This window comes from Rhizobium sp. M10, assembly GCF_002531955.1.
GTDB lineage: Bacteria > Pseudomonadota > Alphaproteobacteria > Rhizobiales > Rhizobiaceae > Rhizobium > Rhizobium etli_C.
Genome location: NZ_NWTA01000007.1, coordinates 1 through 113,496, shown reverse-complemented (window position 1 = coordinate 113,496; position 113,496 = coordinate 1). Strand labels below are relative to the sequence as shown.

The window sequence follows — 113,496 nt, the reverse complement described above, 5'->3', positions numbered from 1 at the left end:
CTCGATGGTTACCTCGCCCGTATCTGGAACCAGACGTCGAATATCGGCCGCATGCTCGATCCGATCGCCGACAAGCTGCTGGTCGCCTCGATCCTTCTCCTGGTCGCGGCCGACCAGACCATCGCCGGCTGGTCGATCTGGGCGGCCATCACCATTCTCTGCCGCGAGATCCTGGTGTCCGGCCTGCGCGAATATCTGGCGGCGCTGAAGGTCAGCGTGCCGGTGACGCGGATCGCCAAATGGAAGACGACGCTGCAGCTCGTCGCCATCGCCTTCCTGCTCGCCGGCCCTGCCGGCGACGAGATTTTCCCCTATACGACGCAGACCGGTATCGCACTGTTGTGGATCGCCGCATTGCTGACCATCTATACCGGCTATGATTATTTCCGCGCCGGGTTGAAACATATCGTGGATGACGAGGAATGACGCGACTTGTCTATTTCGCCTGGGTGCGCGAGCGCATCGGCAAGGGTGAGGAGGAGATCAACCTCCCCTCCTCCATCGTCACCGTCGCCGATCTTCTGAATCATTTGAAGACGCTGGGCGAAGAATATCAGGCCGCACTTCAATATCCCGAGGTGATCCGCGTGGCGCTCGACATGGAGCATGTCGAGCATGACGAGCCGATCGCGGGGGCGCGGGAAATTGGAATATTTCCGCCGATGACGGGGGGGTGACCAAGGGAGGCTGACGATGGGCATGGCTGCATCTCCTTCTCTCTCCCTCATTCCTGTGCTTGTCACAGGAATCCAGCCACCGCGCGTCCGCGCGGTGAATGACTCCTTTCGCCTGCGAGTAATGTCTCCCGCGCCCAAGGACTTGGGCGCACTGGATTCCTGTGACAAGCACAGGAATGAGGGAAGTTGCGGCTTCGGCAGCGCATCAAAGCAGCGGAGGCCCCTGTGGTGACCATCACTCCCACCATCCGCGTCCAACCCGAAGACTTCGACCTTCAAGCCGAGGTCGACCTGCTCTCCAAGGGCAAACCCGACGTCGGCGCCATTGTGACCTTCTCCGGCCTCTGCCGTGATGACGGCGGCGCGCTGGCGGCGCTGGAACTCGAGCATTATCCCGGCATGGCCGAGGCCGAGATGAGCCGCATCGGCCAGCTCGCTATCGAGCGTTTCGGGCTGCTCGGGCTGACCGCCATTCACCGCTACGGCAAGATCGCCGTGGGCGAGAATATCGTGCTCGTCGTCGCGGCCGCGCCGCACCGGCAGGCGGCGTTCGATGGCGCCAACTTTGTCATGGATTTCCTGAAGACCGCGGCCCCTTTCTGGAAGAAGGAGCACGGCAAGGACGGCGCCGCCGGCGACTGGGTCGCGGCAAAGGATGCCGACGATGCAGCACGCGACAAGTGGAAATGAGCTAAAGCAGCACGCGCTCTCTGCGGCTCATGACCAGCAATAGGACGAGCAGCGAGAAGATGACGAGATCGCGCCAGACGAAGGGGCCGTACGCGCCCCATAGGGTTTCGACGACGGCAAGCCCGGCGGCGCCGCCGGCGGAGCGCAGCGGATCGGAATAGCCGCCGACAGCGGCGATCAGCAGCACTTTCAATCCGAACATCAGGCCGGCGCCGAAATCCATCGAGCCGTAATAAAAGGTGGCGAGGATGCCGCAGATCGTGGCGACGAGGGCGGCGGCCGCATAGGCGACGAGGAAGACGCGGCTGGCGCTGGTGCCGCAGAGCTCGGCGGCCAGCGGATCGTCGGTGACGGCACGCCAGATGCGGCCCCAGGCGGTGCGCCTGAGGATCAACGCACCCACCGCGACGATGGCCGCCATCAGCGCCGTGTCGATCAGCTGGATATAGGTGAGGGTCACCTTGAACGGGCCGTCGCTCCAGAAGACCACCGTGTCGTTCAGAAACGGCGGCAGCCAGATCGCCCTTGTATCGGCGGCGAGCCGGGCGGTTTCCATCAGCACGATCATGATGCCGAGGGCGGCGACGATCACCGTATTCGGCGATTTGCTGACCAGCGGCAGCATGATCGAACGGCCGATCCAGATGCCCGCCGCCAGCGAATAGGCGATCGCGGCACAGGCGCCGACGGCGAGAGCGGCCGGCAGCACCAGCCAGAAACGATTGAAGGCGAGCTCGGTGAAAAGCAGCAGGATCTGCCCGGAGAAGGCGAAGATCGCCCCATAGGTGATGTCGGCCCGCTTGGTGACGCCGAAGGCGACGGCATAACCGAAGGCGAGCGCGGCATAGAGGGCAGCAAGCGGAACCGCATTCGCCAGCTGCTGCAGAAGATAGGCCATTCCGGACACTCCGCGTCACCAAAATTATAACTGGTAAAACTCATTTCGCCAGTTATAATTTCATGATGAGCTTTTCCTGGACCCCTCACCGCTTTGCCGGCGGCGCGCTGGCGCTCGATGTCGCCAACAGCGTCGTTCTGCGCCACGATGCAGCACGGCGGATCGACCGCTTTGCCGTCAGCAATCAGATGCGCGACTTTCCGCACGCTGCCGCCGAATTCTGCGCCGAACGCGCCCTCTTCGGCAATATCGCCCCGGTGGTTAAGGAAAACGAGGCGGATTTCATCGCGCTGCGGGAAGCGATCGACCGCTATTTCCGCGAGCGTATACTGACGGGCGGCGACGACCAATCGCTGGCAGCACTGCTGGAGTCGGTGGCAAAGGTGCTGCGCGAAGCAAACCCCGGCAGCGTGGCGGCGGCGACCGCCCATTCGGTGCTGCGGCTGATCGCCATGCCCGATCCGGAGCGCATGAAGATCTGCGGCAATTGCGGCTGGCTGTTCATCGACCGCAGCAAGAACAGGAGCCGGGCCTGGTGCGACATGGCGGTCTGCGGCAACCGCGCCAAGGCGAACCGGCACTACCGCCGCAAGAAGGAGGAAATCCCATGAGGAAACATCTGATCGTCACAGCGGCGGCAATCGGCCTAGCGCTGTCCGCCTGCCAGCGCCAGGCGGAAAACCTGATCGAGGTCACCGGCCACCTCTTCGTCTTCAACTATCGGGTGGCGAGCGCCACCTATCTGCTGACGCTGAAGAAGACCGGTCCCATTCCCGACGGCTCGGTCATCATCGCCGAATTCGAAAATCCTCAAGGCGGCGCGCCGCTGCTGTTGAACCAGAAAATCTACCCGATCGACGACAAGATCGCGCTGCAGAGCGAAAACCTGCACTGCGTGCGCAAGGACCGTCCCTATTCCGTCAGCATCCGGCTGGTCGACAAGGACGGCAAGGTGCTGCAGGAATTGAAGACGCAATTCCGCTCCGACCTCGACCAGACCGTGCTGCCGAGCAAGCCGCTCGTCATTGGCGCGTTTTATGACAAGAACCCGGAGGTCTTCAAGCCCGACGGCAGCGTCGATTTCTCGAACACTGACAAATGCCCGGCATAGAACCGGAAAAGAAAAAGCCGGAGCAAAGCCCCGGCTTTCGAGAGTCAATTCAAGGCGTTGCCAGGCAATGCCGAAGCGTGGCCTCAGCCGACGATTTCGGTGTCGGAGAACCAGTACTTGATTTCCTGGGCAGCCGTTTCCGGAGCGTCCGAGCCGTGAACGGAATTTTCGCCGATCGAGAGCGCATGAACCTTGCGGATCGTGCCTTCATCAGCGTTTGCCGGGTTGGTCGCGCCCATGATCTCGCGGTTCTTCAGGATGGCGCCTTCGCCTTCCAGAACCTGAACGACGGTCGGGCCGGAGGTCATGCCATCGACGAGTTCGCCGAAGAAGGGACGATCCTTGTGAACGGCATAGAAGCCTTCAGCTTCGCGGCGGCTCATCCAGACGCGCTTAGAGGCGACGACGCGCAGGCCGGCATCTTCGAGCATCTTGGTGATGGCGCCCGTCAGGTTGCGCTTGGTTGCGTCCGGCTTGATCATCGAGAAGGTGCGTTCAATCGCCATAGTCAAATCCTCTGTTTTCTCGGGAAAAGTGGGCGGTCTTTACCCGCCCCAACGCCCGAAAACAAGAGGTCGACGGCAATTTCACGCCGCTGTCACAGTCCGGCCGCGGCTTTCATGGAGATCGAGGCAGCGCTCGAACCAGGCGATCACGGGATCGTCGGCGGCCAGCATGGCGAGGCCAGCGCAGGTGCGCAGCCATTGCAGCGCGCCGAAGACGATATAGTCGGCAAAGAGCGGCGTCTGCCCGCCGATGAAAGGCTGGAACTTCAGCATGTGCCGGAGCGGCTCCAGCTTGGCGCCGAAGGCGGCTTTCTCCGTCTCGCTGTCGGCGGCAATGACTTCCATCGACTTGCCGAGACGTGCTTCGCGGCTTTGACGGAAATAGGCCTTATCTCCCTCGTCAAGGATCGCATGGATGTCGAGAAGCGCGATCCGCATGATCGCCGGATGGACGATCATCTGCGAATAGCCCTCCACCATCCGCGACAGCGCCTTGCCGCCCTCGCCGTTGAAGAGCGACGGCCGCTCCGGATAGGCCTCCTCCAGATAGAGAGCGATGGCGAAACTGTCGGGGATCAGCCGGCCGTTGTCGTCGAGGACGGGCAAGGTCGGCGAGACGCCGCCGCCGATTTCGCGGATGCGGACGTAAGTGGTCGGAATCTCTTCGAAATCGAGCCCCTTATGCGCCAGTGCCATCACCGCCTTCCAGCAATGGGGCGAAAAGAAGCGCCGCTCATCGGCGCCGCAGAGGGAATAGAGAGCTCTGGTCATGACAGTCCTTTCGAGATCGCAACTCCCTGCATTCGACGACAGAACGCGCCTGCGATCAAATCAGGAAATTTCATGGCGTCATCACTGCGATTTCTGCGGAAGCAAGCTAGAGCCTTTCCTGGTTAGATTGAAGCATTCTGCCGGAGCAGGTTTTCGTCAGGGCAGAGGCGATTGGCGATGGGCATACCCCCAGGTACGTCCGAGCCGATCGCCTCTGATCCTGGCGCAAAGATGCCCGGCCCACCGGCCGCACCGCTTCGCTATGGCGAAGCGATGCGGCCGGCGCTTCCCAAGTCTTGCAGATTTGCCAGGCAAATCTGCGGGAGGGTTGGCTGAAACGGGCCGGCTGCTCGACCGGCCGACTCCGTTTGAGCCAACAGAATGATTCAATCTAACCAGGAAAGGCTCTAGCTTGCCCTTGCGAAGACAGGAGGAGCGCATGCTCAGGCAATACAGGATGTTCGCCGCCTACAATCGCTGGGCCAATGCCCAGGTTTATGCGGCGGCGGCCGAACTCAGCGATCCGGAATTCCGCAGCGACCGCGGTGCCTTCTTCGGCTCGCTGCATCGAACCCTCAACCACCTGCTCGTTGCCGACCGAATATGGATGAAGCGCTTCACCGGCGCCGGCGACGCGCCGACGCGCCTCGATGCCGTGCTCTTCGAGGCGTTCGATGCGCTTGCCGCTGCGCGCAAGACAGAGGACGAGCGTATTATTGCCTGGACGGATACGCTGGACGAGACGACCCTTGCGGCCAACTTCACCTATATGCCCGTGACCCAACCGATCGCGATGACCCAGCCGCTGTGGACCGCGCTCTCGCATCTCTTCAACCACCAGACCCACCATCGCGGCCAGTGCCACATGACGCTGACGGCGCTCGGCAAGCCGAGCCTCGGGCTCGACCTGATCTATTTCCTGCGCAGCGAGGGCCGCGAGTGGATGTGAGCGTCTCCGCATCAACAGAGCATTAACCGCCTTTACCGGTTGCGCCTGGAATCCAGCGCTTCCCATCCAGATATTCAGCCTCTCTTAAAAGCTTGCGGGCATAGCGGAATGACGGAAAAGGCCGGGGCCGCGAGGAATCGTCATGCCGAATGCAAGCGCAAACGCAGTGGTGCCGCGCGAGGCGGTGCGCCCTGGGCCTATCGCGGACATCCAGAAGATCGCCCAGCACATGGCGCGTCTCAACGTCGCCGGGCTGCCGCGCAACTATGAACTCTTCCATGAGGCGATCGTCGGGCTCAACGGAGGCCTCGCACAGGATATCGCCGCACTCGGACCTCAGCCGCAACAGGCGATGCTTGACGAGCTCGGCTTGAAATACCGCCTCGTCGGCCATTGCGGGCTGGCGGGCGAGACATCGCGGAACGAGGCGAGCCGGTTGCTGCGCGAGGTGGCGGAGAGGCTTGCCGAAGGGCTGCGGCACCGGGATGCCTTCGCGCGCGCCTGCGACACGATCCTGAAATCCGTCTCCAGTCATGAAGACCAGAGCCTTGCCGCCTTCATCGGCGAGCTCGACTACCTCTCGGCCTCGCTGACGAGCGTGTCGTCGGCGGAGATGCAAATCGGCGCCAGGCTGGCGGATGACATCAAGAGGCTGGAAACGCTCGAGCGCGGCATTTCGGCGATGCAGGCGGCCGCCGTCGCCGACAGGATCACCGGACTTCCCAATCGCATCGCGCTCAATCGCGTGATCGCCGACCTCTACGAGCGCGACGAGGGTGCCGCCGGCAGTGCACTTGTTATGGTCGATGTCGACAATTTCACCGATCTCAATGAGAGGTATGGCACGCCGGCAGGCAACAAGCTCTTGAAGAAGCTCGCCGGCCTCTTCCAAAAGTCGGTCAAGAAGAACGACTTCGTCGCCCGCACCGAGGCGGACGAATTCGCCTTGCTGTTTTCCAATGTCGGCATGCAGGATGCGATGGCGATTGCCGAGCGTCTGCGCGCCTCCGTCGAAGACAATCTGGTCTTCGCGACCTCAGACAAGGGCGATAGCGGCAGGCTGACCATCTCGGTCGGCGTGGCGCTCAGCACGGACGCCTCAACGCCGGGGCAGTTGCAGGCCAATGCCCGCGTCGCCCTTCTCGCCGCTCAATCGAACCCGCGCCAGCCGGTGCAGGCCTTCGGCCGCTGAGGCGGATTCGATCTCTTGCGGCGGATAAGAGCCTTGCCGGGCCGGCAAGCAAGCTGACCGGCGCCAAGCGCTCTTGCCTTGGCGGGCGCTTTCGGCCAAAACGCCGGCCATGATCACGCTCACCGAAATTTCCGCCCGCATTGCCGGGCGCCTGCTTCTCGACAATGCCAGCCTGTCGCTGCCCTCAGGCACCAAGGCCGGCCTCGTTGGCCGCAACGGCGCCGGCAAGTCCACGCTGTTTCGCGTCATTACCGGCGATCTCGGCTCGGAGACCGGATCGGTGTCGATCCCGAAGGCGGCGCGCATCGGCCAGGTGGCCCAGGAAGCGCCGGGAACCGAGCAGCCCCTGATCGAGATCGTGCTTGCCGCCGACAAGGAGCGCGCGGCCCTGCTTGCCGAAGCGGAAACGGCAAGCGACCCGCACCGCATCGCCGAAATCCAGATGCGCCTCGTCGATATCGACGCGCATTCGGCCGAAGCGCGCGCGGCGAGCATTCTCGCCGGCCTCGGCTTCGACAGGGAAGCGCAAGCCCGGCCCGCCTCCTCCTTCTCGGGCGGCTGGCGCATGCGCGTGGCGCTCGCCGCCGTGCTGTTTGCCGAGCCGGACCTGCTTCTGCTCGACGAGCCGACCAACTATCTCGACCTCGAAGGCACGATGTGGCTGGAGGATTATATCCGCCGCTATCCGCATACGGTCATCATCATCAGCCACGACCGTGACCTCTTGAACAATGCGGTCAATTCCATCGTCCATCTCGACCAGAGAAAGCTCACCTTCTACCGCGGCAATTACGACCAGTTCGAGCGGCAGAAGGCGGAAGCCGACGAACTGCAGACGAAGGCCAAGGCCAAGAACGAGGCGGCGCGCAAACATCTGCAGAGCTTCATCGATCGCTTCAAGGCCAAGGCCTCCAAGGCCCGGCAGGCGCAATCGCGCGTCAAGGCGCTCGAGCGCATGGGCACGGTCGCTGCCGTCATCGAGGACCACGTACAGCCGATCACCTTTCCCGAGCCCGAGAAGCAGCCGGCCTCGCCGATTGTCGCGGTCCAGGGCGGCGCCGTCGGCTACCAGCCCGGCAAGCCGATCCTGAAGAACCTCAACCTGCGCATCGACAATGACGATCGCATCGCCCTGCTCGGTTCGAACGGCAACGGCAAATCGACCTTCGCGAAATTCATCTCCGGCAGGCTTGCCCCGGAAAGTGGCGAAGTGAAGCTCGCGCCTTCCCTGAAGATCGGCTTTTTCGCGCAGCACCAGCTCGATGACCTCATCCCTGAGCAGTCGGCGGTGGAGCATGTACGGCGGCTGATGCCTGGCGACCCGGAGGCCAAGGTGCGCGCCCGTGTCGCCCAGATGGGACTGGCGACCGAGAAGATGGCGACCGCGGCCAAGGATCTTTCCGGCGGCGAAAAAGCCCGCCTGCTGATGGGGCTTGCCGCCTTCCACGCGCCGAACCTGCTCATCCTCGACGAGCCGACCAACCATCTCGACATCGACAGCCGGCGCGCGCTGATCGAGGCGCTGAACGACTACGAAGGCGCCGTCATCCTGATCTCGCACGATCGTCACCTGATCGAGGCGACGGTCGACCGGCTGTGGCTGGTCAACGGCGGCACCGTCACCGCCTTCGAAGGCGATATGGACGAATATCGCGACCTGATCGTCGCCTCCGGCAAGAAAAAAGAAGAAAAGCCGCAGCCGGCTGACGATGCGACCTCCAAGGCCGATCAACGCAAGCTCAATGCGGAAAGGCGCGCTTCGCTGACGCCGCTGAAGAAAAAGATCAACGAAATCGAATCCTTGACGGCGAAGCTGGAGAAACAGATTCAGGCGCTTGACGCGGAACTTGCAAATCCCGCTCTCTACGAAAAGACGCCCGCCAAGGCCGCCGAAAAGGCAAAGCAGCGCGGCGAGGCCGCGGCAAAACTCGCTGCTGCCGAGGAAGAATGGCTGATGCTGTCGTCGGAATACGAAGAAGCGATGGCGGGATAGCCACAGCCTTAGAGCATGATGTCGCCCGAAAACCGCTGACACTTTTCGGCATCATGCTCCGTGGATAGCGTGGCGAAGTGCCGCGCATCGGCACAATTCCAGGCGCCATCAACCAATCATTAACCATAATTCGAAAGGTTGTCTCAACATTCGTTACCGATTTGTTGAGCCCTTTCGATGTATCGCTTTTTCATTCTGTCCTGCATGGCCCTCACGGCCACGCTGTCTGCCTGCAGCACCACCAAACAGGCCCCGGATACATCGATCAAGACCTCCTCGGTGATTGCGCCCGAGGCGCGGAAACTTGGCTATGGCGGCGACGATGCGGCCGCGCCGCGCATGACCGGCTGGCACCATCTGGCCGGGCGGACGCTTGAGGTCTCCTCGCTCGCCGATCTCAAGCTGCAGGACAAGGAAGTGATCCTGAGCTTCGACGACGGCCGATCCCCGGCCGGACCGACAAGGTGCTGGCAATCCTCGACCAGTTCGGCGTCAAGGGCGCCTTCATGATGGTCGGCGAAATGGCCGAGATGCATCCGGCGCTCGCCCGCAAGGTCGCCGAGGACGGCAACACGATCGGCAGCCACACTTATGACCACGCCGACCTGACTTCGCTTGATTTCGACGCGGCGATGGCCGAGGTGGTCAAGGGCGAATTGGCGGTGACCAAGGCGACGGGAACCGACGTCTCCTTCTTCCGCTTCCCCTATCTCGCCGAGAGCCGCAGACTGCGCAGCGCCATCGCCATGCACGAACTGGTGGTCATGGATGTCGATATCGACAGCAAGGACTATTTCGCCATTACGCCGGCCTCCGTGACGCGCCGGACGATGGACCTGCTGCACAAGCGCGGCCGCGGCATCATCCTGATGCACGACATCCACAAACGCACGGCGACGATGCTGCCGACCTTGCTCTCGGAACTCGAAGCCGAAGGCTACAAGGTGGTGGCGCTGAAGTTCAAGAAGACGCAGGCGCCGAGCAACCTCGTCGCCTCGGCCGATTTGGTGACGACCCGGTAAGCCGGGTTGCCAAGTCCGGGCGTGCTGCCTAGATCTGTTCGACGTCAACGAACCGGCAGGTCAGCTATGAACCTTCATCTCGAAACGGACGATGATCCGCGCACCCGCCAGTTCATCGACGGATATAACCGGGTTTCCGACGCGGCACTCAGAACGCCTGAATTCGTCAGGGATCGCGATGCGATCAAGGCGCTGATCGAGCGGCAGGACCGGCTGATCGTGCCGATGCGCCGCGGTGCGTGGCTGTTCGATTTCCGGCAGAGCAAGGACAATCCTCTCGGCGTCTGGCTCCGTCTGCCCAATAACCAAGAGCCGCGGCCGGACGCAGATTGGGAGCCGGTCTTCGATCTCGATGCCTTCTGCGTCAGTGAAGGCAAGCGCTGGAACTGGCGCGGCGCCGTCACCTGCCCGTGGGAGCCGACGCGGGTGCTGCTCACGCTTTCGGACGGCGGCTCCGATCTTCTCCGGCTGCTCGAATTCGACGCCGAGAGCAAGCAGATCGTGACGGGCGGCTTCGATACGCCGGCCGCTCGATCGCATGCCACCTGGCTGAGCCGCGACGAGATCTGCTATTTCGGCTCGATCGACCGATTTTCGGCGACCCGTTCCGGGTGGCCGCGCGTCGGCCGGCGATTGAAGCGCGGCCAGCGGCCGGAAGAGGCCGCGATCATGTTCGAAGCCGCCGACGAGGACGTCTATGCCTCCAAACTCGTCATCGACCCCGCCCAGTCGGGCGCTTCGGCGTATGCGGGCTTGATCGACATTTTTGTCGCCGCCCATGAGATCGGCGTGGCCAGCGCTTTCCTGGTCGCGGACGACGGCACGCAACGGCGCATCGATCTGCCCAAGGAAGCCGACTTTCAGTTCAATCGCGATCATTGCCTCTGGCGGGCAAAGACCGACGAGCGTGTTCCCACCGGCAGCCTGGTGCTGCAACGCTTCGATCCCGGCTCGGAGACAGCTCCGCTCGGGCCGGAGCGGATTCTGTTTCAGCCTGGCGAGGGCCAATCGATCTCGCAGTTGATGCTGATGCGCGAGTGGTGCGTCTTCATCATTTCCGATCGGCTGCGCCCGCGTCTGATGGTGCTTGATCTGACGAAGCCCGATGCCGAACAGCGCGAGATCGCGCTGCCGGCGGACATGCAGACGGCTCATTTCAGGCCGCTCTATGCGGATCTGCATCTTGGCGACGATACGATCTGCATCATCGGCCAGGGCTTCCTGCAGCCTCCGGCCTGTTACCGGCTCGACCTGTCGGATCGCAGCAAGGAGGCCGAGCCGATTTTCGTCGCCGCAGCGCCCAGCTATTTCGATGCGACCGATATGTCATCCGAACTGCTGGAGGCGGTTTCCGAGGACGGAACCAGGGTTGCCTACCGGCTGGTCCTGCCGAAGCAATGGACCAAGGGCGCGCTGCCGGTGCTGCTTTACGGCTATGGCGGCTTCGATGTTTCGCTGTCGCCGAACTATTCCGGCGTGACAGGCCGCTGGCTGGAACAAGGTGGGGCCTATGTGCAGGCCTATATCCGCGGCGGCGGCGAATTCGGGCCCGACTGGTATCGCAGCGCCAAGCGGCAGGGGCGAGACAAGGCCTTTGCCGATTTCGTCGCCATCGCCCGCGATCTCGTCGCCCGCGGCTACACCGTGCCGTCGCGGATCGCCTGCCAGGGCGGCAGCAATGGCGGGCTGCTGACCGGCGTGATGCTGACACGCTACGCGGACGATTTCGGCGCCGTCTGGTGCCAGGTGCCGGTGCTCGACATGACACGCTTCCATCTGTTCAGCGCCGGGCAGGCCTGGATGGACGAATATGGCGATCCGGAGGTATCAGCCGACCGGGATTTCATGCTCGGCTATTCGCCGCTTCACAATGTCAGGCCGGCGACCGAGATCAGCTATCCGCCGATCTATATCGAAAGCTCGGCCAATGACGACCGCGTGCATCCCTCGCATGCGCGCCGCTTTGCCGCGCGGCTGGAGGAAGCGGGACACCGGCCGCTCTTCCATGAATTCGGCTCGGGCGGGCATGGCGGCGACGGCAATTCCGAAGAGCGCGCCGCCCGCGCGGCCATGGGTTACAGCTTCCTTCGCCAAACTATCATGAGGTAAGACGGCCATCATGCGGTAGGATAGAAGAGAATGAAGGGGAGAGCTTGTCGGCGCTCTCCTTTCTGCTAAAAGAAGCGCAATAAATCATACTTTTCACAGGCTCGAGCGAAACCATGTCTCCTATCAACCTCGCCATCGTCGGCGTCGGCAAGATCGTCCGCGACCAGCACCTTCCTTCCATCGCCAAGAACGCTGATTTCAAGCTCGTCGCCACGGCAAGCCGCCATGGCACGGTCGAAGGCATCAACAGCTATACGACGATCGAGGCGATGCTCGACGCCGAGCCGTCGATCGATGCGGTGTCTCTTTGCATGCCGCCGCAGTATCGCTACGAAGCAGCCTATAAGGCGCTGGTCGCCGGCAAGCACGTCTTCCTGGAAAAGCCGCCCGGCGCGACGCTCAGCGAAGTCGCCGATCTCGAGGCGCTTGCGAGCCAGCAGGGCGCGTCGCTGTTTGCCAGCTGGCATTCGCGCTATGCGCCGGCCGTCGAGGCCGCCAGAGCGTTTCTGGCTTCGACGACCATCAAAAGCGTGCATGTGATCTGGAAGGAGGATGTCCGCCACTGGCATCCGAACCAGGACTGGATCTGGCAGGCTGGCGGCCTCGGCGTTTTCGATCCCGGCATCAACGCGCTGTCGATCGTCACCCACATCCTGCCGCGGCCGATCTTCATCACCGAGGCCGTGCTCGAATTTCCCGAGAACCGCGACGCGCCGATCGCGTCCGACATTCGCTTCCGCGATGCCGGCGGCCTGCCGGTTCATGCCGAATTCGACTGGCGCCAGACCGGCAAGCAGAGCTGGGACATCGTCGCGGAGACGGCAGCCGGCCAGATGGTTCTCGCCGAAGGCGGCGCCAAGCTTTCGATCGACGGCACGCTGACCTTCGCCGAGCCGGAGCAGGAATATCCCTCGCTCTACCGCCGCTTCGCCGAAATCATTAAAGCCGGCACGTCGGATGTGGATCTCGCGCCGCTGCGGCACGTCGCCGACGCCTTCATGCTCGGCAAGCGCAAGTTCGTCGAGGCGTTCCACGACTGAGCGGCCTTACTGAAACGCTAAGCGCGTCGCATCGAAACTTGATCGATGCGACGCGCTTTGGCTTGTCGTTTTTATGCATGCAGTTATCGGCGTGGCGTGGGAAGCGACGTCAGGCCTTCTTCTCCCACCGCCCTTCCGGCGTCTGCTGCCAATAGGTGAGGTTATGCCCCTCGCCTTTCAGCTTCTTCCATTGCGCCCTGGCGGCCTCCAGTTGCGCCTGGTCGTGACCGTCGAACATGAAGACGACACGCTCATAGGCATCGACCGGCGGCGGCTCGGCGCCGTCGATGATGAAGCGCACGGTCGCCGCATTGGCATTGCCTGAGGTCACCGTCAAAAGCACCGGCTGGCTTTCGGCGAAATCGCCCTCGTCGGTGCCGTGCGGCAGAAAACTCTCCTCACGAAACGTCCAGAGATGCGCGTCGAGAGCATCGCGCCGCGCCGGCTCACGCGTCTGGACGGCGACGCGCCAGCCGCGCTCGACGCTTTTGTCGATCAGCGGCGGAAGCGCGTCTTCCAGCCTGGTTTCGGTCAGATGATAAAAGAGAACGTCCGTCATCAGGCTTCATAATGGGCGCGAACGAGCTCGTCGAGCAGGCGCACGCCGAAACCGGACCCCCAGGACTGGTTGATCTCGTCCTGCGGCGAGCCCATCGCCGTGCCGGCGATGTCGAGATGCGCCCAGGGCGTGTCCTGTACGAAGCGCTTGATGAAATGCGCCGCGGTGATCGAGCCGGCCTGCCGGCCGCCGGTGTTCTTCATGTCGGCGAACTTGCTGTCGATCAGCTTGTCGTAATCCTTGCCGAGCGGCATGCGCCAGAGCTTCTCGTTTGTGGAAAGGCCGGCTGCCGTCAGCTGGGCGGAAAGCTGGTCGTCATTGGAGAACAGGCCGGCATGTCCACTGCCGAGCGCCACGACGATGGCGCCGGTCAGCGTGGCGAGATTGATCATGAACTGCGGCTTGAAACGATCGTTGCAGTACCAGAGGGCATCGCAGAGCACGAGGCGGCCTTCGGCATCGGTATTGATCACCTCGATCGTCTGGCCGGACATCGAGGTGACGATATCGCCGGGACGCTGGGCGTTGCCATCAGGCATGTTCTCGACCAGGCCGATGACGCCGACAGCGTTGACGGCCGCCTTGCGGGAGGCGAGCACATGCATCAGGCCGGTTACGGCTGCGGCGCCGCCCATATCGCCCTTCATGTCTTCCATGCCGGCGGCCGGCTTGATCGAAATACCGCCGGTATCGAAGACGACGCCCTTGCCGATGAAGGCGATCGGACGATCCTTGGATTTGCCGCCTTTCCACTGCATGATCGCGAGACGCGGCGGGCGCACGGAACCCTGGGCGACGCCGAGCAAGGCGCCCATGCCGAGACGGCGCATTTCCTTCTCGGTCAGGATTTCCACGTCGACGCCGAGCTTTTCCAGTTCCTTTGCCCTGCCAGCGAATTCGACCGGGCCAAGTGCATTCGGCGGCTCGTTGACAAGGTCACGGGCAAGATTGACGCCGCCTGCGATCGCCTCGGAATCGGAAAATGCCTTCTTGGCGCCGGTCGCATCGGCGGTGACGATCGTCACCTTGACGGATTTTGCCGGTTTCTCCTCGTCGTCATTCTTCTTTGTCTTATAGGCGTCGAAGCTGTAGCCCCGCAGCAGCATGCCGAGCGCAAAATCGGCGGCCGCGCGCGCGTCCGTCGCCAGGCCGGGCACGTCGATGAAGATGGCAGCCTTGTCGGTATTCTTAATCTTCGATGCCGCAGCACCGCCGGCCTTCAGCCAGTCATGGGCGGTGAGTTCAGCAGCCTTGCCAAGCCCGAGGACGACGATGCGTTCGACCGGCGCACCTTCCGGGGCGACGATATCGAGCGCGGCCATGGATTTTCCGGAGAATCGCGCGATCTTCGCAGCCTTGGCGATCACGCCTGCCGGATCGGCCGTTTCAGCGCCTGCGGCGCCGTCGGCCTCCGCAGTCTTCAACAGGATCGCCAGCCCGCCATGGAGCTTCGCCGACTTCGAGAATGAAATTTCAAACTTTGCTGACATGTCTTCTCCGCTGGGATTCTCTGAAATCCGTCCCTGGCGGATAATTTCGCGTTTGTCGGGTCTGTCAATGGCTTGCGACACTTGTTATGGTCGCCCGCGGCCGTCCAGGCCCACATGTTTTCGTCAGTTTCGTAGATATTCGCGTTGACAGTTTTTTCGAAAAATCGATGGCGGGGCCCGGTGATCCGCCTGCCGAAGACGACTTTCGGTGCATTCATGCTGTTGTTCTGGGCGTGGTGGGGGCTGCTGATCGTCTTCCGCGCCTTCCCCGGGATCGACATCTATTTTTCCCAGCTTTTTTTCGTGAGCACCGATTGCGACGCGACGGTCGCTGCCGGAAGCATCTGCGGCGGCTTTCCCTATCGCGACTCGGGGAACTTCGACCTGTTGCGCACCATCTTCTTCCGCCTCCCCTATGTCGTGGCGATCGTGATGGCGTGGAAACTCATCGAATGCTACCAGCAGCACGGCGCAACCTTCAACGCCGAGCGGGCGCGCAAGCTCAAAGTCGCGCTCGGAACGCTGCTGATCGGGCCGGTGCTGCTCGTCAATGTCATCCTGAAGGAACATTGGGGCCGGCCGCGGCCGGTGCAGACGGATATTTTCGGCGGCCCCCTGCATTTCGTCGAGGCCGGTTCGCTTGCCGGCAAATGCGTTTCAAACTGCTCCTTCGTCTCCGGCGAGGCGGCGAGCGCCGGCTGGCTGCTCTGCCTGCTGCTCTTCGTTCCGAAATCGCTGCGCTACGCGCTGGTACCGCCAATCGCCGCGATCTCGATCCTGACGCCGGCCTTGCGGCTATCCTTCGGCGCGCATTATCTCTCCGATGTGACGCTCGGATGGCTGTCCTCGCTTGTCGTCTTCGCAGCGCTGCTGGCGTTAACTGAGTCGCAACAGAGCCAAAAAAATTCTGAAATTTGAATGAATTTTTGACACCTGCTTGTCGCAAAAGCGCGACAAAGAGCGTAGAGGGATTCTCCTGCAAGCCGTTTGGGGCCTGCAGGTGCTTTCAAGGGCCGGCATGAAACTACTCGAGACATACATATTGCGGCGCGTCGGCCAGATGTTTCTCGTGGCGCTCCTGCCCGTGCTGGCGATCATTTGGACGACACAGGTGCTGCAGCGCATCAACCTCGTCACCGACAGCGGCCAGTCGATCGGCTCGTTCGCCAAGCTGGCGACGATGATCCTGCCGTCGATCATTCCTGTCGTGCTGCCCTTCGCGCTTGTCATCGCTATCACCCAAACGCTGACGACGATGAACAACGATTCCGAGCTGACCGTCATCGACGCGGCCGGGGCACGGCGCAGCATTCTGGTCCGCCCGATCCTGCTGCTTGCCGCCGTCATCAGCGTCTTTTCCTTCTTCGTCGACAATATCGTCGAGCCGCGGGCAAAGACCGTGGCGCGCCAGATGATCGCCGAAACCTATGCCGATCTTCTCTCCTCGGTGATCGAGGAAAAAACCTTCCGCAAGATCGACGAGGGTCTCTATGTGCAGATCTCGAAGCGTCTGGCGGGCCGCATGCTGAAAGGCCTGTTCGTCGCCGACGAGCGGGACCCGGCCTACGAGCTGATCTATTACGCCAAGGAAGGCGCGGTCGACGATACGGGCACGACGCTGATCATGCATGACGGCGAGGTGCATCGCAAAACGCCTGACGGCAACGTCTCGGTCATCAATTTCGATTCCTATTCCTTCGACCTCTCTGACATGACGGAGAACCGCGGTCAGGCGACGCTGAAAGCCAGCGACCGCGACCTGTGGTTCCTGTTCAATCCGGATCCGAACGACAAAGACTTTACGATCCGGCCGCAGAGCTATCGCGCCGAACTGCATCGGCGGCTGACGGACTGGATCCTGCCTGTCGTCTTTGCCCTGTTTTCGCTGGCGATCGCCGGCGATGCGCGGTCGCATCGCGAAGCACGGCTGCATCCGATGGTGAGCGCGCTCGCCTATGCCTTCGCGTTCCGATGGGCTGCCTTCTACGCGGCGAACCAGATCGACACCGATCCGGAATATATCGTCGTTCTCTACGCCATTCCGATCGTCAGCAGCATCGTCTCGATCATCTTCCTCAGCATGCACAAGCGGCTGGTCATGCCTTCGTTCATCTGGGAGCGGATATCGGCCTCCTGGAGACGGATGCAGGAAAGACTGCTTGCCGCGACCAGCAGGTCCGGCGGGGGCGCTGCCCAATGATGTTCGGGACATTGTCGCGTTATTTCTTTCGCCGCTACCTGGCGACGACGGGCTGGTTCCTGATCGGCGTGTCGGCGATCTCCTTCCTCCTCGATTTCAGCGAGACAGCGGGCCGCATGTCCGGCCTGCCCGGTTACACCATCGGCGGCGGCATCGTGATGACCGCCGTACGCCTGCCGCTCATCCTGCAGCAGACAATCCCCTTCATCGCGCTCTTCGTCGGCATGACGGTGCTGATCGGGCTCAATCGCAAATATGAGCTCGTCGTCACCCGCGCGGCCGGCATCTCGGTCTGGCAGTTCATGTTTCCCTTCATCGCCGGCTCGCTGGCGCTCGGCCTGCTGACGATGACGGCGCTTAATCCGCTTGCCGCCTGGGGACAGCGCCAGGCACTGCTCGTCGAATCCGACTGGCGCGGCGAAAACGCGGTTCTGCGCAAGGCGCCGCAGATTCCGTGGCTGCGCCAGATCAGCGGCCGCGACGATGTCATCATCGGCGCCCAGACGGTCCAGGAGAACGGCACCAAGCTGGTCGACGCCGTGTTGATCCACTTCGATTCAAGCGGCCGAGTCATTCTGAGACAGGATGCCGCCACGGCAAAGTTGGAAGATGGTTACTGGCAGCTTAACGGTGTCGTTGAGCGTAAGCCTGGGGAAATCCCGCTGCGCAAAGCTTCGGTCCAACTTCGCACCAATCTGAAACAGGATTTCGTCCAGGAGCGGCTGACAGCGCCGGAAACAATTGGTTTCTTTGACCTTTCCAACCGCATCGCGGCGGCCAAATCCTTCGGCATCTCGACCAAGGCATTGGAGACGCAATTCAACTCTCTGTTGTCCCAGCCATTGCTGCTGGTGGCCATGACTCTCATTGCTGCAACAGTGTCCCTAAAATTTAGCCGGTTCAACCAATCCCGCCCCGTGATTCTGGGTGGAATCCTGTCAGGCTTCATGCTTTATGTCATCACCGTGCTTGTAAAAGCATTCGGAAGCAGTGGAGTCGTGCCTCCCTTCGTGGCGACCTGGATACCGGTGGTCGTCGCGCTGGCCTTGGGCGCGACTATTTTGCTTCATCAGGAGGACGGCTAGTGGCGGTAGGCGACCGCAAGTATTTTAGTAAACAACTGGTTGCCCTGCTTGTCGGTGCGGCTCTATGTTCCTATTTCGGCAGCGCCCCGGCCTCCTACGGCCAGGCCAGCACGCCTGAGCAAAATATCGAGAATAAGATTCCCGAAGGGGCCAAGCTTCTGCTTTCGGCCAACGAACTCGTCTATAACCGTGACGCCGAGATCGTCTCGGCGGTCGGCGGCGTGCAGATCAACTATGGCGGCTACAAAATGGTCGCGCAGAAGGTCGAGTACAATCAGAAGACCGGCCGGATGATGGCGATCGGCAATGTCGAGCTCGTCAGCCCGGACGGCAACCGCATCTATGCCGACAACCTAGACGTGACCGACAATTTTGCCGACGGGTTCCTGAACTCGTTGCGCATCGAGACCTCCGACAATACGCGTATCGTCGCCGAAAGCGGCGAGCGTGTCGGCGGCACGAAGATGATTCTCAACAAGGGCGTCTACACCGCCTGCCTTCCCTGCGCTGAAGATCCGAAGCGTGCGCCCTTCTGGCAGGTCAAGGCCAAGCGCGTGATCCAGAACGGCGAGACCCATACGATCCGCCTGGAGCGGGCCCGCTTCGAGCTGCTCGGTTACCCAATTGCCTTCGTGCCGTTCATCGAAGTTCCCGACAATACGGTGAAGCGCAAGTCCGGCTTCCTGTTCCCGACGATGAGCCTGTCGCAGAATCTCGGCTTCGGTCTTTCCATTCCTTATTATTACGTGATCTCGCCGAGCATGGATGCGACGGTCACCGCAACCGGCTACACGGCCCAGGGCTTCCTCGTCGAAGGCGAATTCCGTCAGCGCTTCGAAAACGGCACGCATATCCTGCGTGTCGCCGGCATCGACCAAGCGAGCCCGGGCAATTTCAGCTCCGGTACCAGCGATGCCGAAGCCGATCAGCGTGGCATGGTGGCGTCAAAGGCGGAGTTCCGCATCAATCCGCGCTGGACGTTCGGCTGGGACGTCATGATGCAGAGCGACAACAATTTCTCGAAGACGTACAAGCTCCGCGGCCTCAGCGGCACGGATCGCACGAACCAGATCTACCTGACCGGGCTCGGCAAACGGAATTATTTCGACATGCGGGCGTTTTATTTCGACGTCCAGGATGCCGACCGCACGAACACCGCCGAAAAACAGCAGGCGATCGTCTATCCCGCGCTCGATTATCATTATGTAGCCCCTCAGCCGCTCGCAGGCGGCGAACTGTCCGCGGATGTCAACCTGACGAATATTTCGCGCACACATGACGACTTCTATACCGTCGACGGATTCGACCGCTTCCGCGGCCTGAAGGGCCAGACGTCGCGCCTGACCGCCGAACTTCAGTGGAAACGCACCTACGTTACGCCGACCGGCCTGGTGATCACGCCGCTTCTGGCCGCGCGCGGCGACGCTTTCGCGCTGAACATGAACGATCCGACCGGTTACGCCGGCAATTACCTTGACGACAATTCCGCCACCCGTTCGATGCTCACCGCCGGGCTGGAGCTGCGTTATCCAATTCTGATGACGACGGAAAACAGCACCCATATCCTCGAGCCGATCGCGCAGATCTATGCCCGCCCCGACGAGCAACTCGCCGGCCGGCTGCCGAACGAGGATGCACAAAGCTTCGTCTTCGATGCCACGTCGCTTTTCGACCGCGACAAGTTCTCAGGCTACGACCGTATTGAAGGCGGCACCCGCGCCAATGTCGGCGTCCAGTATACCGGGACTTTCGACAGCGGTTACAAGCTGCACGGCATCTTCGGCCAGTCTTACCAGATCGCCGGCCAGAACTCGTTCGCGACCGACGACCTCGTCAATGTCGGCGCGGATTCGGGCCTCGAAACCGACCGCTCCGATTATGTCGGTCTCGGCGGCGTCGAAACGCCATACGGTGTGTCCGTCGCCGCCTCCTACCGTCTCGACGAGAAGGATTTCGAGTTCCGGCGCGGCGACCTGACGACGGCCTACCAGAACGACACCTTCCAGACGCAGGTGACCTACACCCATCTCAGCGCCCAGCCGGCCTATGGCTTCGCCGAGGACAATGACGAGATCCAGACGAGCAGCAGAGTCAAGTTCAAGGATTACTGGTCGATCTTCGGCGGCATCGCCTGGGATCTGAACAATGATGTGATCAGCCGCCGGACGCTCGGCCTTTCCTATGAGGACGAATGCACGATCTTCACGATCGCCTATACGGACAGCAGGGATTCCGAGGACGAGTCGGCAAGCGATTGGACGATCGGCGCGCGGCTGACGTTCCGCACGCTCGGCGACATCAAGATCGGCTCAGATACCCTCTCCAACTAGCGGCGGACGGCGTAAACATGGCCTCAAGTCATTCTTTCGCCGTAAGCCTGTGCAGGACATTGCCGCCAGCCGATATCTGAGGCATAGGGGATTCGCGCCGTGAAGGAAGCGATTTCCGCGTGTCTCGCACTGTGGTAAGAACGCCGCGAACACCGTCTCGCGGCGCTATTGGGAGGTCAACAGATGATTGACGCGAAAAAAGCCATAACCGCCTTTCTCGCCGGCGCAGCACTTGCCTTGCTGACGAGCCTTGCGGGGCCGGCGCTGGCGGCAAGCGAAGTGCAGGCCGTGGTGAACGGCACTGCCATCACCAGCGGCGATGTCGCCAAGCGGCAGGCCTTCCTGCGCCTGCAGCATACGAAGGCCGATGCCAAGACCGCCAAGGAGCAGTTGATCGACGAAACGCTCAAGCGGCAGGAGGTCGCCCGCGTCCGTATGTCGGTTTCGCAGCAGGACGTCGATGCGTCTTTCGCGCGCTTTTCGGCCGGCAACAAGCTTTCCGTCGAGCAGATGTCGCAGATCCTCGACCGCGCCGGCGTCGGCGTCGACCATTTCAAGGGCTTCATCGCCGTGCAGATGAGCTGGCCGCGTGTCGTCAATGCGCGTTACGGCTCGACCTCGCGGCTGTCGAATTACGATCTCGTCTCGCGCATGATGCAGAACAACAAGCAGAAGCCGGTGACGACGGAATATATGCTGCAGCAGATCATCTTCGTCATCCCGCAAGCCAAGCGCGCCGCCATCACCGGCAAGCGCAAGGGCGAGGCCGAGGCGTCGCGCTCGAAATTCCCCGGCTGCGACCAGGCAAAGGTCTTTGCCGCAACGATGCGCGATGTCGCCGTGCGCGACCTCGGCCGCATGCTCGCTCCCGAAATCCCGCCGGATTGGAAGCCTCTGGTCGAGCAGGCCAAGGGCAACACGACCGGCACGCGCGTCACCGACAAGGGTGTCGAATATCTGGCGATCTGCAGCCAACGCCAGGTTTCCGACGACCAGGCCGCTGAAATGGTCTTCCGCCAGGAGGATCTCGACAAGTCCAAGGCCGCCAAGAATGGTCCGCCGGAAAACGAGAACAGCAAGAAATATCTGGATGAACTGCGCAAGAAGGCGCAGATCGCCTATCGCTGACCGACAATGGCTATACCGTTCTCACGGCCGCTTGCGCTGAGCCAGGGCGATCCCGCCGGCATCGGGCCGGATATCACTCTGATGGCCTGGCTCCGGCGGCGTGAACTCGGACTCCCGCCTTTTTTCCTGATCGGCGATCCTGATGTCCTGGCCTTGCGAGCCCGCCAGCTCAACCTGGCGGTTTCCATCCGTAAGATCGACAGGACCGACGAGGCGACCGGCATATTTGCCGATGCACTGCCGGTCATGAGCGTGCCTGTTGGTATTGAGGTCGTGGCCGGTGAGCCGCATGTGGCAACGGCGAAAGGCACGATCGCGGCGATCGAGAAAGCCGTATCGCTTGTCATCGGCGGCGAGGCGCTCGCAGTCGTCACCAATCCGATCGCCAAGGCCGTGCTCTACGAGGCGGGCTTCCGCTTTCCCGGCCATACCGAATTTCTCGCCGATCTCGCCGCCAGGGCAACCGGCAGGCCGGTGACCCCTGTCATGATGCTATCGGGACCGAAGCTCAGGGCCATTCCCGTCACCATTCACATTCCACTGCGGGACGTGCCGCAGGCGCTGACGGACGAATTGGTCATGGAAACCTGCCGGATCGCTCACGAAGATCTGAGGCAGCGCTTCGGCATCGATGCGCCGCGGCTCGCCGTTGCCGGCCTCAATCCGCATGCCGGCGAAACCGGAACGATCGGCAGGGAAGACGAGGATGTCATCCGCCCGGCCATCGAGCGCCTGCGCGACGAGGGCATCGACGCCATCGGCCCCCTGCCCGCCGATACGATGTTTCATGACGAGGCGCGGGCGCGATACGATGTCGCCATCTGCATGTATCACGATCAGGCTCTGATCCCCGCCAAGGCGCTCGGTTTCGACGACAGCGTCAATGTCACGCTCGGACTTCCCTTCGTGCGCACCTCGCCGGATCACGGCACCGCTTTCGGCATTGCCGGCAAAGGGCTGGCGCGCGAGCAGAGCCTCGTTGCGGCACTGAAGCTCGCCTTCCAGCTCGGCCGCACTTGGGAAAGCCGCCGCTGATGGCAGCACTCGACGGCCTGCCGCCGCTTCGCGACGTCATTCAGCGTCACGGCCTCGATGCGCGCAAGGCGCTCGGGCAGAACTTCCTGCTGGACCTCAACCTGACCCAGAAGATCGCCCGCACGGCAGGGGCGCTCGAAGAAACGACCGTGATCGAGGTCGGCCCAGGCCCAGGCGGGCTGACGCGTGCGATCCTGGCCCTCGGCGCCAGGAAGGTGATCGCCATCGAGCGGGACACGCGATGCCTGCCGGCGCTCGCCGAGATCGCCGATCACTATCCGGGCCGGCTGGAGGTGATCGAAGGCGATGCGCTGAAGACGGATTTCGAGTCCCTGGCGCCGGAAGGCCCGGTCAAGATCATCGCCAACCTGCCCTATAATGTCGGCACGCAGCTGCTGGTCAACTGGCTGCTGCCCAAGGCCTGGCCGCCGTTCTGGCAGTCGCTGACGCTGATGTTTCAGAAGGAAGTGGGCGAGCGTATCGTCGCCGGTGAGGACGATGACCATTACGGCCGTCTCGGCGTGCTCTGCGGCTGGCGGACCGAGGCACGCATGGCCTTCGACGTGTCGCCGCAAGCCTTCACGCCGCCGCCGAAGGTGACGTCGACGGTGGTGCATCTGACGCCCCGGGAAAATCCCATCCCCTGCTCTGTTGCCAATCTGGAAAAGGTGACGCAGGCCGCCTTCGGCCAGCGCCGCAAGATGCTGCGCCAGAGCCTGAAGCCACTCGGCGGCGAGAGTCTGCTCGTCAAGGCCGGGATCGATCCGGCGCGGCGGGCGGAGACGTTGTCCGTCGAGGAGTTCTGCCTTCTGGCAAACAGCCTTTAAAGCGCCCTCAACCGCTGCGGAGCTTTGCGATATGCTTTTAATTTAGAGCGACGGCGTCTCTTCCAGCAATCCACGGACGAAATCGAACATGCCATGGCGGCGGTCGCGGCGCAGGCGTTCGGCCTTGACGATCGACTGGACGGCGTCGAAGGCGGCGTTGAGATCGTCGTTGACGATGACGTAGTCATATTCGCGCCAGTGGGCGATCTCGGCGCGGCTGTTGGCAAGACGCGTCTGGATGACCTCCTCGGAATCCTCGGCGCGGCGGTGCAGCCGCGACTGGAGTTCCGTCATGGTCGGCGGCAGCACGAAGATCGAGACGACGTCGGCCGACATCTTCTCCTGCAATTGCTGGGCGCCCTGCCAATCGATGTCGAAGAGCATGTCGCGGCCCTCGGCCATGGCCTGCTCCACAGGCTCGCGCGGGGTGCCGTAGAAATTGCCATGCACCTCGGCCCATTCCAGCAGCGCGTCGCTATCGCGCAGCCGCTCGAACTCGCGCACGCTCTTGAAGTGGTAATGCACATCCTCGACTTCGCTCGGGCGGCGCTGGCGCGTGGTGACGCTGACGGAGAGGCCGATTTGCCTATCCTGCTCCAGCAGCGTGCGCGCGATGGTGGACTTGCCGGCGCCCGACGGCGACGAGATGACAAGCATCAGACCGCGGCGGGCGATCTGCACGGGCGAGGATTTCGCCGGTTTCATGTCTTACTCCAAATTCTGGACCTGCTCGCGGAACTGGTCGATCACGACTTTCAACTCGATGCCGGCAGCGGTAACCGCCGAGGCATTCGACTTCGAGCAGATGGTATTCGATTCGCGGTTAAATTCCTGTGCAAGGAAGTCCAGCCGTCGTCCGGCAGGTCCGCCTTTCACCAGGAGATCACGCGCTGCGGCGACATGCGCCTTCAGGCGGTCGATTTCTTCGCGCAGATCCGCCTTGGTCGCCAACAGCGCGGCTTCGGCATGCAGTCTGTCCCGGTCGAGCGCAGCCATGCCGTCCATCAGCAAGGCGACCTGTGCCACGAGCCGGGAGGCGATCTCCTGCGGCGAGCGCGAGGGATCCGTCTCGATCGTCCGTGTCAGGCCCTCGATCGTTGCGACGTGATCGAGAAGAATGCGGGAGAGCGCCGCCCCTTCCTGTTCGCGCATCGCCCGGAGGTCGGCAAGCGCGCCCATGAGGCCGGCGGCAATATCGGCATCCCGGGCGGCAAGCGCCGCCTCGCCGTCCTCGCCCTCGCGGAACTCCACGATGCCGCGCACCAGAAGCAGCGTATCGAGCTTCAGCGGCGCCGGATCGATCACGTCCACCAGTTGCTCGCGCATGGCAAGCACGGCGGCAAGCGCCTGCCTGTTCAGCACCGCCTCGAAACGGTTCTCATCAGCAGTGACCGAGAGCGAAGCCTGCAGGTTACCGCGGCTGAAACTTTCGCCGGCAAGGCGGCGGACCTCCGCCTCCATGCGTTCAAGGCCGGGCGGCAGGCGCAGGCGCAGGTCGAAGCCCTTGCCGTTGACCGAGCGCAATTCCCATGCCCAGCGCCAGCGGCCGCTCGTTCCCTCGCGCCGCGCAAAACCGGTCATGGACTGCAAAGCCATGCGAGCCTCCCGAAATCCGTCAGTTGATCTTCTTTTTCTTCGGCGGCGCGACAGTCGCGCCATTCTCGGCCGGCTGCTCTTCCGGCTGGCCGTCGACCGCGATGTTCGGATCCGAACCCTTGTCGGCCTCGAGCTTGCGCCAGCGCTTGACGTTGGCATTGTGCTCTTCGAGCGTCGCGGCGAAAACGTGGCCGCCAGTGCCGTCGGCGACGAAATAGAGATCCTGGGTTTTCCAAGGGTTGGCGACGGCTTCCAGCGCATCCTTGCCGGGATTGGCGATCGGCGTCGGCGGCAGGCCCTTGATGACATAGGTATTATAGGGCGTGTCCCGCTTCAGGTCCGACTGGTAGATCGGCCGGTCGGCCGGCTTTCCCTCGCCTCCGAAGAGCCCGTAGATGATCGTCGGATCGGACTGCAGGCGCATGCCCTTGCCAAGCCGGTTCAGGAAGACCGACGCGACATGGGCACGTTCGTCGGGAACGCCGGTCTCCTTCTCGACGATAGAGGCGAGTGTGACGAATTCCTCTTTGGACCGCAGCGGCAGCGAGGAATCACGCTTGTCCCAGACCTGATCGACGAGCTTCTGCTGTGCCGCCGCCATCTGTTCGATGATTTCCGAACGCTTGGTGCCGCGCGAGAACTTGTAGGTGTCGGGACGCAGGCTGCCTTCGGCCGGCAGTGCGGCCGGCAGGTCGCCTTCCAGCACCGTATCCTGCAGCATGCGGTCAAACATCTGGCGAACCGTCAGGCCTTCGGGGAAGGAAACCGAATAGAGAATGGACTTCCCCGATTTCAGCAGCTCCATGATATCGCTCATGGAGGCTTTCGCCTTGATCTCGTATTCGCCGGCCTTCAGGCTCTCGCCGGCGGAAAGATGTGTCGCCGTCAGATATCGGAAGATGCGGGCATCGGAGATGATCGCATTGCGCTCGAGGTTCGAAGCGATTTCGGCGAGACCCGCGCCGTTGCGGACGATGAAATTGGTGTTCGTCTGCAGCGGACCCGGGCTCTGATAGGTCGAGGTCGCGTAATAGAAGGCGATGACCGCGACGACGCAGACCAGGACCGCCATCGTCATGATGAAGTTCAGAAAGAGGACGATCTGGCTGCGCGCATTTTTGGAGCGCTTCGGCGGCTCCGGAACACGTTCCGGACGCAGGGCCTCGTTCGGCGACTTCGGGATGATCGGTCCCTTCTGCGCCTGGCTGTCGTTGCTCTGGTTCGTCGTATCGCTCACCGGCAATCCTCTAAAACTTGGCCCTCATTCCGCTATTTCGCGAAGCAATGCGGCAAAAACAGGTTCTGCCGCAGTTCAACGAAGCCGTTGCCGGTCGTTCAACTCCAGCGCGCCTGCTATGGCAAGCCCTTTTACTGCGCGTAACGGCGCAGCACGAGCGATGCGTTCGTGCCGCCGAATCCGAACGAATTGGACAAGGCCACGTTGATTTCTCGCTCGCGAGCCTTGTGCGGAACAAGATCGATCGCCGTCTCGCGTTCGGGATTGTCGAGATTGAGCGTCGGCGGCGCGATATTGTCACGGATGGCCAGCGTGGCGAAGATCGCCTCGATGGCGCCGGCAGCGCCGAGAAGGTGTCCGGTCGCCGACTTGGTCGAGGACATGGAGATCTTCGACGCCGCATTGCCGACCAGCCGCTCGACGGCGCCGAGTTCGATCGTGTCGGCCATGGTCGAAGTGCCGTGGGCGTTGATGTAGTCGATATCGGCCGGCGTCAGCCCGGCGCGCTTCAGCGCCATCGCCATGCAGCGGCCGGCGCCCTCGCCGTCTTCGGAGGGCGCGGTGATGTGATAGGCGTCGCCCGACAGGCCGTAGCCGACGATTTCGGCATAGATCTTGGCGCCACGCGCCTTGGCGTGTTCCAGTTCCTCGAGCACGACGATGCCGGCGCCTTCGCCCATGACGAAGCCGTCGCGGTCGCGGTCATAGGGGCGCGAGGCCTTCTGCGGATCGTCGTTGTGCTGGGTCGACAGCGCTTTGCAGGCGGCAAAGCCTGCCAGCGAAATGCGGCTGACGGGCGATTCCGTGCCGCCGGCGACCATGACGTCGGCATCACCAAGCGCGATCAGCCGCGCGGCGTCGCCGATCGCATGCGCGCCCGTCGAGCAGGCGGTGACGACCGAATGATTGGGTCCGCGCAGCTTGTGGCGGATCGACACCTGGCCGGAAACCAGATTGATCAGGCGGCCGGGAATGAAGAAGGGGGAGATGCGGCGCGGGCCCTTGTCGCGCAGGGTGTAGCCCGCCTCGACGATGCCCTCGATGCCGCCGATACCGGAGCCGATCAGCACGCCGGTGGCGATCTGATCCTCGTCGCTCTCGGGATGCCAGTTGGCGTCGGCAAGCGCCATGTCGGCGGCGGCCATGCCGAAGATGATGAAGGGATCGACCTTGCGCTGCTCCTTCGGCTCCATCCACTCATCAGGGTTGAAGGCGCCGTCTGCGGCATTACCAAGGGGGATGCGGCAGGCGATCTTGGCGGGAAGGTCGTCGACCTCGAATTCGGTGACGAGGCGGGCGCCGTTCTGGCCGGCGAGCAGCCGCGACCACGTCACCTCAGTTCCGCATCCCAAGGGTGATACCATGCCGGTACCAGTGATGACGACACGTCTCATCGCGTGCTTTCCCCCGTCTCTTATGTTCTATGGAGAAATAGGCCGAAAAGAAAAGGGCGGACTCCAGGCCCGCCCTTTCTCAAATCTACAGGATCAGGCCTGGGCCTTCTCAATAAACTTCACTGCATCGCCGACCGTCAGGATCGAGTCGGCAGCGTCGTCGGGGATTTCAACGCCGAATTCTTCTTCGAAAGCCATGACAAGTTCGACCGTGTCGAGCGAGTCGGCGCCCAGATCGTCGATAAAGCTGGCGCTCTCGACGACCTTGTCGGCATCGACGCCAAGATGATCAATAACAATTTTCTTTACGCGTTCTGCGATATCGCTCATGTCGGTTTCCTCGACCTTATGTCCTGATCGGAATGCCCTTGCGGCACCCCTACCCTGTTTCAGCCTGCGATGTTTTCAGACATCCTCGGCAAACTCGTTTACCCGGCTTCAGAGATTTCCCAGGCTTGCGAAAAGCCCGCCGGTCCGTCTGCTTTCTCGGGACGACTGTTCACAGTCATGGCCCGCTTAACATGGTTTAAGTCTGCCGCAAAGCCAGAAAATCAACGCTTCGTGATTGCTCAACATGCTATTGGCGGAATTATCCCCGCGCCGATGGTTTGTCGTTTCAGATCATCGCCATGCCGCCGTTTACGTGCAGCGTCTGGCCGGTCATGTAGGCAGCCTCGGAGGACGCGAGATAGGCAACCGCCGAAGCGACTTCGCCGCCGGTGCCCATCCGCTTCATCGGGATCGCTCCCATGATCGCTTCCTTCTGCTTATCGTTCAGCTTGCCGGTCATGGCGCTTTCGATGAAGCCGGGTGCGACGCAGTTGACGGTCACGTTGCGGGTGGCGATTTCCTGCGCCAGCGACTTGGTGAAGCCGATCATGCCGGCCTTGGAGGCGCAATAGTTGGCCTGCCCCGGATTGCCGGTGACGCCGACGACGGAGGTGATGTTGATGATGCGGCCATAGCGGCGGCGCATCATCGGGTGCGTCAACTCGCGCGTCAGGCGGAACGTCGACGTCAGATTGACTTCGAGAACGGCGTCCCAGTCCTCGTCGCTCATGCGCACGAAGAGACCGTCCCTGGTGATGCCGGCATTGTTGACGAGGATATCGACGCCTTCGAGTTCGGCCTCGGCCTTCTGGCCGAGCGCCTTGACCTCGTCGCGGTCCGACAGGTTGGCCGGGAAGATCTTGACGCGCTCGCCGAGCTCGGCCGCCAGCGCTTCCAGCTTCTCGACGCGGGTGCCGTGCAGGCCGACGGTGGCGCCCTGCTTATGAAGAAGGCGGGCGATTTCCTCGCCGATACCGCCCGATGCGCCGGTGACGAGAGCCTTGCGGCCGGAAAGATCGAACATGGAAACGTTCCTTATATCTGGAGATATCAATCAGGCCATGAGGGCGGCGACGGCCGCGTCGATATCCGCCGGACCGCCGACGGAGATGCCGTTGACTGTTTTGTCGATGCGGCGGGCAAGACCGGTCAGCACCTTGCCGGAACCGAGTTCATAAAGCGTGGTCACGCCATTGCCGGCGAACCACTCCACCGTCTCGCGCCAGCGGACCTGGCCGGTCACCTGTTCGACCAGGAGGTTCGCGATCTCGTCGGCGTCAGTCACCGGGGCGGCGCGGACATTGGCGATGAGGGGCACGAGCGGATCGGACTTGGCGACCGTCGCCAGCGCTGCGCGCATCGCCTCTGCGGCCGGCGCCATCAGCTTGGAATGGAAGGGAGCCGAGACCGGCAGCAGGATGGCGCGTTTGGCGCCCTTGTCGGTTGCCAGTCCGGCGGCCTTTTCGACGGCCGCCTTCTCGCCCGAGATAACGATCTGGCCGCCGCCATTGTCGTTGGCGATCTGGCAGGCGCCGGTGACGGCGGCCTCTTCGCAGACGGCTATGACATCGGCATGTTCCAGCCCGATGATCGCCGCCATGGCGCCGACGCCGACCGGGACGGCGGCCTGCATGGCATTGCCGCGAATGCGCAGCAGCCGCGCCGTGTCGGCGAGCGAAAAGGTGCCGGCGGCGCAAAGCGCCGAATATTCGCCGAGCGAGTGGCCGGCGACAAAGGCGACCTTGGACTTCAGATCCAGCCCCTTGGCTTGGAGAACACGGACTACGGCAATCGAGACGGCCATCAGCGCCGGCTGGGCGTTCGCCGTCAAGGTCAACGTGTCCTCCGGACCGTTGAACATGACGTCCGAGAGCTTTTCACCGAGCGCCTCGTCGACTTCTTCGAAAACCGCGCGGGCTTCCGCGAAATTCTCGGCCAGATCCTTGCCCATGCCGACGGCCTGACTGCCCTGGCCGGGAAAAGTGAAAGCAATGGTCATTCTGATGTCCCTGATTGCGCCCCTCGAGGCTGTTTTGCCTCCAATTGACATTCTTTCCGGCAGAGTCAAGTGGCGGAACCTTCTGCGCAAAGCCTTTCGCCCCGGAGCAAAAGCCCGGTTTTTGCACTTGCGCTCCGTCAAATCCGGCCTAGATTTGCCCCGTCCTCCCCAAGGCTCCAACCTCTCTTCCAAGGTTTTTCCATGAAGTATAATTCACTCGGCCGTACCGACATTTCCGTTTCGGAGATCTGCCTCGGCACCATGACCTGGGGTTCGCAGAACAGCGAAACCGACGCGCATGCGCAGATGGATTACGCCGTCGAAAAGGGCGTCAATTTCTTCGATACAGCCGAGCTTTATCCGACCACCCCGGTTTCGGCGCAGACACAGGGCTGGACCGAAGACTATATCGGCAGCTGGTTCGAAAAGACCGGCAAGCGCGGGGAAATCGTGCTCGCCACCAAGGTCGCCGGCCGCGGCCGCGATTATCTGCGCGGCGGCGAAGGCGCCGACGCGAGGAATATCCGCCTAGCGCTCGAGGCCAGCCTGAAGCGGCTGAAGACGGATTATGTCGACCTCTACCAGGTGCACTGGCCGAACCGCGGCCATTTCCACTTCCGGCAGAACTGGAGCTACAACCCCTTCAACCAGGATCGCGACAAGGCCGTCGCCAACATGCTCGACATCCTGGAAACGCTCGGCGCGCTGGTGAAGGAAGGCAAGATCCGGGCGATCGGCCTTTCCAACGAAACCACCTGGGGCATCCAGAAATATCTGACGCTGTCAGAACAGAATGGCCTGCCGCGCGTCGCCAGCGTTCAGAACGAGTACAATCTGCTCTACCGCCATTTCGACCTCGATCTCGCCGAGCTCTCGCATCACGAGGATGTCGGGCTGCTCGCCTATTCGCCGCTCGCCGGCGGCATCCTGACCGGCAAATATGTCGATGGCGGCAGGCCGAAGGGGTCGCGCGCCTCGATCAATCCCGATATCGGCGGCCGTCTGCAGCCGCTGCAGGAGCCGGCGACCAAGGCCTATCTGGCTCTCGCGGCCCGATATGGTCTCGACCCGGCGGTCATGGCGCTCGCCTTCTGCCGATCGAGGCCCTTCATGACCTCGGTCATCATCGGCGCGACCTCGATGGAACAGCTGGAAATCGATCTCGGCGCGGCCGAGCTGACGCTTTCGGACGAGGTGCTGGCGGCGATTGCCAAGGTGCACCGGCAGTATCCGCTGACGCTTTGATCACCCGGCCCGGCGCTACCGATTGGCCTCAGTCGGGCTCGAATGTCCGATTGGGGTTGCCTTTCCCCGAAAAATCCGTATAAGCCGCGCTGTTCGTTAACCCGGTCTTCTGGCTGGTGGCTGAACGGAGGGCCGGTTTCCTCGGAAATCGTTCGGAACGGAAGCGTTCCAGCCTCCCGTGTCTCCGCTCTCGACCGTCTCGGAAAACGCTTTCTTGCCTGGGTCCGCCCAATCAGGAGCAGTCGTTGAGGCTTAGCCGCCGAATATCGGGTTGAACCAAACGCAAGAAAGGCAAAGCTGTCATGGCTCTTTATGAACATGTATTCCTTGCCCGGCAGGATATTTCCGCTCAGCAGGTCGATGCCCTCGTAGAACAGTACAAGGGCGTGATCGAAGCTAACGGCGGCAAGGTCGGGCGTATCGAGAACTGGGGCCTCAAGTCCCTCACCTACCGCATCAAGAAGAACCGCAAGGCGCACTACGCGCTGATGGATATTGATGCCCCGGCTGCTGCGATCCAGGAAATGGAACGCCAGATGCGCATCAGCGAAGACGTTCTTCGCTACATGACCATCGCCGTTGAAAAGCACGAAGAAGGCCCGTCTGCCATGCTGCAGAAGCGCGACCGCGACGACCGCGGCCCGCGTGAAGGCGGCGACCGTGGCCCGCGCCGCGAATTCGGTGACCGTCCGCCGCGCCGTGACGGCGACTTCCAGCGTGGCCCGCGTCCGGATCGCGCTCCCCGCGAAGACCGTGCATAAGGAGATATAAGAATGTCTGAAGCTTCCTCCGCACCGGTCCGCCGCCCGTTCCATCGCCGCCGCAAGACCTGCCCGTTCTCCGGCGCAAACGCACCGCGGATCGACTACAAGGACGTTCGTCTGCTGCAGCGCTACATTTCCGAGCGCGGCAAGATCGTTCCGTCCCGCATCACGGCCGTTTCCCAGAAGAAGCAGCGCGAACTCGCCCAGGCGATCAAGCGCGCCCGTTTCCTCGGCCTGCTGCCGTACGTCGTCGCCTAATAGAATATGTGACCCCCGGATTTCTGATCCGGGGGTTGCCTCCCTTCCGCGATGGGCGCGGATCGGAACTGTTAAAACCCATGTTGAGACGTTTCTGAATTCGATTCAGCAACATCCTCTAACTGCTTGATGAAGCAGGACAGCGACCTTGAAACGACTGGATCTTAAAACGCTGCTGACCGGCGCACTCGCTGGCTTGACCGCTGCCCTGCTGGTGCTGGGCGCGAGCGTGCAGCCGTCGTTTTTCAGTGCGCTCCTCTATACTGCTTCGGCACTGCCGATCCTGCTTGTCGGGCTCGGCTGGGGCAATGTCGCCGCGATTGTGGCCGTCGTCACTGCAGCCGCACTCGGCGCGGTCTTCATCTCGCCCTCCTTCGCGCTGATCATGACGCTGGTGACGCTGCTGCCGGCCGGCTGGCTCAGCCATCTCGCCAATCTCGCCCGCCCCGCATCCGAACTCGGCGGTCCGGACCACCTGCTCGCCTGGTATCCGCTCTCCGATATCCTGCTGCATCTTTGCGGCCTGGTGACGTTCGCCGTCATCGTCATCGGCGTGATGATCGGCTACGGGCCCGAGATCACCGATCCGATCGTCGATCTGCTGATTGCCTCGGTCAAGCAGCAGCAGCCGGAATTCATGCCGGATCCGGCCGCGACCGCGCAGACCAAATCGCTGATCCTGCTGATGCTGCCGGCTTTGCAGGGCGGCATGTGGGTGACGATGCTGTTCGCCGCCTATTATTTCGCGGTGCGCATCGTCGCGGCATCCGGCCGCGGCCTTCGCCCCCGCGAGGACATTCCCTCGTCGCTGCGCATGAACCGCAACTCGATCTTCGTCTTCCTCGCCGGGCTGGCCGCCTGCTTCTTCGGCGGCGTTCCGGCGCTGATCGGCGCAACGGTGATCGGCACTTTCGGCGCCGGCTTCATGCTCTCCGGCTTTGCCTCGCTGCATTTCCGCACGCGCGGCAAGGACTGGCGTTTGCCGGCCCTCATCCTCTGCTATCTGGCCTCCATGCTCATGATGCTGCCAGCTCTCCTCATCCTCGTCCTCGGTCTCGTCGATACGCGCAAGGCGATCGCGCTGACCCCGGCGAAAGATGCCGATGCCCCCAAACAACCCGATACGAAAATCTGAGACACAGAAAGGACAAAGAAAATGGAAGTCATCCTTCTCGAACGCATCTCCAAGCTCGGCCAGATGGGCGAAACCGTAAAGGTTCGCGACGGCTTTGCCCGTAACTACCTGCTGCCGCTCGGCAAGGCGCTGCGCGCCAACGCCGCCAACAAGACCCGCTTCGAAGCCGAGCGCGCGACGCTCGAAGCCCGCAACCTCGAGCGCAAGTCGGAAGCCCAGAAGGTCGCCGACGTTCTCGACGGCAAGTCGTTCATCGTCGTGCGCTCCGCCGGCGAAACCGGCCAGCTCTACGGCTCGGTCGCTGCCCGTGACGTCGTCGAGATTCTCGCCGCCGAAGGCTTCAACATCGGCCGCAACCAGGTTCACCTGAACACGCCGATCAAGGCGATCGGCCTGCACAAGGTTGAGCTGCAGCTGCATGCCGAAGTCGAAATCAATGTCGAGCTGAACGTTGCCCGTTCCGCCGAAGAGGCTGAGCGCCAGGCCAAGGGCGAAGAACTCACCTCGGTCGACGCGATCTACGGCGTCGACGAAGACGCGCTGCGTCCGGAAGATTTCTTCGATCCGGAAGCCGACGGCATCGACGAAGACGAAGCATAAGTCGCGCCGGACACGATCCGCGTGAGGGAAGCCCGGCCGTTGCGCCGGGCTTTTTCGTTTCATCCGCTTGATGGGAAACAACCGGGGAGATCATCTTTTACAGGGGATTTCCGGATGTTTTTGCTGCGTGCCCGATGTCATCGCGTTACCATGGCCATCTCCGGAACGGATGAGCTGAGTCGGCTCCGTACCGTGTCCTGCCGGTGACACTCCCGGTATTTCTCGCTTGTGTCGCCCAGGACTGTGGAGAAGTCGAACAACGTGCACAGCGTTCGGGATTTAGGCGATGCGGACCTCCGCTCCTTTTGCAGCCCCTTGATTTTCTCCATCCGGAATTGCAAATCCGGAGTTGGAAAAAGACAGAACGGATGATGATGAACGACGCCGCTCGAAAGATTGCAGCTGTTGCTCCCTCGGAGCAGCATTATCGCGAAGCACCCAACAACATCGAGGCCGAGCAGGCGCTTCTGGGTGCCATCTTGATGAACAACGACGCCTATTACCGGGTGTCGGATTTCCTCAAACCGATCCATCTCTACGAACCGCTGCACCGGAAGATCTTCGAGGTCGCCGGCGACATTATCCGCATGGGCAAGATCGCCAACCCGGTGACGATCAAGACCTTCCTCAAGGCCGACGAAAAGGTCGGCGACATGACGGTTTCGCAATATCTGGCGAGCCTGGTCAGCAACGCGGTCACCGTCATCAATGCCGAGGATTACGGCCGGGCGATCTATGACCTGGCGCTGCGCCGGGCGCTGATCACGATCGGCGAGGACGTCGTTAACATCGCCTATGACGCACCGCTCGACATGCCGCCGCAGTCGCAGATCGAGGATACCGAACGCCGGCTCTTCGAACTTGCGGAAAACGGCCGCTACGACGGCGGATTCCAGTCCTTCAACGACGCCGTGGCGCTGGCGATCGACATGGCGGCCGTCGCCAAGGAACGCGACGGCGGCCTTTCCGGCATTTCCACCGGCATCCACTCGCTCGACGCCAAGATGGGCGGCCTGCAGCGCTCGGACTTGATCATCCTCGCCGGGCGCCCGGGCATGGGCAAGACCTCGCTTGCCACCAACATCGCCTATAATATCGCCGCCGCCTACGAGGGCGAAGTGCAGTCGGACGGCAGCATGAAGGCCAGGAACGGCGGCGTCGTCGGCTTCTATTCGCTCGAAATGTCGTCCGAACAGCTTGCCACCCGTATCATCTCCGAACAGACGGAAGTCTCCTCCTCGAAGATCCGCCGCGGCGACATCAACGATGCCGATTTCGAAAAGCTCGTCGCCTGCTCGATGATGATGCAGAAGGTGCCGCTCTATATCGATCAGACCGGCGGTATCTCGATCGCTCAGCTTTCGGCACGCGCGCGCCGCCTCAAGCGTCAGCGCGGCCTCGACGTGCTCGTGGTCGACTACGTGCAGCTGATGACCGGCTCGGGCAAATCCAGCGACAATCGCGTCCAGGAAATCACCCAGATCACCACCGGCCTGAAGGCGCTCGGCAAGGAGCTCAACGTTCCGATCATCGCGCTGTCGCAGCTGTCGCGTCAGGTCGAAAGCCGTGACGACAAGCGGCCGCAGCTTTCCGATCTTCGTGAATCCGGTTCGATCGAGCAGGACGCCGACGTCGTGCTGTTCGTGTTCCGCGAGGAATATTACGTCAAGAACCAGGAGCCGCGCGATCCCCACGATCCGAAATATCCGGAATGGGAAGCGCTGTTCGACAAGGTGAAGGGCACGGCCGACGTCATCATCGCCAAGCAGCGCCACGGGCCGACGGGCACGGTGAAGCTCGCCTTCCAGGCGGAATTCACACGCTTCGCCGATCTCGCTGATCCGTCCTTCATCCAGTATGAAGAGCACTGATCGCGGGCGATGCTGCAGCATCGGGCTTTCCCTGGACAAAATCGACCTTTAATCTGGCCGGAGAATCCTTCTCCGGCCTCTTTTCGATGTGGATCATGAGCGAATTTCTCGACGTCCCCGAAGACGACACCTTTACCTCGGCAGGCCTGCGGCTGACTGTCGACCTGACCGCGCTGACGGAAAACTGGCGCGACATGGCGCGCCGTTCAGGTGCCGCGCGCGCCGCAGCCGTTGTCAAGGCCGACGCCTACGGCCTGGGCATCGAGGACGCCGGCGAAGCGCTCTATCTCGCGGGCGCCCGGGATTTCTTCGTCGCGACCGTCGATGAAGGGGTGACACTTCGCCTCTATGCGCCGGATGCGCGCATCTTCGTGCTGTCAGGCATATGGCCGGGCACCGAACGGCGATTCTTCGACAATGACCTGGTGCCGGTGATTTCCTCCGACGAGCAGCTTGCCTTCTGGATGGCGGTGCTTGCCGATTATGGCGATTACCCTTGCGCGCTGCATGTCGACACCGGCTTCAACCGGCTGGGGCTGCATATCGACGATGCGATCGCGCTTGCCGACGACGTCTCGCGGCCGGCAAGCTTCGCACCGGTGCTGGTCATGAGCCACCTCGCCTGCGGCGACGATCCCACCCACGTCATGAACCGCCAGCAGCTCGAATCATTCCGCAAGGTTACCGCCGCCTATGAAGGCATCGATTCAAGTCTTGCGGCCTCGGCCGGCATCTTTCTCGGCGAGGATTACCACTTCGACTTGACCCGGCCAGGCATCGCTCTTTACGGCGGTGAGGCGGTCTGCGGCATGGCGAACCCGATGCGCCCGGTCGCCACCGCGGAAGCGCGCATCATCCAGGTGCGAACCGTCGGGGCCGGTGAGACCGTCAGCTACGGCCGCGCGCTGCAGCTTCCCCGCGACAGCCGGCTGGCGATCGTCTCTGCCGGTTACGCCGACGGTTACATGCGCAGCCAGTCGAGCGGCGGCGTGCCGCTGCGCCAGGCCGTGCCGCAGGGCGGGCAAGGCTTCATCGCCGGACACAAGGTCCCGGTCGCCGGCCGGATCACCATGGACCTGACGATCTTCGATGTCACCGACCTGCCCGAAAACGCCGTGCGCGCTGGCGACTATGTCGAGCTGTTCGGAAAGAACATGCCGCTCGACGACGTGGCGCGGGCGGCTGGCACGATCGGATACGAGATTCTGACCAGCATGGGGCTACGCCACGAGCGGCGCTACGTCGCCGAAGAATAAAGCTCGCCCCTCAACGGCTGCTTAGTGCAAGGCGGACACCGAGCGCCACAAAAAGCGCGCCGAGGCCGCGGTCAAGCCATAGCCCGACCTTTTGATTGTGCCTGAGCGCATCGGCAAGCCGTCCTCCGACAAGGACGAGCGGCGGTTCGATGAAGGCCGCGACGACGATGATGAGCCCACCATGCAGCATGAGCTGGGCCCATGCCGGCCCTGCCCCCTCTACGACGAATTGCGGCAGGAAGGCCAGGAAGAATATCGCCACCTTCGGATTGAGGAGCGACACCAGGATTCCCTGCCGGTAGATGTTTGCGATCGGCATTTCTTCACCGGCCGCCTTGATCAGGCCGCTGCCACCACCCGTGCGCAAAGCCTGGATGCCCAGCCAGACGAGATAGGCGGCGCCGAGCCATTTGACGGTTGAGAATGCGAAGGAAGAGGCGGCCAGCACGGCGGAAAGGCCCAATGCCGCCATCAGTACATGCATGCAGGCGCCTGACCAGACGCCGAACAATGCGGAAAAACCGGCGCGTTTCCCGCCTCTCATCGTGTGGCCGAGGATGAAAGCGATGTCGGGGCCTGGCGACAGGTTGAGCAAAACCGCCGCCGATAGAAATGCAAGCCAGTGCGCGAGCGAATAATCGAACATCTTCCACCATAGCTGTGATCAGAGGTGAAAAGCATAGGCACGGCGAAGGCTGATGGGGAAATCATTAGTTTTGATCCGTCGCGATAGCCATTATCTCAAGCACGACAATGATTCGATGAAGCCTACGAGTGCTTCATTGCAGAACGCGACTGAAAGAAACATTTGATGGCGAAGGCCAGGACACAATTCATCTGCCAGAGTTGCGGCGCCGTTCACAACCGCTGGGCCGGCAAATGCGACAATTGCGGCGAGTGGAACACCATCGTCGAGGAAGATCCGATGGGCGGCATCGGCTCCGGCCCCGGCAAGACGCCGAAGAAGGGCCGGCCGGTGGCGCTGACGGCGCTGTCCGGCGAGATCGAGGAGGCGCCGCGCATTCATACCGCCATGTCCGAACTCGACCGCGCGCTTGGCGGCGGCTTCGTGCGCGGCTCGGCGGTGCTGATCGGCGGCGATCCCGGCATCGGCAAATCGACGCTGCTGATGCAGGCGGCTGCGGCCCTGGCGCGGCGCGGCCACAGGATCATTTACGTCTCCGGCGAAGAGGCGGTGGCGCAGGTTCGCCTCAGGGCGCAGCGTCTTGCGGCGGCCGATACCGACGTGATGCTGGCGGCCGAAACCAATGTCGAGGATATTCTGGCGACGCTCGCCGAGGGCAAACGCCCTGACCTCGTCATTATCGATTCCATCCAGACGCTCTGGAGCGAGCTTGCCGAATCCGCGCCGGGAACGGTGACGCAGGTGCGCACCGGCGTGCAGTCGATGATCCGCTTCGCCAAGCAGACGGGTGCCGCCATGGTGCTCGTCGGGCATGTGACCAAGGACGGGCAGATCGCCGGACCGCGCGTCGTCGAGCACATGGTCGATGCCGTGCTTTATTTCGAAGGCGATCGCGGCCATCACTACCGCATCCTGCGCACGGTCAAGAACCGCTTCGGCCCGACCGACGAGATCGGCGTCTTCGAGATGTCCGACAGAGGCTTGCGCGAAGTCGCCAATCCATCCGAACTCTTTCTCGGCGAGCGCAACGAAAAATCGCCCGGTGCGGCCGTCTTCGCCGGCATGGAAGGCACGCGGCCGGTGCTCGTCGAGGTGCAGGCGCTGGTGGCGCCGACCTCGCTCGGCACGCCGCGGCGCGCCGTGGTCGGCTGGGATTCGGCCCGGCTGTCGATGATCCTGGCGGTGCTGGAGGCCCATTGCGGCGTCAGGCTCGGCCAGCACGACGTCTATCTCAACGTCGCCGGCGGCTACCGCATCTCCGAACCGGCGGCCGATCTCGCCGTTGCCTCGGCGCTTGTTTCGTCGCTCGCCGGTATTGCCCTTCCCGCCGATTGCGTCTATTTCGGCGAAGTCAGCCTGTCGGGCGCCATCCGACCGGTTGCGCACACCGCCCAGCGCCTCAAGGAAGCCGAGAAGCTGGGCTTTTCGACAGCGCTGCTTCCTTCCGCCTCCGCCGAGCTGCCGAAGGGTTCCGGCGGGCGATGGAACGAAGTCGAAAGCCTGCCGGATCTGGTCGCGCGCATCGCCGGATCGAAGGGAGCGCTGCGTGTGGAAGACGAGGTTTGATCCTTTCATTGCCGGGAATGGTGATGTTATAGGAAGCACACGATAAGGCACGACACGGCCGCCGAGCGGCAGTCCTGGAGTAGAATTTACATGCCCATTACGATTTTCGACGGTATTGTCATCGGCGTCGTGCTCTTCTCCGCCGTTCTGGCGATGGTCCGCGGCTTCTCCCGCGAGATCCTTTCGATCGCAAGCTGGGGCGGTTCGGCCGCCGCCGCCTACTACCTCTATCCGTACCTGTTGCCTTATGCGAAGAAATACACCGATGACGACCGCATCGCGATCGCCGGCTCGGCCGCGGTCGTCTTCCTGATCGCACTCATCGTCATCTCCTTCATCACCATGAAGATCGCCGATTTCATCATCGACAGCCGCATCGGCGCGCTCGACCGCACGCTTGGCTTCCTGTTCGGCGCGGCGCGCGGCCTGCTGCTGATGGTCGTCGCCGTCGCTTTCTGGAACTGGCTCGTCGATGTCGACCACCGGCCGACCTGGGTCAATGAGGCCAAGTCGAAACCCTTCCTGGATTCGATGGTGGTGAAGCTGAAGGCCGTCCTGCCGGAGCAATTTGCCCAGATGCTCGAGGCAAGCTTCCGTGATACGATGCAGTCGCCGGCGCAGGGCGGCGAAGGCACCACACCGCCGGCCACCGATCAGGCTCCGGCGGAAGACGCGCCTGCAGGCGGCACATAGCAGCCGACGAATTGACACAGTGTTCAAGAGCTTGACCCGCCGTCCGGCAATTGCCATTTGAGCGGGACGTGAAATAAAGGTCCGGCCGGGCATTCAGCTCCGCCGGACCTCAGCCGTTTCAGAGCCGGCGAGCGGGCTTTGACAGCGGATGTCGTTCAGCATGACGTTATCGGATCAGTTTCCGATATATGATACTGGAAATGCCGATCCATTCTTGTGAGAGCAGAGGCCCGCAGAAATGAACCAGTCCCATTCCTTCCCGACCGACGATCCGCTCGACGGAGATACGCTGCACGAAGAATGCGGCGTTTTCGGAATTCTGGGACATCCCGATGCCGCCGCACTCACGGCTCTCGGCCTGCATGCCCTGCAGCATCGCGGACAGGAAGCAGCCGGCATCGTCTCCTTCGACGGCAAGCGCTTCTACCAGGAGCGCCATATGGGCCTGGTCGGCGACCACTATACCAATCCGATGACGCTCGCCCGCCTGCCCGGCAGCATATCGATCGGCCATACCCGCTACTCCACAACAGGCGAAGTGGCCATGCGCAACGTGCAGCCGCTCTTTGCCGAACTGGAAGAAGGCGGTATCGCCATTGCCCATAACGGCAATTTCACCAATGGCCTGACGCTGCGCCGCCAGATCATCGCCACCGGCGCCATCTGTCAGTCGACCTCCGATACGGAAGTCGTCCTTCATCTCATCGCCCGCTCCCGCCACGCCTCCACCTCCGACCGCTTCATCGATGCGATCCGCCAGATGGAAGGCGGCTATTCGATGCTGGCCATGACGCGCACCAAGCTGATCGCCGCGCGCGACCCGACCGGCATCCGCCCGCTCGTCATGGGCGAACTGGACGGCAAGCCGATCTTCTGCTCGGAAACCTGCGCGCTCGACATTATCGGCGCCAAGTTCATCCGCGATGTCGAAAACGGCGAAGTCATCATCTGCGAAATCCAGCCCGACGGCTCGATCAGCATCGATGCCCGCAAGCCCGGCAAGCCGCAGCCGGAGCGCCTCTGCCTGTTCGAATATGTCTATTTCGCCCGGCCGGATTCGGTCGTCGGCGGCCGCAACGTCTATACGACACGCAAGAACATGGGCATGAACCTCGCCAAGGAAGCGCCGGTCGAGGCCGACGTTGTCGTGCCGGTGCCGGACGGCGGCACACCTGCGGCGCTCGGCTATGCGCAGGAAAGCGGCATTCCCTTCGAGTACGGCATCATCCGCAACCATTATGTCGGCCGCACCTTCATCGAGCCGACGCAGCAGATTCGCGCCTTCGGGGTGAAGCTGAAGCATTCCGCCAACCGCGCGATGATCGAAGGCAAGCGCGTCGTGCTGGTCGACGATTCCATCGTGCGCGGCACGACGTCTCTGAAGATCGTGCAGATGATCCGCGAAGCCGGCGCGCGCGAAGTTCATCTGCGCGTCGCAAGCCCGATGATCTTCTTCCCCGATTTTTACGGCATCGACACGCCCGATGCCGACAAGCTGCTCGCCAACCAATATGCCGATGTCGAAGCCATGGCCAAATATATCGGCGCGGATTCGCTCGCCTTCCTGTCGATCGACGGGCTTTATCGCGCCGTCGGCGGCGAGGACCGCAATCCGGCCCGCCCGCAATTCACCGATCACTACTTCACCGGTGACTACCCGACCCGTCTGCTCGACAAGAACGGCGAGTCCATGGGCAACAAGCTTTCGATGCTTGCCAGCAACGGCTGAGCCGCTTGCCACTTTGACTTTCGCTTCCGAGGGGCCTAATTGCGCCCCTCACCTTCGCAAGCCAATCCGGAACCGGACAGATGAACATCAATCTTGAGGGCAAGATCGCACTCGTCACCGGTGCGTCGCGCGGCATCGGCTATTTCACGGCGCTGGAACTTGCCAAAGCCGGCGCCCATGTCATTGCCTGCGCACGCACGGTCGGCGGACTCGAGGATCTCGACGATGCGATCAAGGCGGTCGGCGGCAGCGCGACGCTGGTGCCCTTCGATCTTGCCGATATGAACGCGATCGATGCGCTCGGCGGCTCGATCTTCGAGCGCTGGGGCAAGCTCGACATCCTCGTCGCCAATGCCGGGGTGCTCGGCGTCATCTCGCCGATCGGCCATATCGAGGCGAAGGTGTTCGAAAAGGTGATGACCATCAACGTGACGGCGACATGGCGGCTGATCCGCTCGGTCGATCCGCTGCTCGCCCGCTCGGATGCCGGCCGCGCCGTTATCCTGTCGTCCGGGGCCGCGCACAAATGCCGCCCCTTCTGGAGCGCCTATTCCGCCTCCAAAGCTGCCGTCGAGGCGCTCGCCCGCACCTGGGCCGGCGAGACGCAATCGACGCCGCTGCGCATCACCAGCGTCGATCCGGGCGCGACCCGCACCGCGATGCGGGCGCAGGCCGTGCCGGGCGAAGATCCGCAGACGCTGCCGCACCCTTCCGAGGTTGCCAAGGCGATCCTGCCGCTGCTCGGTCCCGGCGTGACCGAGACAGGTAAACTCTTCATCGTGCGCGAGAACAAGCTCGCCGATTACCGGCTGCCGGAATAGATCGACGCCTCAATTCGATGCAACGGCCGGAAACAGGTGAGCGAAGCCCGTTTCCGACGGGCAGAGCGCGTTGAGATCCACCGCTCCCAGAATGCCATTCACTGTGCCGTTGTCGGCAAATTGCCAGATCGACCAGCGGCTGCAGCCTTCCTGCGTCGGCTCCTTGAATACGCTTCGCAGCCAAAGGTAATGTTCGGGGAAACGGGCCTCATTGCCTTTCAGATATTGATCGTAGAATTCCTGGGTGACGTAAAAGATGGGCTTTTCCGGAAAGGTGGCTTTCAGCTCGGTGAAGAAGGCATTCACCTCCGTCGCCATTTCCTCGAGCGTCGGGACCTTGTTGCAATTGCCGACAAACTCGAGATCGACCGCGATCGGCAATGTTCCCGGCATCTTCGGCACGGTCGCCAGGACGTTCTGCGCCTGATCCTTGCCCGGGCGGCAGAAGGTGAAGAAATGATAGGCGCCCCTGACCACACCGGCATCGCCGGCACGCTGCCAGTTCTCGGCGAACCTCGAATCCCGGTGGTCGCCGCCTTCGGTCGCCTTCATGATCGCAAAGCGTATGTTCGGCTGCGCCGCCACCGTCTTCCAATCGATGTCGCCCTGATGATGGCTGACATCGATGCCCTGGATCGGATACCGAGATAGGGAAGGATTGTTGAAGCGAAGCATGCCGAAATCGTATGCTAAATATGCCGCGGATGCGACCACCAGAATTGCGGCCGCTCCCACACCCCATCGAACCACGCTCCCCACTCATTCCTCCCGTATTTTCAGCAGCTTCTCGACTGGCTACAAGTGATTTGTGCCGGGAAAATGGCGGACGCACCGAGTCGCCGGATCGTTCCTCGCCCCCTCTTGACCAAACGTCATTCCCGCGCCATAAAACGCGGCATGAAAACGGTTATCTGCATTATCTGCGGAAAGATTATTCGCTAGCGCAAGCGCTGGCCCGGCCGTTTTCGTCTCCCAAATAGTCAAGATGCGAAACGCCCCGGTCCGCCGGTTGCGATATTTTCTGAACGTGCATTTTGGGAGAGTGAAATGGGCGGCACGCCGGAACTGAAGCTGTACAACACGCTGACGCGGGAGAAATCGGTGTTTTCGCCGATCGATGCCGACAACGTCCGCATGTATGTCTGCGGCCCGACCGTCTATGATTTCGCCCATATCGGCAACGCCCGGCCGGTCATCGTCTTCGACGTGCTGTTCCGGCTGCTGCGCCATGTCTACGGCGAGAATCACGTCACCTATGCCCGCAACATCACCGACGTCGACGACAAGATCAATGCGCGGGCGCTGCGGGACCATCCGGGCCTGCCGCTCAACGACGCAATCCGCGCGGTCACCGAAAAGACCGAGACTCAGTTTCACGCCGATGTCGCCGACCTCGGCTGCCTGGAGCCGAACGTCGAGCCGCGCGCCACCGACAATATTGAAGAGATGATCGAGATCATCGAGAAGCTGATCGGCAACGACCATGCCTATGTCGCATCGGGCGAAGTGCTGTTCGACACCAAATCGATGGCGGACTACGGCCAGCTTTCGAAGCGCCCGCTCGACGAGCAGCAGGCCGGCGCCCGCGTCGCCGTCGATGCGCACAAGAAGAACCCCGGCGATTTCGTGCTCTGGAAACTGTCGAGCCATAACGAGCCCGGCTGGGAGAGCCCCTGGGGCCGCGGCCGACCCGGCTGGCACATCGAATGCTCGGCGATGAGCCGGCGTTATCTCGGCGATGTCTTCGACATCCATGGCGGCGGGCTGGATCTGATCTTCCCGCACCATGAAAACGAGATCGCCCAGTCGCGCTGCGCTCACGGCACCGAGGTGATGGCGAATGTCTGGATGCATAACGGCTTCGTGCAGGTCGAGGGCCGCAAGATGTCGAAGTCCGAGGGCAACTTCGTCACCATCCACGATCTGCTGCACACTGAGGTCTTCGGCGGCCGTAAATGGCCGGGCGAGGTGCTGCGTCTTGCCATGCTGATGACGCATTACCGCGAGCCGATCGATTTCTCGATCAAGCGGCTGGAAGAGGCCGAACGGCTGCTCGCCAAATGGCCGGCGACGGAAGCCGGCGACGCCACACCGGACGAAAGCGTGCTGAACGCGCTGGCGGATGACCTCAATACGGTGGCGGCGGTGCAGGCGCTGCATGCGCTGGCGCAGGCCGCCCATACCGATGCCGCCGCGGGCGCCACCTTCGCCGCGACCGCGTCACTTCTCGGGGTGCTGCCGAAGAAGGCCGAAATCGATGAAGCCGTCGCAGCGGCGGTCGATGCGCTGGTCGCCATGCGTCTTGAAATGCTGAAGGCGAAGAATTTTGTCGAAGCCGACAAGATCCGCGACGAGCTGACGGCGAAGGGCATCCAACTGAAGGACGGCAAGGATGCCGCGACGGGCGAGCGGGTGACGACGTGGGAGGTGAAGCGGTGAGAGTGGTGCCTGGGTATAAGACCCCTCCCCAACCCCTCCCCACAAGGGGGAGGGGCTACGACGGCGCACCACTCCGAAGCGACCTCATCGCAATTGCAAACATTCGAGACGGAAACGAAGACGGCGCCACGCGAGAGCCCTCCCCCTTGCGGGGAGGGTTGGGAGGGGTTTTCTTTTTCTCATCGACGTCGCTGCGGGAGGACCTGCCATGACCACCTATACCGGCGGCTGCCAGTGCGGAGCGATCCGCTTCCGTGTCAGCGGCGAACTCAAGGATTCGTCGATCTGTCATTGCCGCATGTGCCAGAAGGCGTTCGGCGCTTATTATGCGCCGCTCGTCTCGGTGCGCGGCGCCGAGTTCGAGTGGACGCGGGGGGAGCGGAAAAAATTCCGCTCTTCCAATTTCGTCGAGCGCGGTTTCTGCGGCGACTGCGGCACGCCGCTGACCTATGAAGCGCCAGACGGAATGGCGATTGCTGCGGGCGCCTTCGACGATCCGTCGTCGCTGCCGCCGACCATTCAATGGGGCGTGGAAGGCAAGATCGGCTTCGTCGATCACCTGCACGAACTGCCGGGAGAGCGGACCGAGGCCGATCTGACGGCAGGCTCCTTCCTGCACGAACTCGTTTCCTATCAACATCCAGACCATGACACGCAGGTCTGGCCACCGGAGGATCGCGCTTGAGCGAAATGACGAAACAGGCCGGCGGATGCCAATGCGGCACGGTTCGCTATCGCGCGCGCGGCGAACTCGGCTATCCCCATATCTGCCACTGCCGCATGTGCCAGAAGGCGGCCGGCAACTATTTCCTGCCGCTTGCGGCCGCCATGCGCGACGATTTCGAGCTGACGCGCGGCGCACCGAAATGGTTCCAATCCTCGGACCTGGTGCGGCGCGGTTTCTGCGGCGACTGCGGCACGCCGCTGTTTTACGACATCCCGGGCGCTGACTTCATCAATATCACGCTCGGCTCGCTCGATGAGCCCGATGCGGTCAAGCCCGTGATGCAATCGAGCACCGGCCGCAAGATGTCCTGGTTTCACGCGATCGACAGCCTGCCGGTGGAGCCGCAGCCTGAAACGCCCGATCGCGAAAACGCGATTGCGGCAAGCAATCATCAGCACCCGGATCACGACACGGAAAGCTGGCCGCTCGGAGAACGCCCATGACGGACAGGATAAGAACAGGCGGATGCCAGTGCGGCGCCGTGCGCTTCCGCATATCGGCCGCGCTGGGGCGACCCTCGATCTGCCATTGCCGCATGTGCCAGAAGCAGTTCGGCGGCTTCTTTTCCACGCTGGTCACGGCACCCGAAGAAGGAATGGAATGGACGCGCGGCGAGCCGAGCTACTTTCAGTCCTCGGTCAATATCGCCCGCGGCTTCTGCAGCAGTTGCGGCACGCCGATGACCTATCGTCATCCTGGTGGTCTGGAGCTTGCGATCGGCACCTTCGACGACCGCAGCGATCTCGCGCCGCAGATCCAGGTCAATTACGACGCCCGCCTGCCCTGGGTCGAGACGATCTTCGAGGCCCCGGTGCACAAGGACCCGGATTTCTATGCCCGACAGGAGGCGATCATCTCCTTTCAGCATCCCGATCACGACACCCAAGTCTGGCCCGAAAAAGGCGTGAAGATATGACCGAAATCCTGCGCACCCTCTATCCCGAAATCGAAGCCTATGCCTCCGGTCATCTCGATGTCGGCGACGGCCATGTGATCTATTGGGAGCGATCGGGAACACCCGGCGCCAAGCCCGCCGTCTTCCTGCATGGCGGCCCGGGCGGCGGCTTCTCGCCCGCCCACCGCCGGCTGTTCGATCCGGCCCTCTACGACGTCATGCTGTTCGACCAGCGCGGCTGCGGACGGTCGACGCCACATGCCGAGCTCAATGCCAACACGACCTGGGACCTCGTCGCCGATATCGAGCGGCTGCGCGAAATGGCCGGCGTCGAGACCTGGCAGGTGTTCGGCGGCTCCTGGGGTTCGACGCTGGCGCTCGCCTATGCCGAAAAGCATCCGGAGCGCGTCTCCGAGCTCATCCTGCGCGGCATCTATACGCTGACCAAGGCCGAGCTCGACTGGTACTATCAGTTCGGCGTCTCGGAGATGTTCCCGGACAAGTGGGAGCGCTTCATCGCTCCGATCCCGCCGGAAGAGCGGCATGAGATGATGCAGGCCTATCATCGCCGCCTGACGCATGCGGACAGAAACGTGCGCCTTGCCGCCGCGCAGGCCTGGAGCATCTGGGAAGGCGAAACGATCACGCTGCTGCCGGAACCCTCGACGAGCGGCAAGTTCGAGGAGCCGGAATTCGCCTATGCCTTCGCCCGCATCGAGAACCATTTCTTCGTCAATGCCGGCTGGATGGACGAAGGACAGCTGATCCGCGACGCCGGCAGGCTGAAAGATATTCCCGGCGTCATCGTGCAGGGCCGCTATGACATGCCCTGCCCGGCCAAATATGCCTGGCTTCTGCACAAGGCCTGGCCGAAGGCGGAGTTCCACCTGATCGACGGTGCCGGCCATGCCTATTCGGAGCCCGGGATTCTCGATCGATTGATCCGGGCGACAGACAAGTTCGCCGGGAAGTTGGATTGATGCGACACGCCGTGCCCCCCCTCTGCCCTGCCGGGTAGAGGGGTAAGCCCGGCATAAAAACAGTCAATGCCTGGGAGGCATTTTGGTGACCAAGGAAAAAATCTACCTCTTCGACACGACGCTCCGGGACGGGCAGCAGACGCCCGGCATCGATTTTTCCGTCGAGGACAAGATTGCGATCGCCGCCATGCTGGATGAGTTCGGCCTCGATTATGTCGAGGGCGGTTATCCCGGCGCCAATCCGACGGATACGGCCTTTTTCGGCGAGAGGCGCACCAGCCAGGCGACCTTCGTCGCCTTCGGCATGACGAAGCGGGCGGGCGTTTCGGTCTCCAACGATCCGGGCCTTGCCGGGCTGCTGCAAGCGAAATCCGACGCCATCTGTTTCGTCGCCAAGAGCTGGGATTATCATGTCGCGGTAGCACTCGGCTGCACCAACGAGGAAAACCTCGAAAGCATCGCCGAAAGCGTCAAGGCGGCGGTCGGCGCCGGCAAGGAGGCGATCGTCGATTGCGAGCATTTCTTCGATGGCTTCAAGGCCAACCCGGCCTATGCGCTCGCCTGTGCCAAGACCGCCTATGAGAGCGGCGCCCGCTGGGTCGTGCTCTGCGACACCAATGGCGGCACGCAGCCGCCGGAAATCCGTGCCATCGTCGAGGCGGTGATTGCAGCCGGCGTGCCCGGCCGCTGTCTCGGCATCCATGCCCATAACGACACCGGCCAGGCCGTCGCCAATTCATTGGCTGCGGTCGAAGCCGGCGTCCGGCAGATCCAGGGCACGCTGAACGGCATCGGCGAACGCTGCGGCAATGCCAACCTGGTGACGCTGATCCCGACGCTGGCGCTGAAGAGCGCTTACAACACACGTTTCGAAACGGCGATCGACGAGGAGCGGCTGCTCAACCTCACCCGGCTCTCGCATGCCTTCGACGAGCTGCTCAACCGCTCGCCCGACCACCAGATGCCCTATGTCGGCGCTTCCGCCTTCGCCACCAAGGCCGGCATCCACGCATCGGCGCTGCTGAAGGACCCGAAGACCTATGAACATGTGCCGCCGGAAAGCGTCGGCAATTTCCGAAAGGTCATGGTCTCCGACCAGGGCGGCAAGGCGAACTTCATCAATGCGCTGAAGCGGCGCGGCATCACCGTCGCCAAGGACGATCCGAAGCTCGACCTCTTGGTCTCGATCGTCAAGGAACGGGAATCCATCGGCTATGCCTATGAGGGCGCCGATGCGAGCTTCGAGCTGCTCGCGCATCGCACGCTCGGCACCATCCCGGAATTCTTCACCATCGAAGGCTTCCGGGTGATGATCGAGCGCCGTTTCGACAGTCTTGGCCGCGTGAAGATCGTCTCGGAGGCGGTGGTCAAGATCACCATCGACGGCCAGACGCTGATGTCGGTTGCCGATGCCGAAGGCCCGGTCAACGCGCTCGACCTGGCGCTGCGCAAGGATTTCGGCAAGTACCAGCACGAGATCGACGATCTGGTGCTCGCCGATTTCAAGGTGCGTATCCTCAATGGCGGCACGGAGGCGATCACCCGCGTGCTGATCGAATCCACCGACAGCGACGGCGTGCGCTGGTGGACGGTCGGCGTCTCGGAGAACATCATCGACGCCTCGTTCCAGGCGCTGATGGATTCCGTCATCTACAAGCTGATGAAGAACCGGCAGCTGGCGGGCAAGATCGCGGCGGAATAAGTCTGTTCCGCCGGTTCTGCAAGGCGGCGGATGCCGTCATCTTCCGCCCATGCTGCGTTTCCGCTTCAAATCCTCTCACCCTTCATTCAACGAAATGAATTGGCCTATTCACGGCGCTTAAGCTAGGCCGGATCAGAAGAAGAACAAAGATGGAAACACGCCGATGTCGACCGATGTATCCGTTCCGCTGGCCAAGAACGAAGACAGTCCGCGCGGTTTTGCCTTCGCGCTGACGGCCTATCTGCTCTGGGGCTTCCTGCCGTTCTACATGAAGGCGCTGGCGCATATCCCGCCGGCCGAAGTCATCGCCCACCGCATCGTCTGGTCGCTGCCGCTGGCCGGCATCGTGTTGATCCTGCTCGGGCGTACCGGAGATATCGGCGCAGCGCTGCGTTCACCGCGTATGCTCGCCATGGGGGCGCTGACGGCGTCGCTGATCACCGTCAACTGGGGCACCTATGTCTGGGCGATCGGCGCCGGCCACTCGCTCGATGCAGCACTTGGCTATTTCATCAATCCGCTGTTCAGCATCTTTCTCGGCGCAGTGCTCCTCAAGGAGAAGCTGCAGCCGCTGCAGATCGCGGCGATCGCGCTTGCCGCGCTTGCCGTCGCCATTCTCGCATTCGACAGCGGCGGCATTCCGTGGGTGGCGCTGACGCTGGCCGTCAGCTGGGGTTTCTATGCTCTGCTCCGCAAGACGCTGCCGCTCGGACCCAATCAGGGTTTCTTCCTCGAGGTTCTGATCCTCAGCGGGCCGGCCCTCGTCTACATCCTCTATCTCGAATTCAGCAGCGGCCTCGGCCATTTCTACCGCACCGGCCTTGCCGATACGACCATGCTGCTCGGCTGCGGCGTCGTCACTGCCGTGCCGCTGATGATCTATGCCAACGGCGCAAAGCTGCTGAAACTTTCGACGATCGGCATCATGCAGTATATCGCGCCGACGATGATCTTCCTGATCGCCGTCTTCGCCTTTCGCGAGCCGCTGAGCACGGCGCGCATGATCGCCTTTCCGCTGATCTGGGCCGGGCTGTTCTTCTATAGCTGGTCGATGCTGACGGGGAGCCGCGGGCGCTGAACCCGCGGGGAACCTACCTCACATTTTCGAAATTACCGCGTCCTCGCCGTCGCGATCGGCGGCGAGCTGGGCTGCCTGGGCCATGATCGCCGGTATGATGCCGGAAACGTCGTCGACGATGAGCGGCTGCACCCGGTGGGCGGTGTGCAGGAAACCTTCGTCGGTCATATGGCGCAGCAGTTCCATCATCGGATCCCAGAAACCGTTGATGTTGGCAAAGACCATCGGCTTCTCATGGCGGCCGAGCTGCGCCCAGGTCATGATCTCGACGATCTCCTCCAGCGTGCCGATGCCGCCGGGCAGCGCGACGAAGGCATCGGAGCGCTCGAACATCGTATGTTTGCGCGCATGCATGTCAGGGGTTACAATGAGTTCGTTGAGCTGACCGAGCGAATGGCGAGTCGCTTCCATATCGATCAGGAACTCCGGGATGATGCCCGTGACCTGACCGCCGCCTGAAAGCACCCCGCTTGCAACCGCGCCCATGATGCCTTTGGTACCCCCGCCATAGACGAGGCGCAGGCCGTATTCGGCGATCTCTCTTCCGAGAGCGCGCCCGGCCGCCATGTGGGAAGGATCGCGTCCGGGCCTTGAGCCGCAGTAAACGCAGATGGATCGAATCGATACAGATTGTTCGGTCATGGAGGCGAAACAACTATTTCATTTCAATGCAGTCAAGAAAATTGACTGAAAAGCAGCGTGCCTAGCTTGTCTAATTGCTTTGAATGCTTGTGAAAAGCAACGGGAATCGCTAGCAATTTTCGGTACTACGGCAAATTGCCGCCTTGGGAGACATAATGATGAAGAACCGTGCCGGCTTGCTGGCCCTTGCAGTGCTCGTATCCGCAATCTTACTGATGGTGCTCTTTGTCATGCCGCGCATTAGCGGCGATGCAACCAAAGTCGGCGACGCTATCAACCAGGCGAGCACGGAGCTCAAGAACACGGTTAACGAAGCGGCAAAGACATCGCGCTCCCCTGCTGCGGTAGCTGATCAGCTGGGCCGTCTTTCAGCCGATGCCGGTGTAGCGCTCGGCGAGCTCAAGGCGCTGTTTGCCGACGGCAAAGGCCCGGCCATCGATGTCTTCACCGCCGCCAAGACCAAGACGATCAATGCGCTCACCGCACTTGCCGGCTTCACCATTCCCGAGGGCGTCGATCCCGCAACGCAAGCCGTTGCCACGAAGGCCAAAGAAGGTGGCGCCAAGGCGCTCGCCATCGTGCAGTCGCTGCCTGAAAACATCACCGATGCGCTTGCCGCAATCGCCAGGGCCGAGGCTGCGCTGACCGGCGCAGCCGAGCCGGCCCCTGCCGCGGCGGCGAATGCCGGCCCGAAACTTCCCGCCTTCGACGTCCTGCGCGTCGAGCCTGACGGTTCGACCGTCATCGCCGGTTCCGCCGAGCCGAACGGCAAGCTCGAAGTGCTCGACGGTGAAAAGGTCGTGACGACGGCAGATGTCGGTCCGAGCGGCGATTTCGCCGCTGTCCTCGACAATCCGCTTCCGGCCGGCGACCACCAGCTCGTGCTGAAGGTGACGGGCAAGGATGGCAAGACCACGCTTTCCGAAGAGGTCGCGACCGTTTCCGTGCCCAAGGACGGCAATGGCGCCAACCTGCTCGCCATGGTCTCCAAGCCCGGCACAGCAAGCCGCATCATCACGGCGCCGACGGGCGGAACCGAAGTCGCCGACGCCTCCAATCCGGCGGTGGCGCCAACGGACAAGCCGGCAACCGGCGTGACCGCGGCAGCCGATGCCCCGGCCGCGACAGCTGCACCGAGCGGTGAGCTGGCGCTGCAGACGCCTGGCCTGCCCAATGCCGCCGCCGGCGGCACGGCAACAGCCCCGGCCGTTCCCGGCGCGGCCGAAACCGACAAGGCCACCGCGCCTGACGTGATGGTCAACGCCGTCGAGATCGAAGGCAACAAGATCTTCATCGCCGGCACGGCGCGCGCCAACGCCAAGGTCCTCGGTTATGCCGACGACAATCTGGTCGGCCAGGACACAGCCGGTGCCGACGGACATTTCGTTATCGACGGCGTGATGGCGCTCTCGGTCGGCGACCACAAGATTCGCGTCGATGTCGTCGACCCCGCGGGCAAGGTGATCGTGCGCGCGGCAGTGAATTTCAATCGCCCGGCAGGCGATCAAGTGAGGGTTGCCGCTCAATCCGGTCCCGTCGACGTGAACGGGGCTTCGTCGATGGTGCCGCTTGACGAAGGTGAGCTCGGCAAGCGCAAGGCCGAGGCCGGCAAAGCCTTCGGCTTGCTGAAGGGGCTGTTTGCCGATGGCAAGCTGCCGGGCGCCGAACAGCTTGCGGCAGCACGCTCGGCGACGGAATTCGCGCTGCGCTCGCTCGCCGACTTCCGTCCGGCCGCCGATGCGTCCGACCCCTTGAAGCAAGCCTCCGGCGCTGCCTCGCAGACCGCTTCCAGTGCGTTGAAAATCCTGCAGGGGCTGCCGCAAGACGCGAAGTCGGTCGGCGCCACGCTCGACCGGCTCGGCGCGCTGATCGCCGAACTCACCGCAGCACCCGCGCCGGCGGCACCCGCATCCGCGGCACCGGCTGCCAACGAGGCTGCCGGCGACCAGCCGAAGACGATCGAACAGGCGCCGCTGACGGCCGACAACGCAGCGGTCATCATTCGCCGCGGCGACACGCTGTGGCAGATCTCGCGCCGGACCTATGGCCTTGGCGTGCGCTACACGACGATCTACATCGCCAACGAGGACAAGATCATCGATCCCGACCGCATCCGCCCCGGCCAGATCTTCGGCCTGCCGAAGGATGCCTTGCCGAATGCCGAGGAACTGCACCGCAAACGTCTTTCCGACCGGCATCTCTAAACATATCAGAACACCATGATCGGGCCGGGCGGGATAACCGCCCGGCCCGGCTTTTCCTGAACCCTGCATTTGTTGTATTCATCCGCCCGGCACCCTATCTGGCGGTGACAGGGAAACGCTTTCGAGCACGTCCCGCTCGCGCTTTGCCAGCATCGATACAGGCGACCACGGCAATCCCGACCGGGCTGGAGACACGCATGGCAAACGGCAAAACTGTCTCGGAATCCCACCTGCTCAGCACGCTTCTCAACCTCTGGCCCTATATGTGGCCGGCCGGCCGGCCCGACCTCAAGATGCGCGTCGTCTGGGCCTCGGTTTATCTGCTGATCTCCAAGTTCGTCCTGCTGCTCGTCCCCTATTTCTTCAAATGGTCGACTGACGCGCTGAACGGCAGGATGGATCTGGCCGGCACCGTGCCGCCGCTGCTTGCCGGCGCGATCGCGCTTGTCATCGCCTATAACGTCACCCGGCTGATCCAACTCGGCCTCAACCAGCTGCGCGACGCGCTGTTTGCCAGCGTCGGGCAACATGCGGTGCGCCAGCTCGCCTACAGGACCTTCGTGCACATGCACGAGCTGTCGCTGCGCTTCCATCTGGAACGCAAGACCGGCGGTCTCTCCCGCATCATCGAGCGCGGCACCAAGGGCATCGAGACGATCGTGCGCTTCACGATCCTCAACTCGGTCCCGACCGTCATCGAATTCCTGCTGACGGCTGCGATCTTCTGGTGGGGTTACGGATTTTCCTATCTCGCCGTCACCGCCTTTACGGTCTGGGCCTATATCTGGTTCACGATCCGTGCATCCGACTGGCGCATCGCCATCCGCCGGTCGATGAACGACAGCGACACCGACGCCAACACCAAGGCGATCGACTCCCTCCTCAACTTCGAAACCGTCAAATATTTCGGCAACGAGGAGATGGAAGCCAAGCGTTTCGACAAATCGATGGAGCGCTACGAGAAGGCGGCGACCGATGTCTGGACCTCGCTCGGCTGGCTGAACTTCGGCCAGGGCGTCATCTTCGGCATCGGCACGACGATCATGCTGGTGCTGTCGGCGCTGGCCGTCCAGCGCGGCGAGCAGACGGTCGGCGATTTCGTCTTCGTCAATTCGATGCTGCTGCAGCTTTCCGCGCCGCTCAATTTCATCGGCTTCGTCTACCGCGAAATCCGCCAGGGGCTGACGGATATCGAGCAGATGTTCGATCTCCTGGAGGTGAAGGCCGAGGTCAAGGACGCGCCCGATGCGACAGAACTCAGGATCGGCCAGGGCGCGATCTCCTTCAAGGACGTGCACTTCGCCTACGACCCGGCCCGTCCGATCCTCAAGGGGATTTCCTTCGACGTGCCGGCCGGCAAGACGGTCGCCGTCGTCGGCCCGTCGGGTGCGGGCAAATCGACGCTGTCGCGGCTGCTCTATCGTTTCTACGATATCCAGAGCGGCACGATCACGGTCGACGGCCAGGATATCCGCACGGTGACGCAGAAGAGCCTGCGCTCGGTGATCGGCATGGTGCCGCAGGATACCGTGCTCTTCAACGACACCGTTGCCTACAACATCCGCTACGGCCGCACGTCGGCCAGCGATAGCGAGGTCTTTGCCGCGGCCGAGGTGGCGCAGATCGCGCATTTCATCGAAATGCTGCCAGAGGGTTTCGAAACCAAAGTCGGCGAGCGCGGGCTCAAGCTTTCGGGCGGCGAGAAGCAGCGGGTGGCGATCGCCCGCACCATCCTCAAGGCGCCGCCGATTCTCATCCTCGACGAGGCGACCTCGGCGCTCGACACGACGACGGAACGGGAAATCCAGACGGCGCTCGACGTGGTTTCGAAAAACCGGACGACGCTGGTCATCGCCCACCGGCTGTCCACCGTCATCAGCGCTGACGAGATCATCGTGCTGAAAAGCGGCGAGATCGCCGAGCGCGGAACGCATGCCGCATTGCTTGATCAAAACGGTCTCTATGCCTCGATGTGGAACCGCCAGCGCGAGGCCACACAGGCCGAGGAGCACCTGAAACAGGTGCGCGAAAGCGACGATATGGGCGTGATCGCGCGGCTTGCGCCGGCCAACTGATTGGGGAACCAGACGCCGGTACAGGCTTTTGTTGTTCAGAACCCCGGCAGTCGAACGGGGGTCGAGGCCGCAGCATTGCCCCGGAGGCGGTTTTTCGCTAACCAGCAAAAAACGACAACGCAAGGAGACCGGCAGCCATGAGCCTGTTCAACACGGTTCGCAACACGATCGTCCCCGTGCACAAGGAGGGTTATCCCTTCGTGGCCGCCTTCTTCGTCGCATCGCTGATCCTCGGATGGATCTTCAAGCCACTCTTCTGGATCGGCATGATCTTCACGCTGTGGTGCGCCTATTTCTTTCGCGATCCCGAGCGCGTGACCCCGCAGGACGACGATCTGGTGATTTCTCCCGCCGACGGCAGGGTCTCGGCGATCCAGATGGTGACCCCGCCGGCCGAGCTCGACCTCGGCTCCGAGCCGATGCTGCGCATCTCGGTGTTCATGAATGTCTTCAACTGCCATGTGAACCGGGCGCCGATGCGCGGGCGCATCGTCAGCATCAACTACCGCTCCGGCAGCTTCGTCAACGCCGAGCTCGACAAGGCCAGCGAGGACAATGAGCGCAACGGCCTGGTGATCGAAACCCGCCACGGCCAGATCGGCGTCGTCCAGATCGCCGGTCTCGTGGCGCGGCGTATCCTCTGCTGGGTAAACCCCAACGAGCCGGTCGATGCCGGCGAGCGCTTCGGGCTGATCCGTTTCGGCTCCCGGCTCGACGTCTTCCTGCCCGCCGGTGCGGCGCCACGTGTCTCGCTCGGCCAGACGGCGATCGCCGGAGAAACCGTCATCGCCGAATTCGCCTCCGCCAAGGGTCCCGTCATCAGCCGCCGCAGCTAGGTTTAGATTGGAACGCGATATGGAAACGCCTTTTCCGCCCTTCGAGCCCAATGGTCCGGATGATTCCGCCCGCGGCCCGCGTCTGCGCGAAATCCCGCTCCGTCTCGTCTTTCCGAACCTCATCACCATTCTGGCGATCTGCGCCGGGCTGACCGGCATCCGGCTTGCTTTCGAGAATCGCTACGAGCTCGCCGTCGCCATGGTGCTCGTCGCCGCCTTCCTCGACGGCATCGACGGGCGCGTCGCACGGCTGATGAAGGCGACCTCGAAGTTCGGGGCGCAGATGGATTCGCTTGCCGACATCGTCAATTTCGGCGTCGCACCCGCCCTCGTCGTCTATGTCTTCGCGCTCGACCAGGCGCGCTCGCTCGGCTGGATCGCCGCCCTGATCTATGCGATCGCCGCCGGGCTTCGTCTTGCCCGCTTCAACGTCATGGCCGAACGCGAGAACAAGGCGAGCTGGCAGTCGGAATATTTCGTCGGCGTGCCGGCGCCGGCCGGCGCCATGCTGGTGCTGCTGCCGGTCTATCTCGGCTTCCTCGGACTCGCGACGGACCGCACCTTCGCCTATCTCTCGTCGATCTATACCGTCGTGATCGCCTTCCTGCTGATCAGCCGGCTGCCGGTCTGGTCGGGCAAATCGGATGGCAACCGGCTGCGGCGCGATCTCGTGCTGCCGATGATGCTCGGCGTCGTACTCTATGTGGCTCTGCTGATGAGCTACACCTGGGAGGTGATGGTGTTTACCGTTGCCGCCTACCTTGTATCGCTTCCCTTCGGCGCGCGGAAATGGCGGCGGAAATATGGGACGCTGACGATCGAGGAGCCCGGCGTCGGCGACGACGATATCGGCCGTCACATCTGACCTTCCAGCATTTCCTGGCCTCTCTCCCCTGGAAATGCTGCTCCCCTCGTTCTCGCAGATTCCCGGAAAACGTGCGCTTCTTCCGGGGAAGCCATGAGCTTCCCCGGGGAAAACGGCTGTGCAGTTTTTTTGGAACCGCTTCTTTCAGTAAGTATTAACCAACGTAGGCTTCAGTTAAGCCTCGCGAATTATGGTGGGCGTTCACAATTCCTGATAAGCGACGCCGCCGATTTGTCGCTATTTCTGGCGAAACTGCAAAAATAAAATATCCAGGGAAGAACCACGTAAAGGAGAGTATCCGTGACTTCGAAGAAGAGCAGTACCGGCGAACAGCAGACGGCCAAGCCGGACCTCGCCGCCAACTATCGCCCCGTCGGCCTCAAGGCCGTTGCCGCGGCATCGCTGATGGCAAAGAACAAGCCGGAGAGCGTCAAGAAATCCGCCTGAAGCGCCGAGCTTCGAACTGCCGTCACCTGCGCTTCACCTTCCAGTTTCCGACATGCCGTTGCCCCAAGACTGCGGCATGTTTCTAAAGCGTCGTGATCTTGCGGATTCGTTTCTTGCGCTATAGGTCTTTGTTCTCAGGCATGTCGTTGCCGCAAAACCGCTACACGCTTTTTGCGCGACATGCCGTGACATCGCGAATGAGCCGAACAGGCCGCCGTGCCGGAAGCGGCCGATAGCGTGTCAGAAAAAGCTGAGCTGGCCGTTATTCGGCCTTTGCTTCTCGAGTGCCTTGAGCGGCCGTTCGATGACGACCGGCTCCTGCAGATCAGGCCCCATATTGGCAACCTTGTTGACCTTGTCGGAGACCGGTACGGCCTCGAAGAAATCGTCCTGAACGGGCTGCGTCAGGTCGGCCACCTCACGCGGTTCCTGCGTCCTGCAATCGAGCCAGCGCGAGAAGTCCTCCGGCTTGATGACGACAGGCATGCGATCGTGGATCGCCGAGATGCCCGCATTGGCCGACGTCGTCAGGATCGCGCCGGTATCGACCTCCGAGCCATCGGCCGAGGACCAGGTTTCCATCAGCCCGGCAAAGGCGACGATCCCGCCGTGGCGCGGCCTGATCCAATAGGCCTGCGGCTTGCCGCCGCTCTCCTTCGGCGGACGATGCCATTCATAAAAACCCGAGGCCGGAATGAGCACGCGGCGATGACGCATCGCCGCCCGAAACGAGGCTTTGCCGATCGCCGTCTCGGCGCGCGCATTGATCAGCAGCGGAAATTCCTTCGGGTCCTTGACCCAGGCCGGGGTGAAACCCCAGCGCACCAGCACCGCGCGCCGGTCGGCCAGGTTGCTGCCTCGCTCCCTGCCCTCGCCTGCTATGACGACGAGGATCGGCTGCGTCGGGGCGATGTTGTAGCGCGCCGGAAAATCGTCGAGATCGACGCCGGAGAGGAAATTGCTCAGCTCTGCGCTGGAACTTGTCAGGGCGAAACGTCCACACATCGGCCTGTCTTTGCACCCGGTCCGAGTCCGGTCAAGGCACCCGGAGCATGCCGCGCAAGACTGTGCAGCGGTTTTCAAGAACATGCCGCGACCAAAAAGCTAAAGCGCTGGAATCTTTGTCGCACACATGGCTTCATCTCGGGAACCGCTGCACCGCCTTCCGGGCCTTGTCTTCCGAGCCGGCCCACACGAAAATTGCGGAAGCCAGGCAGCGGCGGCATGCAACAATCGGTCCATGCGATAGAATCGATCGTCACAACGAGGGCAGTCTTATGATCTCCACCGCCAAAGCCGCCTCCTCCGCCATTCTCGAACGCGACGGGCGATTCCTGCTGGTGTTGCGACGCAACCCGCCTTCCGCCGACATGTATGCCTTTCCAGGTGGGCGCGCCGAGCCGGGCGAAACGCCGGAGCAGACGGCGCTGCGGGAATTCCGCGAGGAAACCGGCATCCCGGCACATAATCCGCGGCTGTTTTCGACCTATGACCTGAAGACGCATGGGCCGGACGGCAGCATCAAGAGCCATTTCTTCCTGTCGGTCTTTCGGGTCGAGGCCGACCGGGACATGGTGGCGGAGGCCGCCGACGATGCAGCGGCGCTGGGCTGGTACACGGTGGATGAGATTCGGCGACTGCCCGTGCCGCAGAGCGTGCTCGAATGCGCGGAACGGCTGGCACAGGATGATTATAGGCCAACCGGCCGATAATCATCCTATTCTGAATTAAAGTTAGAGCATGATGTCATCCGAAAACCGCTGACACTTTTCGGCATCATGCTCTGGCGGGCGGCGAATAGAAGTGGAAACTTTCAAGCGCGCCTTGTTGCCGTCATGCTCAACGTATCAACTGGGAGCATGATTCCCGTTCGACGCGTTGTCCTGTCCCTGCTCGTGCTCGCCGGCCCCACCATGGCTCAGGGCAAGAACACGCCGCCTCCACAGGAGGAGGAGATTGCGCCGCCGGCCGCGATCGTACCCTATGACGACAAACTGGCGCGGCTCGCTGAAGTGCTGGGTTCGGTGCATTATCTGAGAACCCTCTGCAAGGCGGCGGGCGGTGATGAGTGGCGAAAGGGCATGCAGCAGCTGCTCGATTCGGAGGCCGGCAACGAACCGCCACGCAAGGAAAGGCTCACTGCAGCCTTCAATCGCGGCTATCGCGCCTTCGCCTCGGTCTATACGGATTGCACCCCGGCGGCCATCGTGGCAGAAGAGCGCTACCGTAACGAAGGTGCAACACTTGCCACAGAAATTACCTCGCGCTTTGGAAATTGACGTTTAATTAACCTGTTTTCGCATGCGGACGTGTCGTTTTGGGAAAAGGCTGTTAGTGTTGTTAACGGTGCAGTAAGAGATGAGAAGTTCTGAGGAAAAGACAATGGAAGCAAGCCTCAACGAGATCGACGACATGATCGTCCACGAAAAGATGCAGGCGGCTCTGGAGTACCAGAACGAGGCTTGGGCCGACGGCATGGCTGACGGGATCGAGCCTGAGATCATCGCTGATGCCGCCATCGCGCATGCACTGCGCGAGACCATTAGATTGCATGGGGAAAGCAGCGCCGAAGCTCTGCTCGATTCGCTGCGCGACCGTATGCTTGCCGGCGAATTCTCCGCCAACCGCACCCTGCAATAATTTTTATCAGAGAGTTCGATGCGCATCGGTAAAGAGAAAGTTTCGCGAATTCCGCTCGCGCCGGTGATGCTTGCATTCAGCCTTGCCGCCGGCAGTCTCGCCCTTGCGCCCTCGGCCTATGCGCTTTCCGAACTGCACAAGATCCCCGGCCAGCCGAACGATCAGCCGGCACAGGGAAACGCCCAGGGGCAGAGCCAGCCGCAGGGCGACACAACCCCCGGCGTTCCCATGGCCGATCCGCTGGTCAACAGCCAGAACAGCCAGGGTGTCGACAAAACGCCGGGCGCGCAGGACAATTCCAAGCCCGTCGAGGTGATCCACGACATCAGCAAGGCGCCCGAGCCGGTGCGCAAGATGCGCCAGCAGATCGTCGAAGCGGCCGCCTCCGGCGATCTCGAACGGCTGCGGCCGCTGATGGGCGCCGGCGCAGAGCAGACGCAGGTGACCGTCGGCGAGCCCACAGACGATCCGATCGGCACGCTGAAGGATCTTTCCGGCGATCCCGATGGGGACGAAATCCTCGCCATCATGCTCGATATCGTCTCGACCGGCTTCGTGCATGTCGGCCAGGGCACAGCCGAAGACATGTATGTCTGGCCCTATTTCGCCGAGAAAGACCTGAAGTCGCTGACGCCGCCGGAGCGCGTCGAACTGCTGCGCATCGTCACCGCCGGCGATCTCTCCGACATGCAGGAATTCGGCGGATATAATTTCTACCGCCTCGGCATTACGCCCGACGGCAAATGGAAATTCTTCACGGCAGGCGACTGACGCCCCCACGCAAGCCGCATGGCGCTTGCGATCCACCTTATGAAGTCATACCTCTGAGCGATGACCAACGCGACAGGTTCCGCCATGCCATCCGTATTCCTGAAAGACCGCTCATTGCTCTCCGTCGGCGGCGCGGACGCTCAATCCTTCCTGCAGAACCTGATCACCACCGATATCGCCTCGCTTGCTTCAGACGAGGCGCGGCCCGGGGCGCTGTTGACGCCGCAGGGCAAGATCCTGTTCGACTTCATGATCTGGCAGGACGGCGACGGCTATGTGATCGAAACCGATGCCGGCCAGCGTGACGGGCTCATGAAGCGGCTGACGATATACAGGCTGCGGGCCGCCGTCACGCTTGCGCCCGTCGCCGAAGAAGGCATCAGCGTTTGCTGGGGCGAAGATGCCGATGGCATCAGCGACGCCGAGGCCGTCCGGGACAGCCAGGGCGTCCGGGACAGCCAAGGCATCCGGGACAGCCGCTTCGCCAAGGCCGGCATCACGCTGACCCGCCAGCCGGGACGGCACGGTGATGGCGCTGAGGCGCTCTACGACGCGTTGCGCATCGCCCACGGCGTTGCGATATCGGGATCGGACTTCGCGCTGCAGGATGCCTTTCCGCATGACGTGCTGATGGATCTGAACGGCGGCCTCTCCTTCAAAAAGGGCTGCTATGTCGGACAGGAAGTGGTTTCGCGCATGCAGCACCGCGGCACCGCGCGCCGGCGCGTCGTCACGGTATCCGCCGCAACGGCTCTGCCCGGGACGGGCACTGCGATCACTGCTGCCGGCAAGCCTGTGGGGACACTCGGTTCCGTCGAGGGCGGCAGCGGACTTGCGATCGTGCGCATCGACCGCGCCGGCGCCGCGATGTCGGAAGGCACGCCGCTGCTGGCCGGCGAAACACCGGTTTCTCTCACCCTGCCGCAATGGTCCGGCCTTGCCTTCCCCACCAGCGCCGACGAGGCCAGCGCGTGACGACTAAGGCTCCGCGCGCCTGGCAACGCATGCTGTCCGGGCGCAGGCTCGACCTGCTCGACCCCTCGCCGCTCGATGTCGAACTCGCCGACATCGCCCATGGGCTCGCGCGCGTCGCCCGCTGGAACGGCCAGACATCGGGCGATCATGCTTTTTCGGTGGCGCAGCACAGTCTCGTCGTCGAAGATATTTTCCGCCGCTTCAACAATGCCCGGCCGGAGGAATGCCTGATGGCGCTGCTGCACGACGCGCCGGAATATGTGATCGGAGACATGATCTCGCCGTTCAAATCGGTGGTCGGCGGCGGCTACAAGACGGTGGAAATGCGGCTGGAGGCGGCCATACACCTGCGCTTCGGCCTGCCGCCGCATCCCACGCGCGAGCTCAAGGAGCGGATCAAGAAGGCCGACACGGTTGCCGCCTATTTCGAGGCGACGGTGCTTGCCGGTTTCACGCCGGCCGAGGCGCAAAAATTCTTCGGCCAGCCGCGCGGGGTCAGCAGGGAAATGTTGATGATCGAACCGCTGCCGGCAGTGGAAGCGCAGCGGCTGTTCTGCGAGCGTTTCACGGCGATCGAGGCCGAGCGGGAGATGGGATCGTGAGCTTCATCGTCGTCTCGCCGCTGTCACGCATCGCCGAAATGGCGGTGCGCCACAAGGCCCGCGACATGATCAGCCTGATCGCCAGGGAACAGGCTTTTCACCGGCCGGGCGTGATCGCGCCCGAGCGCCACCTGACGCTTGCAATGAACGACATCACGTTCAAGGGCACCGGCGGTCTCGTGGCGCCCGATGAAACGCATGTGCAGGGGATTATCGAGTTTGCCGCATCGTGGCGGCAGGAGACGCCGCTGCTCATCCATTGCTGGATGGGCGTGTCGCGATCCCCGGCGGCCGCTCTCATCGCCGCATTGTCGCTCGCACCGGATCAGAGCGAGGAAGAGCTGGCACGGCGGCTGCGCGCCGCTTCGCCTTTCGCGACGCCGAACACCCGGCTGATCGAGATCGGCGACACCTTGCTTGACCGCGGCGGCCGGCTGGTCGCGGCCGTACGGGCAATCGGGCGCGGCGCAGATGCCGACGGCAATGCGCCCTTCTTGCTTGGGATTCGGGACGCCGCCTGCGGTTGACGCTGCCGCCGGCCGCTCCATCTTGCCCTCGACCACGCACAATCCGCAGGGCCAAATCATGGAACAACAAGCAGCCGACGTCCTTCTTGCCACCCGCACGGCGCTCAGCCAGGCAAGCGCGCTCGCAGTCCAGTATTCCTTCTCCATCCTCGGAGCGGTGATCCTGCTCGTCGTCGGCTGGACGCTGGCCGGCTTCGTCAGCCGCTGGGCCTATGAAGGCCTGTCGCGCATCCATGGCATCGACGAGACATTGGCGCGCTTCTTCACCAATGTCATCCGCTATGCACTGCTGATCCTGGTGTTCATCACAGTGCTCGGCCAATTCGGCGTCCAGACCGCCTCGATCATCGCCGCCCTCGGCGCAGCCGGCCTGGCGATCGGGCTGGCGCTGCAAGGGACGCTGCAGAATATTGCGGCCGGCATCATGCTGCTGATCCTCAGACCGTTCCGCGTCGGCGAATATATCGAGACCAGCAGCGTGGCCGGCACGGTGCGCGAGATCGGGCTGTTTGCGACAGAACTCAGAACCGGCGACGGGCTCTATCGGCTGGCGCCGAATTCGACGCTGTGGAACACGCCGATCACCAACTTCAGCCGCGAACCCACGCGGCAGAACGACCTCAAGGTCAGCATTTCTCGTGAGGATGATCTTGATTTGGCGATGGAGACGTTGATGGGCATTGCCAAGGGCAATCCCAGGGTGCTGCCGTCACCGGCACCCAGCGTTTTCATCGACAGCCTCGGTGACAGCACAATATCGGTAACGCTGCGCTACTGGGCAAAGACCGCTGACTGGTGGCAGGTCAGCCGTGACATGGTGAAGCGGGTAAAACTTGCCTTCGACGAAAAGGACGATCCGGCCGCTTTGCGGGACGATTCAAATTCCGCGCCGGGAAAGAGGTCCAACGGCACCGCGACGGCCGAAAAGCCGACGCGGCAGTGAAACATTGCTGCGCGGGCGGCGTCGGCCTATTGAACGACGCCGCAGGCAAGTCTCTCCCCGGCATCACCGGAGGGCTGGCTGCGATAATCGTCCGAATTGGCGTGCACCATCAATGCGCGGCCGCGGATGCCATCCTTCTTGCCGTCAAGCGTCACCATGGCGTCGAATATCTGGGCTCTCAACACGCCGTCCTGTCCGACATACTGATTGGGCATATCGCCGGGATGAGGTCCCTTGGCCGCCAGAATCCCGTGCTCGGCCGAGTCCGGGTTGAAATGGCCGCCTGCCGATTCGTGATGGGTGGCCGCATCGCAGCGGCCGGTCTCGTGAACATGAAAGGCCACCCATTTATTCGCCGGCAGTCCCGATATCTCCACTTCGATCAGCACGCCGCCATTGGCGGCGGCGGTCAGCTGGGCGCGGCCGGTTTCCTTGCCGTCCTTGCCGACGAAATTGGCGACCGCCGTCTGCTTGTCCTGAGCACCTGCCGGCAGGGCAATCGCAAGCAGGCTCAGGGCGGCGATGATGCGCATGGCTTTCATGGAGATCTCCTTCCCTCCGGTTGTCCTTCTGAACGTGTCAGCCCGGAAGGTGTTCCTCTGCGGACCATCCAACGAAAAAGCCGGCCAACGGCCGGCTTGCAGATCACCTGAATTCAGCCGCCGTCAGGCGACGGCGTCAAAATCGAACTGGCCGTAGGTGTTGCGGTAAAGATCGTCGGATTGATCGCCGGTCGTCGGCGCAGTCTGCTGCAATGGATAGGGAACGGCAATGCTGCTCGTCGTGGCGGTGTCGCGCGTGTCCATCATCAGCGCAATCAGGCTGCCGGAAAATTTCGGCTGCGTGTCGCTGGCCGTGTCGTCTTCCAGCAGTTGCTTGATGATACCGGGCTTCTCGTCGGCGGCACGTTCGCCGCGGCTGAGCACGCCGTCACCATTGGAATCGAGCCGCGAAAGTGTCGCAAGATATGCATATGAAGTATCTGAAACGGATGTGGTGCGGGTCATACAAACCTCCATTCACCGCCTTTTGCCGGTGGTGTTTGTACGCAATACGAGAGCTGAAAATTACGAGTGACTCGGTGGTTAAACTGATTTGCGCAGTGCGTCAATAAGTTGTTAACTTCTCATTAATAAAGATTGACGGGCATTAACGGATGACTGCCAGATCGGCTCTTTGTCGCCAGCATCACCGATATTTCAGCGGTTTTTAATGTAAAAACACGGGGTTCGGACCGCGCGTGCGCCTGCTGCACTGCAACCGAATATCAATCCGGCGAAGGCGTCGAGACGGCCGCCCAGCTGGCGCTGCAATGCGAGGAATGCGACGAGATCCAGGGCTATCACATCAGTCCGCCGCGCCCCGCTCGCGACGTGCCGCACCTTCTCTCCATGCCGCCGGGAAGCGACGGTGCGACAGACTTCTCCTGAGGTCAGCGCCGAACTCCTCGTGATTGCGACTCGCACGGCAAGCCGCTACAAAACCGGCTCCGTGTTCTGCAGCTCTTCGTAGCCGCGCCGCCTCCCGGGAGCCTCGCTTTCGGCCGGTGCGCTATGGACGATTTTCTCCAATAACAGGTGGCGCAATGTTCAAGGCCGAAGCCTTCTCCCCTCATGAGACGCTCGCAGCGTCGCTGATTGCGCATGCGGCCGAAGGCGACGACGGTTCACACGATCTCGCCCATATCCTGCGCGTCTTCAGAAACGCCATGCGCATCCATGCGGGCGAAGGCGGAGACGGACGCATCCTCGCCGCTGCCGTGCTGCTGCACGACTGCGTCGCGGTCGAAAAGAATTCCCCCTTGCGGGCCAAAGCATCGGCGTTGGCGGCGGAAAAAGCCTCAGTGATCCTGGCCGAACTCGGCTGGAGCGCGGCGGATATCGGCGCCGTGGCGCATGCCGTCACCGCTCACAGTTTCTCCGCCGGGGTGACGCCGCGGACGATCGAGGCGAAGATCCTGCAGGATGCCGACCGACTGGACGCAATCGGCATGGTTGGCGTCGCGCGCTGCTTCTATATCGGCGGACGAATGGGATCCAGGCTCTATGATCCGTTCGACCCGGCGGCAACGAACCGTCCTCTCGACGACAAGCGTTATGCCATTGACCATTTCCAGACGAAGCTGTTCAAACTGGCGGAAGGGTTCCAGACCGAGACCGGCCGCCGGCTGGCAGCTGCGCGTGACCAAAGTCTGCGTGATTTTCTCTCGGCATTCATGGACGAAATTTAGGAGAACGGCATGCGTGTCAGCGACCTCTTCATCTACCCGCTCAAGAGCGCTCGCGCCATTGCGCTGCCCGCCGCCGATATTGACGCCTATGGGCTTCCCGGCGACCGGCGGGCGATGATCACCGACCCGCAGGGCCACTTCATCACCCAGCGCGAACTGCCGGATCTCGCGCGTATCGAAATACGGCCGGAGGCAGGCGCCTTCCGGCTGCTGATGCAGGGCAAGCCCGAGATATCGGTGCCGCCGCCCCGGCCTGATATCCGCATGGATGTGAGCGTGTGGAAATCGACCGTCAGCGCCGCCGTCGCCGATGCAGAGAGCAATCGCCAGCTGTCCGAATGGCTCGGCCGCGAGGTGCGGCTGGTATTTTTCGACGGACAGGCACAACGGACGGCGAATGCCGAATGGGCCGGCGAAGGCACGCCGGTGAGCTTTACCGACGGCTACCAGATCCTGGTGACGACGACCGGCTCGCTGCAGGCACTGAACGCCGATCTCGCCGCCCATGGCGAAGGCAGCGTCGGCATGGAGCGTTTCCGACCGAATATCGTCATCGACACCGACGAGGCCTGGCCGGAGGATCGTTGGGCGGCGATCGAGATCGCCGGCATCCGCTTCGATCTCGTCAAACCCTGCTCGCGCTGCATCATGACGACGCAGGACCAGCTGACCGGGTCACGCGAGGTGGCAAACCCGATGCCGGCCATGGGCCGCATCCGCATGTCGGCCGACCGGCGCGTGCCCGGCCCGCTGTTCGGCTGGAACGTGACGCCGCGCGGCAGCGGCAGGATCACGATCGGCGATGCGGTGAAGATCATCGCGGAGAGGCCGGAGGGCTTGGCCTTGAAGGTTCGTGCCCGAAGGTAGGTCACATGCGCATTCCTGTGCTCGTCACAGGAATCCAGTGCGCCCAAGTCCTTGGGCGCGTAAGTCTTTTTTTCAAATTTGCATTGGGTCAGTCACCGCGCAGACGCGCGGTGGCAGGATTCCTGTGACAGGCACAGGAATGAGGGAGCCTTGGGGCAGATTCACCGCCTCTCATGCATGCCCGAGTGCAGCATCGATCTCCGCCATGACACCGGTCGGCAACGGTCCCTTTTCCAGCGCGCCGGCATTTTCCTCCACCTGGGCAACGGTGCGGAAACCCGGAATGGGGAAGGTGCGCGGCGACCTTGCCCAGAGCCAGGCGAGCGCACCCTGCGTCAGCGTGCGGCCGCCTGATTTGAGAAGGTCGCGGACGGCATCGAGCCTTGCGGCAAATTCCGGGGCCATGCGCCCGTCCTTGAAGTAAACCATCCATTCGAGCGCTGCGCCGCGGACATCCTTGGCGCCGACCGCCTTGTCGGCGGTGAACTTGCCGGTCAACAGTCCCATGGCCAGCGGACCGCGATTGATCGAGATCAGGCCCTTCTGCTCGGCCACGGCGATCATCTCCGGCACCGGCTCGAAGACGTTCATCGTATGCTGGATCGAGACAAAGCCCTTGCGCCCGGCATGGCGGGCGGCGCGATCGGGATGATCGGTGCTCCAGCCGAAGGCATCGATCTTGCCTTCGGCACGCAGCGCCTCCAGCGTATCGAAGACGGCATCCGATTGCTCCAGCGGAAAATCATTGAGGTGGAATTGCAAGAGATCGAGGCGGTCGCGCTTGAGACGGCGCAGCGATGTCTCGACGGAGCGGCGGATGAAAACCTCATCGGCAAAGGCGCCGATTGCCTGCTTCGTTTCCGGATCGGTGGTAAAGCCGAATTTGGTGGCGACGATGATATCGTCACGATTGCCGATTGCCCGGCCGAGCACCTCCTCCGAATGGCCGGCGCCGTAATTCGAGGCGGTGTCGAAGAAGCGGATGCCGAGGGCGATGGCGCGATGAATTGCTTCCACCGATTCGTCGTCATCGACCTCACCCCAGCCAAGCGGCGTGTCGCCGGCGAAGAATGGGCCGCCGATCGCCCAGCATCCCATGCCGAGGCGCGGAATTTCGCGGCCGTTCCAGAGCGTGATCGTCGTCGGTGATGCGGTCTTGGTCAGCATGAGTTACCTCCGTGGTTGGCAGCCCTTCAAGACATAGGAAGAGCTCCCAGGCGGGTAAACCGCCAAATCCGGAGGATGTTTTGCAGCAGTAAAAAACGAGGTCAGGCGGAGACGTCGTTTGGACCGGAAAGCGTCCGCAAGGCTGGATTGAGCGCCTTGAGTGCGGCCTGGACGAAACCGTCACGCGCGGCCGCAGCCTCCATGCCGCGCGGCTCGTAGACATGGCGATGCAGGAAGAAACCCGTCAGACGGAATGCGGCTGCCAGGCTGTCGAAGTCCGCCGCCTGATTGCCTTCGGCGCCGAGGAAGGGCGGCAGGAGCAGCATCTTGTCCGCCCAGGGCGCACCGGCGCTGCGGCTGACGGCGCGGCCGGATTTCGGCGAGACATAGGCGAGATCGGAACGGTCGCCGGTTGCCGCGCATTCGGCAAGATCGAGACCGAAGCCGAGATCGTTGAGCACCGCCAGCTCGAAACGCACGAAGAGTTCGCCGGCATCGGCCGGATTGTGCAGATGATCGAGGATGACCTCCAGCGCGTCGAAAAGGTGCGGATGCGGGTCGCGCTCCGGCAGCAGCCGCAGCAGCGCGCCCATTGCCTGGACGCCGTAGACGGCGGTCGCCGTTTCCATGAGGCGCGCGGCGCGTAGCGTCACCGGTTCGACGCGGAATTCGCCGAGATGTTCGTCAAGCCGGGCACGCCAGATAACCTCCACCGCATTGCCCGGCTGCAGCACCGGCTGCATGGCGCGAGAGCGGCCGGAACGCACCAGGCCGAGATGGCGGCCGCGATCACGCGTCATCACCTCGGCGATGACGCTCGTCTCACCGTGGCGCTTGACGCCCAGAATGATCGCGTGGTCCTGCCACTGCATCGAAAGAAGTCCCTGCGGCTGACGATTCCATCCTACCGCATAATTCCCGCCATCGAAATCGAATTAGGGAATTATGCAGTAATTCAAAGTGTTACAGCGTGCTTTCGGCGTCCGGCCGAGTCAAGCCGCGGCCGGAAGAAGCCTCTGCAGGAATTCGCACATCGCCTTCTCGTCGAAAGGCTTCACCAGAAGCGGTATATGCTGCAGGTCGGGCGGGAAATCGCGTATATCGGAATAGCCGCTGACGAAGCCGAAGGGGATGCCGACATCGAGAAGATGGCGGGCAAATCCGAAGCTCATGCCCTCACCGAGGTTGACGTCGAGAAGGGCGAAATCATAGCTTTCCGCAGCAATCGCCGCCCTCGCCTGTTCGAGGCTGCCGACGATATCGATGCCGTCGACGCCGGCCAGGCGCAGAATATCCTCCGCCTCCATGGCGATGATCAGACTGTCCTCAAGAACCAGAACACGGTTTGCGCTCATGATTCCATGCCCTCGTCGAGCGCCTGTCGCAGCGCCCCGGCCGTTTCGCCAACATCATTGCCCTCCGGTGCCCCGCATGGCACGCTATCGGTGAATTCCGCCACCACTTCTGAATAAACCATTTTTCTGTCCGGCCAATAAGAATCAAATCGGAGGAAAGACGAGGGCCGACCTTATTTCGCCAGATGCTAATGCGCATTTAAAAAAGACATAGACAGGCCGGCTGTGCGTTTCCGCACGCCCATGCCGCATCTGTCGGATAGCCGTGGAGCGCACCGCAACCTTCCGCTCACACCTCGCGCTTCAGGTCTTTTTTCGCGTAGGTCCTTATCGCAAGATCGCGGCCCAGTTTTGCGCGCCATGCTTCAGATGAAGGGGCGCTTGCCCTCTCCAAGCCCATCCCAGCCGGCGATCGCCATCAGTTCCTCACCGTTCAGCACCTCGCAGCCGCGCTCCTGCCAGCGGATCAATCCCCGTCCGCTGAGCTTCTTCAAAGTCTTGTTGGTGTGAACGATGGAAAGACCGAGTGTGTCGGCGATGTGCTGCTGGGTGATGGGGATGAACTTGCGGCCGTTGAAAAGATCGAGCTTCCTGCCGCGCTCAAACAGGAACGCGAGCAGATAGGCCGCTCTTTCCAGTGCTGTGCGGCGGCCGATGCTGAGGAGATGTTCATCCAATATCCGCTCCTCGCGCGCGGCGATCCAGGTGATGTCGAAGGCGAGCGAGGGGTGCTTGTTATAAAGCGTCATCAGCCTGTCGCGCTCGAAGACGCAGAGGGAAACCGGTGAAAGCGCTTCGATGGAATGCTGCATCTCGCCGGCAATCGTTCCCTGCAGGCCGATCAGGTCGCCCGGCATGATGTAATTCAGGATCTGGCGGCGGCCGTCTTCCAGCATCTTGTAGCGGAAGCCCCAACCGGAAAGCACGGTGAAAAGATGGGCGCTGTGTGCGCCCTCGACGAGGATGGTGGAACCGGCATCGACGGCGAGCTCGCCGCGCTTGAAGCGGGAGACGAATTCCAGCTCGTCGCGGCTGAACTCCCTGAAATGCGGCAGGGGCCGCAAGGGACATTGCTCGCAAGGGGTCTTGAAGGAATGGATGGGTCTCGACGTTGCCATGCCTGCTCCCGCGGTCTTAACAAACCGGCGGCCCCTCATCGACGCACCGTCGAGCGGGAATGCGCAAAGCCATGGATTCGTTCCGCAACGAAGCGGGTTTTTTCCAAGGAAACAAGGGACTGGCGTCTGCCCGATGAAATCCTTGCCACCGCTATTTCGGAAAATCGAGACCCATCTCACGGAACCGCTCGGGATCGTCGCCCCAATTTTCGCGGACCTTGACGAACAGGAAGAGGTGAACCTGCTGTTCGAGAATCTCCGACAATTCTTTGCGGGACGCCGTCGAGATCGCCTTGATGGTTTCCCCACCCTTGCCGAGCGCGATCTTCTTCTGGCTGTCGCGCTCGACATAGATGACCTGTTCGATGCGCACCGAGCCGTCCTTGCGCTCTTCCCACTTCTCCGTTTCGACATGCGAGGAATAGGGAAGCTCCTGGTGGAGCCGCAGAAACAGCTTCTCGCGGGTGATCTCGGCGGCGAGCTGACGCATCGGCAGATCGGAGATCTGGTCTTCCGGATAGTACCACGGCCCTTCAGGAAGGGTCGCTGCCAGATAGTCCATGACGTCGTCGCAGCCGGAGCCGTTTTCGGCCGAGATCATGAAGGTGCGTTCGAAAGCGATCTTCTCGTTGGCGCTCGCCGCCAGCGCGAGCAGATCCTCGCGGTTGACGCGGTCGATCTTGTTGAGCACCAGAATCTTCGGCTGCTGGACCTCCTTGAGCCCTTCGAGGATGGCTTCTGCATCGCCGCGCAGGCCGCGCTCGCTGTCGATCAGCAGCATGATCAGATCGGCATCCTTGGCGCCGCCCCAGGCCGAGGTCACCATGGCGCGGTCGAGCCGGCGGCGCGGCTTGAAAATGCCCGGCGTATCCATGAAGACGATCTGGGCATTGTCGTGAATGGCAATGCCGCGCACGATCGCGCGGGTCGTCTGCACCTTGTGGCTGACGATCGAGACCTTGGCGCCGACGAGGCGATTGACCAGCGTCGACTTGCCGGCATTGGTCGGGCCAATCAGCGCGACGAAGCCCGAATGCGTCGGGCCATGAGTTTCTGCAGCAGCTTCAGCCGCGATATCTTCTTCTTGTGTCATTGTCCCGTCAGTTTCCGGCAGGCGATTGCTGCCAAATGCCTTCGCGCTCGAGCATCTTGGTCGCCGCCACCTGTTCGGCGGCACGCTTCGACCGCTCTACGCCGGTTTCCGGCTTTATGCCAGCAACTTCCACCGTCACCTTGAAGCGTGGATCATGATCCGGTCCGCTGCGTTCATCAACCCGATAGATCGGCGTGACGCCGAATTTCGCATGCGACCATTCCTGCAGCTCGGTCTTGGCGTCGCGCTTGGCGCCATCGGCCCTGACCGCCCTGCCCTGCCAGTAGCGCAGGATGAAGCGGCGCGCGACCTCGAGGCCGCCGTCGAGATAGATCGCGGCGATCAGGCTTTCGACGACATCGGCGCGCACGTTCATCATGCGCTTGCCGGTCAGCTTCTTCACATCGGCGCCGGTGCGGATATAGAGGTGAAGGTTGAGTTCGTCGGCGACCGCAGCGCAGGTTTCGGCGCTGACGAGCTGGTTGAGACGAACCGAGAGCTCGCCTTCCCCCGCCGTGCCGAAGGTGCGGAACAGGAGCTCGGCGATGCAGAGTCCGAGGACCCTGTCGCCGAGAAACTCCAGCCGCTCGTAATTGCCGCCCTTTTCCGTCCGGGCGCTGGCATGGGTCAGCGCGCGATCCAGGCGTGCCTTTTCGGCGAAGTCATGACCGATCAGGCTTTCAAGCTTTGCGCGGTCCGCCGCAGAAAGCGTCTGCGCCTTGCTCATTCAACAACCTTGAAAAGGCGGTCCCAGCGCATATTGGTCGGCCACTTCCAGATTTCGCGGAAAGACGTGTCGTTGCCGAGCGAGAAGAAGATGACGCTGGCGCGGCCGACGAGATTTTCAGCCGGCACAAAGCCGACATCGAAGCGGCTGTCGAGGGAATTGTCGCGGTTGTCGCCCATCATGAAATAATGGCCTTCCGGCACGATGAATTCACGGGTGTTGTCGCCGCGCGAGACCGGAGACTGGTCGAGCGTGTCGTAGGTCTTGCCATTGTCCAGCGTTTCGCGGAAGACCGGTACGTCCTCACCCGGATCGAGCTTGTAATCCGAGGTGAAGCTGCCGTCTGCAACCTTCGGAACCGGCTTGCCGTTGACGTAGAGCACGCCGTCGGTGACCTGGATGCGGTCGCCGGGCAGACCGATGCAGCGCTTGATGTAATCGATATCGGGATTGGGCGGGAAGCGGAAAACGACGATGTCGCCACGCTTCGGATCGGAACCCAACAGGCGACCGCTGAAGATATTGGGAGAGAAGGGCAGCGAATATTTCGAATAGCCGTAAGCGAACTTATTGACGAAGATGTAGTCGCCGACGAGCAGCGTCGGCATCATCGAGCCGGACGGGATGGTAAAGGGCTGGAACAGCACGGTTCGGATCACCATCGCCAAAATCAGCGCCTGAATGATGACCTTGATATTTTCCCAGAGGGCGTTCGGCTTGGTTTGGACTTTTTCGGACACGCAGTCTTATTCCTTCAAGACGCCGCAGAGGCGCAATTCTTTCTGTCGTTCTCTTACTGCATAATTCCCTAAACCAATATCGATTTAGGGAATTATGCAGCAATTCAAAGTGCTACGGCGTCCTCTGCGCACCTGAAGAGACGCGCGGCGCTGTAGGGCATGATGCCGAAAAGTGTCAGCAGCTTTCGGACAACATCATGCTCCAATTCTTTAATCCAGAACAGGATTCAGGCCGACCGGCTTCAGATCATCCTGTTCTAGCGGCTTCGGCCGGTTGCGGCAATGGCGACAACATCAAAAGCGACGAGAGGTCGCGATCAACGCTCCCCGAGGTCACGATCACAGGCTCTCAGGCAACGCCTCGATGATAACAAAGGCCTGCGCCAAGGGATAATCATCGGTTATTGTCAAATGAATGGCGGCCCTGTGGCCGGCGGGCAGCATCGATTCGAGGATTGCGGCGGCACCGCCTGACAGAACCATGGTCGGCTTGCCGCTCGGCAGGTTGACGACGCCCATGTCCTTCCAGAAGACACCCTGGGCGAGGCCCGTGCCGAGCGCCTTGGAACAGGCTTCCTTGGCGGCGAAACGCTTGGCATAGGATTCGGCACGGTTTGCCCGGCGGTCGGAACGGGCCCGTTCGATCTCGGTGAAACAGCGATGGGTGAAGCGCTCACCGAAGCGCTCGATCGATTTTTCGACACGGCGAATGTCGATCAAATCGCTGCCAATGCCGATGATCATGCCGGACCCTTCCGTCGCTTAAGCATTCTGCACGGGTTTCATACGCTCGGCATGTCGCTAACCGGCCCCGCCAGACGCAGGCGCGCCCGCTCCATCAGGCGCGTGCGGCGGCGCGTCTGAAACCCCTTCACGGTGTAGAACGTCAACGCATAGAGCGCAACGGAGGTCACGGCGGCCGGCGGAATGGCGCCGATCAGCATCGGCTCCAGCACCGGCTTCCATAATTCGGTGAAGTTCAGCTTGTGAAAGAGGGCGGCGAGATCCACCGCCTGACCGGCCAGATGATCCTCGCGGCTGAGCAGCAGATGGCCGATCTCCCAGGTGATGCCCCAGATGAAGGGATAGGTCAGCGGATTGCCGAAGGCAGCGCAGCCGAGGGCGGCCGCCACCATATTGCCGGAGAGGAAATAGGTGATGACGAAAGCCATGACGAAATGCACGCCGATGAAAGGCGTCCACGAGACGAAGACGCCCGCGGCGACGCCGGCCGCAACCGCATGCGGCGAAGCGCTCAGGCGCAGAATGCGCATTGTCAGATAACGGATCGGGCGAAGGAAACCTTTTCGGGGCCACAGAAGCTCCCGCATCTTTTCCTTGAAACCCGCAGGCTTGCGACGGCGAAACAACATGGCGGCTATTTAGTGCAGCGCACAGCACCGTGACAAGAGCGGCAAATGATACCACCCGCAAAACAGCCGCTCAATTTTCTCTGCGGAGCAGCGGCCTCATGCCGAGGGGCGTTCGTAACGCAACGTCCCCCACTCATCCAAGTATAAATCCGCTATTAGCGGCTGCGGAACAGACCGCGGTCGACCTGACGCTGACGAAACTCGAGATCGATACGATCGAACGAGCCGTTCAGATAGGCCATTTCACGTTCCTGCGTGGTCGGAGCGCGAAGAGCGCGAGCGATTTTCCTGATAGGATCAAACATTTCCTTGTCTCATCTTCTGTTTACGTTTTCGACGATCAGAAGATAGTCCCGGCAAAGGTTAATTACCACCACCCGCAACATGGGGACAGCCATGCACTGAACGCATACATTGCCACTTCCATGCGCCATCTTGATCTTGAAACGGTCATAAAATGTGCAAATTCTCGGGTTGGCTGCCGTGACAGGCTTAACAAAAGCCTATTCGTAGAGCCGCCGGACCGTGGCGATGCAGTCGAGCTCCTTCATCTGGGCGAGCAGCTGATTGAGCTGACGCAGATCCCACACCTCGACCTCGAGCATCATTTCGGTGAAATCGGCTGCCACCCGTACGGTGTTCAGCAGGCGGATATTGACGTCAAGACTTGCAACCGTCTGGGCCACCTTGGCGAGCGTGCCGGGCTCGTTCAATCCATTCACCATGATGCGCGCCATGAAACGCGACTTGTTGGCTTCGTCGAGGTCCCAGCGGACGTCGATCCAACGGTCGGGCTGATCATCGAAGCGCTGCAGGCTCGGCGACTGGATCGGATAGATGGTGATACCCTTGCTCTGATCCATGATGCCGACGATGCGGTCGCCGGGCACGGCGCCGGTCGAGGCGAACTTGACGTCGACATTACCAGACAGGCCGCGGATCGGGCCGATATCGACATCGGCGTCGAGTTCGGAATGGCCGCCCTCGGCCCCCGCCTTGGTCTTGCCGGGGATCTTGAAGATCATGCCGGCCGCGCTGCGGACATTGAACCAGCCGTCGTCGCCGGAAGGCTTGACGGTTACGCGCTCGTCCTGGTGGTCGGGATAGACGGCGCGCAGCACGTCGAGCGAGGACATCTCGCCGCGGCCGACGGCGGCGATCGCATCCTCGACGTCCTTCTGGCCGAGACGGTGCAACGCCGGCTTCATCGCCTCGCGCGAGAAGATCTTGCCGGCCCGATTGAAAGTGCGCTCGAGGATGCGGTGGCCGAGGCCGGCATATTGCTTGCGGATGGCCATGCGGGTGGCGCGGCGAATGGCGGCGCGCGCCTTGCCGGTGACGACGATCTCCTCCCAGGCGGCCGGCGGAACCTGCACGCCGGAACGGATGATCTCGACTTCGTCGCCATTGGCCAACCGCGTCACCAGCGGCATGATGCGGCCGTTGATCTTGGCGCCGACCGTGGTGTCGCCGATATTGGTGTGAACGGCGTAGGCAAAGTCGATCGGCGTGGCGCCGCGCGGCAGGGCAATCAGCTTGCCCTTCGGCGTGAAGCAGAAGACCTGGTCCTGGAAAAGCTCAAGCTTGGTGTGTTCGAGGAATTCTTCCGGGCTGTCGCCCTCGGCGAGCGCCTCGATCGTGTGGCGCAGCCAGGAATAGGCATTGGATTCGCGCGAAAGGATGTCGCCATCGGCATTGGTGGCGCCGTCCTTGTAGAGCGTGTGGGCAGCGATGCCGAATTCGGCGATCTCGTGCATGCGCTTGGTGCGGATCTGCAGTTCGATGCGCTGGCTTGAGGGGCCGACGATGGTGGTGTGCAGCGAACGGTAATCGTTCTGCTTCGGCGTCGAGATATAGTCCTTGAAGCGGCCGGGCACGACGCGCCAGCGCGTGTGGACGATGCCGAGCGCCCGATAGCAGGAGGGGATGTCCTCGACGATCAGGCGGAAGCCGTAGACGTCGGAAAGCTGCTCGAAGGACAGCGACTTCGACTGCATCTTGCGAAAGACCGAATAGGGCTTCTTCTGCCGCCCCTTGACATAGGCGCTGGTCAGGCCGCTGGCGACCAGCAGGTCGCGCAACTCGGCCTCGATCTTCTTGACGATGCCCTCGTTGCGCTTGGAGAGCTCTTCCAGCCTTTTCGTGACGGTCTCATAGGCTTCGGGGTTCATGTGCCGGAAGGAGAGCTCCTCCAGTTCCTCGCGCATGTCCTGCATGCCCATGCGGCCGGCGAGCGGCGCATAGATTTCCATCGTCTCCTCGGAAATGCGGGCGCGCTTGTCGGCCGACATGTGATCGAGGGTGCGCATATTGTGCAGGCGGTCGGCGAGCTTGACGAGCAGCACGCGCACATCGTCTGAAATGGCGAGCAGCAGCTTGCGCAGGTTTTCGGCCTGTTTGGCCTTCTTGGTGACGAGATCGAGCTTCTTGATCTTGGTCAGGCCCTCGACCAGACGGCCGATATCCTCGCCGAAGAGTTCGTCGATCTCGGCGCGCGTCGCCGTCGTATCCTCGATCGTGTCGTGCAGAAGGGCAACCGCGATCGTCGATTCGTCGAGATGCATGTCGGTGAGGATGGCGGCGACCTCGAGCGGATGGGAAATATAGGGATCGCCGCTCGCGCGCTTTTGCTGGCCATGCTTCTGCATGGCGTAGACATAGGCTTTGTTCAGCAGTGCTTCATTGGCATCGGGCTTGTATTGCTGAACCCGCTCCACGAGCTCGTACTGCCGCATCATTCCAAAGCCACTCCGGTAAAAATAAAAGCGCGCCAATCAACGATTGGCGCACACATGGGCAATAATATGCCTAAGCAATAAAGGCGCAAGATTGACGATTGGTAATCGTCGCTCTTTTCCGGATCAGAACCGGCCGGCGCGCCTAATAATCGTCGCTCTTTTCCGGCGGCACCAGGCCCTCGATGCCGGCAAGCAGCTCTTCTTCCGACATCTGGTCGAAGGTGATCGTCTCCGGCAGGTCGTCCTGCTCCTCGCTGTCGGCTGCGGCAACACCGCCGGCGGCGATCATGCTGGCCGGATCGGGCTCGGGCTCGTCGACTTCGACATGCTTCTGCAGCGAATGGATCAGATCTTCCTTGAGGTCATCGGGCGACAGCGTCTCGTCGGCGATTTCGCGCAGGGCGACGACAGGGTTCTTGTCATTGTCGCGGTCGATGGTGATCGAGGCACCCTGGGAAATCAGCCGGGCGCGGTGGCTGGCGAGCAGAACCAGCTCGAAGCGGTTCTCTACCTTGTCAATGCAATCTTCAACTGTGACACGGGCCATTGCCTGTCCTTTACGGTCGTCATTTCGGGATTAACACGCCCGATACAATTAAAACCGGGCAAATACAAGTTTTTCGTTCCGGCTCCCTCGTCTTTATCCGTGGCTGAGCTAAATTTCCATGGAGAATGTCACAATTCCACCGAAGGTTGCTTGGAATATGACGAATCGTGCCCTAAATCTCTCTTATATGAACACTTAGTAAAGTAAGGATCAAATCAAAAATCACAATAAGCCATTGTATTTATTGAAATTTGATGCCCTGCGAATTTCGATTTCTCTCATTAGGAATTGGTAAGCGATGTTTGACCCACGCGAAAAAATTGCACTCTTTATTGACGGCGCCAACCTCTACGCTGCATCCAAGAGCCTCGGTTTCGACATAGATTACCGCAAGCTATTGAAAGCGTTCCAGAAACGCGGCTACCTCCTGCGCGCCTACTACTATACGGCCTTGATCGAAGATCAGGAATATTCGTCGATCCGTCCCCTGATCGACTGGCTCGATTACAACGGCTACAAGGTCGTCACCAAACCCGCCAAGGAGTTTACCGACTCCATGGGCCGGCGGAAGATCAAGGGCAACATGGACATCGAGCTTGCGATCGACGCCATGGAACAATCCGAAACCGTCGACCATCTCGTCATCTTCTCCGGCGACGGCGACTTCACCAACCTGGTCGAGGCGCTGCAGCGCAGAGGCCGCAAGGTCTCGGTGATCTCGACGATGGCGACCCAGCCGCCGATGATCGCCGACGACCTGCGCCGGCAGGCCGATCATTTCATCGACCTCTTGTCTCTGAAGGCTGAGATCGGTCGCGATCCGTCGGAGCGGGCGCCGCGTCCGGCCGAAGTCGCCCCGGCCAGCGATTTCGAGGACTGATCGAAAGCGCCGCGAGCCGATCGGCTGCGGCTTGATGGCTCAGCCATTATCCTTCAACAAGCGGCTCTTCTGGCGGTTCCAATCGCGCTCCTTCTCGGATTCGCGCTTATCGTGCAGCTTCTTGCCCTTGGCGAGCGCCAGTTCCATCTTCGCCCGTCCCCGATCGTTGAAATAGATCTTCAGCGGGATCAGCGTCATGCCTTCGCGGTTAACGGCTGAGCGCAGGCGATGGATTTCGCGGCCCGACAGCAGAAGCTTGCGGCGCCGGCGCGGTTCGTGGTTGAAGCGGTTCGCCTGCAGATATTCCGGCAGGTAGGAATTGATCAGCCAGATCTCGCCGTCCTCGTCCGATGCGTAGGATTCGGCGATATTGGCCTTGCCTTCGCGCAGCGACTTGACCTCCGTGCCCATCAGCACGAGGCCGGCCTCGTAAGTATCGATGATCTCGTAGTTGAAGCGGGCCTTGCGGTTTTCCGCCACGACCTTGTTCACCACGCGCTGGCTGCCTTTGGGGGCCATGACGATATTTCCTTCGAGGCGCGCGAAAAGCCGCGCCCTCATTGCTGCCCTTTATGTAAGGGAACGACCCGGCCTTGTGAAGACGGGCGGTCTCTTCAGTTCAGCAGCCCGGCATGGCGCAGAGCTGCGTCGATCGCCGCTTCGGTTGCCGGCTCCAGCGTCGACAGCAGCGGCGAGCGGACGTTGCGGCTCATGCGGCCGAGCTTGGAGAGGCCGTATTTGGCGCCGCAGAGACCGGGCTCAAGGAAGATCGCCTTGTGCAGCGGCATCAGCCGGTCCTGATATTCCAGCGCGCGGGCGTATTCGCCGGCCAGCGTTGCCGCCTGAAAATCGGCGCAGAGGCGCGGGGCGACATTGGCCGTTACCGAGATGCAGCCGACGCCGCCATGGGCGTTGAAGCCGAGCGCCGTTGCGTCCTCGCCGGACAATTGCCTGAAGTCCTTGCCGCAGGTGATGCGCTGCTCGGAGACACGCTCGATCTTGCCCGTCGCATCCTTGACGCCGACGATATTCCCGTGCGCCTTGACGAGCGCGCCCATCGTTTCCGGCGTCATGTCGACCACCGAACGGCCGGGGATATTGTAGATATAGATCGGCAGAGCGACGGCCTCGGCGATCGCGGAAAAATGCGCGATCAGCCCCTTCTGCGTCGGCTTGTTGTAATAGGGCGTGACGACAAGCACGGCGTCGGCACCGACCTTTTCGGCATGCTGGGCAAGCTCGATCGCCTCACGCGTGTTGTTCGAACCGGCGCCGGCCATGACGGGAACGCGTTTTGCGGCCACTTCGATGCAGAGTTCCACGACCCGCTTGTGTTCGGCATGCGACAGCGTCGGCGATTCGCCTGTCGTGCCGACCGGAACGAGACCGCCGCTGCCTTCCTTGATCTGCCAGTCGACATGGGCGGCGAAGCTGTCTTCGTCGATCGATCCGGCATCGGTGAAGGGGGTAACGAGGGCGGGAATGGACCCATTGAACATGCAAAGCTCCTCACGACCAAATCCTTGCTTCGGCCGCATTCCATGACTAAGAGTTGCGCACCATAAAGCGCCGAAATCATCGCGACAAGCGCGGAGAGTTCGGTTTAGGGCAAAATCCGATAGCAGATGTGAATGAATTTTACCTGGTACGGTAAGGTTTCGTTAAGATGCCTCCAGCCAAATGGGTAGGGCGTGTTTTCGTTGCGAGATCCCGGATGAAGAAAGCTGTCCTGATTCTGACCGCCTTCGGCTTCGTTGCCGCCGCGTGGGGCAGCGTTGCGTCGCCGCTTGCCGGCGAAAACCTTCCTGCGGCCGACGTCAAGCCGATCGGCTTCGTGCCCGAGACATCGATACCGGAGGCGCTGACCACCGGCGCCATCCCGCGCAATCCGGCCATCGCGCCTGTTGCCAGTGATCTGAAAACCGGCCTCGACGCGCTTAGCGCCAAGAATCCGCAACTGGCTCTGTCGATCCGCGACAGCATGCGGCAGGGGATGCTCGACCGCCATATCCTCACCTGGGCGATCGCCGTATCCGGATTGAAGGGCGTTCCCTCCTATGAGATCGCCAGCGCAGCGCAGGAGCTCAAGGGATGGCCCGGCCTTTCGCGGCTGCGCACCTATTCCGAACGGGCGCTCTACGATGAAAACCCCGCCCCATCAGCCGTGCTTGCCGCCTTCGGCGACACCGCGCCCGAGACGATGCAGGGCGCCGTCATTCTCGGGCGGTCGCTGGTTGCCTCAGGCAATCAGGCGCAGGCGGCCAAATATATCCGCAAGCTCTGGCGCACGGAGGCGCTCGACAAGGCGGGTGAAGACAAGATCCTCGTCGAATTTTCCGCCCTGCTGACGCCGGCCGACCACAAGGCGCGGATGGACTACCTGATGTATCGCGGCCGGGTGGCGCAGGCCAAGCGGTTCGGCGACATGGGTGAGGCGCAATCGCTCTACAAGGCCTGGGCCGCCGTCGACGCCAAAGCCGCCAACGCCGGCGCGCTCATCAATGCCGTCGACGCGAGATGGCGCGGCGATGCCGGCCTGCTGTTTGCGAAGATCGAATATCTGCGCAAGCAGGACAAATATGCCGAGGCGGCAGCCCTGCTGGAGAAGATGCCGCGCGGAGCCGGCGAACTCGTCGATTCCGGCGAATGGTGGAACGAGCAGCGGATCGTCAGCCGCGGCCTCGTCGACCAGGGACAATTCAAACCGGCCTACCGCATCGTCGCAAACTACGCGGCAACCAGCCCGACCGACATTGTCGAGGCCGAGTTCCACGCCGGATGGTATGCGCTTCGCGGCCTGCAGGACCCGACGACGGCGGAAAGACATTTCCGCAAGATTCTGGCGACGTCGAACGGACCGATCTCGGTGTCGCGCGCCTGGTATTGGCTCGGGCGGGCAGCCGAAGCCGGCGGCCCTGGCATTTCAGGCGAATTCTACGGCAAGGCCGCAAATTTTCCCGGCACTTTCTACGGCCAGCTCGCAGCCGAAAAACTGGGACGAAAAACGCTCAATGTCGCCTATCCCGCGCCGAGCACGGCCGACCGCCAGCGCCTTCAGGCGCGCGAAGCCGTGCAGGCGATCACCCGGCTCGAGGCGGCAGGTCACGGCTGGCGCGCCGACATTCTCTATCTCGCGCTTGCCGATCAGCTGCAGAGCCCGGGGGAACTGGCTATCCTCGCAGCGCAGGCCGAGCAATCGGGCAATCACCATCTGTCGCTGCAGATCGGCAAGATCGCCTATGGCCGCGGCATTGACGTCGCAGCGCTTGCCTTTCCCGTCGGGGTGATCCCGGCGAATGCCAATATATCCGGCTCCGGCAAGGCGCTCGCCTATGCCATCGCCCGGCAGGAAAGCGCCTTCAATCCGGCCGCCGTTTCGGCAGCAAATGCGCGCGGTCTGCTGCAGCTTCTGCCCGGCACGGCCCAGGCGGTGGCCAAGCGCCACAACATCACGTTTTCGAAGGACAAGCTGACGGCCGATGCCGGATATAATGCGACGCTCGGCGCGCATTATCTCGGCGAGCAGATCGAGGCCTTCGGCGGCTCCTATATTCTCACCTTCGTCGCCTATAATGCCGGGCCGAAACGGGTGCCGGAATGGATCGGCCGCTACGGCGACCCACGCGGCAGGCCGATCGACGAGATCGTCGACTGGATCGAGCGCATCCCCTTCCCCGAGACGCGCAACTACGTGCAGCGGGTGATGGAGAATTACGAAGTCTACAAGGCTCGCCTCGGCCAGCCGACGGATATCGAGCGCGACCTGATCGGCGGACGCAGCGCCTCCTGAAGCCGTTTGGCGCGGCTTGAAAAGCAGGCTACATCTTCGGGCTCGGATAGGTCTTGAGGATGCGATGGCGGACATGGATGCAGGCGGTTTCCAGGAACGATATTATTCTTCTGCCGATGGGCTGACGCTTTATGCCCGCGACTACAGGCCGGACGAGGCGGCAGCCGCGGCACGGCTGCCGGTGATCTGCCTGCCCGGTCTGACCCGCAATAGCCGGGATTTTCACCCGCTTGCGCTGCGTCTCTGCCGCGACGAGACAGGCCCACGCCGGGTGATCGCGCTCGATTCGCGCGGACGTGGAAATTCCACATGGGATGAGAACAAGGCCAATTACACTCTCGCCGTCGAGGCCGGCGACATTATTGCCGCCTGCGCGGCATTCGGCATCGAGCGGGCGGTTTTCATCGGCACATCGCGTGGCGGACTGATCCTGCATCTGATCGCGGCGACACGGCCGGATCTTCTCGAAGCCGTCATCCTGAACGACATCGGCCCTGCGATCGAGGCCGGAGGGCTGGCACTCATTCGCGACTACTTGAACAGCGGCAGGAAGCCGGCCGATTGGAACGAGGCGGCCGATATACTGAAGCAGAATCACGGTGCCTCGTTTACCGCGCTTGCAGGGGAAGACTGGCGCGAGATGGCGCTTGCGCTTTACCGCGACACCGACGGAAGACCGGTCGCCGACTTCGATCCGGCAATCGCCGAGGCGCTGCGATCGGTCGATTTCAGCCAGCCGCTGCCCGAGCTCTGGGAGCAGTTCGAAAGCCTGAGCCGGCTGCCGCTGATGCTGATCCGCGGAGAAAATACGGCTCTGCTCTCAAAGGAGACGGCCGCGGAAATGGTCCGCCGGCATCCGAGCCTGATCCTGCACGCAGCTCAGGGACAAGGACATGCGCCCCTCCTCCATCTTGGCAATATCCCTGCAGCCATTGGAGCCTTCCTCACCAGCTGCCGATAGCTGACAGAGATCGTTCAGCCGCAGCCGCGCGCCTTTTGAGACAGGCAAAGGCGCCATAACCTTGCACGCCGGCGGGCTTTCCGAAACGGCTCCGATTTCCAGGCCGCTGCCCCAACTGCCTCCATGCCATTCGTGCAGATACAAAAAAAGCCCGGCTCGAGAGCCGGGCTTTCCTGATTGACCGAGGTCAGATCAGATTAGAACGAGCGCTGCAGGCGGAAGTAGCCAGCCGTCGAGTCGTCGTCGTTTTCCGGATCGAGGTACTGAACCGAAGCCTTGGCGTAGAAGTTGTCGACGATCTGGTAATCAACCGTCAGACCAACCTTCCAAGCGTCGTCATCGCTGAAGTCGTCGCCAGCAACGTAGTAGTTGCTGTAGTACTGGACGCCAGGAGTGATCTTGAGCTTGTCGGTTGCCTTGATTGCGTATTCGGCAGCGATAGCCCATTCAGCCTTGGTGTAGTAGGAGCTCGGGCCGGAAGCGTATACGGCAGCGAGGCCGAGCGTACCGGGACCGATGTCAACCGTACCCATTGCACGGACAGCACCTTCTTCGTTGTCGACGTCATAGCCGGCAGTGATCTGGTAGCTGAACGCACCAGCCTTGCCACCGAGACCGACGGCTACGCCGACGTTGTTCGGCTCTTCGTCCGTCTTGTAGAAGCCGTCTTCCAGTTCGTCGACGCTGATGCCAGCGTAGAAGGCGTCGGTTTCGTACTGATAACGGAGCGAGTTATGCAGCGTGACCGGCGAGCCGATATCGTCGGTTTCGCCCGAGAGGCCGTCGTCCCACCAGCTGTAGAACAGACCAGCGCGGAAGCCGGCGATGTCGATGTAAGCGGAGTCGAGCTTGGCGCTCTGATCCGAAGCGTTGTCAGCATTGAACTGCATGACGATGACGCCGGTCAGCGGACCATATTCGGTGTCGCTCTTAGCCGTGAACTGAACCTGGCCGCGCGTACGGGCGTCCCAGTCCGAGTCGTTGCTGTCCGAACCGTTGAGCGGCTGATCACCAACGTCAACCTGGAAACGGACGTAACCGTTGATCTTGAGGCAGGTTTCGGTGCCCGGGATGTAGAAATAGCCGGTGCCGTAAGCGTCGCAGACGCGAACATATTCAACCGGTTCCGGCTCGGCAGCAACGATAGCGTCAGCAGCCTGAGCACCGGAAACTACTGCGAGAGCAGCAGCGGAGCCGAGAAGAAGGCTCTTGATGTTCATAAATGACCTCCAATTCAAAGTTTCGATCGGGTTTGGGATCTTTCGCTGAGCAGCGTTCCCTGCCCCATCCCCGTGTTTCAAGAAGTGGACGATCCGTCGCCCTTGCTTCCGAGGGTGAAAATACAAGACGGCGGCCGTCACGCAATCACCAACTTGCTCCAACAGGGGGTTTGAGGGAGCCTTCCCCGCATTCTGTTGCTGAAAGGACACAAGTCGGGCAGCCGGCCCCGGTTTCCTTTATAGTTTGTTAAGAAAAGCCTGATTTTGCGGCAGCTTAGGCGAGATCGACAACGTGCTGGACATGCGTCTTTCGACACATTCATGACGCTTTTCTGACAAAATCCGATTGTTGCGGGAGACATCCGGATCCTCGGAAGCGTAACCGGCCGTTCACCGATCCACTTTCGCCGGTCGCCGAGGACAGGAACGCGGGACGTGATTCTCGCCGGCGATTCTCTCTCTTCGAAGGGAGGAGATTTCTCCACCGCGCGACTGCGAGGCATAGCCGACTAATCGACCATAATTCCCCGCCCGAGGGTAAGACACGAGATGCGCTGCGGAAATTGAAATGGCGGAGAAGATGGGATTCGAACCCACGATACGCTTTTGACGTATACTCCCTTAGCAGGGGAGCGCCTTCGACCACTCGGCCACCTCTCCGGTGCGGCCTAACTATGGTGACCGGTCTGTGAATGCAAGGGTTTTTTGAGTTTTCATAAGAAGAAATGCAGCGGCCGGCATTTCGACCCGGTTGGGCAACGGGGGCATTGCTGCCTGCCCGTGATCTGCATGATTCGATCGCGCGTCTCTTCAATACGAGACCGCGCTCTACCGCCAGGCGCTCGGGGAAAGCGAGTGCGAAACGGTTCCGATTCGCAGGCTCTCGGATCGCAAAAATGACGCGCGACCACAGGTTAACCAAACCATTGCAATCACGCCCTTTCAGCAGAGGGCCGCGCCCTCTGCGTCAGGCAAAGGGCTCTTTCCTTGCGGCATCGCCTCCCGGTCAGGCGAGCAGACTCTTGAGATCGGCGGATGGGTCGGCGAGAATCGATCGGTCGGGGTTAATTCCAGATTCCAGCAGTTTCTTGCCAGTCACATAGGCTTTGGCGTCGTTGATCGCGTCGACGGCGATCAGCCGGCCTTCCCTGAAGTACCAGACCGAATGGGCGCCTTCGCGGGCGCCGGGACGCAGCAACGTATCGTCATAACCGAGATTGAAGCCGGCAATCTGCAGCTTGACGTCGTACTGGTCGGACCAGAACCAGGGCTTGGGATCATAAGGCTCGTTGCCGCCGGCGATGACGGCGGCCGCCGCTTCGGCTTGGTCGACGGCGTTCTGCACCGATTCGAGCCGGATGCGGCCGCCCTGCCAGGGAAGGGCCGCGCAATCGCCGGCCGCGAAAATCGCCGAATCGGAAGTGCGGGCGAATTCGTCGACGACGATGCCATTGGTGACTTCGAGGCCGGCTTCCTTGGCAAGCTGATCGTTCGGCACGACGCCGATGCCGACGACGACAAAATCGACGTCGATAGTCGATCCGTCGGAAAGTGCCGCACCAGCGACGCGGCCGTCCTTGCCGATCAGGTGCTTGAGCCCGGTTTTCTCGCGGATCACCACGTCGCGGCCCTCATGGATCGCGCGCATGATGTCGGCCGTCTCCTTCGCCGCGACGCGCTGCAGGATGCGGTCGGCCATCTCGATGACGGTGACCTCAAGGCCGAGATGGCGGGCAACGGCCGCCGCCTCCAGGCCGATATAACCGCCCCCGATGATCAGGACGCGACGGCCAGGCCGCATCTCGTCGGCGAGCAGATCGGCGTCGCGCTTATCGCGGGCGACATAGACGCCTTCGAGATCGCCGCCGATTGCGGCCGGCAGCCGGCGCGGCGTCGAGCCGGTGGCCAGCGCCAGCGTGCCGTAGTCGAGAACGGAGCCGTCCTGCAGCAGAACCTGCTTGCTGTCCGGCTTGATCTCCTCGGCCCAGGTGGAAAGGCGAAGGTCGACGTCATTGTCGCCATACCAGTGCTGGTCGCGAAACAGCAGGCGGTCGAAGCTCATTTCGCCGAGCAGATATTTCTTCGACAGCGGCGGGCGCTGATAGGGCGCCACATCCTCGGCGCCGATAAGGGTGATCGGGCGCGTATCCTTCAATGCTCGCAGCTTGGCCGCCAATGCGAAACCGGCCTGCCCCGCGCCGATGATCACCAATCTATCCGTCACGATTTCACTCCCGAAACTGCGCCCGACAACCACGTCAAGGCCTATCCCCTGCCCGGAGCGCCGTCAACGGAAAGCGGCTTCTTACCTTCAGCCGATTTCGATCCAGCGACGCTCGTGGAAAGACTGTGCCATGGCATGCACCGACTTCTCTATCCTGAGACCGTCTTTAAATGTCACGATCGACGACGGTTCTCCCGATATTGCCCGGATCAGCTCGCGGCATTCGATGATTTTGAGATCATTGAAGCCGAGGCCGTGGCCGGGCGCCGGAATGAACCGATCATACGGCCGATGGGCGGGGGCCGCCAGTATCTTGCGAAAACCCTGTTCGGAGCCGCGCCCCTCGGCCTGATAGAGTTCGAATTCGTTCATACGCTCCTGATCGTAGACGATCGAGCCTTTCGAGCCGTAAATCTGCAGGGCGATGCGGCCCTTGCGGCCCCAGGCGGCGCGATTCGCCATCAACACGGCGGAGATGCCGCCGCCCAGCCGCATCAGCACGTTGGCAGCGTCGTGATTTTCGACGGCGCGGCGGCCACCCGCGCCGAGCGGACGGTCGGCATAGGGCTTCACCATATCTGTAATGACGGCCTCGACGTGGCCGAAAAGATACCAGAGCAACGACAGCGGATGCACGGCGAAATCGTCAAGCGCGCCGTAGCCGGCGGCAAGCTCGCTCTTCCAATAGAAGAAGACATCGGGATCGGCCATGAAATCCTCGTCCATTTCGACGCGGATATGGTTGACCGTGCCGATGGCGCCCTCACCGACAAGCGTCTTGATATGCCGCATGACCGGATTCTGGATGTAATTATAGCCGAGGGCGGCCACCTTGCCTGATCGTTCCGCCGTTTCCAGCATGCGCTCGGCATCGGCATAGGCCGGCGCCATCGGCTTTTCGCACCAGACATGCTTGCCGGCTTCGAGGGCTGTAATCGCCATCTCGGCGTGGAACTGATTGGGCGTGGTGACGGAAACGACGTCGACCTCCGGATCGGCGATCAGCGCCCGCCATTCGGCGGTTGCCTTCTCGAAGCCGAATTCGGAGGCGCGCGCCTCAGCAAGCCCGGCATTGGCTTCAGCCAGATGCACGAGTCGCGGACGCTCGACATCGCCGAACACGGTCTTCACCGCATTCCAGGCCAGCGCATGGCACTTGCCCATATAACCCGTACCGATCAAACCGATGCCAAGTGGCTTCATTTCCGTCTCCTCCAGGACTGCGCGCGGGATTTTTGGAATATTTGGATCATTTTGACAAGAGACCGTTCACCGGCATTTCCGTATCCTTCCCTGCCAAAACTGTTTAAAAGCCTTGAATTACAGGCGATTAAAAACAATTAGGCGTGTCGTTTGAAATCGTTTATGCTCAACAATATGGAATATTTGTTTCATCCCGTGAGCCGCAAGCATGGATAATGACCCCCAGAGGCACGCACGTGTGCCGCGCGATTTCGAAAGCCTGCGCAGCACCATCATCGAGCGCAAGGCGAGCATGCCGAAGCGGCTGGCGCAGGTCGCCGCCTTCGCGCTCGGCAATCCCGACGAAATCGCCTTCGGCACGACGGCGAGCATCGCCGCTGCCTCCGACGTCCAGCCCTCGACGCTGGTGCGCCTGGCACACCATCTGGGTTACGAAGGCTTTTCCGATCTGCAGAGCATCTTCCGCGAAAGGCTGCGCGACCGGACACTGAGCTATGAAGAACGGCTCGTCACCCTGGAGCAGGCGAGCGGCGACGACGAGGACGCCAACCTGCTCTCCGGTTTCATTGCCGCGGCAAGCCAGTCGGTCAACCGGCTGGCGGCGACGGTGCAGAGCGATACGTTCACGAAAGCGGTGGATATCCTGGCCGCCGCCGAAACGATCTATCTGATCGCCAAACGACGTTCCTATCCGCTGACGGCGCATATGACCTACGCTTTTTCCAAGCTCAACATCCGCCACCAGATCGTCGCCTCGCCGAACGGCGTCGATCCCGAGATGGTGCAGTTCGCAACGCCGAAGGATGCAGCGATCGCCGCGAGCTTCTCGCCTTATGCGGCCGACAGCCTCAGCCAGAGTCAGGAGCTTGCCGACCGCGGCGTCCCCATTATCGCGATCACCGATTCGGCCTTCTCGCCGCTTGCCGCCTGCGCCACGCATTGGTTCGAAGTGGCGGAGGCCGATTTCGCCGGCTTCCGCTCGCTGTCGGCCTCGATGGCGCTCACCATGGCGCTGCCGGTCGCCATCGCCGAGCGGCGGCGCAAGCGCCAGCACGCAAAAGCTGGAAAAGCGAAAATGGAATAAACATTCCGAATTGACAAAATATCGGAACCAATGTTTCATTATTGAAATTCGCAGGCACTGGAAGCCGCGCAAAATCTAGCGGGAGGACATCATGGTACAATCGAATCCGGGCTCACAGCCGGAGCCGGCGCTTGATGTAATCACCATCGGCCGCTCCTCGGTCGATCTTTACGGCCAGCAGATCGGTTCGCGGCTGGAGGATATCGCCTCCTTTGCCAAATCGGTCGGCGGCTGCCCGTCCAATATCGCCATCGGCACGGCGCGGCTCGGCCTCAAATCCGGCCTCATCACCCGCGTCGGCGACGAGCAGATGGGACGGTTCATCCGCGAGCAGGCGGCGCGCGAAGGGGTCGCGACGGACGGCATCGTCACCGACAAGGAGCGGCTGACGGCGCTCGTGCTGCTTGCGGTCGAGGCCGAGGGCGTATCGCCGATGATCTTCTATCGTTCCGACTGCGCCGACATGGCGCTCGAGGAAGGCGATATCGATGAAAACTTCATCAAGTCGTCACGCGCCGTTCTCGTTTCCGGCACACATTTCTCGCGGCCCAACACCGAGGCCGCGCAGCGCAAGGCGATCCGCATCGCCAAGGAGAACGGCCGCAAGGTGATCTTCGACATCGACTACCGGCCGAACCTCTGGGGCCTTGCCGGCCATGCGGAAGGCTTCGAGCGCTATGTCAAATCCGACCGCGTCTCCTCGAAGATGAAGGAGACGCTGCCCGATTGCGATCTCATCGTCGGCACCGAGGAGGAAATCCTCATCGCTTCCGGCGCCGACGACGTGCTTGGCGCGCTGAAGGAGATCCGCCGCCTGACGCCGGCGACGATCGTGCTGAAGCGCGGCGCCATGGGCTGCATCGTCTATGACGGGCCGATCGCCGACGATCTCGAAGCCGGCATCGTCGGCCAGGGTTTCCCGATCGAGGTCTTCAACGTGCTCGGCGCCGGTGATGCCTTCATGTCCGGCTTCCTGCGTGGCTTCCTGCGCGACGAGCCGCTGAAGACCTGCGCGACCTGGGCCAATGCCTGCGGCGCCTTTGCCGTCTCCCGGCTGCTCTGCTCGCCGGAATATCCGACCTGGGCGGAACTCGACTTCTTCCTGAAGACCGGCAGCAAACATCGGGCGCTGCGCAAGGACGAGGCGATCAACCATATTCATTGGGCATCCACCCGGCGCGGCGACATCCCGCTCCTGATGGCGCTGGCGATCGATCACCGCTCGCAACTTGTCAGCGTCGCCGATGAAGTCGGCGTCGGCCACGAGAAAATCGTCGCCTTCAAGCGACTGGCGGTCGAAGCGGCAGCGCGCGTTTCGAACGGCCGTGACGGCTACGGCATGCTGATCGACGAACGCTTCGGCCGCGACGCCTTTTTCGATGCGGCGACGAAGAATTTCTCCTGGATCGGCCGGCCGGTAGAGCTGCCGGGCTCGAAGCCGCTGCGCTTCGAATTCAGCCAGGATATCGGCTCGCAGCTTGTCGAATGGCCGCTCGGCCATTGCATCAAATGCCTGTGCTTCTATCATCCCGACGACCCGGCCGAATTGAAGGGCGAGCAGCAGGAGAAGCTGCGCACGCTGTTCGAAGCCGCACGCAAGGTCGGCCGGGAGCTGCTGGTCGAAATCATCGCCGGCAAGAACGGACCGCTTACCGACGATACGATCGCGACCGCGCTGGAAGAACTTTATGCGCTCGGCATCAAGCCGGACTGGTGGAAGCTGGAGCCGCAAGCCTCCGGCGAAGCCTGGAAGAAGATCGACGCGGTGATTGCCAAAAATGATCCATGGTGCCGCGGTATCGTGCTCCTCGGCCTCGAGGCGCCCGCCGAGGAACTGATCTCCTGCTTCGAGGCGACGCTGGCGGCTCCTTCGGTGAAGGGCTTCGCCGTCGGCCGGACGATCTTTGCCGACGCGGCGCGCGCCTGGCTTTCGGGCGCCATGAACGACGAGGAGGCGATCGCCGACATGGCCGGCCGCTTCCGGCAACTGACAGAGGCGTGGCTGAAGACGCGCGGGCTTCAGTAGCAATAGAATTAAGCCCCTCCCCAACCCCTCCCCACAAGGGGGAGGGACTTAACTTGAGGCGCCGCCTCACGCCATCATCGAGCATCCTCCGGATGAAAGGTTGCGGCGGGAACGCAGAGAGCCGAACAGGTTTGTCCCTCCCCCTTGTGGGAGGGGTTGGGGAGGGAAAAAGATAAAGAGTTAAAACTCCGGGAGACCCCGATGGGCAAGACGATTCGGTTGACGATGGCGCAGGCCGTCGCGCATTTCCTCAAAAAGCAGATGACGGTTGTCGACGGCAAAAAGGTGCCGATCTTCGGCGGCGTCTGGGCGATCTTCGGCCATGGCAACGTCGCCGGCATAGGCGAGGCGCTTTATCAGGTGCGCGGGGAATTGACGACCTATCGCGCCCACAACGAACAGGGCATGGCGCATGCCGCGATCGCCTATGCCAAGGCGAATTTCCGCACGCGCTTCATGGCCTGCACGACCTCGATCGGTCCCGGCGCGCTGAACATGGTGACGGCGGCCGGTGTCGCACATGTCAACCGCATTCCCGTTCTCTTCCTGCCGGGCGACGTCTTCGCCAACCGCGCGCCGGATCCGGTGCTGCAGCAGATCGAGGATTTCGGCGACGGCACGGTTTCGGCCAATGACGCCTTCCGCCCGGTTTCGCGCTATTTCGACCGCATCACCCGGCCGGAGCAGATCATTTCGGCGCTGAAGCGCGCCATGCAGGTCCTGACCGATCCCCTGGATTGCGGTCCGGTGACCTTGTCGCTCTGCCAGGATGTTCAGGCCGAAGCCTTCGATTATCCGGAGAGCCTGTTTGAGGAAAAGGTCTGGACGACCCGCCGGCCGCAGCCGGATGCGGATGAGCTCGCCAATGCCATCGCGCTGATCAAGGCCTCGCAGAAGCCGGTGATCGTTGCCGGCGGCGGCGTTCTTTATTCGCAGGCGACGAAGGAGCTTGCCGCCTTTGCCGAGGCCCATGCCATTCCCGTCGTCGTCACCCAGGCCGGCAAGTCGTCAATCGACGAAACCCTGCCGCTGGCGCTCGGCTCGGTCGGCGTCACCGGCACATCGGCAGCGAATGCGATCGCCGAAGAGACGGACCTCGTCATCGCCGTCGGCACACGCTGCCAGGATTTCACCACCGGCTCCTGGGCGCTGTTCAAGAACGACAGCCTCAAAATGATCGGGCTCAATATCGCCGCCTATGACGCGGTGAAGCACGACAGCCATCCCGTCGTCGCCGACGCCCGCGAAGGGCTGAAGGCGCTTTCGGCGGGCCTTTCCGGCTGGAAGGCGCCGGCAGCACTTGCTGAGAAAGCCGCGACCGAGAAAAGGGCCTGGATGGAAGCGGCGGCGAACGCCATGGCGACGACCAATGCCGCCCTGCCCTCCGACGCGCAGGTGATCGGTGCGGTGGTGCGCACGATCGGCGGCGACAATACGACGCTGCTTTGCGCCGCCGGCGGCTTGCCCGGCGAATTGCACAAGCTCTGGCCGGCGACAGCGCCCGGCAGCTATCACATGGAATACGGCTTTTCCTGCATGGGTTACGAGATCGCCGGCGGGCTCGGCGCCAAGATGGCGCGTCCCGAACGCGATGTCGTCGTCATGGTCGGCGACGGCTCCTACATGATGATGAATTCCGAGATCGCGACCTCGGTGATGCTCGGCCTCAAGCTCAACATCGTCGTGCTCGACAATCGCGGCTATGGCTGCATCAACCGGCTGCAGATGGGCACCGGCGGCGCCAACTTCAACAATCTGCTCAAGGACTCCTACCACGAGGTGATGCCGGAGATCGATTTCCGCGCGCATGCCGAAAGCATGGGAGCCATCGCCGTCAAGGTCGGCTCGATCGCAGAGCTGGAGCAGGCGATCGCCAGCTCGAAGAAGAACGACCGAACCTCGGTCTTCGTCATCGACACCGATCCCTTGATCACCACTGAGGCCGGCGGCCACTGGTGGGATGTCGCGGTGCCCGAGGTCAGCCCACGCGAAGAGGTCAACAAAGCGCGCAAGGGCTATATCGAAGCACGCGCCGCCCAGCGCATCGGCTAAATCATTGCTGTCATTTTTCGGAGGAGCGGCACCGCTCCTCCGCATTATCTTTAAGGAGAATGTTGATGAAGGCCAAACTCGGCATGTCGCCCATCGCCTGGTGGAACGACGATCTTCCCGAACTCAGCGACGATGTGTCCCTGGAGGAATGCCTGCGGCAGTCGCGCAGCGCCGGTTTTACCGGCATGGAGCAAGGGCGCCGTTTCCCCAGCAACCCGGAAGAAATGCTGCCGATCCTGCGCGCCGCCGACGTGACGCTGTGCGGCGGCTGGTTCTCCGGCACGCTGGTCAATGAGGAGCTTGCGGCCAACAAAGACCGCATCGCGCCGATGATCGAACTGTTCAAGGCGGTCAATGCGCCCTGCATCGTTTACGGCGAAGTCGGACGCTCCATCCAGGGCGACCGCTCCAAGCCGCTCGCGACCAAGCCGCGCCTCGCCGACGACGAGATGAAGGCCTATGCGCGCCGCGTCACCGAGTTCGGCGAATGGTGCGCCGAGCAGGGCATGCCGCTTTCCTACCACCACCACATGGCAGCCGTCGTCGAAACCGAGCCGGAACTCGACGCCTTCATGCGCAATTCGGGCGAAGGCATTCCGCTGCTGCTCGATGCCGGCCATCTGGCTTTTGCCGGCGGCGACGTGCTGCGCGCCATCGACCATCACCACGCCCGCATCAACCATGTTCACGTCAAGGACATCCGCAAGTCGGTCGTCGATGGGCTGGACCGCAGCCGGCAGTCCTTCCTCGACGCGGTGGCGCTCGGCGCCTTCACCGTGCCGGGCGACGGCTCGCTGGATTTCGCCGCCATCGTCCAGCGGCTGGCTGACCACGGCTATGAGGGCTGGTTCGTCGTCGAAGCCGAGCAGGATCCGCGCAAAGCGCCGCCGCAGAAAATGGCCGAGATCGGCCATGCCGAATTGATGCGGGTGATGACGGCTGCCGGTTACTCGGTGGAGACCGAAGGTTTCCCGAAGGGATAACGGAAAAGAAAACCCCTCCCCAACCTCTCCCCACAAGGGGGAGGGACTTAACTTGAGGCACCGCCCCGCTCCAGACAGCGCCACTTGCAAAAGGAACGCCGCAAGATGGGCGAGACAGCGCCGCAGATTAAGCCCCTCCCCCTTGTGGGGAGGGGTTTGGGGCGGGGAATTTTTAACGTACGAGGAGAACCACCAATGCCAAACCTCAAGGTGAAACCATCCGGCACGCATGGCCGCGTCACGCATGTCACCCCTGAGAATGCCGGCTGGACCTATGTCGGCTTCGATCTGCATCGCTTGAAGCCGGGCGAGACGGTTTCGGGAGAGACCGGCGATCGGGAAGTCTGCCTCGTCTGGGTCACCGGCAAGGGCAAGGCGTCGGCCGGCACCAGGGATTTCGGCACGCTCGGCGGCCGCATGAGCCCGTTCGAAGGCGCCCCGCATGCACTTTACATCCCGATGGAGTCGGCGTGGTCTGTCACGGCGGAGACCGATCTCGAGCTCGCCGTCTGCTCGGCGCCCGGCGGCGGCACCCACCAGGCGAAGGAAATTCCGCCCGGCACGCATCCGCAGGTGACGCGCGGCAAGGGCACGAATGTGCGCTACGTCAACAATATCATGCCTGAGGACGACAGCTCGGCGCATTCGCTGCTCGTCGTCGAGGTGATCACGCCGGGCGGCCACACCTCCTCCTATCCGCCGCACAAGCACGACCAGGACGACCTGCCGAACGAGAGCTTCCTGGAAGAGACCTATTATCATCGCCTCAATCCGCCGCAGGGTTTTGGTTTCCAGCGCGTCTATACCGACGATCGTTCGCTCGACGAAGCGATGGCGATCGAGGACGGTGACGTGACTCTGGTGCCGAAGGGCTACCATCCCTGCGCGGCAACGCACGGCTACGATCTCTACTACCTCAACGTCATGGCCGGGCCGAAGCGGATCTGGAAATTCCACAACGCCGTCGAGCACGAATGGCTGCTGAAAGCATAAGCGCGCCTTGCGGCGCAGGTAGGCCCGACATCGATCGCTCAAGATTTCGACAGCGGCGACGCGGTCCTCGATGATCTTATGAGCCTGTCCCGATCCAGGGACGATCAATGAAGACGCCCGGCAACCAGCCGGTGAGAAAAGCATTGCCCCGGGAAAGATCGGTCATGGAGAAATCCGTGCGATATGGCGAGGTCCGATCCGGGGTGACATCATCCGGATTCAGACGGCCTCAAAGTGAATCAAAAGTGATTTAGAGATCGAGCACCAGATGCGGCACGCCGTTCGAGGTTTTCCTCGGTGAGACGCCGTCGGCATCGATCTGCGAGCTCACACGCCGGCGAAAGGCTGAAAAGCTCTCGAAGGTCACGACATCGACCGCTTCGTCGAAATGGATGGTGATCCTGTGGAGTTCGCCTCCCGGCAGGGCCGACAGCGCCAGAACCTCGCCGGTGAACGGCTGATTGAGATAGCGGCCGCGAATGTGCGCCCCGACGAAAAGGGGTGTCTTCGCAGCCGCATGGGGTTTCGCCGCCAGCGCCGCCAGCGTGTTCCAGTCGCGCGCGCCGTGCTGGCGGGCGATCATTTCGAGCGCCGCACTGTGGGTCAGCGCGGTGCCGCGATCGTTCATCGCCTGGCGCAGGCGTTTGGCCTGGGCCTTCAATTCGTCAATGCCGGGATAGGTCGTCGTCATGGAGTGGGCCTTCGCAAAAGGCATGCTCTTCGACTGTGGATGGGAGCTCGCATTGCCGTCAGCCAGCATGCACAAGGGGCCGTGACCATGATCGCGAGGACTTCACCATGGATTTTCATCCGCGAGCGGCCGGTGCCTCGAACCGGGACTTTGTATGCGCGAAGGCCGCCGACATGTCAAGAATGGCCGATATGCGCCGGGCATGAACAAATTTGGAGCAAAACTGCCCGAAATCGATGCGATTTTCCGGCAATCTCCCAAGAAGACTTCAATCTTAACGATGTTCTTCAGCAGCTATCAGTAATCTCGTGCTAATTTTGTCATATGATAGCGGAGGCTAAAAGGGCCTTTCAGATGCACCTCGACACAGAACATCCCAAGCCGGAACGTGCGTACAGGGAATTCAACCTCGACAGGCCGGGCAACATTATCTTCGTCGGCCATCATCTCAGCACCGGAACGCAGGTGCGCTGCCTGATCCGCACGATCACGCTGGCCGGCGCGGTGCTCGAAGTCAGCCCGGGCCTGGAGATGCCGAGCCATTTCTTTCTCGAAATCCTCGGCATCCACGACGAGATCGGCGCCACCATGGTCAAGCGCGAAGGCGAATTGGTGACGGTCAGCTTCAACATGCTGCTCAATCCGGAATTCCTGCACCACGTGCTGCGACTGAGCTTCGAAACCTGAGGCTTCTTTCAATCCGCGCCTTATCGCGGCGCGGCCTCGTCTCGCCTCTTCTTGAGGAGAGATAGGCGATGATCGGGATGACCGGGCCATCGAGCGGATCGGCCATGGGATCGCGGCGCATGCGGCGTTTGCGAGTTTCGACTTCCTCGAAGAGAACGACCCAGTTGAGAAGCATTGCCTATCCTCCATCTATTGCTGGAGCACTTGAGCTAGGCCTTCACGCGCTGGCTATGTAGAGGCGCCGGGGAAAGGGGGTTTTCATCCATGAAAGATGCGAGCTGGGACGATCTGCAACTCTTCTTCCATGTCGCGACCGGCGGCGGGCTTTCGGCCGCTGCAGCACGCACCGGCCTCAGCGCGCCGACGATCGGACGGCGCATGCTGGCGCTCGAACGGGTGACCGGCCGGTCGCTGTTCAGCCGTGGCCCGACCGGTTACCTTCTGGCCAAGGACGGTCAGGAGCTGCTCGATCGCGTCCGGCGGATGCAGGATGCGGCGCAGGCGATCTCCGACTGGCGCGGCGAGGTGCTGATGCTGCCGATCGTCTCGACGGCCGCCGACAGCTGGACCCTGCGCTTCATCGCCGGCCATCTGGCCGGCGTCTGGACGCCAAAGGACAGTTTCCGCATGTGCTACAAGACCTGTGATGCGAGCGTCGACTTCACCTATCGCGAGGCGCATATCGCCATTCGCCACAGCCGGCCGGACAGCGGCAACGTCGCGATCCGCCGTTCGGTCAAAGTGGCCCATGCCGCTTACCAGGCGGCCGACTTTGCGCAGACCAATTGCAACTGGATTTCGCTTGGCACCGACATCGCGATCACGCCGGCGGACAAATGGACGTTCGAACAGCCGGATTATTGGATCACCAGCTGGACGAACACGCCGCATATGCTCTTTTACCTGATCCGTGGCGGGGCCGGCCGCGGCGTGCTGCCCTGTTTCATCGGCGATCAGGAGCGCAAGCTCGTGCGCGCCGGGCCTGTCATCGACGATCTGACCTACGAGATGTGGATCGTCGCGCATGACGATGAGCGGCAACGGCCGGAGGTCAGGATCGTCATCGACCGCCTGGCAGCGCTGTTTGCCGGTCATGAAGATCTGTTTGCCGGGCTCCGATCGTCAGGGTGAGACGCGGGCCAGCCAGCCCACGCTCTCTTGATGCCTTTGATCAGGCGGCGAGATGTCGCTCGATCTCGTCGATCGGCAGATTGGTATAGTCTTTCGCCAATTCCGTCGAAATCGCTGCCTGCGTCTCGGCACTGAGCGCCGGCCGCAAGGTGCCGAGCGCCTTCGGCGGCGCGATGAGGACGATGCGGTGCGCATCCTTTGCCTGGGTCAGCTCGTCCATTCGTTCCGCCACATGTCTCAGAAATTGAGCTTCGGCCTGCTCCTGCCAGCTGGTCTCTTCGACAGCGCTGCGGCTGAACCCATCGGCGGCGTGGCTGCGGCCGGGCTTGTCGGTGCCGATCTCGCGATCGGGCTCGCTCGGCTGCGTCAGGGTTTCCAGCACCTTGAGGTTCACCAGTTGGGCATCGCCGGCATTCTGCATGATCAGGGCCTTGGCTCCATTGCAGACTACGACCCATGATTTCCCGGGAATTCTGACGTCGGTCATCTTCAACTCCTCGCTGTCGTCATCGAAGCGCGCCATGCTTCATCGATCAAGACAGAACGTCCGGCCGTTGAAAGAGTTCGAGAAATTGCGCCGGAAATCGATGGGAGCGGCGATCCGGTTTCCAAGGCTCGCTGTTTTCCTGCCCTTCGCCGCCGCGGCGACTTGTGTGGGCGGTGTTGCCGGAATTGGCGGCGCCGACCGCTGCCGACGCATATCTCACCCTCAGAAATCCCGGCCGAAATGGGTGTTGGACTGACGACCCGCGTCCCGATTGTGAACATCGGGCGTCCCGCTTGGGAACAAAATTTAAACTCGTTAAAATTGTCATTTTATATTTGACGAATGCGCAAAACATTCATGTGACCTTGGCCGGAGCAAGATCAGCTTGCACCAGAGCAAGAACCCCAACTGTGCCCTGCCTGACGGAGAATGTAAGATGACTATGCTCCGCGCCACACACCTTGCCACGGTCAAATCCGCCATTTACGACCTGCGCTGGGAAGAGTTCCACGTCAAGCGCCCCGCCCGTATCGTCGCCGTCCGGCCGTGCCTCACCGGCGTGTCGATGCGAAGCGCCGAGATCATCGATATCTCGCAAGGCGGCGCCACCTTCATCGTGTCGACCACCGCCGGTCTGCCGAAGCATTATTATCTCAACATTCTCGGCCTCGCCTATCGGATCGGCTGTGCCGAGGTCTACCGTCACAAGGAACGCATCGGCGTGCGGTTTATCAACCTGATGGATCCCGAGGTCCTGCGCCGCGTGGTGCGCACCGATTTCCTTGTCGGCAACATGGAAGCGATCGATGCACGGCGTGCGCCGATCTTCCGCCCGCAAGCGTCGCCCATCGGTCAGCTGTCGAAATAATCTGGCTTGCCTTGGCTGTACCCCGGCCTATTGTTGCGCCAACCGTCAACATGTCCGGGAACTTGCCTTCGCATGTCCGCCTTTTCGCGCTTCACACCCCTCATCAGCGCCCTGCCCTCCACAGTTCCCTTCGTCGGCCCCGAGGCCATCGAGCGCCAGCGCGGACGTGCCGTCTTGGCACGCATCGGCGCCAACGAGAACGGCTTCGGCCCGGCCCCTTCCGTGCTTGCGGCGATAAGCGAGGAAGCCGGCAATATCTGGAAATACAATGATCCGGAAAATTTCGCGCTGAGGGAAGCGCTCAGCGCCCATCTCGGTATCTCCCCCGCCAATCTCGCCATCGGCGGCGGCATCGACGAGTTGCTCGGCCAGATCGTCCGGCTGGTGATCGAAGCCGGCGCGCCGGTCGTCACCTCGCTCGGCGCCTATCCGACCTTCAATTTCCATGTCGCCGGTTTCGGCGGCCGGCTGGTGACCGTGCCCTATGTCGACGACCGCGAAGATCTCAATGGACTGCTCGAGGCCGTCAGGCGCGAGAATGCGCCGCTCGTCTATTTCGCCAATCCCGACAATCCGATGGGAAGCTGGTGGGACGCCGACAGCATCGTCGCTTTCGCCCGGGCACTGCCCGAGACGACGCTGATGGTGCTCGACGAGGCCTATAGCGAGACGGCACCGGCAAATTCGCTGCCGTCGATCGCTTCGCTGATCGATCTGCCGAACATCGTGCGCACCCGCACCTTCTCCAAGGCCTACGGACTTGCCGGCTCCCGCACCGGCTACGTCATCTCGACGCCGGGCACGGCGCAGGCCTTCGACAAGATCCGCAATCATTTCGGCATGAACCGGCTGGCGACGGCCGCCGCGCTCGCCGCCCTCAAGGACCAGGCCTATCTCACCGAAGTGGTCGGCAGGATCCATGCGGCGCGGGAGCGGATCGGCCGCATCGCCCGGGCAAACGGCCTTGAGCCGCTGCCCTCGGCGACGAATTTCGTGGCGATCGACGCCGGCCGCGACGGCGCTTATGCGCGGGCGATCGTCGACGGGCTGATGGAGCATGGCGTCTTCATCCGCATGCCCGGTGTGGCACCGCTCAATCGCTGCATCCGCGTCAGCGTCGGACCGGAGCCCGACATGGCGCTGTTCGAGGAAACCCTGCCGCAGGTGCTGAAGGCGATCGGCTGATCAAGCGTGATGCCGAAAAGCGTGAGCGGTTTTCGGATGACATCACGCTGACAATTTAACGAAGAACCGCGGCCGGTGGAGGATATCCGGCCGCGGTGCTCTTCTCCCGGCATCGGCGTTTCAAATCGCCCCGCCGCCCCTCTTTCGAGGTTGTTATTTCTGTCGAACCACCAGCAGGAGACGGCTTCAGTGAACCGTCATCCATTCGCGGGCGGCGCGCAACGCTTCCACGAGCTGCATCTTGTTCATGGCGGCGGCCACGTCGGCGCGAAGCTCGGCGGCGCGGTCGTTGCCCTTGATCGCGGCAATGTTCAGCCATTTGTGGGCAGCGACGAGATCGACGGCGCAGCCGCGGCCGGTCGCATACATCAGACCCATTTCGCAGAAGACATCGGCGCTGTTGTCGCCACCCATGGTGGCCGTTTCAGCATTGTGCATTTCAAAGCGTGCCATCGGTTTTATCCCTGTTAGCCTGTTTATGACTTACCCTGTTTTACCTCCGGACCTTGCCGTCTATCGCGGCTTGCAGCCCTTCAGTTTCGGCGGGTTTGCCCCGCTCGTTTGATGGCTTCACTATGCCGAACGGCTTTCAAAAAACGCCTAAAATGCATGATTAATTTGAGACAAACAAAGTGCAAACACTTGGTAAAATTGGATTTTTGTTAAACATCGGATGCCTTGGAGCTTAGGGGTTTTCGTTCGAATTTTACGAAAGATTCAGATTCGAAAATAAACCGATCGTTCATCATGAAATCAGCAGACGACAGGTTTAAACGCCTCGACCTCTCGCTTTTTCCTGCTTTCGCCGAACTCGGGCGATAGCGATCACCTGTATTTACCTTTACGTTCGCGTCAGTTATTTTCGCGGCCGGTCAAAAGGACATCAGGGAGGAAAAGATGATCCGCAGCTTCATTCTCGCCGGCGCCATCGCCATGATCGCGGGCACCGCGCATGCCGAAGAGCCGATCGTCGGCAATTGGAAAACCGCCTCGGGCGAAACGGCGGTGATCGCGGCCTGCGGCGGCAGTTACTGCGTGACGCTGAAAACCGGCAAATACACCGGCCGGAAGATCGGCACGCTTGCCGGCACTGGCGGCAGCTACGCCGGCGAGATCACCGATCCGGCCGCCGACAAGACCTATAGCGGCTCGGGCAAGGTTTCCGGCAATTCGCTGCGGATGCAGGGCTGCGTCCTGAAAATCCTCTGCAAGTCGCAGACCTGGACGCGGCTCTGAAGGCGATAAGGCCGACGCAGCAAACATCCAAAACGCCCAAGCATGCCGGCCGAAATGCCGGCATTTTTCGAAAGCTTCTCCGCCCGCCGATCTTGATGACAATCGCCCGACCCTGCCCCGCAAGCTGAACGGTGGATGAACCGGCATCTCAGCACTCGTTCAGCCGCCGCATGACAAAACTCTTGTCATGATTAGGTTGCCGTATCGGGGCATGAGATGAACCTCTACATTCTGGCAAGACGTTTCAGCATCATCACGCTGTTCGCAGCGATCTTCGCGGTCACATTTTCGGCGGTCGTCGTGCATGAGGGCGGCGGCGGCACGCAGTCGCATTTCGGCGCGAGCTATACCTGCCTGGAGAGAAACGGGAGCTTCTGCGCGCCGACGGTGCGGTGAGCAGTACAGACGCGGAAGAAGATAAAAATCGATTCCGCCGGCGCACGTCGTTTGCTTGTCAAAAACAACTCTCTATAATGCGTCATGAACAAACGAATCTCCCCTTTGTCGCCGCTCGACATTTCCTCTCCATCCCCTTTCCAGCCGCAGAGTTTCGATGATCCCGCCAAGGCCGTCGAGACGCTGACCGAACTCTACGAGCGCAATACGGCGTTCCTGATCCAGAGCTTCAGCGAGCTGGCCCAAGGCGCTCCGATCGCCTCGCGCTACCGCGCCTTCTATCCGCAGGTGAGCATCGAGACGACCAGCTTCGGCCATGTCGATTCGCGCCTCTCCTACGGCCACGTCACGGCGCCCGGCATCTACACGACGACGGTCACCCGGCCGAAGCTCTTCAAGCATTACCTGAGGGAGCAGCTGTCGCTGCTGATGAAGAGCCACAATGTTCCGGTGATCGTCTCGGAATCGACGACGCCGATTCCGCTGCACTTCGCCTTTGGCGAGGGCGCGCATGTGGAAGCATCGACCTCCGCCTTCGTCGACGTCCCGATGCGCGATATCTTCGACACGCCCGACCTCAACACCACCGACGACGAGATCGCCAACGGCGAATATATCCCGCCGCCGGGCGAGCCCTCGCCGCTCGCGCCGTTCACCGCCCAGCGTATCGATTATTCGCTCGCCCGGCTGTCGCATTATACGGCGACGCATGCCGAGCATTTCCAGAATTTCGTGCTGTTCACCAACTACCAGTTCTATATCGACGAGTTCTGCAGCTGGGCGCGCAAGCTGATGGCCGAGGGCGGCGACGGTTATACCGCCTTCGTCGAGCCCGGCAATATCGTCACCCTGCCCGGCTCGAGCGTGCCGGAAACGGATGCGACCCTTGCCCGCCTGCCGCAGATGCCGGCCTACCATCTGAAGAAGAAGGGCCATGCCGGGATCACCATGATCAATATCGGCGTCGGTCCCTCCAACGCCAAGACGATCACCGACCATGTCGCCGTGCTGCGCCCGCATGCCTGGCTGATGCTCGGCCACTGCGCCGGCCTGCGCAACAGCCAGCGGCTCGGCGATTATGTGCTTGCCCATGCCTATATGCGCGAGGACCATGTGCTCGACGACGACCTGCCTGTCTGGGTGCCGATCCCGGCGCTCGCCGAAGTGCAGGTGGCGCTGGAGGCCGCCGTCGCCGAAATCACCGGCTACGAAGGTTTCGAGCTGAAGCGCATCATGCGCACCGGCACCGTCGGCACGATCGACAACCGCAACTGGGAACTGCGCGACCAGCGCGGGCCGGTGCAGCGGCTGTCGCAGGCGCGCGCCATCGCGCTCGACATGGAATCGGCAACGATCGCCGCCAACGGGTTCCGCTTCCGCGTGCCTTACGGCACGCTGCTCTGCGTCTCCGACAAGCCGCTGCACGGCGAATTGAAGCTGCCGGGCATGGCGACGGCCTTCTACCGCACGCAGGTCAACCAACATCTGCAGATCGGCATCCGCGCCGTGCAGAAACTGGCCGCCATGCCGAAGGAAGCCTTGCATTCGCGCAAGCTGCGCAGCTTCTTCGAAACAGCCTTCCAATAGAGTATTTCCGTTTTCTTCAGACCACGGAAATCTCTGTGTTTTCACGCATTCCCGGCAAAAGCGCTTCGCGCTTTGCCTGGCAAAACCGGCGCGCATTTTACCGGAATTGCTGTAGGCCGTTTCCTCATCTGCCTGCGACGACAGGCGCTGGCTGCTGCGCAACCACCTGCGGTCGGCCGGCAGCAAGGTTCAGCCCTGCTATCAGCAGGGTGAAGCCGACGACGATGAAAGCGGTGCGCAGCAGAATCTTCAGCCCATCGCCTTCGTCATACACCTGGGGACGCTTGTCATGGCGGCGGGCCCAGATTTGGCTTGCGAGCGCGATTTCAAGAATACTCATTGCCGTTCTCCTCGACAGGTTTCGATGAAGCCTTGTCGAGTGCTGCCTTGCGATTTCGACAGCCGGCAGCGACAAAGATTTTTTCCGCCGCTGTCGAAATGTGTGAAGCTCGATCGTCCAGAGTCATTGAAACATCCCAAGGAGGCTGTCTGCGATGAAATATCTCTGTCAGGTCTGGTTCGACGGCGCGGTGCTCGCCGCGATGACGAAAGAGGAGAAGGCCGAGCTCGGCGCGAATTCCTTGAACTACGACAAGGACCTTGCCGAAAGCGGCCACATGATCGTCGCCCAGGCGCTGCAGCCGCCGACATCGGCGGTGACCGTGCGGGTGCGCAGCGGTGAGACCTTGGTGACGGACGGCCCTTTCGCCGAGACGAAGGAGGCGATCGGCGGATTCATCCTGATCGAGGCCAAGGACCTCAACGAAGCGATCCGCATCGCCGCCGGCATCCCGCTTGCAAAGCTCGGTGCGATCGAGGTGCGGCCCATTCATTCCTTCGGAAAAGACACGTGAGGAGACGGCAATGAAATATCTGTGCCAGGTCTGGTTCGAAACCGCGAAGATCAACGCCATTTCCGCCGAGGAAGGCGAAAAGCTGACGAAGGATTCGATCCTCAACGATGACCGGCTGCGCGACAGCGGCCACCTGCTCGTCGCATTGGCGCTGCGCGAGCCGTCGACGGCCGTGACGGTCAGGGTTCGCAGCAACGAAGTGACGGCGACGGACGGCCCTTTCGCCGAGATCAAGGAACATCTCGGCGGCTTCGTGCTGATCGAGGCCAAGGATATGGCGGAAGCAACGGCGATCGCCGCGACCTTTCCCGTGGCGCGCTATGGCGCGATCGAGGTGCGGCCGGCCTATTCGATCAAGGAGGAGTGCTGAGCGATGCGCTACATCTGCCTGATCTATAACAGCGCCGACACCGACGGCAGACTGACAGCTGATGAAACCGACGACCTCATCAAAGCGCATTTCGCCTTCGACGAGGAACTGCAACGCGACGGCTTCATGATCCATTCCGATGCGCTCGAAATGCCTGACCAGGCGAGCGTGCTGCGGGTTCGAAACAATGAGCTCTCCGTCACCGACGGCCCCTATGTCGAAACGAAGGAGCATCTGGCCGGTTTCTACGTCATTGAGGCGCCTGACATGGCGAAGGCGAAGGAGATCGCCGGGCGAATTCCATCGGCCCGCTACGGCGCGGTCGAACTGAGACCGGTGCGAACGCTCACCCTTCCGAACTGAGGTGCCCCCTTGGAAAGCGTCATCGAGGAGATCTACCGAAGCCAGTCTCGCCGGGTGCTGGCGACGCTGATCCGATTGCTCGGCGATTTCGACCGTGCGGAGGAAGCGCTGCACGATGCCTTTGCAGCGGCCGCACGAACATGGCCGGTCGACGGCGTTCCCGACAACCCCTCCGGCTGGCTTGTGTCGACCGGCCGCTTCAAGGCGATTGACGCGATCCGCCGGCGAGCGCGTTTCGATGCCGCGCAGCAGCACATCGAGGACAGCCTCTACAGCGTCGACGAAACGGAGATGGGCGAGATGGAAGCGATCGAGGACGACATGCTGCGGCTGATCTTCACCTGCTGCCACCCTGCTATCCCGGCGGACGCGCAGACGGCGATGGCGCTTCGGGAAATCTGCGGACTGACCACCGAAGAGATCGCCCATGCCTTCCTCATTCCGGCGCCGACGGTCGCCCAGCGGATCGTGCGCGCCAAAGGCAGGATCCGGACCGCGAACATCCCTTATGAAGTGCCGGGCCGCGAGGCGCTGCCCGAGCGGCTCGACCGGGTGCTGCATGTCATCTATCTCGTCTTCAACGAAGGCTATTCCGCCTCGTCGGGAGACGCGGTCGTTCGCGCCGACCTGACCGGAGAGGCCATCCGGCTGGCGCGGCTGCTGCTGGCGCTGCTGCCGCATCCTGATGTTTGCGGACTTCTGGCGCTGATGCTGCTGCAGGATTCCCGCCGCAGCGCCCGCAGCAGCGAGGAGGAAGCGCTGGTGCTGCTTGCCGATCAGAACCGCTCGCTCTGGGACCGCGCCAAGATCTCGGAAGGCCTGGCGCTCCTGGCCAAGGCAATGCGGACAGAAGAGATCAGCACCTATACGGTACAGGCGGCGATCGCCGCCGAACACGCGAAGGTGGCGAGCGCCGAGGAAACCGACTGGCCGCGGATTGCCTTCTATTACGATCTGCTTCTGGCAGCCCAGCCCTCGCCGGTCGTCGAGCTCAACCGCGCCGTGGCGATTTCGATGGCCGAAGGGCCGGCAAAAGGGCTGGATCTGATCGATGCCATTCTGGGACGCCGGGAGCTGCAGGCCTATCACCTTGCCCATTCGGCCCGTGCCGATTTCCTGCGCCGGCTCGGCCGGAGAGAAGAGGCGATCGCAGCCTATCAGACGGCCTTGTCGCTCTGCCGGCAGGAGCCGGAGCAGGCGTTTCTGCGAAAGCGGATTTCAGCGCTTGCCGCGGCGCCCGAGCGGCAGTGAGATCGCCGTGCCCGTCAGCGCCGAGACGATGATCAGCAGATGGGCGTTGACGCTCGCCTGCGCCAGCACGGCGAGCGCCGCCCGTTCGCTCGACGCTCCGAGCGCAATGGCGCCGGCGGTGATGCCGGCCGGATAGGTGCCGACTCCGCCCGGCGCGTGCACCGGCAGGACGGAGGAGAGTTCGCCGCCAAGCGCGCCGCCGAAGCTGGCCGCCATAGGAAACACGCCCATCAGGCCGAGCGCCCATGCGAGCACGATCACCTTCACCAGCCAGTTGACGATGGTCATCGCCCAGGCGCGCGCAAAGGCCGCGGCATCGAGCGGCAAGCCGTTTTCGATCTCAACGACCAATCTCTGGACCTTTGCAGGCAGAAGCCCGGCGGTGACGCGCAACAGCGGCTTGCGTGCGGCGAAGGCTGCGACCGGCAGCAGCAGGAAGGCCGCCCAAAGCGACCATGCGACGAGCGCATCGGGTGCGGCGAGCGCAAAGCCGATGCCGGCAGCCGCCAGCAGAGCGTGCAGGTCGAGCAGCCGCATGACGAGGAGTGCCGAGGTTCCGCGCGTCAGCGGAATGCCGAATTCGGTGCGCATCAACAGGGGAAAGCTGGTTTCGCCGGTCCGGAAGGGCAGCATGATGTTCAGGAGATTGTGGATCTGCGTGACCCGGAAGAGGGTCGCGAACCGTCCCGCGGTCTCCGTCGGAAAATAGTCGTAGATGCGCCAGGTGCGCAGGAAATAGGTGCCCGTCAGAGCCACGAGGGCGCCGATGACAGGACCTGCCCCGACATCGGCCCATTGGCTGATGATGACGGGCCAGCCCCAGAACCACTGCACGAAGAGCGCATAGGCTGCGACAATTGCGACCGTCAGCGCCGTCATGCGATTGCGCATAAACCAGGACTGCTGGCTTTCAACGATCGAACTCTTCATGTAGTAGGCATTCCTCGCTTGGCGTCGGCATGGGCCTCGGTTCCGTCCCGGCGTTTTAGGAGAAATGAAGGTTGCGCACAACGGCGGAGTTGATGACGGTGACGGCGGGAGCGTCTCAAGCCGGCGATCCGCGCGGCAGAGATGGCGAGGCCTTGCCGGCTTGACTTGGAGATCGATGTTGGAGCGCATTACCAAAAGCATCAAGAGCGCCAGCATTTTTCTGGCAGTCTATTTCCTGCTGAACATCCTGCTCCGCATCTCATTGCCGCATACACTCGATCTCGACGAGGCGGAGCAAGCATTCTACTCGCAATATCTTCTGGCCGGCTACGGCCCGCAGCCGCCCTTTTATAACTGGATCCAGTACGCCATCGTCTCTGTGACCGGCATTACGATGTGGGCGCTCTCGGTTCCCAAGAACATCATCCTCTTCGGCAGCTATCTTTTCTACGGTCTGGCTGCCCGCGAGGTGCTGAAGAGCCGTTTGCTCCCGCCCATCGCCATGCTGAGCCTGATTACCCTGCCACAGGTCGGTCTGATGGCGCAGCGCGAGCTCACCCATACCGTTGCCCTGCTGTTTGCGACCTCGCTCTTCCTCTTCGGCTTTTTCCGGACGCTGCGCCAGCCGACGATCGGCAGTTATCTCGTCATCGGCATTGCCACCGGCATCGGCCTCATCTCGAAGTATAATTTCGCCATCCTGCCTTTTGCCGCCTTCGTCGCCGTGCTGCCGGACTGGAAGTGGCGCAACCGCCTGTTCGACTGGCGCCTGCTGGCGGCGGCCGTCATCGCCATTCTGATCGTTCTGCCGCATGCGCTCTGGCTGCCCGATAACCTCGTCAGCGCTTCGGCCCCGACGCTGGAGCGGATGACTGCCGAGCATGAGGCCGCGGCCGGCCTCCCCCGCATCGGACAGGGGCTGTTGTCCCTCGTCATCGCCGTGCTCGGCTTCGCCGCGTTGCCGATCGTTCTCATCGCGGCTGCCTTCCGGCGGGATTTCTTCCGGGCGCTCTCTTCGTCCAGTCCGATGATCCGGGTGATCGAGCGGATGATGGTTGTCAGCCTGCTCGCCTTCGCCGGCATCGTCGTCTTCGCCGGCGCCAGCGACATCCACGAGCGCTGGCTCGACCCGTGCCTGCTCGTCCTGCTGATCTATCTGTTCCTGAAACTGGAGACAGCAGGTTTCGATCTTTCCGCCGGCCTTGCACGCTTCCGGCCGGTGGTGCCGGTTTTCATGATCGTCATCCTGTCGATCCTGCTGCTGCGGATCGTCGCCATTCAATATATCGGCACCTATACGAGAACGAACGTGCCCTTCGCGAACTACGTGACCGAACTGACAGCGACCCGCAAACCGGTTCTCATCGTCGCGGGAACCAAGTTCGTGGCGGGCAATATGAAGCTCGAATTTCCCGACGTTCCCGTCGTGATCCCGTTCTTCCCCGGCCCCGGGGTTCCCGAATATGCGGCTGCGAAGGGGCCGGTGCTGGTTGTCTGGCGCGGCGAAACCGCAAATGATCCAACCATCTCTCCCGGCTTCGCCAACGATCTCGTCAGATCGGGTATTCATCTGAAAGAGATAAATACCCTGACGCTGCCCTATCTTTTCGGTGACGGCAAACATACCTTCTCCATTGGCTACTCCTGGGTGGAGGGAGGCGCGCAATAGCGCTGCGGCATGTCGGCCGATTGCGGGGAAACCGGCATTGGCCGCTGGCAACGGACGGGCAGTTCATGTAGTAGGCTTCCGCAAACGCGGTGGCGGCAGTAAGGACTGCCAGGCCGCCCGGCCTTTTGGAGATGAAAGTTGCAGACAACGGTAGAGCCCATTCGCGGCACGAATGATCCGGTACAATCGCTCGAGCTGTCGCTGGTCGTGCCCGTTTTCAACGAAGAGGAAAGCGTCGGCCCGCTGGTCGAGCGTATCCTTGCCGCGATGTCCCAATATCCTCATCGCTGGGAACTGATCCTCGTCGACGACGGCAGCACGGATGCGACGCTCGTCAACGCCCGCAAATACGTCGGGCGCGAGGGGCTGGCGCTGAGAATCGTCGAGCTGCAGCGCAATTTCGGCCAGACCGCCGCCATGCAGGCCGGCATCGATACCGCCCGGGGCCGCCTGATCGCGACGATGGACGGCGACCTGCAGAATGATCCGAAGGACATTCCTGCGATGGTCGCCGAATTGGAACGGCGCGAACTCGACCTCCTGGTCGGCTGGCGCAAGAACCGCAAGGACGGTCTGTTCCTGCGCAAGATACCCTCCTGGTGCGCCAACTACCTGATCGGCCGCATCACCGGCGTCAAGCTGCACGATTACGGCTGCAGCCTGAAGATCTACCGTGCCTCGATCATCAAGCAGGTGAAGCTGATGGGCGAAATGCACCGCTTCATCCCGGCCTGGGTGGCCGGTGTCGTCCCGAGCTCGCGCATCGGCGAAATGGCCGTCACCCACCATGCCCGTGAACACGGCGTTTCGAAATACGGGATTTCGCGCACCTTCCGCGTCATCCTCGACCTGCTCTCGGTGATGTTCTTCATGCGCTACAAGGCGCGGCCGGGGCATTTCTTCGGCTCGCTGGGTCTCGGTCTCGGCGCCGTCGCCATGCTGATCCTGCTGTATCTCGGCTTCGACAAGTTCATCATGGGCAATGATATCGGCACGCGACCGATGCTGATGGTCGGCGTCGTGCTGCTGCTGTCTTCGGTGCAGATGATCACGACCGGCATTCTGGCGGAAATGATCGCGCGCACCTATTACCGTGACGACGCCTCTCCGAACTATATCGTGCGGCAGATCTTCGACGATCAAAGCCAAGCCTAAGCCGGCAGCACGATGCTGGAACGCGCGACGAGGACGATCGGAATCGCGGCTCTGCTGCTTGCAGCCTATTTCGTGCTGAACGTCGGGCTGCGACTGGCGCTTCCGCATTCGCTGGAGCTCGACGAGGCCGAGCAGTCCTTCTTCTCGCAATATCTGCTGGCGGGCTACGGCCCGCAGCCGCCCTTCTACAACTGGATGCAATATGCCGTCGTTTCGGTGACGGGCATGTCGATCGGCGCGTTGATCGTGCCGAAGAATATCCTGCTCTTCCTGTGTTACCTCTTTTATGGCCTTGCCGGGCGCGAGGCACTGAAGGACCAGGCGCTCGCCGCCGTCGGCATGCTGGCGCTGATCACCCTGCCCCAGGTCTCCTACATGGCCCAGCAGGATCTGACCCACACGACGGCGCTGCTCTTTGCCAGCTCCCTGTTCCTCTACGGCTTCTTCCGCACGCTCGACCGGCCAGGCGTCGGCAGCTACCTGCTGCTCGGCCTTGCAACGGGCATCGGGCTGATCTCGAAGTACAATTTTGCGCTGATGCCGGCGGTCGCGCTGATTGCCATCCTGCCTGACGCCGAATGGCGGCGCAGGGCGCTCGACTGGCGCATGCTGATCGCGGTCGCCGTCGCGCTCGTCATCGTCCTGCCGCATGCGATCTGGCTGCAGGGCAATCTCGCATTCGCCTCCTCCGACACTCTGGTCAAGATGGCCGCCGGCAACGAACCCGCCGGCATCGTACGGATCGGCAAAGGTATTCTCGCCTTTGTCGTCGCCATCCTCGCCTTTGCGGCACTCCCGGTCGCAATTTTCGCCGCTGCCTTCCGTCGGGATTTTGTCCTGATGCTTTCATCCGGAAACCGTTGGACCGCGATGATGGAGCGGATGATGCTTGCGAGCCTCGCCGGAATCCTTCTGATCGTGCTGTTCACCGGTTCCACCACGGTGCGTGAGCGCTGGCTCGATCCGTTCCTGCTGGTGCTGCCGATCTACTTTCTGGCAAAGATGAAGGCGGCCGGGCTCGATCTTTCCGCCGGGCTGCGCCGCTTCCGGCCGGTCGTTCCGGTGCTGATGGCCTGTGTGCTGGTCGCGCTCGGCTTCCGCGTGGTCGGCGCCGGGCTGATCGGCACCTATAGTCGACCGAATGTGCCGATGGCCGATCTCGCCCGCGAAATGACCCGGCAGACCGAACCCGCACTGGTGATTGCCTCGGATCCCTATGTCGCCGGCAACATGCGTCTGCAGCTTCCCCATGTGCCCGTCGTCATTCCCGATTTTCCCGTTGCCGGCATTCCGGCCTACACGACAGCAGGCGGACCGGTGCTGATCGTCTGGCGCGGCAAGAAGACGGCGACGGCGGCGGATGCCGTCATGCCGGAGCGGTTTTCATCGGCGCTGACGGCGGCGGGCATCACGCCGCAGGAGATCGGCGCCTTGTCGCTTCCCTATTATTTCGGCCGCCAGGGCGATAATTTCGCACTCGGCTATGCCTGGGTTCGGCCGGGGGCCAGATAGAATGATCAAGACCGGTCTTCGCGACATGCGCTGGATTTTCGTGCTGCTGGCCTTCTATTTCACGCTTCAGGTCGGTGTGCGGCTCGCAACCTCGCATTCACTCGATCTCGACGAGGCCGAACAGGTTTTCCGCTCGCAATGGCTCGCCGCCGGTTACGGCCCGCAGCCGCCGTTCTACAACTGGCTGCAATATGCCGTCTTCCAGTTTGCCGGTGTTTCGCTTGTCGCGCTTTCGGTGGTGAAGAATCTCCTGCTGTTCAGCGCCTTCCTGCTGTACGGCCTGACCGCGCGTCTCATTTTGCGCGACAAGGCGCTGGTGGCGATCGCGACGCTCGGATTGCTGACCATCCCGCAGATGGTCTTCGAGATGCAGCGAGACCTGACGCACACGGTCGCGGTCTTCTTCTCGGCCAGCATCTTCTTCTACGGCTTCATCCGCAGTCTGAAACAGCCGAGCCTTGCCTCCTATCTAACCGCTGGCATCGGCATCGGTTTCGGCCTGCTCGCCAAATATAATTTCGCCATCCTGCCGGCCGCAGCCTTGATCGGCGCGCTGGCGGATGCGCGCTGGCGGGGGCGGATCTTCGATCGACGGCTGGCGGTGACCGCTATCGTTGCCCTCGTCATCACCCTGCCGCATCTCTTCTGGCTGAAGGACAATCTCGACTTCGCCACCGCCCGCACCCTGGAAAAGATGACCGCCAGCGACAATGCCAGCTATCCGATGCAGGTCGCCATGGGCGTCGGCTCGCTCGCTCTTGCCATCGTCAGCTTTGCCGGATTGACGGTAGCGGTGTTTGCGATCGTCTTCGGCAAGAGCCTTCGTCCGGCGCTCACCGCCGGCTCGCAATGGACGCGGCTCATCGAGCGGATGATGCTCGTCTTCCTCGCCGGCATTTTATTTCTGATCGTCTTCGGCGGCGCGGCCGGCATCAAGGATCGCTGGCTGGTGCCGATGCTCTTCATCCTGCCGCTCTATTTCTGCCTGAAGATCGACGCCGCCGGCGTCGTGACCGACAAAGCGTTCCGGCGTTTCATGGCCGTCGTCGCCGTCATCATGATCGGCGTGCCGGCCGCCCTTTACGGCAGCGTCGCGGCCGCACGCTTCACCGGCCATTACGAACGGCTGAACCGGCCCTATGCGACGATGCTGGAAAGCTTGCGCAAACAGGCCGAACCGGCAGCGATCCTTGCCGGCGACAGCCTGCTCGCCGGCAATCTCAGGCAGGATATTCCGGATGTGCCGGTCCTTTCCGTGGATTATCCCGGCTTCCGCCCGGATCTTAGCGGCCGGCGACCGCTGCTTCTCGTGTGGCTGATCCCGCCGAAGGGGGGAAGCGAAGGGCTTCCGCCGGCCATGACTGAATGGCTCCAGGCCAATCTCGGCGTGTCCGCGCCTGCGGCAGCGGTGATCGACGTGCCCTATTTCTATCAGCGCGGCGACGACCGCTACCGATTCGGGTATGCTTGGCTCGACCGGTCGGCTGAGTGAAATCAGGAATACGGCGGTCGCTTGAACCCAATGGCCGGAATAAGTGTAGCCTTGATTAAAGTGGTAGAAAATCGTCGCCTTAAGATATCGCCGCCCCCTTGCATGTTCAATTTGCGCTGATTGTTGGATGATCGGTGCGCACTCCGGCGGATGGCCATCCG

At 62.1% G+C, this 113,496-nt stretch carries 114 protein-coding genes, 1 tRNA gene and 2 pseudogenes (1 of these 117 only partly in view); 74 read left to right on the top strand and 43 right to left on the bottom strand.

The annotated features are described in order from the left end of the window. From pgsA to CO671_RS13795, 3 genes are all read left to right on the top strand, one after another. A protein-coding gene (pgsA, locus tag CO671_RS13810; protein ID WP_010034988.1) for a CDP-diacylglycerol--glycerol-3-phosphate 3-phosphatidyltransferase crosses the window boundary here: on the top strand, positions 1–426 show its 3' portion. 165 nt of this gene lie to the left of the window's left edge; the window shows 426 of its 591 coding nt (coding positions 166–591); its start codon lies beyond the left edge, outside the window; its stop codon occupies positions 424–426. Continuing rightward, complete coding sequence (moaD, locus tag CO671_RS13805) at positions 423–677, top strand: molybdopterin converting factor subunit 1 (protein WP_097606401.1); 255 nt, start codon at positions 423–425, stop codon at positions 675–677. The genes pgsA and moaD overlap by 4 nt, the downstream gene beginning before the upstream one ends. Positions 678–905: 228 nt before the next feature. After that, a complete protein-coding gene (locus CO671_RS13795) occupies positions 906–1,367 on the top strand; it encodes a molybdenum cofactor biosynthesis protein MoaE (RefSeq protein ID WP_097606519.1) in 462 nt (153 codons plus the stop codon). Between the two features lies 1 nt (position 1,368). Here the strand turns inward: CO671_RS13795 and CO671_RS13790 are convergent, their stop codons facing one another. Beyond that, the gene (locus tag CO671_RS13790; RefSeq protein ID WP_097606399.1) at positions 1,369–2,265 is read right to left on the bottom strand and encodes a branched-chain amino acid ABC transporter permease; all 897 of its coding nucleotides are present in this window, start codon (positions 2,263–2,265) and stop codon (positions 1,369–1,371) included. 65 nt (positions 2,266–2,330) lie between these two features. Between CO671_RS13790 and CO671_RS13785 the strand changes: the two genes are divergently transcribed. Both CO671_RS13785 and CO671_RS13780 read left to right on the top strand, forming a co-directional pair. Then, complete coding sequence (locus CO671_RS13785) at positions 2,331–2,876, top strand: CGNR zinc finger domain-containing protein (protein WP_097606518.1); 546 nt, start codon at positions 2,331–2,333, stop codon at positions 2,874–2,876. Then, positions 2,873–3,376: a hypothetical protein gene (locus CO671_RS13780; protein ID WP_097606398.1), complete on the top strand. Its 504-nt coding sequence runs from the start codon at positions 2,873–2,875 to the stop codon at positions 3,374–3,376. Before CO671_RS13785 ends, CO671_RS13780 begins: the two co-directional genes overlap by 4 nt. Positions 3,377–3,459: 83 nt before the next feature. On the opposite strand, the gene ndk is transcribed toward CO671_RS13780, so the two are convergent. Both ndk and CO671_RS13770 read right to left on the bottom strand, forming a co-directional pair. Next, complete coding sequence (gene ndk, locus CO671_RS13775; RefSeq protein WP_097606397.1) at positions 3,460–3,882, bottom strand: nucleoside-diphosphate kinase; 423 nt, start codon at positions 3,880–3,882, stop codon at positions 3,460–3,462. A gap of 81 nt (positions 3,883–3,963) precedes the next feature. Continuing rightward, entirely contained in the window at positions 3,964–4,653 is a 690-nt protein-coding gene (locus CO671_RS13770) for a glutathione S-transferase family protein (RefSeq protein WP_097606396.1), read from the bottom strand. 439 nt (positions 4,654–5,092) lie between these two features. Between CO671_RS13770 and CO671_RS13760 the strand changes: the two genes are divergently transcribed. The 6 genes and pseudogenes from CO671_RS13760 to CO671_RS13735 all read left to right on the top strand — a co-directional run bounded on the left by CO671_RS13760 (position 5,093) and on the right by CO671_RS13735 (position 12,958). After that, positions 5,093–5,602: a DinB family protein gene (locus tag CO671_RS13760; protein ID WP_097606395.1), complete on the top strand. Its 510-nt coding sequence runs from the start codon at positions 5,093–5,095 to the stop codon at positions 5,600–5,602. Positions 5,603–5,744: 142 nt separating this feature from the next. Further along, positions 5,745–6,794: a GGDEF domain-containing protein gene (locus CO671_RS13755; protein ID WP_097606394.1), complete on the top strand. Its 1,050-nt coding sequence runs from the start codon at positions 5,745–5,747 to the stop codon at positions 6,792–6,794. A gap of 109 nt (positions 6,795–6,903) precedes the next feature. Beyond that, entirely contained in the window at positions 6,904–8,787 is a 1,884-nt protein-coding gene (locus tag CO671_RS13750; RefSeq protein ID WP_097606516.1) for an ABC-F family ATP-binding cassette domain-containing protein, read from the top strand. A 177-nt stretch (positions 8,788–8,964) separates the two neighbouring features. Further along, a pseudogene (locus tag CO671_RS13745) lies at positions 8,965–9,809 on the top strand (polysaccharide deacetylase family protein). A 66-nt stretch (positions 9,810–9,875) separates the two neighbouring features. Further along, entirely contained in the window at positions 9,876–11,918 is a 2,043-nt protein-coding gene (locus CO671_RS13740) for a prolyl oligopeptidase family serine peptidase (RefSeq protein WP_097606393.1), read from the top strand. 113 nt (positions 11,919–12,031) lie between these two features. Next, on the top strand, positions 12,032–12,958 hold the full coding sequence (locus tag CO671_RS13735) for a Gfo/Idh/MocA family oxidoreductase (RefSeq protein ID WP_097606392.1): 927 nt from the start codon (positions 12,032–12,034) through the stop codon (positions 12,956–12,958). Between the two features lie 109 nt (positions 12,959–13,067). Here the strand turns inward: CO671_RS13735 and CO671_RS13730 are convergent, their stop codons facing one another. Both CO671_RS13730 and CO671_RS13725 read right to left on the bottom strand, forming a co-directional pair. Further along, positions 13,068–13,517: a DNA polymerase III subunit chi gene (locus CO671_RS13730; protein ID WP_088936684.1), complete on the bottom strand. Its 450-nt coding sequence runs from the start codon at positions 13,515–13,517 to the stop codon at positions 13,068–13,070. After that, positions 13,517–15,007 carry a leucyl aminopeptidase gene (locus CO671_RS13725; RefSeq protein WP_097606391.1) on the bottom strand — a complete coding sequence of 497 codons (1,491 nt, stop codon included), beginning with the start codon at positions 15,005–15,007 and terminating at the stop codon, positions 13,517–13,519. Before CO671_RS13725 ends, CO671_RS13730 begins: the two co-directional genes overlap by 1 nt. A gap of 144 nt (positions 15,008–15,151) precedes the next feature. Between CO671_RS13725 and CO671_RS13720 the strand changes: the two genes are divergently transcribed. The 7 genes from CO671_RS13720 (at position 15,152) to rsmA (ending at position 23,612) form a co-directional block, all read left to right on the top strand. Beyond that, a complete protein-coding gene (locus tag CO671_RS13720; protein ID WP_097606390.1) occupies positions 15,152–15,925 on the top strand; it encodes a phosphatase PAP2 family protein in 774 nt (257 codons plus the stop codon). A gap of 100 nt (positions 15,926–16,025) precedes the next feature. Continuing rightward, on the top strand, positions 16,026–17,207 hold the full coding sequence (lptF, locus tag CO671_RS13715; RefSeq protein WP_097606389.1) for an LPS export ABC transporter permease LptF: 1,182 nt from the start codon (positions 16,026–16,028) through the stop codon (positions 17,205–17,207). After that, the gene (lptG, locus tag CO671_RS13710) at positions 17,204–18,292 is read left to right on the top strand and encodes an LPS export ABC transporter permease LptG (protein ID WP_097606388.1); all 1,089 of its coding nucleotides are present in this window, start codon (positions 17,204–17,206) and stop codon (positions 18,290–18,292) included. Before lptF ends, lptG begins: the two co-directional genes overlap by 4 nt. Then, a complete protein-coding gene (locus CO671_RS13705) occupies positions 18,292–20,622 on the top strand; it encodes an LPS-assembly protein LptD (RefSeq protein ID WP_097606387.1) in 2,331 nt (776 codons plus the stop codon). The genes lptG and CO671_RS13705 overlap by 1 nt, the downstream gene beginning before the upstream one ends. 183 nt (positions 20,623–20,805) lie before the next feature. Continuing rightward, positions 20,806–21,750, top strand: a complete 945-nt coding sequence (locus CO671_RS13700; protein WP_010028026.1) for a peptidylprolyl isomerase — start codon at positions 20,806–20,808, stop codon at positions 21,748–21,750. A 6-nt stretch (positions 21,751–21,756) separates the two neighbouring features. Continuing rightward, the gene (gene pdxA, locus CO671_RS13695) at positions 21,757–22,785 is read left to right on the top strand and encodes a 4-hydroxythreonine-4-phosphate dehydrogenase PdxA (protein ID WP_097606386.1); all 1,029 of its coding nucleotides are present in this window, start codon (positions 21,757–21,759) and stop codon (positions 22,783–22,785) included. Further along, positions 22,785–23,612: a 16S rRNA (adenine(1518)-N(6)/adenine(1519)-N(6))-dimethyltransferase RsmA gene (gene rsmA / locus CO671_RS13690; RefSeq protein WP_010030517.1), complete on the top strand. Its 828-nt coding sequence runs from the start codon at positions 22,785–22,787 to the stop codon at positions 23,610–23,612. The genes pdxA and rsmA overlap by 1 nt, the downstream gene beginning before the upstream one ends. A gap of 42 nt (positions 23,613–23,654) precedes the next feature. Here rsmA and gmk read toward each other — a convergent pair whose 3' ends face one another. The 7 genes from gmk to fabD form a co-directional block, all read right to left on the bottom strand. Beyond that, positions 23,655–24,317, bottom strand: coding sequence for a guanylate kinase (gene gmk, locus CO671_RS13685; RefSeq protein WP_064682104.1), 663 nt, complete (start codon positions 24,315–24,317; stop codon positions 23,655–23,657). Positions 24,318–24,320: 3 nt separating this feature from the next. Further along, entirely contained in the window at positions 24,321–25,208 is an 888-nt protein-coding gene (locus tag CO671_RS13680; protein WP_097606385.1) for a YicC/YloC family endoribonuclease, read from the bottom strand. A 19-nt stretch (positions 25,209–25,227) separates the two neighbouring features. After that, complete coding sequence (gene mltG, locus CO671_RS13675) at positions 25,228–26,445, bottom strand: endolytic transglycosylase MltG (protein WP_097606515.1); 1,218 nt, start codon at positions 26,443–26,445, stop codon at positions 25,228–25,230. A 131-nt stretch (positions 26,446–26,576) separates the two neighbouring features. Beyond that, on the bottom strand, positions 26,577–27,839 hold the full coding sequence (gene fabF, locus CO671_RS13670; RefSeq protein WP_097606384.1) for a beta-ketoacyl-ACP synthase II: 1,263 nt from the start codon (positions 27,837–27,839) through the stop codon (positions 26,577–26,579). A 93-nt stretch (positions 27,840–27,932) separates the two neighbouring features. Then, a complete protein-coding gene (locus CO671_RS13665) occupies positions 27,933–28,169 on the bottom strand; it encodes an acyl carrier protein (RefSeq protein WP_003547058.1) in 237 nt (78 codons plus the stop codon). Positions 28,170–28,455: 286 nt separating this feature from the next. Beyond that, positions 28,456–29,193, bottom strand: coding sequence for a 3-oxoacyl-[acyl-carrier-protein] reductase (fabG, locus tag CO671_RS13660; protein WP_097606383.1), 738 nt, complete (start codon positions 29,191–29,193; stop codon positions 28,456–28,458). 30 nt (positions 29,194–29,223) lie between these two features. Next, positions 29,224–30,168, bottom strand: coding sequence for an ACP S-malonyltransferase (gene fabD / locus CO671_RS13655; protein WP_097606382.1), 945 nt, complete (start codon positions 30,166–30,168; stop codon positions 29,224–29,226). A 201-nt stretch (positions 30,169–30,369) separates the two neighbouring features. On the opposite strand from fabD, the gene CO671_RS13645 reads away from it, so the two are divergent. From CO671_RS13645 to alr, 7 genes are all read left to right on the top strand, one after another. Further along, on the top strand, positions 30,370–31,413 hold the full coding sequence (locus CO671_RS13645) for an aldo/keto reductase (protein WP_097606381.1): 1,044 nt from the start codon (positions 30,370–30,372) through the stop codon (positions 31,411–31,413). Between the two features lie 302 nt (positions 31,414–31,715). Further along, positions 31,716–32,174 (top strand): 30S ribosomal protein S6, encoded by a 459-nt coding sequence (gene rpsF / locus CO671_RS13640; protein WP_004680499.1) that lies wholly within the window; start codon positions 31,716–31,718, stop codon positions 32,172–32,174. A 12-nt stretch (positions 32,175–32,186) separates the two neighbouring features. Next, a complete protein-coding gene (gene rpsR / locus CO671_RS13635) occupies positions 32,187–32,435 on the top strand; it encodes a 30S ribosomal protein S18 (protein WP_004680498.1) in 249 nt (82 codons plus the stop codon). 148 nt (positions 32,436–32,583) lie between these two features. Then, positions 32,584–33,570: a DUF2232 domain-containing protein gene (locus CO671_RS13630; RefSeq protein ID WP_097606380.1), complete on the top strand. Its 987-nt coding sequence runs from the start codon at positions 32,584–32,586 to the stop codon at positions 33,568–33,570. Positions 33,571–33,591: 21 nt separating this feature from the next. Further along, positions 33,592–34,170, top strand: a complete 579-nt coding sequence (gene rplI, locus CO671_RS13625; RefSeq protein WP_064692468.1) for a 50S ribosomal protein L9 — start codon at positions 33,592–33,594, stop codon at positions 34,168–34,170. Positions 34,171–34,544: 374 nt separating this feature from the next. Further along, entirely contained in the window at positions 34,545–36,041 is a 1,497-nt protein-coding gene (locus CO671_RS13620) for a replicative DNA helicase (RefSeq protein ID WP_012483300.1), read from the top strand. A 95-nt stretch (positions 36,042–36,136) separates the two neighbouring features. Then, a complete protein-coding gene (gene alr / locus CO671_RS13615) occupies positions 36,137–37,297 on the top strand; it encodes an alanine racemase (RefSeq protein ID WP_097606513.1) in 1,161 nt (386 codons plus the stop codon). Positions 37,298–37,307: 10 nt separating this feature from the next. Here the strand turns inward: alr and CO671_RS13610 are convergent, their stop codons facing one another. After that, entirely contained in the window at positions 37,308–37,943 is a 636-nt protein-coding gene (locus tag CO671_RS13610) for a LysE family translocator (protein ID WP_010028851.1), read from the bottom strand. 165 nt (positions 37,944–38,108) lie between these two features. Here CO671_RS13610 and radA point away from each other — a divergent pair, with 165 nt between their 5' ends. From radA to CO671_RS13590, 4 genes are all read left to right on the top strand, one after another. After that, positions 38,109–39,509 (top strand): DNA repair protein RadA, encoded by a 1,401-nt coding sequence (gene radA / locus CO671_RS13605; RefSeq protein WP_077993187.1) that lies wholly within the window; start codon positions 38,109–38,111, stop codon positions 39,507–39,509. A 90-nt stretch (positions 39,510–39,599) separates the two neighbouring features. After that, a complete protein-coding gene (locus tag CO671_RS13600; protein WP_097606379.1) occupies positions 39,600–40,202 on the top strand; it encodes a CvpA family protein in 603 nt (200 codons plus the stop codon). Between the two features lie 238 nt (positions 40,203–40,440). Continuing rightward, complete coding sequence (gene purF, locus CO671_RS13595) at positions 40,441–41,931, top strand: amidophosphoribosyltransferase (RefSeq protein WP_038687987.1); 1,491 nt, start codon at positions 40,441–40,443, stop codon at positions 41,929–41,931. A gap of 80 nt (positions 41,932–42,011) precedes the next feature. Continuing rightward, positions 42,012–42,752, top strand: a complete 741-nt coding sequence (locus CO671_RS13590) for an SDR family NAD(P)-dependent oxidoreductase (RefSeq protein WP_004680489.1) — start codon at positions 42,012–42,014, stop codon at positions 42,750–42,752. A 9-nt stretch (positions 42,753–42,761) separates the two neighbouring features. Here the strand turns inward: CO671_RS13590 and CO671_RS13585 are convergent, their stop codons facing one another. Beyond that, the gene (locus tag CO671_RS13585) at positions 42,762–43,511 is read right to left on the bottom strand and encodes a GH25 family lysozyme (RefSeq protein WP_097606378.1); all 750 of its coding nucleotides are present in this window, start codon (positions 43,509–43,511) and stop codon (positions 42,762–42,764) included. A 288-nt stretch (positions 43,512–43,799) separates the two neighbouring features. Between CO671_RS13585 and cysS the strand changes: the two genes are divergently transcribed. The 7 genes from cysS to rarD all read left to right on the top strand — a co-directional run bounded on the left by cysS (position 43,800) and on the right by rarD (position 50,573). Continuing rightward, the gene (gene cysS / locus CO671_RS13580; protein WP_097606377.1) at positions 43,800–45,191 is read left to right on the top strand and encodes a cysteine--tRNA ligase; all 1,392 of its coding nucleotides are present in this window, start codon (positions 43,800–43,802) and stop codon (positions 45,189–45,191) included. A 208-nt stretch (positions 45,192–45,399) separates the two neighbouring features. Beyond that, entirely contained in the window at positions 45,400–45,876 is a 477-nt protein-coding gene (locus CO671_RS13570) for a GFA family protein (RefSeq protein ID WP_097606375.1), read from the top strand. A gap of 5 nt (positions 45,877–45,881) precedes the next feature. Then, positions 45,882–46,361 (top strand): GFA family protein, encoded by a 480-nt coding sequence (locus tag CO671_RS13565; RefSeq protein ID WP_097606512.1) that lies wholly within the window; start codon positions 45,882–45,884, stop codon positions 46,359–46,361. Continuing rightward, positions 46,358–46,834 (top strand): GFA family protein, encoded by a 477-nt coding sequence (locus tag CO671_RS13560; protein ID WP_097606374.1) that lies wholly within the window; start codon positions 46,358–46,360, stop codon positions 46,832–46,834. Before CO671_RS13565 ends, CO671_RS13560 begins: the two co-directional genes overlap by 4 nt. Next, positions 46,831–47,793 carry a prolyl aminopeptidase gene (pip, locus tag CO671_RS13555; RefSeq protein ID WP_097606373.1) on the top strand — a complete coding sequence of 321 codons (963 nt, stop codon included), beginning with the start codon at positions 46,831–46,833 and terminating at the stop codon, positions 47,791–47,793. The genes CO671_RS13560 and pip overlap by 4 nt, the downstream gene beginning before the upstream one ends. 85 nt (positions 47,794–47,878) lie before the next feature. After that, the gene (cimA, locus tag CO671_RS13550; protein WP_097606511.1) at positions 47,879–49,495 is read left to right on the top strand and encodes a citramalate synthase; all 1,617 of its coding nucleotides are present in this window, start codon (positions 47,879–47,881) and stop codon (positions 49,493–49,495) included. A gap of 163 nt (positions 49,496–49,658) precedes the next feature. Further along, a complete protein-coding gene (gene rarD, locus CO671_RS13545; protein WP_097606372.1) occupies positions 49,659–50,573 on the top strand; it encodes an EamA family transporter RarD in 915 nt (304 codons plus the stop codon). A gap of 18 nt (positions 50,574–50,591) precedes the next feature. Here the strand turns inward: rarD and CO671_RS13540 are convergent, their stop codons facing one another. Continuing rightward, entirely contained in the window at positions 50,592–51,215 is a 624-nt protein-coding gene (locus CO671_RS13540; protein ID WP_097606371.1) for a TIGR00730 family Rossman fold protein, read from the bottom strand. Between the two features lie 155 nt (positions 51,216–51,370). Here CO671_RS13540 and CO671_RS13535 point away from each other — a divergent pair, with 155 nt between their 5' ends. From CO671_RS13535 to CO671_RS33730, 5 genes are all read left to right on the top strand, one after another. Continuing rightward, entirely contained in the window at positions 51,371–53,419 is a 2,049-nt protein-coding gene (locus tag CO671_RS13535) for a LysM peptidoglycan-binding domain-containing protein (RefSeq protein ID WP_097606370.1), read from the top strand. Positions 53,420–53,616: 197 nt separating this feature from the next. Continuing rightward, positions 53,617–55,494, top strand: a complete 1,878-nt coding sequence (locus CO671_RS13530) for an ABC transporter ATP-binding protein/permease (protein WP_097606369.1) — start codon at positions 53,617–53,619, stop codon at positions 55,492–55,494. 137 nt (positions 55,495–55,631) lie between these two features. Then, complete coding sequence (locus CO671_RS13525) at positions 55,632–56,330, top strand: phosphatidylserine decarboxylase (protein ID WP_097580275.1); 699 nt, start codon at positions 55,632–55,634, stop codon at positions 56,328–56,330. A 19-nt stretch (positions 56,331–56,349) separates the two neighbouring features. Next, on the top strand, positions 56,350–57,195 hold the full coding sequence (gene pssA, locus CO671_RS13520; RefSeq protein WP_097606368.1) for a CDP-diacylglycerol--serine O-phosphatidyltransferase: 846 nt from the start codon (positions 56,350–56,352) through the stop codon (positions 57,193–57,195). Between the two features lie 300 nt (positions 57,196–57,495). Then, on the top strand, positions 57,496–57,642 hold the full coding sequence (locus CO671_RS33730) for a hypothetical protein (RefSeq protein ID WP_010028596.1): 147 nt from the start codon (positions 57,496–57,498) through the stop codon (positions 57,640–57,642). 240 nt (positions 57,643–57,882) lie between these two features. On the opposite strand, the gene CO671_RS13515 is transcribed toward CO671_RS33730, so the two are convergent. Then, the gene (locus CO671_RS13515) at positions 57,883–58,647 is read right to left on the bottom strand and encodes an SOS response-associated peptidase (RefSeq protein WP_097606367.1); all 765 of its coding nucleotides are present in this window, start codon (positions 58,645–58,647) and stop codon (positions 57,883–57,885) included. A 272-nt stretch (positions 58,648–58,919) separates the two neighbouring features. Here CO671_RS13515 and CO671_RS13510 point away from each other — a divergent pair, with 272 nt between their 5' ends. From CO671_RS13510 to CO671_RS13475, 8 genes are all read left to right on the top strand, one after another. Beyond that, entirely contained in the window at positions 58,920–59,354 is a 435-nt protein-coding gene (locus CO671_RS13510; protein ID WP_097606366.1) for an NUDIX domain-containing protein, read from the top strand. Between the two features lie 123 nt (positions 59,355–59,477). Continuing rightward, a complete protein-coding gene (locus CO671_RS13505; RefSeq protein ID WP_170964982.1) occupies positions 59,478–59,921 on the top strand; it encodes a TIGR02301 family protein in 444 nt (147 codons plus the stop codon). Between the two features lie 103 nt (positions 59,922–60,024). Then, positions 60,025–60,282 (top strand): hypothetical protein, encoded by a 258-nt coding sequence (locus CO671_RS13500; RefSeq protein ID WP_004675135.1) that lies wholly within the window; start codon positions 60,025–60,027, stop codon positions 60,280–60,282. Between the two features lie 18 nt (positions 60,283–60,300). Continuing rightward, positions 60,301–61,053 carry a hypothetical protein gene (locus CO671_RS13495; protein WP_097606365.1) on the top strand — a complete coding sequence of 251 codons (753 nt, stop codon included), beginning with the start codon at positions 60,301–60,303 and terminating at the stop codon, positions 61,051–61,053. An 84-nt stretch (positions 61,054–61,137) separates the two neighbouring features. Then, on the top strand, positions 61,138–62,028 hold the full coding sequence (locus tag CO671_RS13490) for a folate-binding protein YgfZ (RefSeq protein ID WP_097606509.1): 891 nt from the start codon (positions 61,138–61,140) through the stop codon (positions 62,026–62,028). A gap of 29 nt (positions 62,029–62,057) precedes the next feature. Continuing rightward, on the top strand, positions 62,058–62,630 hold the full coding sequence (locus CO671_RS13485) for an HD family hydrolase (RefSeq protein WP_097606364.1): 573 nt from the start codon (positions 62,058–62,060) through the stop codon (positions 62,628–62,630). Further along, on the top strand, positions 62,627–63,157 hold the full coding sequence (locus CO671_RS13480; protein WP_010029698.1) for a tyrosine phosphatase family protein: 531 nt from the start codon (positions 62,627–62,629) through the stop codon (positions 63,155–63,157). Before CO671_RS13485 ends, CO671_RS13480 begins: the two co-directional genes overlap by 4 nt. A 58-nt stretch (positions 63,158–63,215) precedes the next feature. Further along, complete coding sequence (locus CO671_RS13475; protein ID WP_097606508.1) at positions 63,216–64,100, top strand: mechanosensitive ion channel domain-containing protein; 885 nt, start codon at positions 63,216–63,218, stop codon at positions 64,098–64,100. Between the two features lie 26 nt (positions 64,101–64,126). On the opposite strand, the gene CO671_RS13470 is transcribed toward CO671_RS13475, so the two are convergent. Both CO671_RS13470 and CO671_RS13465 read right to left on the bottom strand, forming a co-directional pair. Further along, entirely contained in the window at positions 64,127–64,642 is a 516-nt protein-coding gene (locus CO671_RS13470) for a superoxide dismutase family protein (RefSeq protein WP_010030227.1), read from the bottom strand. A gap of 123 nt (positions 64,643–64,765) precedes the next feature. Next, positions 64,766–65,107 (bottom strand): hypothetical protein, encoded by a 342-nt coding sequence (locus tag CO671_RS13465; RefSeq protein WP_010030226.1) that lies wholly within the window; start codon positions 65,105–65,107, stop codon positions 64,766–64,768. Between the two features lie 578 nt (positions 65,108–65,685). Here CO671_RS13465 and CO671_RS13460 point away from each other — a divergent pair. Both CO671_RS13460 and CO671_RS13455 read left to right on the top strand, forming a co-directional pair. Next, positions 65,686–66,330: an HD domain-containing protein gene (locus CO671_RS13460; protein ID WP_097606363.1), complete on the top strand. Its 645-nt coding sequence runs from the start codon at positions 65,686–65,688 to the stop codon at positions 66,328–66,330. A gap of 9 nt (positions 66,331–66,339) precedes the next feature. Then, entirely contained in the window at positions 66,340–67,197 is an 858-nt protein-coding gene (locus CO671_RS13455) for an MOSC domain-containing protein (protein ID WP_097606362.1), read from the top strand. 171 nt (positions 67,198–67,368) lie between these two features. Here CO671_RS13455 and CO671_RS13450 read toward each other — a convergent pair whose 3' ends face one another. The 12 genes and pseudogenes from CO671_RS13450 to rpoZ form a co-directional block, all read right to left on the bottom strand. Next, positions 67,369–68,364 carry an aldo/keto reductase gene (locus CO671_RS13450; protein WP_097606361.1) on the bottom strand — a complete coding sequence of 332 codons (996 nt, stop codon included), beginning with the start codon at positions 68,362–68,364 and terminating at the stop codon, positions 67,369–67,371. A 101-nt stretch (positions 68,365–68,465) separates the two neighbouring features. Further along, positions 68,466–69,236, bottom strand: a complete 771-nt coding sequence (gene recO / locus CO671_RS13445; RefSeq protein WP_097606360.1) for a DNA repair protein RecO — start codon at positions 69,234–69,236, stop codon at positions 68,466–68,468. Positions 69,237–69,356: 120 nt separating this feature from the next. After that, positions 69,357–69,841 (bottom strand): annotated as a pseudogene (locus CO671_RS13440) (hypothetical protein). Positions 69,842–70,084: 243 nt separating this feature from the next. Then, positions 70,085–70,837 (bottom strand): Crp/Fnr family transcriptional regulator, encoded by a 753-nt coding sequence (locus CO671_RS13435; RefSeq protein ID WP_097606358.1) that lies wholly within the window; start codon positions 70,835–70,837, stop codon positions 70,085–70,087. Between the two features lie 151 nt (positions 70,838–70,988). After that, entirely contained in the window at positions 70,989–71,930 is a 942-nt protein-coding gene (gene era / locus CO671_RS13430) for a GTPase Era (RefSeq protein ID WP_097606357.1), read from the bottom strand. Between the two features lie 7 nt (positions 71,931–71,937). Next, complete coding sequence (gene rnc, locus CO671_RS13425; RefSeq protein WP_064706760.1) at positions 71,938–72,657, bottom strand: ribonuclease III; 720 nt, start codon at positions 72,655–72,657, stop codon at positions 71,938–71,940. Then, a complete protein-coding gene (gene lepB / locus CO671_RS13420) occupies positions 72,654–73,397 on the bottom strand; it encodes a signal peptidase I (RefSeq protein ID WP_097606356.1) in 744 nt (247 codons plus the stop codon). Before lepB ends, rnc begins: the two co-directional genes overlap by 4 nt. Positions 73,398–73,736: 339 nt before the next feature. Continuing rightward, positions 73,737–74,141, bottom strand: coding sequence for a holo-ACP synthase (gene acpS, locus CO671_RS13415; RefSeq protein WP_010028627.1), 405 nt, complete (start codon positions 74,139–74,141; stop codon positions 73,737–73,739). A gap of 38 nt (positions 74,142–74,179) precedes the next feature. Beyond that, positions 74,180–74,770 (bottom strand): DUF2062 domain-containing protein, encoded by a 591-nt coding sequence (locus CO671_RS13410; protein WP_097606355.1) that lies wholly within the window; start codon positions 74,768–74,770, stop codon positions 74,180–74,182. Positions 74,771–74,925: 155 nt separating this feature from the next. After that, the gene (locus CO671_RS13405; protein WP_004675049.1) at positions 74,926–75,075 is read right to left on the bottom strand and encodes a DUF3563 family protein; all 150 of its coding nucleotides are present in this window, start codon (positions 75,073–75,075) and stop codon (positions 74,926–74,928) included. Positions 75,076–75,273: 198 nt separating this feature from the next. After that, entirely contained in the window at positions 75,274–77,508 is a 2,235-nt protein-coding gene (locus CO671_RS13400; protein WP_097606354.1) for a bifunctional (p)ppGpp synthetase/guanosine-3',5'-bis(diphosphate) 3'-pyrophosphohydrolase, read from the bottom strand. A 142-nt stretch (positions 77,509–77,650) separates the two neighbouring features. Then, complete coding sequence (gene rpoZ, locus CO671_RS13395; protein WP_003574261.1) at positions 77,651–78,055, bottom strand: DNA-directed RNA polymerase subunit omega; 405 nt, start codon at positions 78,053–78,055, stop codon at positions 77,651–77,653. A 298-nt stretch (positions 78,056–78,353) separates the two neighbouring features. Between rpoZ and CO671_RS13390 the strand changes: the two genes are divergently transcribed. Continuing rightward, positions 78,354–78,935: an NYN domain-containing protein gene (locus CO671_RS13390; RefSeq protein WP_003546927.1), complete on the top strand. Its 582-nt coding sequence runs from the start codon at positions 78,354–78,356 to the stop codon at positions 78,933–78,935. Between the two features lie 39 nt (positions 78,936–78,974). Here the strand turns inward: CO671_RS13390 and smpB are convergent, their stop codons facing one another. After that, complete coding sequence (smpB, locus tag CO671_RS13385) at positions 78,975–79,454, bottom strand: SsrA-binding protein SmpB (RefSeq protein WP_085736719.1); 480 nt, start codon at positions 79,452–79,454, stop codon at positions 78,975–78,977. A 95-nt stretch (positions 79,455–79,549) separates the two neighbouring features. Next, on the bottom strand, positions 79,550–80,434 hold the full coding sequence (gene dapA, locus CO671_RS13380) for a 4-hydroxy-tetrahydrodipicolinate synthase (protein WP_097606353.1): 885 nt from the start codon (positions 80,432–80,434) through the stop codon (positions 79,550–79,552). Between the two features lie 215 nt (positions 80,435–80,649). Between dapA and CO671_RS13375 the strand changes: the two genes are divergently transcribed. Beyond that, the gene (locus CO671_RS13375; protein WP_097606352.1) at positions 80,650–82,725 is read left to right on the top strand and encodes a lytic transglycosylase domain-containing protein; all 2,076 of its coding nucleotides are present in this window, start codon (positions 80,650–80,652) and stop codon (positions 82,723–82,725) included. Positions 82,726–82,789: 64 nt separating this feature from the next. Beyond that, complete coding sequence (locus tag CO671_RS13370; protein ID WP_097606351.1) at positions 82,790–83,686, top strand: alpha/beta hydrolase; 897 nt, start codon at positions 82,790–82,792, stop codon at positions 83,684–83,686. Positions 83,687–83,883: 197 nt separating this feature from the next. Here the strand turns inward: CO671_RS13370 and CO671_RS13365 are convergent, their stop codons facing one another. The 4 genes from CO671_RS13365 to CO671_RS13350 all read right to left on the bottom strand — a co-directional run bounded on the left by CO671_RS13365 (position 83,884) and on the right by CO671_RS13350 (position 88,333). After that, entirely contained in the window at positions 83,884–84,906 is a 1,023-nt protein-coding gene (locus CO671_RS13365; protein ID WP_097606350.1) for a porin, read from the bottom strand. 569 nt (positions 84,907–85,475) lie between these two features. Further along, a tRNA-Ser gene (locus tag CO671_RS13360) sits at positions 85,476–85,566 on the bottom strand. A gap of 346 nt (positions 85,567–85,912) precedes the next feature. Next, a complete protein-coding gene (locus CO671_RS13355; RefSeq protein ID WP_097606349.1) occupies positions 85,913–87,130 on the bottom strand; it encodes an FAD-dependent oxidoreductase in 1,218 nt (405 codons plus the stop codon). Positions 87,131–87,217: 87 nt separating this feature from the next. After that, positions 87,218–88,333, bottom strand: a complete 1,116-nt coding sequence (locus CO671_RS13350; protein ID WP_097606348.1) for a Gfo/Idh/MocA family oxidoreductase — start codon at positions 88,331–88,333, stop codon at positions 87,218–87,220. A gap of 208 nt (positions 88,334–88,541) precedes the next feature. Here CO671_RS13350 and CO671_RS13345 point away from each other — a divergent pair, with 208 nt between their 5' ends. The 5 genes from CO671_RS13345 to iolB all read left to right on the top strand — a co-directional run bounded on the left by CO671_RS13345 (position 88,542) and on the right by iolB (position 95,471). Beyond that, positions 88,542–89,417 carry a MurR/RpiR family transcriptional regulator gene (locus CO671_RS13345; protein ID WP_097606347.1) on the top strand — a complete coding sequence of 292 codons (876 nt, stop codon included), beginning with the start codon at positions 88,542–88,544 and terminating at the stop codon, positions 89,415–89,417. Between the two features lie 91 nt (positions 89,418–89,508). Continuing rightward, entirely contained in the window at positions 89,509–91,443 is a 1,935-nt protein-coding gene (gene iolC, locus CO671_RS13340; protein ID WP_097606346.1) for a 5-dehydro-2-deoxygluconokinase, read from the top strand. Between the two features lie 201 nt (positions 91,444–91,644). Continuing rightward, positions 91,645–93,495: a 3D-(3,5/4)-trihydroxycyclohexane-1,2-dione acylhydrolase (decyclizing) gene (gene iolD, locus CO671_RS13335; RefSeq protein ID WP_097606345.1), complete on the top strand. Its 1,851-nt coding sequence runs from the start codon at positions 91,645–91,647 to the stop codon at positions 93,493–93,495. Positions 93,496–93,560: 65 nt separating this feature from the next. Then, positions 93,561–94,478: a myo-inosose-2 dehydratase gene (gene iolE, locus CO671_RS13330; RefSeq protein WP_097606344.1), complete on the top strand. Its 918-nt coding sequence runs from the start codon at positions 93,561–93,563 to the stop codon at positions 94,476–94,478. 195 nt (positions 94,479–94,673) lie between these two features. Continuing rightward, a complete protein-coding gene (gene iolB, locus CO671_RS13325; protein ID WP_097606343.1) occupies positions 94,674–95,471 on the top strand; it encodes a 5-deoxy-glucuronate isomerase in 798 nt (265 codons plus the stop codon). 250 nt (positions 95,472–95,721) lie between these two features. Here iolB and CO671_RS13320 read toward each other — a convergent pair whose 3' ends face one another. Continuing rightward, the gene (locus CO671_RS13320) at positions 95,722–96,162 is read right to left on the bottom strand and encodes a glyoxalase superfamily protein (RefSeq protein ID WP_097606507.1); all 441 of its coding nucleotides are present in this window, start codon (positions 96,160–96,162) and stop codon (positions 95,722–95,724) included. A 354-nt stretch (positions 96,163–96,516) separates the two neighbouring features. Here CO671_RS13320 and CO671_RS13315 point away from each other — a divergent pair, with 354 nt between their 5' ends. After that, positions 96,517–96,849 (top strand): hypothetical protein, encoded by a 333-nt coding sequence (locus tag CO671_RS13315; RefSeq protein ID WP_010031867.1) that lies wholly within the window; start codon positions 96,517–96,519, stop codon positions 96,847–96,849. On the opposite strand, the gene CO671_RS34185 is transcribed toward CO671_RS13315, so the two are convergent. Continuing rightward, positions 96,800–97,024, bottom strand: a complete 225-nt coding sequence (locus CO671_RS34185) for a hypothetical protein (RefSeq protein ID WP_097606342.1) — start codon at positions 97,022–97,024, stop codon at positions 96,800–96,802. The two genes, CO671_RS13315 and CO671_RS34185, sit on opposite strands and share 50 nt — an antisense overlap. 89 nt (positions 97,025–97,113) lie before the next feature. Here CO671_RS34185 and CO671_RS13305 point away from each other — a divergent pair, with 89 nt between their 5' ends. Then, positions 97,114–97,980, top strand: a complete 867-nt coding sequence (locus CO671_RS13305) for a LysR family transcriptional regulator (RefSeq protein ID WP_097606341.1) — start codon at positions 97,114–97,116, stop codon at positions 97,978–97,980. A 40-nt stretch (positions 97,981–98,020) separates the two neighbouring features. Here the strand turns inward: CO671_RS13305 and CO671_RS13300 are convergent, their stop codons facing one another. Continuing rightward, the gene (locus CO671_RS13300; protein ID WP_097606506.1) at positions 98,021–98,467 is read right to left on the bottom strand and encodes a host attachment family protein; all 447 of its coding nucleotides are present in this window, start codon (positions 98,465–98,467) and stop codon (positions 98,021–98,023) included. A gap of 436 nt (positions 98,468–98,903) precedes the next feature. Between CO671_RS13300 and CO671_RS13295 the strand changes: the two genes are divergently transcribed. Together CO671_RS13295 and CO671_RS13290 are read left to right on the top strand one after the other, a co-directional pair. Continuing rightward, the gene (locus CO671_RS13295; protein ID WP_097580237.1) at positions 98,904–99,335 is read left to right on the top strand and encodes a pilus assembly protein PilZ; all 432 of its coding nucleotides are present in this window, start codon (positions 98,904–98,906) and stop codon (positions 99,333–99,335) included. Positions 99,336–99,407: 72 nt separating this feature from the next. Then, a complete protein-coding gene (locus CO671_RS13290; RefSeq protein ID WP_097606340.1) occupies positions 99,408–100,520 on the top strand; it encodes a pyridoxal phosphate-dependent aminotransferase in 1,113 nt (370 codons plus the stop codon). A 186-nt stretch (positions 100,521–100,706) separates the two neighbouring features. On the opposite strand, the gene CO671_RS13285 is transcribed toward CO671_RS13290, so the two are convergent. Beyond that, a complete protein-coding gene (locus CO671_RS13285; protein WP_097606339.1) occupies positions 100,707–100,973 on the bottom strand; it encodes a sel1 repeat family protein in 267 nt (88 codons plus the stop codon). Between the two features lie 444 nt (positions 100,974–101,417). On the opposite strand from CO671_RS13285, the gene CO671_RS13280 reads away from it, so the two are divergent. From CO671_RS13280 to CO671_RS13270, 3 genes are all read left to right on the top strand, one after another. Continuing rightward, positions 101,418–101,756, top strand: coding sequence for a DUF2147 domain-containing protein (locus CO671_RS13280; RefSeq protein WP_097606338.1), 339 nt, complete (start codon positions 101,418–101,420; stop codon positions 101,754–101,756). Between the two features lie 216 nt (positions 101,757–101,972). Further along, positions 101,973–102,152 (top strand): hypothetical protein, encoded by a 180-nt coding sequence (locus CO671_RS13275; protein WP_097606337.1) that lies wholly within the window; start codon positions 101,973–101,975, stop codon positions 102,150–102,152. 84 nt (positions 102,153–102,236) lie between these two features. Next, positions 102,237–103,739: an AMP nucleosidase gene (locus tag CO671_RS13270; protein ID WP_097606336.1), complete on the top strand. Its 1,503-nt coding sequence runs from the start codon at positions 102,237–102,239 to the stop codon at positions 103,737–103,739. Positions 103,740–103,863: 124 nt separating this feature from the next. Here the strand turns inward: CO671_RS13270 and CO671_RS13265 are convergent, their stop codons facing one another. Continuing rightward, positions 103,864–104,079: a hypothetical protein gene (locus CO671_RS13265; RefSeq protein WP_097606335.1), complete on the bottom strand. Its 216-nt coding sequence runs from the start codon at positions 104,077–104,079 to the stop codon at positions 103,864–103,866. Next, entirely contained in the window at positions 104,066–104,206 is a 141-nt protein-coding gene (locus tag CO671_RS33725; RefSeq protein WP_170964980.1) for a hypothetical protein, read from the bottom strand. Before CO671_RS33725 ends, CO671_RS13265 begins: the two co-directional genes overlap by 14 nt. A 27-nt stretch (positions 104,207–104,233) precedes the next feature. Here CO671_RS33725 and CO671_RS13260 point away from each other — a divergent pair, with 27 nt between their 5' ends. From CO671_RS13260 to CO671_RS13245, 4 genes are read left to right on the top strand one after another with little or no spacing between them, the layout of a single operon-like run. Further along, the gene (locus tag CO671_RS13260) at positions 104,234–104,593 is read left to right on the top strand and encodes a YciI family protein (RefSeq protein ID WP_097606334.1); all 360 of its coding nucleotides are present in this window, start codon (positions 104,234–104,236) and stop codon (positions 104,591–104,593) included. A 10-nt stretch (positions 104,594–104,603) separates the two neighbouring features. Further along, positions 104,604–104,963 (top strand): YciI family protein, encoded by a 360-nt coding sequence (locus CO671_RS13255; RefSeq protein ID WP_097606333.1) that lies wholly within the window; start codon positions 104,604–104,606, stop codon positions 104,961–104,963. Between the two features lie 3 nt (positions 104,964–104,966). After that, positions 104,967–105,326 (top strand): YciI family protein, encoded by a 360-nt coding sequence (locus CO671_RS13250; RefSeq protein WP_097606332.1) that lies wholly within the window; start codon positions 104,967–104,969, stop codon positions 105,324–105,326. A gap of 9 nt (positions 105,327–105,335) precedes the next feature. Next, complete coding sequence (locus tag CO671_RS13245) at positions 105,336–106,577, top strand: RNA polymerase sigma factor (protein ID WP_097606331.1); 1,242 nt, start codon at positions 105,336–105,338, stop codon at positions 106,575–106,577. Here CO671_RS13245 and CO671_RS13240 read toward each other — a convergent pair. Continuing rightward, positions 106,545–107,507, bottom strand: a complete 963-nt coding sequence (locus tag CO671_RS13240; RefSeq protein ID WP_097606330.1) for a lysylphosphatidylglycerol synthase domain-containing protein — start codon at positions 107,505–107,507, stop codon at positions 106,545–106,547. The genes CO671_RS13245 and CO671_RS13240 overlap by 33 nt on opposite strands. 175 nt (positions 107,508–107,682) lie before the next feature. On the opposite strand from CO671_RS13240, the gene CO671_RS13235 reads away from it, so the two are divergent. From CO671_RS13235 to CO671_RS13220, 4 genes are all read left to right on the top strand, one after another. After that, positions 107,683–109,176, top strand: coding sequence for a glycosyltransferase family 39 protein (locus CO671_RS13235; protein WP_097606329.1), 1,494 nt, complete (start codon positions 107,683–107,685; stop codon positions 109,174–109,176). Between the two features lie 138 nt (positions 109,177–109,314). Beyond that, positions 109,315–110,331: a glycosyltransferase family 2 protein gene (locus tag CO671_RS13230; RefSeq protein WP_097606328.1), complete on the top strand. Its 1,017-nt coding sequence runs from the start codon at positions 109,315–109,317 to the stop codon at positions 110,329–110,331. 12 nt (positions 110,332–110,343) lie between these two features. Next, positions 110,344–111,843: a glycosyltransferase family 39 protein gene (locus tag CO671_RS13225; RefSeq protein ID WP_097606327.1), complete on the top strand. Its 1,500-nt coding sequence runs from the start codon at positions 110,344–110,346 to the stop codon at positions 111,841–111,843. A 1-nt stretch (position 111,844) separates the two neighbouring features. Continuing rightward, positions 111,845–113,335 carry a glycosyltransferase family 39 protein gene (locus CO671_RS13220; RefSeq protein WP_097606326.1) on the top strand — a complete coding sequence of 497 codons (1,491 nt, stop codon included), beginning with the start codon at positions 111,845–111,847 and terminating at the stop codon, positions 113,333–113,335. Positions 113,336–113,496: the final 161 nt, after the last annotated feature.

Coding starts and splice junctions, on each gene's coding strand:
- moaD (WP_097606401.1), top strand. CDS start 423: ATGACGCGACTTGTCTATTTCGCCTGGGTGCGCGAGCGCATCGGCAAG.
- CO671_RS13790 (WP_097606399.1), bottom strand. CDS start 2,265: ATGGCCTATCTTCTGCAGCAGCTGGCGAATGCGGTTCCGCTTGCTGCC.
- CO671_RS13785 (WP_097606518.1), top strand. CDS start 2,331: ATGAGCTTTTCCTGGACCCCTCACCGCTTTGCCGGCGGCGCGCTGGCG.
- CO671_RS13780 (WP_097606398.1), top strand. CDS start 2,873: ATGAGGAAACATCTGATCGTCACAGCGGCGGCAATCGGCCTAGCGCTG.
- ndk (WP_097606397.1), bottom strand. CDS start 3,882: ATGGCGATTGAACGCACCTTCTCGATGATCAAGCCGGACGCAACCAAG.
- CO671_RS13770 (WP_097606396.1), bottom strand. CDS start 4,653: ATGACCAGAGCTCTCTATTCCCTCTGCGGCGCCGATGAGCGGCGCTTC.
- CO671_RS13760 (WP_097606395.1), top strand. CDS start 5,093: ATGCTCAGGCAATACAGGATGTTCGCCGCCTACAATCGCTGGGCCAAT.
- CO671_RS13755 (WP_097606394.1), top strand. CDS start 5,745: ATGCCGAATGCAAGCGCAAACGCAGTGGTGCCGCGCGAGGCGGTGCGC.
- CO671_RS13750 (WP_097606516.1), top strand. CDS start 6,904: ATGATCACGCTCACCGAAATTTCCGCCCGCATTGCCGGGCGCCTGCTT.
- CO671_RS13740 (WP_097606393.1), top strand. CDS start 9,876: ATGAACCTTCATCTCGAAACGGACGATGATCCGCGCACCCGCCAGTTC.
- CO671_RS13735 (WP_097606392.1), top strand. CDS start 12,032: ATGTCTCCTATCAACCTCGCCATCGTCGGCGTCGGCAAGATCGTCCGC.
- CO671_RS13730 (WP_088936684.1), bottom strand. CDS start 13,517: ATGACGGACGTTCTCTTTTATCATCTGACCGAAACCAGGCTGGAAGAC.
- CO671_RS13725 (WP_097606391.1), bottom strand. CDS start 15,007: ATGTCAGCAAAGTTTGAAATTTCATTCTCGAAGTCGGCGAAGCTCCAT.
- lptF (WP_097606389.1), top strand. CDS start 16,026: ATGAAACTACTCGAGACATACATATTGCGGCGCGTCGGCCAGATGTTT.
- lptG (WP_097606388.1), top strand. CDS start 17,204: ATGATGTTCGGGACATTGTCGCGTTATTTCTTTCGCCGCTACCTGGCG.
- CO671_RS13700 (WP_010028026.1), top strand. CDS start 20,806: ATGATTGACGCGAAAAAAGCCATAACCGCCTTTCTCGCCGGCGCAGCA.
- pdxA (WP_097606386.1), top strand. CDS start 21,757: ATGGCTATACCGTTCTCACGGCCGCTTGCGCTGAGCCAGGGCGATCCC.
- rsmA (WP_010030517.1), top strand. CDS start 22,785: ATGGCAGCACTCGACGGCCTGCCGCCGCTTCGCGACGTCATTCAGCGT.
- gmk (WP_064682104.1), bottom strand. CDS start 24,317: ATGAAACCGGCGAAATCCTCGCCCGTGCAGATCGCCCGCCGCGGTCTG.
- CO671_RS13680 (WP_097606385.1), bottom strand. CDS start 25,208: ATGGCTTTGCAGTCCATGACCGGTTTTGCGCGGCGCGAGGGAACGAGC.
- fabF (WP_097606384.1), bottom strand. CDS start 27,839: ATGAGACGTGTCGTCATCACTGGTACCGGCATGGTATCACCCTTGGGA.
- CO671_RS13665 (WP_003547058.1), bottom strand. CDS start 28,169: ATGAGCGATATCGCAGAACGCGTAAAGAAAATTGTTATTGATCATCTT.
- fabG (WP_097606383.1), bottom strand. CDS start 29,193: ATGTTCGATCTTTCCGGCCGCAAGGCTCTCGTCACCGGCGCATCGGGC.
- fabD (WP_097606382.1), bottom strand. CDS start 30,168: ATGACCATTGCTTTCACTTTTCCCGGCCAGGGCAGTCAGGCCGTCGGC.
- CO671_RS13645 (WP_097606381.1), top strand. CDS start 30,370: ATGAAGTATAATTCACTCGGCCGTACCGACATTTCCGTTTCGGAGATC.
- rpsF (WP_004680499.1), top strand. CDS start 31,716: ATGGCTCTTTATGAACATGTATTCCTTGCCCGGCAGGATATTTCCGCT.
- rpsR (WP_004680498.1), top strand. CDS start 32,187: ATGTCTGAAGCTTCCTCCGCACCGGTCCGCCGCCCGTTCCATCGCCGC.
- rplI (WP_064692468.1), top strand. CDS start 33,592: ATGGAAGTCATCCTTCTCGAACGCATCTCCAAGCTCGGCCAGATGGGC.
- CO671_RS13620 (WP_012483300.1), top strand. CDS start 34,545: ATGAACGACGCCGCTCGAAAGATTGCAGCTGTTGCTCCCTCGGAGCAG.
- alr (WP_097606513.1), top strand. CDS start 36,137: ATGAGCGAATTTCTCGACGTCCCCGAAGACGACACCTTTACCTCGGCA.
- CO671_RS13610 (WP_010028851.1), bottom strand. CDS start 37,943: ATGTTCGATTATTCGCTCGCGCACTGGCTTGCATTTCTATCGGCGGCG.
- radA (WP_077993187.1), top strand. CDS start 38,109: ATGGCGAAGGCCAGGACACAATTCATCTGCCAGAGTTGCGGCGCCGTT.
- CO671_RS13600 (WP_097606379.1), top strand. CDS start 39,600: ATGCCCATTACGATTTTCGACGGTATTGTCATCGGCGTCGTGCTCTTC.
- purF (WP_038687987.1), top strand. CDS start 40,441: ATGAACCAGTCCCATTCCTTCCCGACCGACGATCCGCTCGACGGAGAT.
- CO671_RS13590 (WP_004680489.1), top strand. CDS start 42,012: ATGAACATCAATCTTGAGGGCAAGATCGCACTCGTCACCGGTGCGTCG.
- cysS (WP_097606377.1), top strand. CDS start 43,800: ATGGGCGGCACGCCGGAACTGAAGCTGTACAACACGCTGACGCGGGAG.
- CO671_RS13570 (WP_097606375.1), top strand. CDS start 45,400: ATGACCACCTATACCGGCGGCTGCCAGTGCGGAGCGATCCGCTTCCGT.
- CO671_RS13565 (WP_097606512.1), top strand. CDS start 45,882: ATGACGAAACAGGCCGGCGGATGCCAATGCGGCACGGTTCGCTATCGC.
- CO671_RS13560 (WP_097606374.1), top strand. CDS start 46,358: ATGACGGACAGGATAAGAACAGGCGGATGCCAGTGCGGCGCCGTGCGC.
- pip (WP_097606373.1), top strand. CDS start 46,831: ATGACCGAAATCCTGCGCACCCTCTATCCCGAAATCGAAGCCTATGCC.
- rarD (WP_097606372.1), top strand. CDS start 49,659: ATGTCGACCGATGTATCCGTTCCGCTGGCCAAGAACGAAGACAGTCCG.
- CO671_RS13540 (WP_097606371.1), bottom strand. CDS start 51,215: ATGACCGAACAATCTGTATCGATTCGATCCATCTGCGTTTACTGCGGC.
- CO671_RS13535 (WP_097606370.1), top strand. CDS start 51,371: ATGATGAAGAACCGTGCCGGCTTGCTGGCCCTTGCAGTGCTCGTATCC.
- CO671_RS13530 (WP_097606369.1), top strand. CDS start 53,617: ATGGCAAACGGCAAAACTGTCTCGGAATCCCACCTGCTCAGCACGCTT.
- CO671_RS13525 (WP_097580275.1), top strand. CDS start 55,632: ATGAGCCTGTTCAACACGGTTCGCAACACGATCGTCCCCGTGCACAAG.
- pssA (WP_097606368.1), top strand. CDS start 56,350: ATGGAAACGCCTTTTCCGCCCTTCGAGCCCAATGGTCCGGATGATTCC.
- CO671_RS13515 (WP_097606367.1), bottom strand. CDS start 58,647: ATGTGTGGACGTTTCGCCCTGACAAGTTCCAGCGCAGAGCTGAGCAAT.
- CO671_RS13510 (WP_097606366.1), top strand. CDS start 58,920: ATGATCTCCACCGCCAAAGCCGCCTCCTCCGCCATTCTCGAACGCGAC.
- CO671_RS13505 (WP_170964982.1), top strand. CDS start 59,478: ATGCTCAACGTATCAACTGGGAGCATGATTCCCGTTCGACGCGTTGTC.
- CO671_RS13500 (WP_004675135.1), top strand. CDS start 60,025: ATGGAAGCAAGCCTCAACGAGATCGACGACATGATCGTCCACGAAAAG.
- CO671_RS13495 (WP_097606365.1), top strand. CDS start 60,301: ATGCGCATCGGTAAAGAGAAAGTTTCGCGAATTCCGCTCGCGCCGGTG.
- CO671_RS13490 (WP_097606509.1), top strand. CDS start 61,138: ATGCCATCCGTATTCCTGAAAGACCGCTCATTGCTCTCCGTCGGCGGC.
- CO671_RS13485 (WP_097606364.1), top strand. CDS start 62,058: ATGCTGTCCGGGCGCAGGCTCGACCTGCTCGACCCCTCGCCGCTCGAT.
- CO671_RS13475 (WP_097606508.1), top strand. CDS start 63,216: ATGGAACAACAAGCAGCCGACGTCCTTCTTGCCACCCGCACGGCGCTC.
- CO671_RS13470 (WP_010030227.1), bottom strand. CDS start 64,642: ATGAAAGCCATGCGCATCATCGCCGCCCTGAGCCTGCTTGCGATTGCC.
- CO671_RS13465 (WP_010030226.1), bottom strand. CDS start 65,107: ATGACCCGCACCACATCCGTTTCAGATACTTCATATGCATATCTTGCG.
- CO671_RS13460 (WP_097606363.1), top strand. CDS start 65,686: ATGTTCAAGGCCGAAGCCTTCTCCCCTCATGAGACGCTCGCAGCGTCG.
- CO671_RS13455 (WP_097606362.1), top strand. CDS start 66,340: ATGCGTGTCAGCGACCTCTTCATCTACCCGCTCAAGAGCGCTCGCGCC.
- CO671_RS13450 (WP_097606361.1), bottom strand. CDS start 68,364: ATGCTGACCAAGACCGCATCACCGACGACGATCACGCTCTGGAACGGC.
- recO (WP_097606360.1), bottom strand. CDS start 69,236: ATGCAGTGGCAGGACCACGCGATCATTCTGGGCGTCAAGCGCCACGGT.
- CO671_RS13435 (WP_097606358.1), bottom strand. CDS start 70,837: ATGGCAACGTCGAGACCCATCCATTCCTTCAAGACCCCTTGCGAGCAA.
- era (WP_097606357.1), bottom strand. CDS start 71,930: ATGACACAAGAAGAAGATATCGCGGCTGAAGCTGCTGCAGAAACTCAT.
- rnc (WP_064706760.1), bottom strand. CDS start 72,657: ATGAGCAAGGCGCAGACGCTTTCTGCGGCGGACCGCGCAAAGCTTGAA.
- acpS (WP_010028627.1), bottom strand. CDS start 74,141: ATGATCATCGGCATTGGCAGCGATTTGATCGACATTCGCCGTGTCGAA.
- CO671_RS13410 (WP_097606355.1), bottom strand. CDS start 74,770: ATGTTGTTTCGCCGTCGCAAGCCTGCGGGTTTCAAGGAAAAGATGCGG.
- CO671_RS13405 (WP_004675049.1), bottom strand. CDS start 75,075: ATGTTTGATCCTATCAGGAAAATCGCTCGCGCTCTTCGCGCTCCGACC.
- CO671_RS13400 (WP_097606354.1), bottom strand. CDS start 77,508: ATGATGCGGCAGTACGAGCTCGTGGAGCGGGTTCAGCAATACAAGCCC.
- rpoZ (WP_003574261.1), bottom strand. CDS start 78,055: ATGGCCCGTGTCACAGTTGAAGATTGCATTGACAAGGTAGAGAACCGC.
- CO671_RS13390 (WP_003546927.1), top strand. CDS start 78,354: ATGTTTGACCCACGCGAAAAAATTGCACTCTTTATTGACGGCGCCAAC.
- smpB (WP_085736719.1), bottom strand. CDS start 79,454: ATGGCCCCCAAAGGCAGCCAGCGCGTGGTGAACAAGGTCGTGGCGGAA.
- dapA (WP_097606353.1), bottom strand. CDS start 80,434: ATGTTCAATGGGTCCATTCCCGCCCTCGTTACCCCCTTCACCGATGCC.
- CO671_RS13375 (WP_097606352.1), top strand. CDS start 80,650: ATGAAGAAAGCTGTCCTGATTCTGACCGCCTTCGGCTTCGTTGCCGCC.
- CO671_RS13370 (WP_097606351.1), top strand. CDS start 82,790: ATGGCGGACATGGATGCAGGCGGTTTCCAGGAACGATATTATTCTTCT.
- CO671_RS13365 (WP_097606350.1), bottom strand. CDS start 84,906: ATGAACATCAAGAGCCTTCTTCTCGGCTCCGCTGCTGCTCTCGCAGTA.
- CO671_RS13350 (WP_097606348.1), bottom strand. CDS start 88,333: ATGAAGCCACTTGGCATCGGTTTGATCGGTACGGGTTATATGGGCAAG.
- CO671_RS13345 (WP_097606347.1), top strand. CDS start 88,542: ATGGATAATGACCCCCAGAGGCACGCACGTGTGCCGCGCGATTTCGAA.
- iolC (WP_097606346.1), top strand. CDS start 89,509: ATGGTACAATCGAATCCGGGCTCACAGCCGGAGCCGGCGCTTGATGTA.
- iolD (WP_097606345.1), top strand. CDS start 91,645: ATGGGCAAGACGATTCGGTTGACGATGGCGCAGGCCGTCGCGCATTTC.
- iolE (WP_097606344.1), top strand. CDS start 93,561: ATGAAGGCCAAACTCGGCATGTCGCCCATCGCCTGGTGGAACGACGAT.
- iolB (WP_097606343.1), top strand. CDS start 94,674: ATGCCAAACCTCAAGGTGAAACCATCCGGCACGCATGGCCGCGTCACG.
- CO671_RS13320 (WP_097606507.1), bottom strand. CDS start 96,162: ATGACGACGACCTATCCCGGCATTGACGAATTGAAGGCCCAGGCCAAA.
- CO671_RS13315 (WP_010031867.1), top strand. CDS start 96,517: ATGCACCTCGACACAGAACATCCCAAGCCGGAACGTGCGTACAGGGAA.
- CO671_RS34185 (WP_097606342.1), bottom strand. CDS start 97,024: ATGCTTCTCAACTGGGTCGTTCTCTTCGAGGAAGTCGAAACTCGCAAA.
- CO671_RS13305 (WP_097606341.1), top strand. CDS start 97,114: ATGAAAGATGCGAGCTGGGACGATCTGCAACTCTTCTTCCATGTCGCG.
- CO671_RS13300 (WP_097606506.1), bottom strand. CDS start 98,467: ATGACCGACGTCAGAATTCCCGGGAAATCATGGGTCGTAGTCTGCAAT.
- CO671_RS13295 (WP_097580237.1), top strand. CDS start 98,904: ATGACTATGCTCCGCGCCACACACCTTGCCACGGTCAAATCCGCCATT.
- CO671_RS13290 (WP_097606340.1), top strand. CDS start 99,408: ATGTCCGCCTTTTCGCGCTTCACACCCCTCATCAGCGCCCTGCCCTCC.
- CO671_RS13285 (WP_097606339.1), bottom strand. CDS start 100,973: ATGGCACGCTTTGAAATGCACAATGCTGAAACGGCCACCATGGGTGGC.
- CO671_RS13280 (WP_097606338.1), top strand. CDS start 101,418: ATGATCCGCAGCTTCATTCTCGCCGGCGCCATCGCCATGATCGCGGGC.
- CO671_RS13275 (WP_097606337.1), top strand. CDS start 101,973: ATGAACCTCTACATTCTGGCAAGACGTTTCAGCATCATCACGCTGTTC.
- CO671_RS13270 (WP_097606336.1), top strand. CDS start 102,237: ATGAACAAACGAATCTCCCCTTTGTCGCCGCTCGACATTTCCTCTCCA.
- CO671_RS13265 (WP_097606335.1), bottom strand. CDS start 104,079: ATGAGTATTCTTGAAATCGCGCTCGCAAGCCAAATCTGGGCCCGCCGC.
- CO671_RS33725 (WP_170964980.1), bottom strand. CDS start 104,206: ATGACTCTGGACGATCGAGCTTCACACATTTCGACAGCGGCGGAAAAA.
- CO671_RS13260 (WP_097606334.1), top strand. CDS start 104,234: ATGAAATATCTCTGTCAGGTCTGGTTCGACGGCGCGGTGCTCGCCGCG.
- CO671_RS13255 (WP_097606333.1), top strand. CDS start 104,604: ATGAAATATCTGTGCCAGGTCTGGTTCGAAACCGCGAAGATCAACGCC.
- CO671_RS13250 (WP_097606332.1), top strand. CDS start 104,967: ATGCGCTACATCTGCCTGATCTATAACAGCGCCGACACCGACGGCAGA.
- CO671_RS13240 (WP_097606330.1), bottom strand. CDS start 107,507: ATGAAGAGTTCGATCGTTGAAAGCCAGCAGTCCTGGTTTATGCGCAAT.
- CO671_RS13235 (WP_097606329.1), top strand. CDS start 107,683: ATGTTGGAGCGCATTACCAAAAGCATCAAGAGCGCCAGCATTTTTCTG.
- CO671_RS13225 (WP_097606327.1), top strand. CDS start 110,344: ATGCTGGAACGCGCGACGAGGACGATCGGAATCGCGGCTCTGCTGCTT.
- CO671_RS13220 (WP_097606326.1), top strand. CDS start 111,845: ATGATCAAGACCGGTCTTCGCGACATGCGCTGGATTTTCGTGCTGCTG.